This is a genomic window from Rhodococcus sp. PAE-6 (assembly GCF_025290685.1).
Taxonomy (GTDB): Bacteria; Actinomycetota; Actinomycetes; order Mycobacteriales; family Mycobacteriaceae; genus Rhodococcus; species Rhodococcus pyridinivorans.
The window spans coordinates 114,902-230,244 of sequence record NZ_JAOCLZ010000007.1 but is presented as its reverse complement, the minus strand read 5'-3'; the positions used below and the strand labels follow the sequence as shown (position 1 = coordinate 230,244).

Here is a 115,343-nt window from a genome sequence, read left to right as displayed (position 1 = left end):
TGGTCGCCGGCAGCAGCGACATCCCCTCCGCTGTCCCGAGCAGAACGTCCTTCGTCTCGACACCGCCCACGAGCACCTCGTGCACGGATTGTTCGAGCTTGTCGGGGTTGTGCCCGAGAGAGAAGGTCAGGCACCCCTGGGGATCGAGATCGACGACGAGCACCCGCCGGCCCAGCGCCGACAGCGCGGCCCCCAACGACGCGACGGTGGTTGTCTTGGCGACGCCACCCTTCTGATTTGCCACTGCAAGTACCGTTGCCACGACCCCGATCCTCGCGCACTCGGCGGCGCAGCGCGAGGTGAATCCGCCCACGAGACCGCAGGAGGCAGCCCGCCGTGATCCGCAGAGCCACACCCGAGGACGTCCCCGCGATCACCGGGCTGATCTACGACCTCGCCGAATACGAGAAGGCCCGGCACGAGTGCACCGTGGTGCCCGAGCAGATCCACGAGGCTCTTTTCGGGCCGCAGCCCTCGGTGTACGCGCACGTCGCAGAGGAATCCGGAGAGGACGGCACCGAAGGCCGGGTCGTCGGGGTGGCGTTGTGGTTCCGGAACTTCTCCACGTGGGACGGCGTGCACGGGATCTACCTCGAAGACCTGTTCGTCCGTCCCGAACACCGCGGCAAGGGACACGGACGGGCACTGCTCGCGGCGCTCGCCCACGAATGCGTGGAGCGCGGTTACACCCGCCTGAGTTGGTCGGTGCTGGACTGGAACGAGCCGTCCATCGGTTTCTACCGATCCCTCGGTGCCGTCGCGCAGGACGAGTGGACGACCTTCAGGCTCAGCGGCCCCGCCCTGCAAGCGCTCGGCAGCTGAGCCGGATCACTCGTCGACGTCGGGCGCGTACTCGTGCGCGAGCCACCGCGACGTGGGCGGGCTGAACAGCAGCACGAGCGTGGGGACCACGACGAGCGCCAGCACAGTGCCGATGACCGGCTGGTGGGAGTCCGTCAGCAGCGACCACACCACGGGCAGCAACAACAACTGCGCGAGTATCGCCACGGCACGTCCCCAGCGCACACCGCGCACGAGCGCGATCCCGCCGGCCAGGACCCCGCCGAACAGGATGAACAGCCACAGCGCGAAGCCGTAGCCATTGGTGACCGACTGATCGTGTTCGCCCGAGGCGGCGCGGATGATCGAGTACACCGCGAATCCCATCGCGACGACGCCCTCGAGGACGACGAGCCAACCGGCGGCACGCACGGTCGACGGAACGCTGCTGCGAGGTGTTTCGAGAGGCACCCGTCCAGCGTAGTGGACCCGCCGGGCACCACTTAGGCTGATGTTCCGTGCGCGCCCTGCTGATCGTGAACCCGAATGCGACGACGACCACCCCGGCCGGTCGCGACCGCCTCGCTCACGCCCTGAGAGGCCGGCTCGCGCTGACCGTCGCGCACACGACCCACCGCGGGCACGCCGCAGAACTGGCGCGTTCGGCGCACGCCGACGGGATGGACGTCGTCGTCGCGCACGGTGGCGACGGCACCGTCAACGAGATCGTCAACGGCCTCCTCGGCCCCTCCCCCGACCGAGGCGCCGATCCGACCCTGCCGCGACTCGCGGTGGTGCCCGGCGGGTCGGCGAACGTGTTCGCGCGATCCCTGGGACTGTCCGCCGATCCACTCGAGGCCACCGAGCAGGTACTCGAGTCGTTGCAGGAGGGCAGGACCAGCCGGATCGGCCTCGGCCACTGCGACGGGCGGTGGTTCACCTTCAACGCGGGCCTCGGTCTCGACGCCCAGGTGTGCGAGGCCATAGACCTGAGCCGCGCCGAGGGCAAGAAGGTGACGACGGCGCGCTACGTGCGGCACGCGGTGGCCCGGTTCTTCGCGTCGAAGCGGGCCGAACCGGCGCTCACGCTCGAGATGCCCGGATCCGAACCTGTTTCGGGGGTGCACTATGCGTTCGTGTCGAACTCGAGTCCGTGGACCTATCTCGAGTCCCGGCCGGTGCACACGAATCCCGGCACCTCGTTCGACACCGGTTTGGGTGTGTTTGCTATGACGACGACCCGGGTACTTCCGAGCCTGCGGGTGGTGAGACAACTTCTGGCCGCCCGCGGCGAGCCGGCGTCGCCGCATCTGGTGCGTGCGGACGATGTCGCGCGCGTGCGCGCCCGGGCCTCGCGCCCGATCGGACTTCAGGTCGACGGCGACTATCTCGGACTCCGGACCGAGGTCGAGTTCGTGTCCGTGGCGTCGATCCTCGATGTCGTCGCGCCCCGCTGACGATCCCCCCAGCGGGACAGCGACAGAAAGAGAAGCACGAATTCTGTGATTGCCACTACCTTCTCGGCTCGAGGGGAGTAGAAAGAGGGATTGGCGAACTCGTAGCCCACACCAGCGTGAGCTTCCCCACGATCGTGGTCGATTCTATTGACTCCACGCTCGTTCGTGAAAGCATTCACAAGTAACCGCGCGGAAACACTCCGTGCCACAGGCGTGAACACGCATTGACCAATCAGCCGGTGCACACGCACCATCGAAGGAGAGTAGAAGCATGGACTGGCGCCACAAGGCCATCTGCCGCGACGAGGATCCGGAACTGTTCTTCCCCGTGGGAAACAGCGGCCCGGCTCTCGCGCAGATCGCGGATGCCAAGCTCGTGTGCAACCGTTGCCCCGTCACCGCCGAATGCCTCTCCTGGGCGCTCGAATCCGGCCAGGATGCCGGCGTCTGGGGCGGTATGAGCGAGGACGAGCGCCGCGCCCTCAAGCGTCGCAACGCCCGCACCCGCGCTCGTACGGCGGTCTGAGCAACTCCGATAGACGTTCGAAGGCCCGGCTCCCCTACGGGGGGAGGCCGGGCCTTCTTACGTGCACGGTCGTAAGGACGATCAGGCGACCGGCACCTTGCCCAGCGGTAGTTGCAGGCGTGCATCGGTCCCGCCGACCTCGTTGGACGTCAACTCCAACGATCCGCCGAGCTCGGCAGCCACGAGGGTCCGGACGATCTGCAGACCGAGCCGGTTCGACGCCTCGAGGCTGAACCCCTCGGGAAGACCCTTCCCCTCGTCGCGGACCACGACGTCGAGCATGCGGGCCGAACGCTGGGCATTGACGGTGACCGTGCCGTTCACGCCCGGATCGAAGGCGTGCTCGACGGCGTTCTGGACGAGTTCGGTCAGCACCATGACCAGAGGCGTGGCGCGATCCGCGGGGAACACGCCGAGATTCCCCTCCCGCACCACCCGGATCTGGCTGCCGACCGTCGACACGTCGACGACGATGGGGATCAGCTGGTCGAACACACCGTCGAGATCGACCTCCTCGTCCACTGACATCGACAGCGCCTCATGGACCAGGGCGATGGATGTCACGCGACGGACCGCCTCCCCCAGGGCCTGCTGGGCTTCCGCGTTCCCGGTTCGGCGCGCCTGCAGTCGCAGCAGCGCGGCGACCGTCTGCAGGTTGTTCTTGACACGGTGGTGGATCTCGCGGATGGTCGCGTCCTTGCTCAGCAGTGCCCGGTCGCGTCGCTTGACCTCGGTGACGTCGCGGACGATCACCGCGGCGCCCCGGATCTTCCCTCCCGGGTTCAGGACCAACGCACGGATCAGAACGGTGGCCCCGAGTGCCTCGATCTCCATGCGCTGCCCCAGACGGCCCTCCACGGCCCCGCGGAGGTAGTCGGTGACGTCGCGACTCTCGAAGGGGTCGGTGACCAGTGCGCGGGTCGTCTCGACGAGATCCTGACCGATCAGGTCGGAGTTCAGACCCATCCGGTGATAGGCCGACAGCGCGTTGGGGCTCGCGTAGACGACCTTGCCCTTCCGGTCGAGCCGGATGAATCCGTCGCCCGCACGTGGACTCGACTTGGTGTCCGAGCGCGCCTCGGGCGTCGGGAAAGTGCCCTCGCTGATCATCCGGTAGAGGTCGTCGGCGCATTCGAGATAGGCCGTCTCGAGCGCGCTGGCCGACCGCCGCGACACGCGGGCGGCGTCGCGGCTGAGCACCGCGACGACCCGACCGTCCCAGCGCACCGGCACGGCCTGACGGATGTTGATCCCGGCGCCCGGGGACGACTTGACGTCGACGATCTCTCCGGTTTCGAAAGCCTTACGGACGTAAGGATGTTCGTTGTCGGAGACGAGCGTGCCGACGGCGTCCTCGGGGATCACCGTCGAGGCGGTGGTGGGTCGGCACTGTGCGACGCACACGATTCCGGACGGCGCCGCGTCGACCCACAGGAGGACGTCGGCGAACGACAGGTCGGCGAGCAACTGCCACTCGCCCACGACACGTTGGAGGTGATCGACGGCCGCGCCCGGAAGATCCGTGTACCTCGCGAGCAACGAACTGAGTGTGGACACGGGAACCGCTTTCGTACTCAGGAGATACCCGCCGTCAGGAGATCACGGCGATGAGGTCGCCCTGCTGGATGACATCCCCGACCGAGACTCCGACGGAGGTCACGGTGCCCGCCGACTCGGCGAGCACGGGAATCTCCATCTTCATCGACTCGAGGATCACCAGCGTGTCGCCCTCGGCCACCACGTCACCCTCTCGCACGACGACCTCGAACACGGTCGATACCATCTCCGCGCGTACGTCTTCCGCCATCGAACACCTCGTTTCACGCTCCGGCGGCGGACCTGCCGACAGGACCACTCGACCGCACGTGAAACACTGTAATGAACGAGAAAGGAGATCCCACCATGGGTAAGCGAGGTCGCAAGAAGCGCAGCCGCAAGGGTAACGCCGCCAACCACGGCAAGCGTCCCAACGCCTGAGACGCGGACAGGGGCCGGAAAGCAGCAGCTTTCCGGCCCCTGTCACGTTCGGGGGTCTCACCCAGGACTCGGTACGAGTGAACTCGCCTACGACTCGGTACGAGTGAACTCGCCTACGACTCGGCGCTGTCCGTCTCGGTGATCACCACGGTGCGGCGGATCTGCAGCATGAGCCGCTCCCGCAGGCCCTCGGGTGCGTGTTCCCCGCCGCACTTGCGGCTGAGCAGCGATTTGATCTTCTCCTCGATCCCGTAGGCCTCGAGGCAGGTGCCGCACTCGTCGAGGTGCCGCTGCAGCTTCTCGCGGGAACCGGCGTCGCATTCGGAGTCGAGAAGCAGGTAGACGTCCGCGATGACCGCCGAGCAGTCGAGTCGATCGAAGTCGGGTTCGCTCACTGCGGTGCTCCCTTTCCGCTCTCGGGCTGATCCGATGTTCCGGTTGTGGCGTCCACGGCCTTCTCCCGCATGAAACCGCGATCGCGCGCCACGTCGGCCAACAGGCCCCGCAGCTGCTTGCGACCCCGGTGCAGTCTCGACATCACGGTGCCGATCGGCGTCCCCATGATCTCGGCGATCTCCTTGTAGGGGAACCCTTCGACGTCGGCGTAGTAGACGGCCATGCGGAACTCCTCGGGAAGCTCCTGCAACGCCGCCTTGATGTCGTCGTCGGGAAGCGCGTCGAGTGCCTCGACCTCCGCGGACCGCAGACCGGTCGACGAATGCTCGGCCGTGGCGGCGAGCTGCCAGTCGGTGATCTCGTCGGTCGGGTACTGCGCGGGTTGCCGCTGACGCTTCCGGTACGAGTTGATGTAGGTGTTGGTGAGGATCCGGTACAGCCAGGCCTTGAGGTTGGTGCCCTCGCGGAACGACCGGAAGGCGGAGAACGCCTTGATGTAGGTCTCCTGTACGAGGTCCTCGGCGTCGGAGGGATTGCGGGTCATCCGCAGCGCAGCGCCGTAGAGCTGATCGAGCAGGGGAAGCGCGTCCCGCTCGAACCGCTCGGTCAGTTCTTCCACAGACTCCTCGATCACACCGATCCCTTCATCGACGCCTGTCGAGAAGGCTACCGGTCCGACGGCGTCCGGATCGGGGGGACGTCCGATGGCGTCCGGTCGAGGCGGGCACAGCACTGCCACGAATTCTCCGATCGTCGGGTCTCGGGTGGCCGGTGGATCCACCCGTCGGTGTGCAACGCCGTGCCCACCGCGCTTGTTCCCCACCTCCGGTTCTCTAGAGTGATCGGATGGCCTCGACATCCACTCCCGCGACGGTGTTGTTGAAGCGCGAGAAGGTCGCGCACCGGGTCCACGAATACGCACATGACCCGAGGTCGTCGTCCTTCGGCGCCGAAGCCGTCGAGGAACTCGGCACACACCTCGGGGTTTCCGCCGAACAGATCTTCAAGACGCTGGTGGTGTCGCTGTCCGACGGTAAGCTCGCCGTCGCGGTGATCCCGGTCCCGGCGACGCTGTCGCTCAAGGCCGCAGCCGGGGCGCTGGGCGGCGGCAAGGCCGTGATGGCCGATCACACCGCCGCCGAACGCGCGACCGGGTACGTCGTCGGCGGCATCTCCCCGCTCGGGCAGCGCAAGCGTCTGCGCACCGTGATCGACGTCTCCGCCGAGCAGTGGGACCGGGTGCTGTGCAGCGCGGGTCGGCGAGGGCTCGAGATCGAACTGGATCCGCACGATCTGATCCGGCTGACCGGCGCCGTCGTGGCACCGATCACGGCCGGTCCGTAGGGCCCGTCCGCTCCGGCAGCGCCTACAACAGCACCATCTGATCGCCGGCGCCGTCGTCGGGTTGCAGCAGTTCGGGGCCATTGTTGCGGATGCTGTTGACCTTCGCGGACACGCGGCGGATCTCGATCGCCGAGATCGCGTCGACGCTCGGCACGATCAGATCCGGATGGCCGAGACTGTCGGGGTCGAGCCACGCATCCCACCGCTCCGGCGGGAGGATCAGCGGCATCCGTTCGTGCACGTTGCCGAGTTGCTCGACCGACTGCGCGGTGAGGATCGCCGTGCTCGACAGCGGCGGTGCCTTCGGGTTCCGCGGGTCGCGCCACTCCGCCCACACCCCGGCCATGCAGATCCGCGATCCGTCGGCCGGCGCCATGAAGTACGGCACCTTGCGAGGCTTGCCGTCCGGCGCGGGTTCGACCTGCCATTCGTACCAGCCGTCCATCGGGACGAGGCACCGCTTGTAGCGCAGCGACCGCGCGAAGCTCGGCTTGGTGGCGACCGATTCGGATCGCGCGTTGATCAGTGGTGCGCTTCCGCCCACCTCTTCGGCGAAGTGCGGCACGAGTCCCCAGCGCATGCGGCGGATACGGCGGCGGACGGGACCGTCGGGATCTTCCCCGTCGTGCCGGGCGACAACGGTGAGCACCTCGGTCGTCGGCGCGACGTTGTAGTCGGGCCCCCGCCCGTCCCGGCTGCTGTCGTCGCCGGTCTCGTCGAGTGCGTCGAGTTCGACGGCGAGCGTCGCCGGGTCGGCGGTGGAGACATACCTTCCGCACATGCCGTCGAGTGTGGCATCGCCGGGTGACGGAACCGACACCGGCGCGCACCGGGTGGGCGAGGGTGCCCGCACCGGTCCGGATGGGCGAAGATGGTCGGGTGAGTCTGTGGAGAGCACCCCGCGCCGTGTCCCCGGTTCGAGCGTCGGTGACGCTGCCGGGATCGAAGTCGATCACCAACCGTGCCCTGATCCTGGCCGCACTCGCCGACGGGCCGTCCACCCTGACCGGCGCGCTGCGCAGCCGCGACACCGACCTGATGATCGGGGCCCTGCGCACGCTGGGCACGACCGTCACCGAGCGCGACGGCGGCACCACCCTCGACGTGACCCCCGGCCCCCTGCGCGGAGGCGAGGTCGCCTGCGGACTGGCCGGCACCGTCATGCGGTTCGTACCGCCGCTGGCCGCACTGGCCGACGGCGACGTGCGGTTCGACGGCGACGAACAGGCCCGCGTCCGCCCGATGAGCACCGTGCTCGACGCCCTGCGCGCCCTCGGCGCCGACATCGACGGCGACCGGCTGCCCTTCACCGTGCACGGCCGCGGTGCGGTGCGCGGCGGTTCCGTGACCATCGACGCCTCCGCGTCCTCGCAGTTCGTCTCGGGTCTGCTGCTGTCCGGGGCCGCCTTCGACGAGGGTGTGGTGGTCCGCCACGCCGGTGAACCGGTGCCGTCGATGCCGCACATCGAGATGACGGTCGAGATGCTCCGAACGGCCGGGGTCCCCGTCGACACCTCCGAGACCGACACCTGGCGGGTGCCCCCGACGACGATCAAGGCCGTCGACGTCACCGTCGAGCCCGACCTGTCGAACGCCACGCCCTTCCTCGCGGCCGCGGCGGTCACCGGTGGTGTCGTCTCGGTGCCCCTGTGGCCCGAGTCGACCACCCAGGCCGGCGACGCGATCCGCGGCATCCTCGAGCAGATGGGCGCCGAGGTGACGTGGGCAGACGGGACGCTGACCGTGCGCGGCCCGGGCGAATTGCGAGGCATCGACGTGGACCTGCACGACGTCGGCGAGCTGGCGCCGACCGTCGCGGCCCTCGCCGCGGTCGCCGCCTCGCCCTCCGACCTGCGCGGTATCGCGCACCTGCGCGGTCACGAGACCGACCGGCTGGCGGCGCTCGCCACCGAGATCGGTCGTCTCGGGGGTTCGATCACCGAGACCGAGGACGGCCTGCACATCGAGCCGACGCCGCTGCACGGTGGTATCTGGCACTCCTACGCCGACCACCGGATGGCCACGGCCGGTGCGATCCTCGGGCTCGTCGTCGACGGGATCGAGGTCGAGGACATCGGCACCACCGCCAAGACGCTCCCCGATTTCGAAGGCCTGTGGGAGTCGCTGCTGACGGGGAGCGACTCCTGAGGCGGCGGGAGTACGACGAGTCCGACGTCCGGGTCCGCCCCGGGCGCGGCTCGCGGCCGCGCACGAAGGACCGCCCGGCCCACCGCAATGCCGAGGAGGGCATGGTCGTCTCCGTCGACCGCGGGCGGTGGGGTGTCGCGCTCGGCGGTGATCCCGACCGGATCGTGACGACGATGCGGGCACGCGAGCTCGGCCGGACCCCGATCGTGGTGGGCGATCAGGTGGGTGTCGTCGGCGATCTCTCCGGTCGCCCCGACACGCTCGCGCGCATCGTGCGGGTCGAGGACCGCAGCACCGTCCTGCGGCGCACGGCCGACGACACCGATCCGTTCGAGCGCATCGTCGTCGCCAATGCCGAACAGCTGCTCATCGTGGTCGCGCTCGCCGATCCCCCACCACGGACCGGACTCGTCGAACGCGCACTCGTCGCGGCCTATGCCGGCGGTCTCGCTCCCCTGCTGGGACTGACCAAGAGCGACCTCGCCGATCCCGACGAGTTCGCCGCGCACTTCGCGGATCTCGACATCCCGGTGCTGCTCGTCGGTCAGGACGACGATCTCACCGCCCTGCACGAGCGGATCGACGGTCGCGTGACCGCCCTGATCGGGCACTCGGGGGTCGGCAAGTCGACACTGGTGAACAGGCTCGTCCCCGACGCCGACCGCGCCACCGGCGAGGTCTCCGGGGTGGGCAAGGGACGTCACACCTCCACCCAGTCGGTGGCCCTGCATCTGCCCGAGGGCGGGTGGGTGGTCGACACCCCGGGCATCCGGTCGTTCGGGCTCGCGCACATCGGGCCCGACGACGTCGTCGCGGCGTTCGGGGACCTGGCCGAAGCGGTCGAGGACTGCCCGCGCGGGTGCACGCATCTCGGCCCGCCCGCCGATCCCGAATGTGCCTTCGACTCGTTGGAGGGCAAGTCGCACAACCGGGCGATGGCCGTGCGCGAACTGCTCACGGCGCTCGCGTCCAACGACCCCTGGTGAACCGACGAACCCCGGCCGAACGCACGAACCCCGGCACCTGTAGGTGCCGGGGTTCGTGCTCGTTCTCGTGACCGTCAGCGCATGCCGAGCGCGCGGCGGACGAATCCGCGCTTGCGTGTCTTCTCGATGGTGGTGGCCAGACCCACGCGGCGGCCGGTGGCCGGATCGATCTCCGGCGCTCCGCCGAAGCCCCGCTCGGAAGCGGTCTCCGGGGCGGCGTCGCGGTCGTCCTTGAGGTACTTGTCGGGCAGCGACAGCTTGGCGATGGTGCGCCAGGACTTCCAGTACTGCACCGCGAGCGGGCCGGTGGTGTACGGCAGGTCGTACTTCTCGCACAGCTCACGCACGCGCACCGCGATCTCCGCGTACCGGTTGGACGGCAGGTCGGGGTAGATGTGGTGCTCGATCTGGTAGCTCAGGTTGCCGGTCATGAAGTCCATGACCTTGCCGCCGGAGATGTTCGCGGAGCCGAGCATCTGACGCAGGTACCACTCGGCACGCGTCTCTGTCTCGATGTCCTGCTTCGTGAACTTCTCCGCACCGTCCGGGAAGTGACCGCAGAAGATCACCGCGTTGGTCCAGATGTTGCGCACGAAGTTGGCCGTGGCGTTGGCCCTCATCGTGGACTTCCAGGACTTGCCGGTGAGCGCCGGATAGATCACGTAGTCCTTGAGGTGCTGTTTGCCGAGCTTGGCGAGCACCTCCTTGCCGCGTGCCTTGGTGAGCTCGCGGTCGTCGCGCCCCTGGATGACCTTGCCGAGCTCGAGCAGCTGGATGGCGATGCCGTACTGGAACAGCGCTGCGAGGATGGCGTTGTACGCGACGTTGCCGAGGTAGAACGGCTTCCATCGCTGGTCGCGGGTGACGCGCAGCAGGCCGTATCCCACATCGTCGTCCATGCCGAGGATGTTGGTGTACTTGTGATGCAGGTAGTTGTGGGTGATCTTCCAGTGCGCCGACGGGTCGACGTTGTCCCACTCCCAGTTGGCCGAGTGCACCTCGGGGTCGTTCATCCAGTCCCACTGCCCGTGCATCACATTGTGCCCGAGTTCCATGTTCTCGATGATCTTCGACAGGGAGAGCATGCCCGTGCCCAGCAGCCACAGCGGACGCTTGTTCGAGCCGAGCAGCACGAGGCGCCCGCCGATCTCGAGGCCGCGCTGCAGCCGGATCGTGTTGCGGACGTACCGAGCGTCGCGCTCACCGCGGGACTCCTCGATATCGTGCCGGATGGCGTCGAGTTCGCGGCCGATGGCCTCGACGTCCGCCTCCGTCAGGTGCGCGTACTCCTTGACATCCGATATCGCCATGCGGGCTACTCTACCGTAGGTTACGGTCCCGTAGGTTAGCCGGATTCGGAGCTGTGGCGCGAATCACAGAGTGACGGAAGGTCGCCGGTGACCCGATTCACCAGGCGACGACGACGTTCTGCTACCGCATGCTCGGCATGGATCCGCAGCGCCGTGAGCAGACCCCGGCGACGTCCGGTGGACGCCTCAGTGACCACCGCGGGCGCCTCCGGGCGCCACCTGTCGAACTTGCGCTCGGAGGAGGTCTCGGGGGCGTCGTCGGCCGTCGCCTTGAGGAATCGGTCGGGCAACGCGAGCTTGTGGATCGTGCGCAGGGCGAGCCAGTACTGCCGGGCGAGCGAACCGGTCGTGTACGGCAGGTCGTACTTGCCGCACAGCGCCCGTACACGGGCGGCGATCTCCGGGTAGCGGTTGCTCGGCAGGTCCGGGAACAGGTGATGCTCGATCTGATAACTGAGATTCCCGGTGAGGAAATCCATCGCACGCCCACCGGAAATGTTTGCGCTACCGAGCAACTGGCGCAGATACCACTCTCCGCGCGTCTCGTTCTCGTAGTGCTCGGTCGTGAACTTCTCTGCGCCGTCGGGGAAGTGGCCGCAGAAGATCACGAGATACGCCCAGATGTTGCGGATCACGTTCGCGGTGAGGTTCGCCGACAACGTGCTGCGCCAGGCCGGCCCGGTGAGCGCCGGGAAGAACACCAGGTCCTTGACGACCTGCCGGCCGGCCTTCGCTGCGAATTCCTTGTTGGGCCCCGAATTCCACTGCACGGGCGGGACGCCCTCGAGTTCCTTCTTCGCCGAGAGGTCGTGCAGCGCGATCCCCCACTCGAAGGTCAGCGCGAGGACGATGTTCGCGATCGGCTGCGCGAGATTGCGCGGACGCCACTTCTCGTCGCGCGTCATCCGCAGGATGCCGAATCCCACGTCCTCGTCCATGCCCACGATGTTCGTGTAGGTGTGGTGCGCGTAGTTGTGGGCGCGCTTCCAGTGCTCGGACGGACCGGTCTGATCCCATTCCCACGATGTCGAGTGGATCTCGGGGTCGTTCATCCAGTCCCACTGCCCGTGCATCACGTTGTGCCCGAGTTCCATGTTCTCGATGATCTTCGCGAGCGACAGCGCAGCGGTACCGATGATCCAGCGCGACCGTCGACGCGAACCGAACAGCGCGCAGCGTCCGACCACCTCCAGCACACGCTGCGCACGGATGACGGAATGGATGTAGCGGGCGTCCCGCGGGCCGCGCGAATTCTCCACATCCCGTCGAATCGCGTCGAATTCGTTTGCAAGAGCAACGATGTCGTCTTCGGTCAGATGAGAGAACGCGCGGATGTCGGTGATGGCCAAGCGGGATCCTTCGGAGGTTTGCTGTCGGTGTCTACACGTCCAGTGTGCAGTCGCCGGCAGCGGCGGAGATGCAGGTCTGGACGCGTTCGCCTTCTGCGTGCTCCTTGCCGGATCGCAGATCGACGACGTGCCCCTTCTCGAGCGGCACAACACAAGTCTGACAGATTCCCATGCGGCAACCGAAAGGCATCAGCGCACCGACGCTCTCACCGGCCTCGAGAATCGTCGTGGCGCCGTCCACAGTGACGGTCTTGCCGGACTTCGCGAACGTGATCGTTCCGCCCGAGCCAGAGGTGTCGGCGCGGCTGACGGCGAAGCGCTCGAGGTGGACCTGATCCTCGATGCCCTCCGCGGCCCAGTGCGCAGTGATGTCGTCGAGCATCTGCTGGGGACCGCACGCCCAGGTCTGACGCTCGCGCCAGTCGGGGCACACCTCGTCGAGCTCCGAGAGCGCGAACTTGCCCTTCTCACGGGTGTGACGCACGTGCACGCGGAAGCGATCGTGGGTGGCGTCGAAACGCTCGAGTTCGGACCGGAACATCACGTTCTCGGCCGTCGGCGCGGAGTGGATGTGCACGACGTCGGGCAGGTCGAGTTCGCGCTCGACCGCACGCCGGTCGAGCGTCCGCAGCATCGACATGATCGGCGTGATGCCACTGCCGGCCGTGAGGAAGAGGATCTTCGCCGGCGGCGGGTCGGGCAGGACGAAATCGCCCTTCGGGGCGGCGAGGCGCACGACGGTGCCCTCGGGAACCCCACCGACGAGGTGGCTGGACAGAAAACCCTCGGGCATCGCCTTCACGGCGATGGAGATGACCTTGTCGTCCCAGGTGGGCGAGGAGGTCAGCGAGTAGGAGCGCCAGTGCCAGCGACCGTCGACATGCAGACCGATGCCGATGTACTGGCCGGGCGCGTATCCGAAGTCGAAGCCCCAGCCGGGACGGATGACGATCGTCGCGGAATCGGGGGTCTCCTGGCGCACCGAGACGATGCGCCCGCGCAGTTCACGGGCGGACCACAGCGGGTTGACCAGATGCAGGTAGTCGTCGGGGAGCAGAGGGGTGGTCAGCCGGGCCACCGCGCCACGCAGGACGTTGGAGAGCGACTTCTCCCCTGGCGCGACGTGTGCCGCAGGCTTCTCGATCCATTCCTTCAGGCCCATCCGACCGTTTCTCCTCACTCCGGTTACGGCTCCGTAGGTTATCAGAGGTTACGGAAGCGTAGGTTGAGCGAGAGACGGTCGTCACACCTATGACGTGGCGATATGCGAGGTCAGAGCAGTTCGAGGAGGAAGGGCAGTTCCTGGGCCGCGTACCACGCCAGTTCGTGGTCCTCCGCGTCGCCGAGGACGAACTCGGCCTCCTCGTCGCCCAGTTCGGCGGCATCGACGATCTCGCGTGCCCGCGCGACGTCGGCCTCCGCCTCCTGCAGGTCGATGTGCACCGACGCGACCGCACGCATCGTGATCGGCCCGGCGAGCTTGACGACCGCATCGTCGAGATCCGGCCGCGGCTTCACCTCGTCGACGTCGGCCGCGATCACCACCCGACGCGACGCGAAGGACGGATGATCGTTCGGCTCCTCCGACCCGAGCAACCGCAGCGACGCGCGTGCCGCCTCGGCCATAGCGACCTCGGCGAGCTCCTCGTCGTCGCCCGCCGTGTAGGCCTCGCGCAGAGCGGGGGTCACCGCGAAGGCCGTCCGGCCCACCACGTCGACCTCACCGTCGGCGACGAGGCCCTGCAACATCGCGAGCGTTGCCGGTACATAGACACGCGTCACTTCTCACCTGCCGGCATCCGTCAACTCCTCGAGAGATTCCTGGATCAGCGTCGCTGCCACGTCCACATCGGGCATCGCATCACGATCCGCATTCAAACCGTAGTAGATCTTGCCGTCGTAGGACGTCAACGCGATGCTCAGGGCCTGATTCTTCAGCAGCGGCGAGACCGGGAATATCTCGAGCAGCCGGGCTCCGGTGAGGTAGAGCGGGTGCTGCGGACCGGGCGCATTGGTGATCATGAGGTTGAACATCCGCTGCGAGAAACCCATCGCGACCCGGGCTCCCACCGCGTGCATCGTCGCCGGGGCGAAGCCCGACAAGCGGACCATCGTCTGCGCCGCCACCCGCCGCCGCTGCCGCGAGTAGGCCTCGCCCGCATGCGCGATGTGCGACAACCGGACCACCGCGTTCGGCTCCCCCACCGGCAGATCCAGCAGGAAGGACGACACCTCGCCCTGCGGGTGCACCTGGATCGTGTCGTTGTCGCCGCAGTCGTCCGGAGCCTGGGTGTACACCGACATCGGGACCATCGCCCGCACCACCGTCGCCTCGGTGACCGGCTCCCCGCGGGAGAGCAGCCAGTACCGCAACGCGCCGGCGAGGACCGCGAGCACCACGTCGTTGATCGTGCAGCCGTAGCGGGAGTGGATCTTGCGGTAGGGCTCCAGATCGGAGCGCACCACGGAGAACCGACGGCTCCTCGAGATCTGCGTGTTCAGCGGAGTCTCGGGCGCCGACTGCGCTGCCGTGCGGGCGATCCGGCCGACGGCGTCGACGGTCTCGGTGAGGGTCGCCGTGAGATCGCCCACGGCCGATCGCACGGCGGCGATCCCCTCCCCCGGGCGCGCGACGAGTTCGGCGAGCGCTCCGACGAGCAGAGCGGACTCCGACGGTTCGCGTTCGGGCATCCACAATTCCTCGGGGACCTCACGCGGCACCGGCTCCTTGTCGAAGAGCACCTGGACGATGTCGAGGGCCTCCTCGCCGTCGACGAGCGCCGAATGCGACTTCGTGAACAGCGCCACCCGATCGTTCGCGAGCCCCTCGACGAGATACATCTCCCAGAGCGGTCGCGTGCGGTCGAGCGGTCGCGAGACCAGACGCGCGACGAGGTCGTGCAGCTGTTCGTCGGAGCCGGGTTTCGGCAGCGCGGAGCGCCGCACGTGGTAGGTGATGTCGAAATCGCGGTCGTCGACCCACACGGGTCGCGAGAGCCCGAATGCGACCTCCCGCACCTTCTTCCGGTAACGGGGCACCTCGGGCAGTCGCTGCTCGACCAACCGCAGCACGCTCTCGTAGTCGAGACCGCCCTCGGGGGGTTCGAGGATCGCGAGCGACCCGACGTGCATCGGCGTGTTGCTCGTCTCCAGGTAGTAGTACGACGCGTCCTGCGCCGTCATCCGGCTCGTCATCGACCCCGTTCCCCCTCCTGACCCGAACCTCCCGAACATCGCCACCACGACTCGGCGCCGTCCGTGGCTCCGCTCCCGATCTCCTCGGGATCGAGATCGAAGAGTACGGCCAGTTCGCCCGGCGCGTCGTGTGAACCATCATGGTGTACGCCGACCATCCCCGCAGCGGCGGCGCCTCGCACATTGCCGACCGAATCGTCGACGAATACGCACTCGCCGGGTTCGAGGTCCAGCAGCCGGGCGACCAGCAGGTAGCTCTCGGGGTCGGGTTTGGCGACACGTGCGTCCCCCGAGAGCACCACGCGGTCGACGAACGGGCCCTCGAGATCGCGCAGCCACTGCGCGCCGGGCCCCCCGGGGTCGTTGCTCAACAGAGCGGTCCGCACACCGCGTGCACGCAGGACCGTCACGGCCGCGCCGAAGGTGTCGGGGTCGCTTCCCGGCCCGACCAGGACGCCACCGACGTCGAGTACGAGTCCTCGCATCACGACACCACCGTAGGTCCTGGACGTCCTGCTCGCGCAGCGCATCCCGCGCGCGTCGAACCGGGACCGTCGCCCGGAGATGTGGCATCATGTGCGCGGTTCGTCCTCTCCCGAACCGATCCGCCGTCACGGTGTCACCGTGACGATCCGTTCTCATGCCCTTCGGGAGAGCCCATGTCGCATCACACCGGGCGCTACGTGCGCCGCCTCACCCGCCTCGAACCTCCGGTCGAGGAGAGCTGCCACCGTCCCCGCAGCCACGTCGCCCGTCGGCCCACGCCGCACGACGGACGCTCGGGACGCGCCACGCTCCGCCGCGACGGAACCGGACGTCCGGCCGAGGGCCCGAGCATCGAAGGTCCGGCCACGGGGCCGAGCGACCGACCCGCGATCGTGCTCGATCCGGGTGTCGTGCGGGTCGCGGAGACGGCGGTGCGCCTGGTCCTCGAGGTCGTCGACGGCCGCCGTCCCGCGGTGCAGTCCACCACGGTCCTCGATCCGCGTCTCGTCGCGACGATCACCGCGGGCCGGCCTCCGCGTGCCGGACACAGCACCGCGATACTGCTGCGGACGCGGGTGCGTCCCGTCGACGCCGACACCGTGGAACTGTTCGGCAGCTACGGTCGCGGGGACCGGGTGTTCGCCTTCGCCGGCCGGATGGTGCGCAAGCGTCCCCGTCCTCGTGCTCCGCACCGCTGGACGATCACGACCCTGTGGCTCGGGTGAGCCACAGGGTCGTGGGGTGATCGTGAGTCCTCGACTCAGCGCCTACGTGAGTCTTCGACTCAACGCCTACGTGAGTCTTCGACTCAACGCCTACGTGAGTCTTCGACTCAGCGCGTTCAGCGTCGTCGGTTGGTCTTCGCATCGCGCCGGGCCGCGGCACGACGCTCCTTGCGGGTGCCCGCCTGCCTGGGCGCGGAGCGCGCGTCGGAACCGGCGGTCGTACGCGCGACGTGGGCGCGGCCGTCCTCGTCGGGACCGGTGTAGGTCAGACGCCGCTCGGTCTCGTCGAGACCCTTGGCCCGCAGCGCGGCCGGTGCGGGCTCCGCCTGCGCCGCCGGAGCCGGCTGTGCCTGTTGTGCCGTCGGGGCCGGCTGTGCCTGTTGTGCCGCCGGGGCCGGCTGTGCGGATCGCGCGGGAGCAGCCTTGGCGAGGCTCGGGGCCGCCTGCGCGGCGGCCGCCGCAGAGGCCGGCGTGACCGCCACACCCGCGGACTGCTGCTGTTGCGCGGCCTCGACCTGGAGGTTGAACAGGAATCCGACCGATTCCTCCTTCAGGCCCTCGAGCATCGCGGTGAACATGTCGAAGCCCTCGCGCTGGTACTCGACGAGCGGATCACGCTGCGCCATCGCGCGCAGGCCGATGCCCTCCTTGAGGTAGTCCATCTCGTAGAGGTGCTCGCGCCACTTGCGGTCGAGAACCGACAACAGCACGCGACGCTCGAGTTCGCGCATCGCGTTCTCACCGGCAATGGCCTCGAGTTCGGCCTCGCGACGTGCGTAGGCGGCGCGGGCGTCCTCGAGAAGGACCTCGAGCAGACCGTTGCGGTCGAGGTCCTCGTTCTCGGCGACGAGCGTCTTGTGGTCGACACCCACCGGGTAGAGGGTCTTGAGCGCCGTCCACAGCTGCTCGAGATCCCAGTCCTCGACGTAGCCCTCGGCGGTCGCACCGTCGACGTAGGCGGTGATCACGTCGGTGAGCATGTGCTGCACCTGACCCTCGAGGTCCTCGCCGCGCAGGATCCGGCGACGCTCCTCGTAGATGACGGTGCGCTGCTGGTTCATCACCTCGTCGTACTTGAGGACGTTCTTGCGGATCTCGAAGTTCTGCTGCTCGACCTGCGTCTGCGCGCTCTTGATGGCCTTGGAGACCATCTTCGCCTCGATCGGCACGTCGTCGGGCAGGTTCAGTCGCGTCATGATCGACTCGAGCGCGGCGCCGTTGAAGCGTCGCATCAACTCGTCGCCGAGCGAGAGGTAGAACCGTGACTCGCCCGGATCGCCCTGACGACCGGAACGGCCACGGAGCTGGTTGTCGATACGACGCGACTCGTGCCGTTCGGTGCCGAGCACATACAGGCCACCGGCCGCTCGCACCTTCTCGGCGTCGGCCTTCGACTCGGCCTTGATCCGCTCGAGGGTCTCGTCCCAGGCCGCCTCGTACTCGTCCGGCGTGTTGACCGGGTCGAGGCCGCGCTTGCGCAGCTCGATGTCGGCGAGGATGTCGGGGTTGCCGCCGAGCACGACGTCGGTACCGCGACCGGCCATGTTCGTCGCGACCGTCACCGCGCCGGACCGGCCGGCCTGCGCGATGATCTGCGCTTCCTGCTCGTGGAACTTCGCGTTGAGCACGCTGTGCGGCACACCGCGCTTGGTGAACTGTCGCGACAGGTATTCCGACCGCTCGACGCTCGTCGTACCGATGAGGACCGGCTGGCCCTTCTCGTGACGCTCGACGACGTCGTCGACGACGGCCGCGAACTTCGCTTCCTCGGTCTTGTAGATCAGATCGCCCTGGTCGACGCGCACCATCGGGCGGTTGGTCGGGATCGGGATGACACCCAGGCTGTAGATCTGGTGGAGCTCGGCGGCCTCGGTCTCGGCCGTACCGGTCATGCCCGACAGCTTGTCGTACAGGCGGAAGTAGTTCTGCAGCGTGATCGTGGCGAGCGTCTGGTTCTCGGCCTTGATCTCGACGCCTTCCTTGGCCTCGATCGCCTGGTGCATGCCCTCGTTGTAGCGGCGGCCCGACAGGACGCGGCCGGTGAACTCGTCGACGATGACGACCTCGCCGTTGCGGACGATGTAGTCCTTGTCCTTGGCGTAGAGCTCCTTGGCCTTGATGGCGTTGTTGAGGTAGCTCACCAGCGGCGAGTTGGCCGCCTCGTACAGGTTGTCGATGCCGAGCTGGTCCTCGACGAACTCGACGCCGGCCTCGTGCACACCGACGGTCCGCTTGCGGATGTCGATCTCGTAGTGCACCTCGGGCTTGAGCAGCTTGGCGATGCGCGCGAACTCGGAGTACCACTTGCTCGACGCGTCGGCGGGACCCGAGATGATCAGCGGGGTCCGGGCCTCGTCGATGAGGATCGAATCGACCTCGTCGACGATCGCGAAGTTGTGGCCACGCTGGACGAGGTCGTCGAGCGAGTGCGTCATGTTGTCGCGCAGGTAGTCGAAACCGAACTCGTTGTTGGTGCCGTAGGTGATGTCCGCGGAGTAGGCCGCGCGGCGCTGGGCCGGGGTCATGCCGGACAGGATCACGTCGGTCTCGAGTCCGAGGGAACGGTGCACGCGGCCCATCCACTCGGCGTCGCGCTTGGCGAGGTAGTCGTTCACGGTGACGACGTGGACGCCGTCGCCGGAGATTGCGTTGAGGTAGGCCGGCAGCACGCAGGTGAGGGTCTTGCCCTCACCGGTCTTCATCTCGGAGATGTTGCCGAAGTGCAGCGCCGCGCCACCCATGATCTGGACGAGATAGTGCTTCTGGCCGAGCACACGGTAGGACGCCTCCCGGGCGGTCGCGAAGGCTTCCGGAAGCAGATCGTCGAGCGTCTCGCCGTCCTGGTAGCGGCTCCGGAACTCGTCCGTCTTGGCCCGGAGCTCGGCGTCGGTCAGGGCCTCGAAGTCCGGGGAGAGGGAATCGACATGCTCGGCGATGTGCTTGAGCCGCTTGACCATGCGACCTTCACCGATCCGGAGCAGCTTCGTCAGCGACAGCACTGGTGTGTTCGTCCTCAATCTCGGGTACCTGCACGGACAAGAAATCCGGCCGAGGCCTTGTCGGACCCCGGCCGGATTCCATGGTAGGCGCTGCGCGGGAGTGACCGCGATGGCGAGGTGCCTTCGGTCACTCCCGGCAGTGTCACACGAGCCTGATCAGACCGTAGTCGAAGGCGTGTCGCCGGTAGACCACGGACGGCTTGTCCGTCTCCTTGTCGTGGAACAGGTAGAAGTCGTGACCGACGAGTTCCATCTCGTAGAGGGCGTCGTCGACGGTCATCGGCGCAGCGTTGTGTTCCTTCGTCCGGACGATGCGACCGGGACCGTCCTGAGGCTCCTTCTCGCTGTCGCCGAGCGACAGGTCGGGCGAGATCGCGAGCTCGTCATCCTGGGCGAGGGCCGCGGTGGCTTCCGCCACGGACACGGGCGTCTTCTCACCGTAAGAGACCTTGCGGCGCTCCTTCGTCCGTCGCAGGCGCGATTCGAGCTTGCTGATCACAGACTCGAAGGCAGCGTAGAAGCTGTCGGCACTGGCCTCGGCGCGTACGACAGGTCCCTTTCCGCGGGCAGTGATCTCGACCCGCTGACAACTCTTCCTCTGACGCCTGTTGCGTTCGTGCTGCAACTCGACGTCGAAGATGAAGATCGTCGGATCGAAACGTTCGAGCCGAGCGAGTTTCTCGGAGACGTAGATCCGGAAGTGATCGGGGACCTCGACGTTGCGTCCTTTCACGACAACGTCGGCACGTGGGCCTTCCGTGGCTGCATCGGCCTCTGCAACGGAACCTCTGGACTTCGAAGGGGTCGTCACGCGTACCTCCCGAGTTACGGCCGGCGCAGCCCGCGCGCCGGCATGATGTATGAGCGCGAGAGCGCGCTCACCCGGAATCGGAAGAACAGGCGTTTCCACCCGTCTACCTTGTTGTTTCCGGGTCTGATGGCGACGGTAGTACGTAACGCGGAGGTGTGCCACCGTTCCCGCGCGATTTCCCATCGCGTCGCCTTCCGGTCACTCGGTGAGGTACTTTCCGGGCCCGTCCGCGGGCTCACGCGTGGGCGATCACGAGCACTCCGAGAGGGTCGAATCCGGCGCGTCGGAGTGCCCGCACCGACTCGCGCGCGGTGGTTCCGGTGGTGAGCACGTCGTCGACGACGAGGACCGGGATCGTGCGCGGCAGACCGTCGGCGCGCACCCCGACACGGCCGGCAAGGTTGCGCTGCCTGTCGGCTGCCGAGAGCCCCACCGAATCACGCACCCCGGCCGCCACACTCAGGATCGGATGCACGTGGAGGCGACGGTCGTGGGTCGCGGCGGCCCGGGCGGCACGCGTGACGGGATCGCCTCCGCGTGCCCGCGCCGCACGCGTCCGGGTGGGGGCGGGCGTCACGATCAAGGGACCCTCGGGCAGCTCGCTCCATCGGCGCAGCCGCGCGATCGCGACGGCCCACGCGAGCCCGAGCGGCTCGGCGAGATCCCGGCGGGCACGCTCCTTCGCGACGATCACAGCGCGGCGCCTGGGGCCGGTGTACGGGCCCAGGCTCCACACCGGGGTCCCGGGGTCGACGCGCGGCGCGACGGCCACGAGGTGATCGGAGAGCTCGCGTGCGCACGCCCGGCACCAGCTCGCTCCGGGAGCGGCGCACCCACCGCACCGGGCGGGCAGGACGAGATCGAGAAAGGCGGTGAGCACACCGGGAGTGTGCCCGAAGTCACCGACGCCTGGGCGTCACCGTCGGCACGCTCTAGCCGGGAAGGACCGGGATCGCCGCCATCCCGGCCAGTCCGGGTACCTCCCGCCAGTACCGGTCGCCGGCGGGGTCGCGGTTGTTGAGCTGGAAGACCGTCCGGGAATCCGCGACGAACTCGCTCGCCGTGGACGCCTCGACCGCCACCACCGGGGGCGTGAGATTGCGGCTCGGCAGTGCGTCGATGCGTGAGCCGTCCACCGCGACCTGCACGACGGGCACGTCGGCCGACGCTCGGGAGACGACGATCGTGTCGGCCGTGCTCCAGTCCAAGGCGAGCGCGGGACCGCCGAGGCCGAAGCCGATCTCGCGCGGGTTGGCGAGCGAGTATTCGCCGGTCGTGGTCGGTACGACCGTCGCGACGAAGACCCGTCCGTCGATGATCAGGGCGGCGCGGACACCGTCGCGCGACAGGCGCAGCTCGGTGATGCGGCCCCCGAGGGCACGGATCGCACCCGCTTCGACGCCGACCACGGTGACCCGCCCCGTGCCGGGCTCGCGCACCGCACGCACTACCGCCGTGCCGTTGACGACGGCCCACACCGAGTTGTTGTTCGGTGACCAGGACGGCCGGGTGATCGACTCGCCGTCGACCGCGGGTTCGGCAGCGCCTTCGCTGTAGGCACCGACCATCAGCTGCACGGCCGGCTCCGGTGCCGGTTTCCCGGTGTTCTCGACGGCGGCGACGAGTTCCCCGTCCAGCGACAAGGCGACGGACTGCAGATCGTCGGACATGCCGAAGAAGCTGCGGACCGGTGTCACGCCGGTCTCGGCGACGCTCACCAGCGTCCCGTCGAGCAGCGCGTGCAGGCCCACCGTCACGCTCGATGCGGCAAGGGGGTTCATCGATGCCACGTCGGCGGTGGTCCACCCGTTCGGGAACCGTTCGTCGAGGGGCTGGCCGTCGGCGAGGAGCTGGTACGGGCCGCTGATGTCTGCGTTGGCGAGGGTCCAGATCACCTGCGCGGCGAGCAGTTCGCGATCCTGCCGGCCCATCGAGCCGACCCCCTGGAAGTCGATGCGGATACCGCCGAGTCCGACGCCGACGTCGGTCGTGCGGCCGTCCGCCTTCGTCACCGAGCCGATGACGGTGACGTCCTCGAGGAGATTCTTGACCGCAGGCGCGAGGACCTCTTTCGGCCCTTCGACGAGCAACCCGATCAACTGCGACGCCGTCTGTTCGGGGGTACCCGTGATCCAGCGGGGGTCGGGGACGACGGCGGTGCCGGTCGGGTCGAGGAAGTACAGCGAGCGGCGCTGATAGGTGTTGAGGAAGCGCGGGCGGTCCATGATGACGCCGGCCGGCAACCGGTCGATGCGCCACTCCCCGTCCGTGCGGACCAGGGAGAACCGCGCCTCGAACTCCCCGTCGGCGGGACGGTAGATGCCACCCTCCTCGAGGTAGCCGACGGTGCTGGCCCGCACCACGTAGGTGGCGCTGTCGCCGTCGCGTTCCTCGACGAGGACGTCGACCTTGTCGACGATCGTCGCGCTCGCCGCGTCGTCCCAGGACTCGGACATCGTGGGGGTGAGGAACTGCCGGGCCGCGCGGTGGCGGTTGGTCGGATCCGTGCTCGCCTGCAGGAAGTCGCGCAGGAGCAGGTCGGGTTCGCGACCGGGCACGGGAGCGGCGACCTCGGTGGTCGCGGGGCCGCGTTCAAGGGTTCCGATGGCCTGCGGTGACGACGAATCCGGCAGCGTGGCGCACCCCGACAGCACGAGTCCGGCCACGGTCAGGAGTACGACGAGCACGCCCGCTGCACGCGGAGTCGAGCGGCTCATGTATTGGCTCCTTCGGACGATGTGCTCGCAGGGTCGGTCGGGATCTCTCCCGTCGAAGGCCGCTCCGGGGTGTCGTCACCCGGCGGGGGCTTGCCCTGCACGGCCTTCGCGGCGCTGGGCACGAGAGGCAGGGGGCTGCGACCCACCTTACGTCCGCGTTCGCGCGGGAGGGTGAGCCGGAAGCTGGCACCTCGTCCCGGTTCGCCCCACGCTTCGAGCTTGCCGTTGTGCAGGTTGGCGTCCTCGACGCTGATCGCGAGACCGAGGCCGGTGCCGCCGGAGCGCCGGACCCGCGACGGATCGGAGCGCCAGAACCGGTTGAAGACGAGTTTCTCCTCCCCCGGTCGCAGGCCCACGCCCTGATCGCGCACGACGAAGGCCGCGGCCGCGTCGTCGGCGCGCAACCGCAGCAGGATGGGTTTGCCCTCGCCGTGATCGATCGCGTTGGCGAGCAGGTTGCGCAGGATGCGTTCGACGCGGCGCGGATCGACGTCGGCCTCGACGGACTCGTCCGGAAGGTCGACGATGAGCTCGGTGGCGGTCTCGCGGGCGAGGTGCCGCACGGTCGAGACGGCGGCACGCGCGCACATCCGCAGATCGAGTCGTTCGGAGGCGAGTTCGGCGACACCCGCGTCGTGCCGGCTGATCTCGAGCAGATCGTTGAGGAGGCTCTCGAAGCGGTCGAGTTCGGCGACGAGCAGTTCGGAGGACCGCTTGAGGACGGGGTCGAGCTCGTCGCTGCCGTCGTGGATGAGGTCGGCGGCCATACGGACGGTCGTGAGCGGGGTGCGCAGTTCGTGGCTCACATCGGAGGTGAACCGTTTCTGCAGGTTGCCGTACTCCTCGAGCTGGGTGATCTGCCGCGACAGGCTCTCGGCCATCTCGTTGAACGACATCGCCAGGCGCGCCATGTCGTCCTCACCGCGGACCGGCATGCGTTCCTTGAGCCGTCCGTCGGCGAAGCGCACGGCGATCCGGGAGGCCGACCGGATGGGCAGCACGACCTGCCGCGCGACGATCATCGAGATCGCGGCCAGCAGCACGAGCAGGACCACGGCACCGACGAGCAGGGTGCCGCGGACGAGGGCGAGGGTGCGTTCCTCACCGCCGAGCGGGAAGACGAGATACAGCTCGAGTGTGGAGATGTCGGAGTCGGTGGGGCTGCCCATGATCAGGGCCGGCCCGGTGTAGCCGTCGGGATCGGCGACCGTCGCGAACTGGTACGCGATCTGCCCGTTCTGGACGAAGGCACGCAGGTTCTGCGGGATCTGGTCGGCGGGCCCGCTCGAGGTGGGGGCCCGCGGACCGTCGCCGGGAACGATCAGGACGGGGTCGAAGGTTCCGGCGACGCCGGTGTCCTGTCCCCCGTCGCTGCCACGGCTGGTGAGGATCGCCGCGGCACCGTCGAGGCGGACCGCGAGCGAGCCGGAGTCGTCGGCGCCCGCGAGTTGTCCCTCGACGAGTGCGCGCGAGCGATCCATCTCCTCGGTCGCCGCGTCGATCTTCACTTCGAGCAGTCGGTCGGTGATCTGGCTCGTGAGTACCACTCCGAGCACGAACATGACGATCAGCGACAGCGTGAGGGTCGAGGTCACGACCCGGAGCTGCAGGGATCGTCGCCAGGTGTGCGCGAGTCGGCTGCTCATCGACCGCGACCACCTCACCAGCGGCAGCGTCCTACGCGTGATACGCCGCCGAAGCCGGTAGGTTCGAATCACGGCGGTCCGGCCTTGTAGCCGACCCCCCGCACCGTGAGCACCGCCTCGGGATTCTCGGGATCCTTCTCGACCTTCGCGCGCAGACGCTGGACGTGGACGTTCACGAGCCGGGTGTCGGCGGCGTGCCGGTAACCCCAGACCTGCTCGAGCAGGACCTCACGGGTGAACACCTGGCGCGGCTTGCGTGCGAGCGCCACGAGCAGGTCGAACTCGAGGGGCGTGAGCGAGATCGCCTCGTCGCCGCGGGTGACCTTGTGGGCGGGGACGTCGATGGTGATGTCCCCGATGTTCAGGACCTCCGCCGGTTCCTGCTCGGTGCGACGCAGCCGGGCCCGCACGCGTGCGACGAGCTCCTTCGGCTTGAACGGCTTGACGATGTAGTCGTCGGCGCCCGATTCGAGGCCGAGCACGACGTCGACGGTGTCGGACTTGGCGGTGAGCATCACGATCGGCACACCGGAATCCGCGCGGAGCACACGGCACACGTCGATGCCGTTCATGCCGGGGAGCATGAGATCGAGCAGGACGAGGTCGGGCCGGATCTCGCGCACGGCACCCAGCGCCTGAGTGCCGTCCCCCACCACGAACGGTTCGAATCCCTCGCCGCGCAGCACGATCGTGAGCATCTCGGCCAGCGCGGTGTCGTCGTCGACTACCAGAATCCTCGGCTTCATAGCCTCTATCGTGTCACCCCTCGAGCGTCGTGAAGCAGATTTGAGATGTCAACGGCGAGTTGTCGCGGGGAGGTCTGCGGGCCTGCGACCTCCCACGGAGACATCCACTGCTGCTGCGCGAGCCCGTCGTAGACCGCGCCGGTGCGCTCCTGCAGACCGGCATCGCGCTCGTAGGCGTCGCGATCGCGGTCGACCTCGGTCGCGGCGCGGTTACGGGCACGCTCGGCGGCGAGGGCGACCGGAACGCGGAGCAGCACCTGCAGATCGGGCACCGGAAGCCCGAACCGTTCGAACTCGAGACGGCGGATCCACTCCACCGCCGGGCCGGTCACATCCTGGTTCCGGCGCGCCGCGGTGTACGCGGCGTTGGACGCGACGTACCGGTCGAGCAGCACGATATCGTTGTCGGCGAGCAGCTTCCGCAGCTCGTCGGCAGCATCGCGACGGTCGAGCGCCCACAGCAACGCCATCGCCTCGACGCTCGAGGCGGTGTCGCCGTGCTGCCCGCGCAACGCCTCCGCGCCCAGATCGGCGTGGATCGACTGCCCGTACCGCGGGAAGGCCAGCGTCGCGACCTTCCGTCCGGCCTCGCGCCAGGTCTCGACGAGACCGGCGGACAAGGTCCGCTTGCCGGCCCCATCGAGACCCTCGACGACGATCAGATCACCCATGTGCCCTGTGATTTCCGATCACTCATGCGCTCTGCGTTCCCGTCGCGTTGCCGGGATCAGTAGCGGTAGTGCTCGGGCTTGTACGGGCCCTCGACGTCGACGCCGATGTACTCGGCCTGCTCCTTGGTCAGCTTCGTGATCTGTCCGCCGAGCGCCTCGACGTGGATCTTCGCGACCTTCTCGTCGAGGTGCTTGGGCAGGCGGTAGACCTCGTTGTCGTACTGGTCGGGCTTGGTCCACAGCTCGATCTGGGCGATCACCTGGTTGGCGAACGAGTTGCTCATCACGAAGGAGGGGTGGCCCGTGGCGTTGCCCAGGTTGAGCAGGCGGCCCTCCGACAGGACGATGATCGAATGGCCGTCGGCGAAGGTGAACTCGTCGACCTGCGGCTTGATGTTGATCCGCGTGACGTCGGCGGCCCGCTCGAGGCCGGCCATGTCGATCTCGTTGTCGAAGTGGCCGATGTTGCCGAGGATGGCCTGGTGCTTCATCGCCTTCATGTGCTCGAAGGTGATGATGTCCTTGTTGCCCGTGGCGGTGATGACGATGTCGGCCTGGCCGATGAAGTCCTCGACCGTCACGACGTCGTAGCCGTCCATCATGGCCTGCAGGGCGTTGATCGGGTCGACCTCGGTGACCGAGACGCGTGCGCCCTGGCCGCGCAGGGCCTCGGCGCAGCCCTTGCCGACGTCGCCGTAACCGCACACGAGCGCGGCCTTGCCGCCGATGAGGACGTCGGTGCCGCGGTTGATGCCGTCGAGCAGCGAGTGCCGGGTGCCGTACTTGTTGTCGAACTTGCTCTTGGTGACCGAGTCGTTGACGTTGATCGCGGGGAACGCGAGCTCGCCGGCCGCGGAGAGCTGGTACAGGCGCAGGACGCCCGTGGTGGTCTCCTCCGTGACGCCCTTGACGGACTCGGCGACGGTGGTCCACTTCTTCGAGTCGGCCGCGAGCGAGCGGCGCAGCAGCTCGAGGAAGACCTTGTACTCTGCGGAGTCCTGCTCTTCGTCGCTCGGCGGGACGACGCCGGCCTTCTCGAACTGGGCGCCCTTGAGCACGAGCATCGTGGCGTCGCCGCCGTCGTCGAGGATCATGTTGGCGGGTTCGCCGGGCCAGGTGAGCATCTGCTCGGCCGCCCACCAGTACTCTTCGAGGGTCTCGCCCTTCCAGGCGAACACCGGGACGCCCTTGGGCTCCTCGGGGGTGCCGTGCGGGCCGACGACGACGGCCGCGGCGGCGTGGTCCTGGGTGGAGAAGATGTTGCATGACGCCCAGCGCACCTGCGCGCCGAGGGAGACGAGCGTTTCGATGAGCACAGCGGTCTGGACCGTCATGTGCAGCGAGCCGGAGATCCGTGCGCCCTTCAGCGGCTGCACCTCCGCGTACTCGCGACGCAGCGCCATCAGGCCCGGCATCTCGTGTTCGGCGAGCCGGATCTCCTTGCGCCCGAACTCGGCGAGGGACAGATCGGCGACCTTGAAATCGAGACCGTTGACCCGGTCGGCTACGAGCGTGGTGTCAGACACGTGCAGATGCCTCTTCCTGTCGGCAGACGATGTTGGTTCCAGGCTATACAACCTGCGCAAGAAGAGGCCCGGCAGATCGTCCCCCGACGGGATCCGTCCGCCGCACCTTCCGGTACGACGCCCGGACGTCAACCGCGTATGGCGGCCCGTTCGACGAACGGCACGAGCAGATCGGCGAGGTCGGCGGCGACATCACGCCCCGAGGCCGGGGGCATCGAGACGAAGCTCAGCGCGACCCGCACGACAGCGCGCGCGAGGATCCCCGCGTCGGATTCGGACGCCGCGATCCAGCTGTGGTGGAAGGTCTCCGTGAGGCGACCCGCGCCCCGCTCGAGGATGGGGGCGGCGTCGGTGGTGATCAACCGCAGCAGGTCGGGTTTGGCCTCCCCGCTCAGCAGCGACTTCACCAGGGGGTCGGCGGCGGACGCCTCGAAGAAGAAGGTGAATCCGTCCACGAGCGCGGCCCGCGCGTCGCCGACGTGGGCGTACACCGAATCGGCCACCGCATCGACGAACTCGTCGACCAGACGCAGCGCATATCCCTGGGCGAGCCCCTGCCGGGAGGAGAACTCCTTGTACAGGGTCTGCCGGCTGATACCGGCGGCTCGGGCGACGTCGCTCATGGTGACGGCCGACCAGTCGCGTTCGTGTAGCAGCTCGCGCATGGCGTCGAGGATCGTCGAGCGCAGCAGCACCCGACTTGCCTCGTGGAAGGGAACCCGCGCGTTCGGCATGGTGGGAACGCTCTCACGCACGGATGTGCTCGTCAAAGCAAGACGGGTAGTGATCCCCCGTGCAGCGGTTCACCGGCGGACGATCTCGACCATCTCGAAGTCGGCCTTGGCGGCGCCGCAGTCCGGGCACGACCAGTCGTCGGGGATGTCCTCCCACCGGGTGCCGGGTCCGATGCCCTCGTCGGGCCACCCTTCGGCCTCGTCGTATTCGAATCCGCAGACGAGACAACGGAACAGACGGTAGTCGGCACTCACTGGGTGTACTCCTCGAAATCGGTCTTCTCCCGGACTCCGCAGTCGGGACACGGCCAGTCGTCGGGCACGTCGGACCACGGGGTGCCGGCCGGAAAGCCCTCACGGGGAACGCCGGCGGTCTCGTCGTACACGAACTCACAGACGGGACAGCGGTAGGACGCCACGATCACTCCCCTTCCGCAGTAGTGGGATCCGATGCTCCGTAGCGGGCCAGGATCTTCTCGCGTCGACGCGGTTCGATGTTGACGCGGGTGATGTCGCCGTCGTAGTGGTCGAGCACGCGGTGGTCCATGACCTTGCGCCACAGCGGCGGGATGTAGGCGAGGGTGATCATCGTCGCGTAACCCGCGGGCAGTTGCGGTGAGATCTCCATGCTGCGCAGGGTCTGGTAGCGCCGCGTGGGGTTGGCGTGATGGTCGCTGTGCCGCTGCAGGTGGTACAGGAAGATGTTCGTCACCAGGTGGTCACTGTTCCAGCTGTGCGCGGGCGAGCAGCGCTCGTAGCGCCCCTTCGCGGTCTTCTGCCGCAGCAGACCGTAGTGCTCGAGATAGTTCACGGCCTCGAGCAACGAGAACCCGAACACCGCCTGGATCACGAGGTACGGCGCGATCGACAGACCGAAGACACCGAGGAGCACCGCGTACAGCGCGACGGAGATCGCCCACGCGTTGAGGACGTCGTTGTGCACGCTCCACACCGGCTTGTCGAGCCGTTCGAGGCGGGCCCGTTCGAGGCGCCACGCCGACCGCAGGCTGCCGACGACGCTGCGGGGCAGGAATCGCCAGAAGCTCTCCCCGAACCGGGCAGAGGCCGGATCCTCCGGGGTGGCGACCCGCACGTGGTGGCCGCGATTGTGCTCGATGTAGAAGTGCCCGTAGAACGACGGGGCGAGCGCCCACTTCGACAGTCGCCGTTCGAATTCGATCTTCTTGTGGCCGAGTTCGTGTGCCGTGTTGATACCGATGCCCGCGACCACCCCGACCGAGATCGCGAGTCCGATCTTCGACATCACGCCGAGCCCGCCGTCGATGCCGAGCCAGGACAGGTCGCCGGCCGACCAGAGGTAGCAGGCGAAGACCAGCGAGGCGAACTGGAAGGGCAAGTAGAGGTAGGTGCAGTAGCGGTAGAAGCGGTCGTTCTCGAGTTGCTCGAACAACTCGTCGGGTGGGTTCTCGCCGTCGGGGCCGACGAACAGGTCGAGCAGCGGGACGAGTACGTAGACCAGCAGGGGGCCTATCCACCACAGGACCGGGGTGACGCTCTGCAGACCGAGTTCGTTACCGCCCCACACCAGGGCGGCGGCGACGAACAGCGCCGTCGGGGGCACCAGCCCCAGAAGCCACAGATGGCGTTTCCGGTCGCGCCACTGAAGGTCGGGTCGATCCACCGAATCCGCGGATGCCGTACTCATGTCGGGTCTCCTTCATCACCGTTGATGGCGCCGGGCACGCCACCGCACGGTGACGCACACCACTCATATCTTGACTCTAGGCCACTGTTCGTCCTAGGTCTAGACATATAGGCGATTTTGTAAATCTCACGAAGGTGCATCCGGAAACGACGAAGGCGAGCCCGTGCGGGCTCGCCTTCGGTTCGATTCCGTCCCTACCGGGACTCCGCTTCAGGACTCGTCGGTCGCCGATCCCGGTATCTCCCCGAGCCGGGCCCGGAAGACCTGGGTGTCCGCGGCACAACCGTGGACGGTCGGATTCCGGTCGCACGCCGACAACCACGCCGAGTCGCCGGGCCTCAGCGTCACCGACTCGCCGTCGCACTCGACGCGGGCATCGCCTGCGGTGCACAGCAGGATCTGTGGTCCGTCGGCACCGACCCCGAGGGCGTCGCCCGCGCCGAGATCGATGCGGGACAACGCGAACTCCGGTGCCGGGGTGCGGTAGCGGCGTTCGATCGGACTCTGCCCCGACCCGGTCTCCGCCGAGGCCTCCGGCACGGCTTCGAGAATCGGCACCGAGGCCGCACCGAAGTCGAGCACCCGCAGCAGTTCGGGCACGTCCACGTGCTTCGGGGTGAGACCACCGCGCAGCACGTTGTCGGAGTTCGCCATGACCTCGACACCCATGCCGTGCAGGTAGGCGTGCAGATTTCCCGCGTCGAGGTACAGGCCCTCGCCCGGCTGCAGGGTGATGCGGTTGAGCAGCAGCGAGGCGAGCACTCCGGCGTCGCCGGGATAGAAGTCCGCCAGCTGCAGGGCCGTGCGTACCTCCGGAACGAAATCGCGTTCGCCGTCCCGTCCGGCCGCGAGATAGGTGACGCAACCGTCGAGCACACGCGGCAGCAACGCTGCGAGAGCGGGCGGGGGCAACGTGATCCAGGTGGTGAACAGCGCCCGCAGACCGCTCGAATCGGGTTGGCCCGCGAGCAGTCCCACATAGGGGTCGAGTTCCGGCACGGCCAGCGCCTCGAACAGCTCCACGGTCCGTTTCGGGTCACGGAAGCCGGCCAGGGCCTCGAACCGGGTCAGCGCCACCACGAGTTCGGGCTTGTGGCTGGCGTCCTTGTAGTTGCGGACGGGCGAGTCGATCGGGATGCCGAGTGCTTCCTCACGAGCGAAGCCCTCGGCCGCCTGGCCGGCGCTGGGATGCGCCTGCAGCGACAGCGGCTCCTCCGCCGCCAGTAGCTTGAGCAGGAAGGGCAGGCGGGGACCGAACGCCCCCACCGTGCGATCACCGAGGTGTCGCTGCGGATCGGCCGACAACACGTCGAGCAGCGAGTGCTCGTCGCCGTCCGGATCCACCAGCCTGGCGGGATCGGCCGGGTGCGCACCGAGCCACAACTCGGCCTCGGGATGATGGGACGGCACATTGCGGCCACGCAGGGTGGCGATCGCGGTCCGCGATCCCCAGGCGTACGAGCGCACCGCACCTTCGAGTCGGTGCACTATCTCCCCCCTGCCAATCCGAGATATGCGGCCGCCATCTCTGTGCGGACGGTCAACACTGCCACCTGTTCCAGCACGGTCGGAACCGTGCTCGATTCGAATTCCCCGATCACGGACATCAATTCCACATCCGGAAGTGCCGCCGTCCTGCGCTGCGCCGCCGAGCGGTCGGGGTCGGTGCTGAGCACGAACACCCGTGCCGGTGCGATCGGCGCCGGTCCGTCCAGCTCCTCGTCGTGGAAGAACGGGTCGTAGTTCTCACCGCTCGCGGTGACCACATTCGTAAGCCGGTCGCGCGCGACCAGCACGTCGCTCAGTGCCGCAGCGCCGGCGACCACACCCGCCTCCTGGAGCAGGGCCTCCGACGCGTGCCGTGCGAGCACCGTCGTCGCGGCGGAGTCTCCCGCGAACGCCACGCGACGCGACTGCATGCGCACCGCGAGCGACTTTGCGGGATTGTGGAAGACCTCGTTCGCCGGATGATTGCGCGCCGCTTCCTCGTCGGCCGTGTCGGCGACCTCGGCGAGCGGCGGGACACCGGTGATCCGGACGGCGCGCTGCAACACGCCGAGCACCGCACAGAACACCGCGACGTGCCGGGCGAGCACGTACCGGGTCTGGACCCGGACGCGCGGCGGCAACAACATCGCGCGACCGGCCGAGACCGCCCGCACCGGACCTTCGTCGGGGGCGTCGACGACGACCTCAGCGCTGCGACGCAGTCCGGCGTCGATGCTGCGCGCCAGCTCTGGATCGCCGGCGTCGTTTCCCGAGACCACCACGACATCGAGCGCGCCGACCCACGGCGGTGTGGCCGGCGCGGAGATCAGCGGTACACCGGCCTGCCCACCGAACATCGCGACGACCAGTTCCGCTGCCGAGCGGGCGCGGGCGTCGGTGCCGACGAAGACCACACTGCGGGGGTGCATGTCGGTGAGCCGGCCGAGCAGACCTTCGTCGACCGCCGCGGCGACCGCGCGGATCTGGGCGCCGCCGAGGGCCGCGCTCCTGAGGATGCCGTCGACATCGGCGGCGAGAACACCGCCCGCATCGTCGAAGTCGAACAGCGGTGAGGGTGCCGTCACGACCGCATCACCTTCCTTCCGCCGCCGCGACCTCGGCGGGCCGGCTGACAGGGCCCGGTGGGGCCACCGACCCGAGATCGGTGCTCCGCCGAACCGACACCGGCACGACCTGTCCCGGCACTTCGATTATTCCCGTTGTCCCTCCGCCTACGCACGAACGACGGAAAGGATCTCCTTCACCAATGCCTCGACCTCACCGTCCGTGCGGGCCTCCACGTTGAGCCGCAGCAACGGCTCGGTGTTGGACGCGCGCAGGTTGAACCATGCGTTGTCGGGCAGGTCGACGGTGACACCGTCGAGCCGGTCGATCGATACCGCGCGGTCCTCGAACGCCGCGACGACGGCCTCGGTGCGCTCGGCAGCATCGGCGACCGTCGAGTTGATCTCGCCCGACGCCGCGTACCGGTTGTAGGAGCTCATCAGCTCGGAGAGCGGACCGTCCTGCGAGGCGAGTGCGGCGAGGACGTGCAGCGCCGCGAGCATGCCGGAGTCGGCACCCCAGAAGTCGCGGAAGTAGTAGTGCGCCGAGTGTTCCCCGCCGAAGACGGCACCGGTCTCGGCCATCTGCTGCTTGATGAACGAATGCCCGACCCGGGTGCGCACCGGCTTGCCGCCCTGCTCGGCGACGAGTTCGGGCACCACGCGCGAGGTGATGAGGTTGTGGATGATCGTCGAGCCGGGTTCCTTGGCGAGTTCGCGGGCGGCGACGAGCGCCGTGACCGCGGACGGGGTGACCGGCTCGCCGCGCTCGTCGACGACGAAGCAGCGGTCGGCGTCGCCGTCGAAGGCCAGGCCCACGTCGGCACCGGACTCGACGACCAGACGCTGGAGGTCGACGAGGTTGGCGGGGTCGAGGGGGTTGGCCTCGTGGTTCGGGAAGGTGCCGTCGAGTTCGAAGTACAGCGGCACGAGATCGACGGGCAGGGCACCGAAGACGGCGGGGACGGTGTGGCCTCCCATGCCGTTGCCGGCGTCGACCGCCACCTTCAGCGGACGCATCTCCGCGAGATCGACCAGGCCGCGGACGAACGAGGCGTAGTCCTCGAGGACGTCCTGCTCGGTGATGCTGCCGCGCTCGCCGTCGTAGGCGGGCACCCCCTCGACGAGGTCGGCGGAGATCTGCGCCAGACCGGTGTCCTGACCGACGGGCTTGGCACCGGCACGGCAGAGCTTGATGCCGTTGTACTTCGCGGGATTGTGGCTGGCCGTGAACATCGCGCCGGGTGCGTCGAGCAGGCCCGACGCGAAGTAGAGCTGGTCGGTGGATGCGAGGCCGATCAGCACCACGTCGAGTCCCTGGGCGGTGACCCCGTCGGCGAAGGCCTGCGAGAGCGAGGGGGACGAGGCGCGCATGTCGTGCCCGATCACCACACGGTCCGCGCTGCCCTCACTGCGCAACAGGCGTGCGAACGACGCTCCGACCTCGCGGACGAACTCTTCGTCGATCTGCTCTCCGACGACACCCCGTACGTCGTAGGCCTTGATGACTGCTGACACCGACTCGGCAGCTCTCGCCACTGTATTAGCTCCTGAACTCGACTCGTGCGATACCGTCCTCCGCGCCATCGCACTCGCTCAGCCTAGTGCGAACGGCTCAGGACGTGGGATCGGGAAGAACACGCAGGTGACCGCGTCGGCCGGTGCGTGCGGTGGGAGGCACGACGGCCCGTTGGGGTTGCTCGGCGTCGTCGTCGCTCGCGTCGGAACGGGAACGCTCCCCCAGGCCGGCCTCGCGTACGGCCTCGGCGAGGGCGGTCAGATCGTCCTCGTCGGGGGTGGCCGACGAGAACGCTCCCTCGTATCGGACGAGTTCCCAGCCCTTGGGTGCCGTGATGCGCGAACCGTGCATCTCGCAGAGATCCCACGAGTGCGGTTCCGCGACGGTCGCCAGGGGACCGACAACGGCAGTGGAGTCCGAGTACACGTAGGTCAGCGTCGCAACAGCAGGGTTCTTGCACCCAGGCCGGCAGCATCGACGCAGTGTTCTCACGACTGGGAGCGTAGCGCGCCGGACGCGCCAGGACTATTCGGACACACCGAAAGGGTGGAGCGATTTTCGTGTCGTAGTGTCCATGGCATGGTCCGCGCACGACGTTCCCGCCCTGTGTCGTCCCGTGCCGTGGCACGCCGCGGCAGGGGAATCCGCGGTCCCCTGTTCCCGCAGAGCCTGCCGGCGTGGAAGACACGCGCAGAGAAATTCGACCTGCTCGTATTGGGGGCGTTCGCGCCGATCGACGCGCGCTGGCACGACCGCCTCACCAAGCTCGACATTGCCGTCGACGAGGTCCCGAAGATCCGGGCACGCGACCCCGACTCGGTCAACTGGCCGGACGAGGTGGTTGCCGACGGGCCGGTGCCGCTGTCCCGGCTCGTGCCGGCGGGGATCGATCGACGAGGCGCTGCCACCCGGGCGCGGATCGTGTTGTTCCGCCGACCTCTCGAGGTGCGCGCGAAGGATCCGGACGATCTGACGGATCTGGTGCACGACGTCCTCGTGCACCAGGTGGCCACCTATCTCGGCGTCGAACCGGAAGTGGTGGATCCGACACTCGACGAGGACGACGAGGGCTGAGAAACGTTCCGGATACATGACGAAGGCCGGGTTGCTCGTCCCCCACGGCCGCAACCCGGCCTTCGTCATCCGATTCGGTGTTTCACTCGGTCCCGCACTCCCCGTACCGGGCCGAACTCCTCGTCAGACTATTCCGCGCTTGAGGCGACGGCGTTCCCTCTCGGAGAGCCCGCCCCAGATACCGAACCGCTCGTCGTGAGCGAGAGCGTATTCGAGACATTCGTCCCGGACCTCACACCCCATGCAGATGCGCTTGGCCTCTCTGGTGGAGCCACCCTTCTCGGGGAAGAATGCCTCCGGATCGGTCTGCGCACAGAGCGCACGCTCCTGCCACTGCTCCTCGCCGTCCGCTGGGTCACCGAATCCCGAGATCAAACTCAGGACGGGCACCCCGACGTCCGGGTAGTCACAGACAGCCTCGACTGCAGTATCGCTTCGAGTGAGCTCGAAGCTGTCGCGCTCGCCGGCCATTGTTCCTCCTCACCTGCAGCGCCGAATCATGACCGGGGATCAACCCGCTGCCATCCTTCGAATACTCGTTCGAATGCGGGTTCACCGCAAGGGATCTCGAATTCGATTATCGAATGACATGTATGTGATTAGACACTTCGGGTGTGTCGCGGTCAAGCGGAGCGGCGTTGTTCACATATCATCGGCCGCTTTGCCGAAACGCGTTTCGGACGGTGCGCGACCGGGTAGGCGACGCACCGCTTAGGCTTGGGCCGTGAATGTGACTGTATTGGTCGGAGGTGTCGGTGGGGCGCGTTTTCTCTCAGGTTTGCGCCGGCTTCTCGATATTTCTCCGGGCGTGGAGCCGAATCCGGACGCGGCACACCGCATCACCGCGATCGTCAACGTCGGCGACGACGTGTGGATGCACGGCCTGAGGATCTGTCCGGATCTCGACACCTGCATGTACACCCTCGGCGGTGGGATCGACACCGAACGCGGCTGGGGCCGCGCCGGTGAGACCTGGAACGCCAAGGAGGAACTCGCCGCCTACGGGGCGATCCCCGACTGGTTCGGTCTCGGCGACCGCGACATCGCCACCCACCTCATCCGGACGCAGATGCTGCGGACCGGCTATCCGCTCTCCGCGATCACCGAAGCACTGTGCACGCGGTGGAAGCCGGGTGTGACCCTGCTGCCGGTCTCCGACGACCGCAGCGAGACCCATGTCGTCATCACCGATCCCGAGGACGGTGAACAGCGGGCCGTGCACTTCGAGGAATGGTGGGTCCGCCACCGCGCCCAGGTGCCCACCCACAGCTTCGCCCACATCGGCGCAGAGGAGGCAGAGCCCGCTCCCGGTGTGCTCGAGGCGATCGAGAACGCCGACGCCGTCGTCCTGGCCCCGTCGAACCCCGTCGTGAGCGTCGGAGCGATCCTCGCGATCCCCGGTATCCGTGGGGCGCTGCGCACCACGTCGGCGAAGGTCGTCGGCCTGTCCCCCGTCATCGACGGCAAGCCCCTGCGCGGCATGGCCGATGCGTGCCTGGACGTCATCGGAGTGGATACCACCGCCGAGGCGGTCGGCCGGTACTACGGCGCCCGCTCGGGCACAGGCATTCTCGACGGCTGGCTCGTGCACTCGACCGACAACGCCGAGGTGCCAGGCGTCGAGGTCCGATCCGTTCCCCTGCTCATGACCGACACCGACGCGACGGCCGAGATGGCCCGCGCCGCCCTCGACCTCGCCGGAGTGACCCTGTGATGCCGGACGCCGTCGCCGACCCTGCAGTGCGCGACCACGCGCCGGGCGGCCCGATCGAGATCCTGCCCGTCGCCGGGCTTCCCGAATTCCGGCCCGGCGACGACCTGGCCGCAGCCGTCGCGCAGGCCGCACCGTGGCTGGCCGACGGGGACGTCCTCGTCGTCACCAGCAAAGTGGTCTCGAAGGTCGAGGGACGGATCGTGTTCGCGCCCACCGATCCCGACGCCCGCGACGCGCTCCGCCGGCGCCTGGTGAACCAGGAAGCGGTGCGCGTGCTGGCACGCAAGGGCCGCACCCTCATCACAGAGAACAAGCTCGGCATCGTGCAGGCAGCCTCCGGCATCGACGGATCCAATGTCGACAGCGCCGAACTCGCGCTGCTGCCCGAGAACCCCGATGCGAGCGCAGCGGCGCTCCGCGAACGGATCGGTGCGCTGCTCGGCGTCCGGGTCGCCGTGGTGGTCACCGACACCATGGGCCGCGCCTGGCGCAACGGCCAGACCGACGCCGCGATCGGCTCGTCCGGGCTTCCAGTCCTGCACGGCTACGCCGGCTCCCACGACTCGCAGGGCAACGAACTGCAGGTGACGTCCGTGGCGGTCGCCGACGAGATCGCCGCCGCAGGCGATCTGGTCAAGGGCAAGCTCGGCGGTGTGCCCGTCGCCGTGGTGCGCGGACTCGACCTGCCCGACGACGGATCCACCGCCCGCGCCCTGATCCGCAGCGGCGAGGACGACCTGTTCTGGCTCGGCACCGAGGAGGCTCTCGAACGCGGTCGGCGCGAGGCGCTGCTGCTGCGCCGGTCGGTGCGGCAGTTCGCCTCCGAGCCCGTCGATCCCGAGGATCTGCGCGAGGCGGTCGCCGAGGCCCTCACCGCACCCGCACCTCATCACACCCGTCCGGTCCGGTTCGTGTGGGTGCGCACCGAGCAGGTGCGCCGCCGGCTCCTCGACCGCATGCGCGACAGGTGGGCCGAGGATCTCCACGGCGACGGACTCGACCCGGTGGCCGTCGAACGCCGGATCTCCCGCGGCGCGATCCTCTACGACGCACCCGAGGTGATCGTCCCCTTCTGGGTGCCCGACGGCGCACACCACTATCCGGATGCCCGTCGCACCGCGGCCGAGGCGACGATGTTCACCGTCGCCGCCGGCGCCGCGGTGCAGGGCCTGCTCGTGTCCCTGGCCACCCGCGGGCTCGGCAGCTGCTGGATCGGTTCGACGATCTTCGCTCCCGAGGTGGTCCGCGAGGAACTCGGTCTTCCCGCCGAGTGGTCGCCGCTCGGGGCGGTCGCCGTCGGTTACCCGCTCACCGAACCGGAACCGCGCGAACCCGCGGACCCGGGCGACGCCCTCGTGGAGCTGTAGTCGTGTCGGCGCGTTCCCTGCACGCCTCGGCGATCGACCGGCTCACCGCCTGGCGCACCGACTCGGAAGACGCCGAATCGCTGCGGCACACGATGCTGGCGTTCCTCGATTCAGCGCCCGACGGGTGCCTGCGCGAACACGTGCCCGGCCACATCACGGCGTCGTCGATCGTGCTCGACGCCGACCACCGCAACGTGTTGCTCACCCTGCATCCGCGGGTGGGGCGGTGGATCCAGCTCGGCGGTCACTGCGAGCCGTCGGACGACACGGTCGTCGACGCGGCCCTGCGCGAGGCCACCGAGGAATCCGGCATCGCCGATCTGGTGATCGATCCGGAACTGCTGTCGGCGCACACGCATCCGATCACGTGCTCCCTCGGCGTGCCCACCCGTCACCTCGACCTGCGGTTCCTGGTGACCGCACCCGTCGGTGCCCGGCCGGTACGCAGCGACGAATCCACCGACCTGCAGTGGTGGCCCGTCGACGCGCTTCCGCCGGAGGCCGAGCACGAGACCATCGCGCACATGGTCCGGCTCGCCGCGGCCCGACGGGCCTGAGACGACGGGGCCCGACGGGCCTGAGACGACGGGGCCTGACGGGCCTGAGACGACCACGCTCGTCCCGGTGGGTTGCCGGGACGAGCGTGAGGTCGGAACCGGGCCGTGAGGTCAGAACCGGACAGGGCCGAGGTCGGGGTATTTCGGGGTGATGCCGTCGCCGGAGGATACTCCGCGCAGCCGCCGGCCCACCCAGGGGACGAGGAACTCGCGCATCCACGCGCGGTCCGCGGCGCGTTCCTGGGCCCGTGTGAGGACGGGTGCCTCGTCGAACTCCACCGGTCCGAGACCGTGTGCGACGCCCAGCAGATCGAGCACCCGGATCGCCATGTTGTGGTGGCCGGCCGCGGACATGTGCAGCCGGTCGAAGTCCCACATGCGCAGATCGCGGTACTCGTCGAACCTCCAGAAGTCGACGATGGTCGCCCCGTGTCGATCGGCGATCGCCCGGACGAGTTCGTTGTACACGGCCCAGCGGCCGCGCAGCATCCCGAAGACCGGCGCCCAGCTGCCGTCGTAGGCCGTCCACATCAGGATGCGGGCGCCGGTCGCGGCGAGCTTGCCGATCGCCTCGTCGTATTCCGCCGCGAGCGCGTCGAGGTCGAGCTTCGGACGCATGAGGTCGTTGCCGCCGGCATAGATCGTCACGAGATCGGGACGCATCGCCACGGCGGTCTCGAGCTGCTCGTCGATGATCGGTCGCAGCAACCGGCCCCGGATGGCGAGGTTCGCGTACGCGAAGCTCTCCGAGTGCCGCGCCAGCTCACCGGCGACGAGATCGGCCCAACCGCGCAGCCCGTTGGCACGCGCCGGATCCGGGTCGCCGACTCCCTCGGTGAACGAATCACCGAGGGCCACGTATCTTTCGAAACCCACTTCGACCTCTCGACTCACACGTCGGTACTGAACCGGATACCGCCGTCGGGGATCTTCACTCCCGGCCACACCCGGGCACCGCGCAGCAGCTCGCATCGCGCACCGATATCGGCGCCGTCACCGATCACACCGTCGCGGATCAAGGCCCGCGGACCGACCCGTACACCGAAACCGATGATGCTCCGTTCGACCACCGCACCGGCCTCGACCCGCGCACCGTCGAAGATCACCGCGCCGTCCAGGCGGGCACCCGCACCGATCTCGGCGCCGCGGCCGACGACCGTGCCCCCGATGAGCAGGGCGCCCGGGGCCACGGAGGCACCCGGATGCACGAGCGACTCGCCGCGCTGCGGCGGGAGCGCCGGGGACGGAGCGATACCGCGGACCAGATCGGCCGAGCCGCGGACGAAATCCTCCGGGGTGCCCATGTCGCGCCAATAGGCCGCGTCGACGTGCCCGAACACCTTCTTGCCCTCGGTCAGCAGCGCCGGGAACACCTCGCGCTCCACCGACACCGGACGGCCTTCGGGGATCTGCTCGATGATCTCGCGGCGGAAGACGTAGCAACCGGCGTTGATCTGATCGGTCGGCGGATCCTGAGTCTTCTCGAGGAAGGCGGTCACCCGGCCGTCCTCGTCGGTCGGCACACAGCCGAAGGCACGCGGATCGCTCACCCGCACCAGGTGCAGGGTCACGTCCGCCTCGGTGCGCACGTGGGTGTCGAGCACCGCACCGAGATCGGTGCCACCGAGCACGTCGCCGTTGAAGACCATGACGTTGTCGGCGCGCAGCTTCGGCAGCACGTTGCGGATACCGCCGCCGGTGCCGAGCGGCTCGGTCTCGGTGACGTACTCGATCTCGAGACCGAAGTCGGAACCGTCGGCGAAGTGCTGCTCGAAGACCTCGGCCTTGAACGAGGTGCCGAGGACGACGTGTTTGATGCCTGCCTCACGGATCCGCGCGAGCAGATGGGTGAGGAAAGGCACCCCCGCGGTGGGCAGCATCGGCTTGGGTGCCGACAGCGTCAACGGGCGTAGCCGCGTGCCCTGTCCGCCGACCAGAATCACCGCATCGGTGTGCGGTGCCGACTCACTCGTCATCGTCTCCCCTGTTCACTGTCGTGCCGACCCGAATGTTCCGGTCGGTCCTCCCGTTCCGACGCTCCCGCACGGCCGCTGCGACCGCCACTCGCGATCGCACTGCGAGCCCGGCCCGCAGAGCCCACCGCAGCGGTGCCTGCCACCCGTGGGGGTGACGGTCCGCCTGGAAGCGGTAGGCACTCTCATGATGTGCCGGAAGCATCAGTTCGGGGTGCCGTCCGGCCGCGTGGCCCTTGGCGTGCGTGACCACCGCGGACGGCACGTACACGTTGAGCCAGCCCGCTCGTCCGAGCCGGTCGCCCAGGTCCACGTCCTCCATGTACATGAAGTACCTCGAATCGAAGCCGTCGATCGAATCGAAGGCCGCTCGCCGTAGCAGCAGGCACGATCCGGACAGCCAGCCCACGGGGCGTTCGCTGATCTCCTCGTTCTCCTGCCGGTAGCGACGCGTCCACGGATTGGCCGGCCAGACGGTGCCGAGCAGCGCGTGACCGGCACCGGAGGCGAGGGTGGGGACGGTGCGTGCCGAGGGGTAGACGCTTCCGTCGGGTTCGTGGATCAGCGGCCCGAGCGAGCCGGCTCGCGGCCAGCGACGCGCCGCCTCGAGCAGTTCGTCGATCGAACCGGGGTGCCACCGGACGTCCGGGTTCGCGACGATCACGAACTCCGCGGACGGGTCGATCTCGGCGACCGCGCGATTGATCGCCCCGCCGTATCCGATGTTTCCCCCGGTCCGGAGCAGTCGCACGTTCTCGTGTGCCGCGTCGGCGGCCTCGGGAGCACCGTCGATCGAACCGTTGTCGGCCAGGATCACCTGCGTCGGCAGAACGGTCGCGGAGGTGAGCGAGGTGAGAAAGTTCTCGAGGTGCTCACCGGGCGAATAGGTCACCGTCACCACGGCCAGCGTCGAATCCACGCCGGTCACCTTAGCGACCTCGACGGTGTGCGACACCTCACGGGCCGTTTCCTCACACGTCATCGCGCGGGCGGCACGGTTCCGCCACCGGCGATCGCCTCGTGCAGTGCCTCCCGCCAGGGACGGAAGCGCGTCAGGCCGGCACCGATCCAGGCACTGTCGTCGAGCACCGAATAGGCCGGCCGCGGCGCGGGGCGGACGAACTCGTCGCTGCCACAGGGCTGCACCCGCTCCGGGTCGGCGCCGATCTCCTCGAAGACCGCCCGGGCGAGGTCGAACCACGTCGCTTCTCCGGCGTTCGTGGCATGCAGAATCCCACCGGGGATCCGGTCACCGTGCTCGGCGAGTTCGATCAGTCCGTCGGCCAGGTCGCGCGCGTAGGTGGGGCAACCACGTTGGTCGTCGACGACGCGCAGGGTCTCCCGCTCGCCCTCGAGCCGCCGCATGGTCGCGACGAAGTCGTTGCCGTCGCCGGTGTACACCCAGGCGGTGCGCACGACGTGCGCAGTGGGAAGCACCTCCAGCACCGCCCGTTCACCGGCGAGTTTGGTGCGGCCATAGGCCGTGCGCGGGCCGGTCGGCGCGTCCACGCAGTAGGGCTCGGTCGCGTCGCCGGCGAAGACGTAGTCGGTGGAGACATGGACGAGACGGGCACCTTTGTCGGCACAGACGGCGGCCAACACGCCCGGGCCCGTGCCGTTCACCACAGCGGCCCGGTCCTCGTCGGTCTCGGCCGCGTCGACGGCGGTGTACGCGGCGGCGTTGATCACCACGGATCCCGGTTCGACCGCGGCGGCCACGGCCTGTGGATCGGTGATGTCCACCTCGGACGATCCGACACCGCGGATCGGTATCCCCGCCGCGGTGCCGCGGTTCACGAGATGACGGCCGAGCTGGCCACGGGCTCCGGTGACGAGAACGCTACGCACTCGGAGAAGTCTGGCACGCCGGAGTGGTGCGCGCCGGGCGAGCGTCCCCACCAGTAGCCTTCAACCCGAGAGCTACATACACAGACCCCGTACCACCCACAGGAGGAGTACCAGGTGCCGCCAGAGCCGCGTCGCCGCACCGGCCGACGTCCCGATCCGACGGGACGTCGCACCCGCGCGGGCGATCCGACAGCTGCCGACGGCAGGTACGGGTCGGATCCCGGTCCCCGGCAGTCCCGGCGTTCCGCGCGTCGCGAGCCGCCCTCACGCAGCCCCGGAGCACCGGCGGAGGCACGGGTGTACAGCGGAAGGCCGTGGCAGATCGCCGTCGCGATCGCGGCGTGCCTCGTGCTGGTCGTCACCGGTGCGGCGTGGCGCAGCGTCGACGCGCTGCAGTCGTCGCTGGCCTCGGTCCGCGGCCTGGCCCTCGGCGACGGCGAGGACGGCGCCGTCGACATCCTGCTGGTGGGCACGGACAGCCGCACCGACGCGCACGGCAATCCTCTCTCCCAGCGCGAGCTCGACGCGTTGCGCGCGGGTGAGGAAGTAGCGAACAACACCGACACGATCATCCTGATCCGCGTGCCGAACGACGGCCGGTCGGCCACTGCGATGTCGATCCCCCGCGACACCTACGTCGAGGTGCCCGAGATCGGGATGTCGAAGATCAACGCGGCCTACGGCGCCACGAAGGCGAACCGGCGCGCCGAGCTCGTCGAAGCGGACGCCGACGCGACCGAGGCCGAACTCGAGAAGGAATCGACCCAGGCAGGCCGGGAGGCGCTCATCGAGTCGGTCGCCGACCTGACGGGTGTGACGGTGGACCACTACGCCGAGGTCGGACTCCTCGGCTTCGTGCTGCTCACCGACGCCGTCGGCGGTGTCGAGGTGTGCCTGAACGCACCGGTCGACGAGCCGCTGTCGGGTGCCCGTTTCGATGCCGGTGAGCAGACCCTGCAGGGATCGGACGCACTGAGCTTCGTCCGCCAGCGTCACGACCTGCCGCGCGGCGATCTCGACCGGATCGTGCGGCAGCAGGTGTTCATGGCGTCGCTGGCACAGAAGGTGCTCAGCGCCAAGACGTTGTCCAACCCGTCGAAGGTGAGTCAGCTGACCGCCGCAGTGCAGCGCTCGGTGGTGCTCGACTCCGATTGGGACATCATGGCGCTCGCGACGCAGTTGCAGGGCCTCGCCGGTGGCGACGTGACCTTCTCGACGATCCCGGTGCAGGACATCAACGCGATGACCGACTACGGCGAGTCGGTCGTGCAGGTCGATCCGGACGAGGTGCGCTCCTTCGTCGCCGAGTTGATCGGCCGCGAACCGGACGGCAGCGAGACCACCTCGACCCCGGTGCCCGCTCCCGACATCGACGCGTCGACCGTTACGGTCGACGTCGCGAACGCCGGATCCGTGTCCGGCCTGGCCTCCCAGGTCTCCACGGCTCTGTCCGAGGAGGGCTACGTCGAGGGCGAGGTGGGCAACTACACCGGTTCCGGTGTGGGCACGTCGACGGTCTTCGGTGCCGACGAGGACTCCGACGAGACCCGCGCGGTGGCCGCGGCGCTCGGTGGTCTCGCCACCGAGTCCGATCCCTCGCTCCCGGCCGGCACCGTGCGGGTCGTGCTCGCCGGCGACTACACCGGCCCCGGCTCGTCGTCGTACTCCGGTTCGTCCACCGCCGCATCCGCCTCCGACATCGGCGTGAGCCCGGCCGGTGGCACCGCCACCCCGGCTCCCGCCGCACCGCCCATCGATGCGGGCTCCGACGGCCCGCGCTGCGTGAACTGACACCTGTGTGAACCGACAGTCGCGCGAACAGAATCCGAGAAGAAGGACATCGTGACCACCCTGACCGACGCCCTGCTCGACCCGATCCTCGCCGAAGATCCGGCGGGTCCGCGGATCACCTGGTACGACGACGCGACCGGCGCGCGGATCGAACTGTCGGCGCTCACCCTCGCCAACTGGGCTGCCAAGACGGCCAATATGATTCGCGACCAGTTCGGAGTCCTTCCGGGAGGTCGGGTGGCGGTGCTGCTTCCCGCCCACTGGCAGAGCGCCGCGGTCCTGCTGGGCGTGTGGTGGGCAGGGGCCGAGGTCGTCCTCGACGCCGACCCGGATGCCGATCTCGCTCTCGTCACCCCCGACCGGTTGGACGAGGTCGACACGGTTGCCGAGGTCGCGGCGTTGTCGCTCGACGCCTTCGGTGCCCCCGTGCGCGACCTGCCGCCAGGGATCACGGACTATGCGACGGACGTGCGGATGCACGGCGACCAGTTCCGATCCTCCGGTGCGGGCGACGCGGTGCTCGCCGGACGTTCGCAGTCGGACGTGCTCGCTGCCGCCACGGAGTCGGCGTCGGCGGCGGGTATCGGCAGCGGCGACCGCGTGTTGTCGTCCCGGTCCTGGTCGCAGCCCGACGCTCTCGTCGCCGGACTGCTCGCGGTGCTCGCGGCCCGGGCGTCGCTGGTACAGGTGAGCAATCCCGACCCGGAGGCCACCGAACGCCGCGTCGCGAGCGAGAAGATCACGGTTCGTCTGGACGGGTGATCCCGCGCTCCGCGCGGTAGCCGCCATCGGCGAGTCCCGCCTCGATCTCGAACCTGTTGCGGGACCCCGGGTTGCGGAGTTCCTCCCACAGATAACGCACCGCGAAGCCGATGCCGTAACGGGCCCACTGGTCCGCGTGCACGGATTCGTGGCGCAGCAGCGCCCGCGTCGGTGGCCTACGGGTGAGGAAGACACCGCCGACGGTGGTGCCGCCGCGCGCGAAGCCACCGCGCATACCGCTGCAGACGAACAAGCCGAACTCGTCGTCGAAGGACACCGAGCCGCCCCAGGCCCTGCCCCACACCGTCGCGAGCGCGGTGACGAACCGCACCGACGGGACCCCGCGCGACACCCGTATCGCCCTGGCACGCTTCCGGCCCCGTCCCGACACGGCTCGAGCCTACGCCGACTCGATCGGTCCGATCCTCTGCCGACTTCGTCGGCCTGATTCTCTGCCGACTTCGTCGGCCTAGTTGTCGGCCGGTCGTCTCGAACCGCCGATTCGACGACGAACGCCCCCGAGCCGCGGAAGGACTCGGGCGCGTTCCGGTCGACCGGGAGTACCGTCGGGCGGAGGACCGACCGTCACCCCGCCATCGCCGCGACCGGCGACACCCGGCTCGCGCGCTGGGCGGGGACGAGCGAGGCGACGACGCCCGCCACACCGCCCACCAGGACGATCGCCGCAAGCTGCCACCACGGCACCGAACCTGGTGCGATGTGGCCCGGGCCGATTACCGAGGCCGTGCCGGCCGCCCCGAGCAGCAGGCCGAGCACCACGCCGAGCAGCGACGCCACGCCGGCTATGATCGACGCCTCCCGCACGAGCAGACTCCGCACACCGGCCCGCGAGAGACCCACCGAGCGCAGCATCGCGGTCTCCCGTCGCCGCTCGAGCACGGACAACGCCATCGTGTTGCCCACGCCGATCAGGGCGATCACCACGGCCACGGACAGCAGCCCGCCGACGATCAGCAGCATCGTGTCGAGGATCTTCTCGAGCATCTGCCGCATCTGCACCGCACCGACCACCTCGCTGCCCGGAACCTCGGCCGCGGCGACCCGAGACAGGTCGTCGGAAACGGCGACGAGGTCCTCGTCCGACATTCCCCGATCGAGTTTCAGCCACACGGTGTCCGCCGTGACGGGGCCGGCGACGGCGGTCAGGTCGCTCCACTCGATCATGTCGGGCATCCCCGGCTCGGTCGTGGCGACGGTCAGCTCGCGGGTGCCCACCGGGCCGCCGACGGTGATGACGGCTCCGTCGTCCACGCCCACCGACCTCGCCAGAGAGCGTTCGAGCACGATCGTCCCGGCCTCGGGCAGGCGCACGTCGGTCCGGACGGTCGAGGCCATCGCCGCGGGATCGACGCCGAGGACCGACGCCTCCGTGCCGCCGATCGTGAGGTCGACCGCCGCGAGCTCGGCGCCGCTGCTCACCCGGTCGACCGCCGTCAGCCGCTCGGTCACCTCCGGTGCGAGCCCGTCGCGTTCGGGCGCGGTCACGGCCATGTCGACGGGGAACTGCTCGTCGATCACGTCCGGCGCCCCGGCCTCGAGCGTGCCGATCCCCACGACGAGGGTCGAGGTCAACGTCACGCCGATGAACAGCGCGGTGGCCGTCGACGCGGTGCGGCGCGGATTGCGCCGGGCGTTGCCGGCGGCGAGCACCGCGAGCGGGCCACCGGCACGGGCGAGCACGTCCCCCACCGCACCGACCGCGGCGGGCACGAGACGGCGGGAGGCGAGCACCACACCGACGAACAGCAGCAGTCCACCCGGGCACGCGACGAGCACGTTCGCCATGACGACCCCGAGACCGAGCAGGGCCGTGCCCCCGACGATCGCCAGCGCGGCACAGATGCGGCGCACCCACGAATCGCGCACCGGTTCGGGGCGGGTCTCGAGGGGCTGCAGGGCCGCGAGCGCCCGCACGCGGGTCGCCGCCCGCGCGGCACCGTTCGCGGCGACCACTGTCATGCCCGTTCCCACGATCAGACCCGCGATCACCGTGGTGGCCGTCACCGAGACCGACGTGAGCGGGATCGGGGCGTCCACGGCCCGCGCCGCGGACACCACGGCCGCGGCGAGTCCGGACCCGCCGAGCACGCCGAGGACGGCCGCGACGAGGCCGACGACGAACGCCTCACCGCGGACACTGCGGCGGACCTGGGTGGACGTCACGCCCACGCAGCGCATCAGGGCCAGTTCGCGGGTGCGCGCGGCGAGCAGGACGGAGAAGGTGTTGGCGATGACCAGGCCGGCCACGACCACCGAGATCGCCGCGAAGCACAACAGGACGTTGCGCAGCAGGGCGACGTCCCCGACGTAGTCGTCGGCGACCGCCGTGGCGCGATCGGCACCCGGCACGACGTCGACGCCCGGCACCGGCGCGAGTGCCGCTCGCACGGCGTCGGCGTCACCGACTGCACGGACCTCCCAGTCCGTCGTGTCCCCGGACCACGACCGCACCTGCGCGGCGTCGCCGAAGACCGATCCCGGGCTCAGGGCGAGCGGTGATCCGTCGAGATCGACGACACCGACGACCTCCACGGTGGTCGGGGGGACGGAACCCGTCGGGCCGGCGACGGTGATCTCGTCACCGATCGCCCGGCCGGACGACGAGCCGACGGCGACCTCACCCGGGTTCGACGGCCAGCGTCCGTCCCCGAGCTGCTGCCACCGCAGGGCGCCCTCGGGTGCGATGCTCGTCGCGGTGCCGTTCGAGGACGACCCGTCGGCTCCGATCAGCCGGACGGGACCGCTGACGTCGAGCGCCGCCGCCTCGACGCCCGGTGTCGTAGCGACCAGCGTGAGCACCTCGTCGGGTGCGACGGTGGAGTCGGCGGGAAGAGCGACTGCCGCGACCCCCTCATACCGGGCCGCCGTGGATTTCGAGACCGACGCACTCACCGTGTCGCCGAGCACGAGGGTGGTGACGACGAACGCGACCGCGACGAAGACCGCCAGCACGGACGCGACGTACCGCCCCCGATGGGCGCGGGCCTGGGCCAGGACGAGATGCCTCATCGGACCGGCACCACCGTTCGGGATGTGCGCAGGTCGCGCATCGCATCGATCACCGAATCCGCTGTGGGTTGCGCGATCTCACCGGCGAGCCGGCCGTCGGCGAGCAGCACCACCCGATCGGAGTAGGAGGCCGCGACCGGATCGTGCGTCACCATCACCACGGTCTGACCGGTCTCCCGCACGCTCGACCGGAGCATCGAGAGCACCTCCCCGCCGGACTGCGAGTCGAGGTTTCCGGTGGGTTCGTCGGCGAAGATCACGTCGGGCTGCGGCAGGAGCGCCCGCGCGACGGCGACGCGTTGCTGCTGACCGCCGGACATCTCGTGGGGAAGGTGGTCGAGCCGGTCGGTCAGACCGAGCCGGCCGGTCACCTCGTCGAACCACTCGGGCGTCGGGCGCGCGCCGGCCAGCCGCATCGGCAGCAGGATGTTGTCGCGGGCGGTGAGCACGGGCAGCAGATTGAACGCTTGGAAGACGAATCCGATGCGGTCGCGGCGCAGTTCGGTGAGCACCGCATCGGGGGCGGTGCTGATCTCGACGTCGGCGCGGCGGCCGTCGCCGTGGAGGATCACGCGCCCGGAATCGACACCGTCGAGACCGGCGAGGGTGTGCATGAGTGTCGACTTGCCGGATCCGGACGGTCCCATGATCGCGGTGAAGCGTCCCCGCGCGAAGGCGACGGACACCCCGTCGAGGGCACGCACCTCGGCGTCGCCGCGCCCGTAGACGCGGGCGACCCCCTGAGCCGAACATGCCGGTACGAAAGAGCTGATCGAAGTCATGTTTCGACGCTAGAAACGATGCGGCGCACGCACATCGACCCGCGAGTCGATCTTCGCCGCCCCGGTGTCCTACCCCGGGAGGACCGGTCGTCTCCGGGATGGCACCACGGTCCTACTCCCCCGAGCCGAGCAGATCGTCGGGATGCACGAGACCGGCGCGGAAGGCGAACAGCACCGCCTGCACGCGGTCGCGCGATCCCGTCTTCGCCAGCACCCGGCCCACGTGGGTCTTGACGGTCGTCTCGGAGAGCACGAACCGCTCGGCGATCTCCCCGTTGGTCAGGCCGTGTGCCATCGCGACGAGCACCTCGAGTTCGCGTGGAGTCAGATCCTCGGGCACCGCGACCGGCACCGCGCGCCGCTCCGCACCGTCGAGCAACGGCGAGACATGGTGCAGCAGTGAGCGGGTGGCGCGCGGGGCCATCACGGCGTCACCGCGGTGCACCGTCCGTACCGCGGCCAGCAGGTCCTCGGGCGGCGCGTCCTTGAGCAGGAAGCCGCTCGCACCGGCGGCGATCGCCTGGACGATGTAGTCGTCGTTGTCGAAGGTTGTGAGCACCACGACCTTCGGCGCGTCGGCCGAGCGCAGCAACGACCGCGTCGCCGAGATCCCGTCGACCCGCGGCATCTGCACGTCCATCAGCACGACGTCGGCGCGGACCCGTTCGAGTTCGGCGACGGCGGCCTCGCCGTCGGACGCCTCGACGACGACCTCGATGTCCGGCTGCGATTCGAGCACCATGCGGAAACCGGCGCGCACGAGTTGCTGGTCGTCGACGAGCCCGATACGGATAGTCGTGTCGGATCGGGTGTCGCGGGCGGGTTCGGTCACGGACGCCACCCTAGGGGGAGACCGCCGGTGCGGGCAGTTCGGCACGGACCCGGTAGCCGCCACCGTCCCTCGGACCGGCCGCCGCGCGACCGCCGTGCAGCCGGGCCCGCTCCTCGATACCGGTCAGCCCCTGCCCACCCGGGCGGGCCTCGACGAGCGCCGCCGCTCCCCTGCCGTCGTCGACGATCTCGACGACGAGCGTGTCGGGCCGCCAGTCGAGACGGACGTGGGTGCGGGCGCGGGGACCCGCGTGCTTGAGGACATTGGTGAGCGATTCCTGCACGATCCGGTAAACCGACAGCCCCAGTCCCTCGGGCACCTCGCGGCTCTGCCCGTCGACCGAGAACTCGACCTCGAGCCCGCTCGTGCGCATCTGCTCGACGAGCGCCGGCACGTCGCCGACGCCTGGTGTGGTGGTGAACTCGCGCGGCGTGTCCTCACGGAGCACCGACAGCAACCCGCGCATGTCGGTCAACGCGCGACGCCCGGTCTCGGCGATGGTGGTCAACGCCCCTGCGGCCGCCTCCGGGTTCGTCGCGGCGGCGTAGCGACCACCGTCGGCCTGCGCGATGATCGCCGTGAGCGAGTGCGCGACGATGTCGTGCATCTCCCGGGCGATGCGGGTGCGCTCCTGGGTGGCGGCCAGTTCGGCCTCCTTGAGGCGTTCGAGTTCGAGCAACCGGTTGCGCTCGGTGAGCGAATCCATCTCGCGCAAACGCAACCCGCGGACCCGGCCGAACGCCCACACACCAGCGAGGAAGACCGCGACGAAGGTGGCCGTCACGAACGCTTCGAGCGCGGTGCGGCCGTCGTAGCCGAAATAGAGCACTCCGGCGAGTGCGCCCCCAACCACCGCGACGGGCAGCGCGGTGTTGGCGGCCCACCGCGGAGCGTAGGCGGCGAGCGCGTACACCGCGATCGGCACCGCGATCGCCGCGATCGGCAGGACCTCCGGCAGGACGAGCAGGTGCGCGTAGGCGGCGAGCGCGACGAGCGAACCCGCCACCACCGGGCGGGTCCTGCGCCAGGCCAGCGGCAGCGTGAGCGCGAGGGTGACGAACAGACCCGCCACCGATCGCGCGTCCGCCACGTGCAGGGCGACCCCGAACAGGGCGAGCACCGCGGCCAACGCCCCGTCGATCACTCCGGTGTGCCCGCGGACCCACCGGTTCCAGCGTTCGAGCAGCGGGGTCGTCTGCACGGCGACGCTCCGTCAGCCGAGCAGCTTCTGCCGCAGCGCCTCGTCCTTCTCGAGCACCATCTGCTCGAGACCCGCCTGGAACTTCTCCATCTGCTCGCGCAGCGCCGGATCGGAGGCACCGAGGATGCGCGCGGCGAGCAGACCCGCGTTGCGGGCGCCGCCGATCGAGACGGTGGCGACGGGGACACCGGCGGGCATCTGCACGATCGACAGGAGCGAGTCCATACCGTCGAGGTACTTCAGCGGCACCGGAACGCCGATCACCGGCAGCGGGGTCGCCGAGGCGACCATGCCGGGTAGGTGGGCGGCGCCGCCGGCGCCCGCGATGATGACCTTGATCCCGCGGCCGGCGGCGTCCTTGGCGTAGTCGAGCATCCGCTGCGGCGTGCGGTGCGCCGAGACGACACCCACCTCGAAGCGGATCCCGAACTCGACCAGCGCCTCGGCCGCGGCCTGCATGGTCGGCCAGTCCGAGTCGCTGCCCATGATCAGGCCGACCTGTGCACCCTGTGCCACGTCACTCACCGATTTCTCCCGTGTGTTCGTTCCAACCGTCGGTCCACACCGCGTGCGAGAGCCAGTGCGCCGCGCGTTCCGCGCGTTCGCGCACGGCGGCGACGTACTCGGGATCGTCGATCGACCCGGACGGCGCGCCGAGTACGTTGACGTGGCCGATCTTGCGGTCCTTGCGCTCACCCTTGCCGTAGAGGTGCACGTGCACGTCGGGCATCCGGGCGAACAGGTGGTGCAGTCGCTCGTCCATGCTCATCGCCGGCGCCTCGGGCGCGCCGAGCACGTTCGCCATCACCGTCACCGGCGCGATCGGGCTCGTGTCGCCGAGCGGGTAGTCGAGCACGGCGCGCAGGTGCTGTTCGAACTGGCCGGTGCGGGCACCGTCCATGCCCCAGTGACCGGAGTTGTGCGGACGCATCGCCAGTTCGTTGACGATCAGCTCACCGGAGCGCGTCTCGAACAGCTCGACCGCCATGACACCGACGACGCCGAGCTCACCGGCGATGCGCAGCGCGAGCTGCTCGGCGGCGGTGGCGACGTCCTCGGGCAGGTTCGGGGCGGGTGCGATGACGACGGCGCACTGGCCGTCGCGCTGGACGGTCTCGACGACCGGCCACGACGCGCCCTGGCCGAACGGGGACCGCGCGACCATCGCCGACAGCTCGCGCGTCCACTCGACCTTCTCCTCGGCGAGGAGCGGGACACCGGCAGCGAGCTGGTCGGCGACGACCCGCTCGAGTTCGGCGTGGTCGTCGAGAATCCACACGCCACGGCCGTCGTAGCCACCGCGTGCGGCCTTGAGCACGTACGGATCGCCGAGCGCGTCGAGGGCGGCGCGGGCATCCTCGACGGAGGTGATCTCCGCGAACTTCGGCATCGGTGCGCCGAGCTCACCGAGCCGCTTGCGCATCGCGATCTTGTCCTGGGCGTAGATCAGGGCCTGCGGGGGCGGCAGCACCGCGACGCCTTCGCGCTGCAGGACCTCGAGATGTTCGGTCGGGACACCCTCGTGATCGAAGGTCAGCGCGTGCGCGCCGGTCGCGGCGCGGCGGAGGGCGTCGAGGTCGTCATGGCTGCCGAGCACCACATTCGGGCTGACCTGCGCGGCGGGTTCGTCGGCGCTCCCGGCGAGGACGCGGAGCGTCTGGCCGAGCGCGATCGCCGCCTGATGGGTCATCCGCGCGAGCTGTCCACCACCGATCATCGTGACGACCGGCATGCCCGTCGTCAGGGTGCGGGGCGTATCGGATCTGGGGGACGATTCAGGTCTGCCTGTCACGGCTGTCCATGGTGTCACAGCATGTCGTGACGTCGTTCCGCTGCTCCCCCGCCGAGCGTCGAGGGACCTCCCACCGGCCCGCCCAGCGGTGTGGGAATGCCGACATGTGCGGTCGGGTTTCGGAAATTCACCTCTTCGTTTCGTACACTTCTCCAAGTGACAATCGTCGATGAAGCGTTGAGCAGAGTTCCCCAGCCTTTCCGGGGGCTGTTGCTCCGGCATCGCGAATTGATCAAATTCGCCATCGTCGGCGGCACCACCTTCGTGATCGACTCGGCGATCTTCTACACGCTCAAGCTCACAGTTCTGTCCGAGAAGCCGGTGACCGCCAAGATCATCGCCGGTGTCGTCGCGGTGATCTGCTCGTACATCCTCAACCGCGAATGGTCCTTCCGTAATCGCGGCGGTCGCGAGCGCGCCCACGAGGCGTTCCTGTTCTTCTTCGTCAGCGGTATCGGCGTCGTGCTCTCGTTCATCCCGCTATGGATCTCGAGTTACGTCTTCGACCTGCGCGTACCTGAGGTGAGCCTCGCGACGGAGAACATCGCCGACTTCGTCAGCGCGTACATCATCGGCAACCTGCTGCAGATGATCTTCCGCTTCTACTGCTTCAAGAAGTTCGTCTTTCCGGAGGAGATGGTCCCGGACGCCCCCCTGGGCGAGCCCAGCGAGCAGCTCGACCGCTCCTGACGGGAAGAAGGTCTAGCGGGGTTCGCGCGTGCCGGTCGGCGTACAGGTGTCCCGATCGCGGGGCGCGCCGAGGAACAGCGCAAACAGTGCCGGCCGGCGTCGCTGCAGTTCGAGGCGACCGCCGTCGGCCTCCGCGAGGGCACGTGCGAGCGCCAGTCCCACCCCGGTCGACCCGCCCCCGGAGAAGCCGCGGTCGAAGACGTACGGCGCGACCTCGTCGCTGACACCCTCTCCCTCGTCGGCCACCTCGACACACACCGTGACGTCGCCGCGGGTCGCGACCTGCCGCACCGAGACCGTGCACGTGCCTCCTCCGTGCACGAGCGCGTTGTCGACCAGCACCGCCACCGCCTCACGCAACCGCGAACCGGTCACCGCCGCCCGCAACGACGGATCGCCGCGCAACACCAGCTCCCGTCCCGCCTCCTCGTAGGGACCGCGCCAGTCGGCGACGACACCGGTGAGTTCGCCGACCACCGAGACGTCGGTGCGCTGGTCGGCACTGGTGTCGCGGGACTGGCGCACGAGACCGTCGATCGCGGTGGTCAGCCGGTCCACCTGTGCCATGGCCGCCTCGGCCTCCTCCACCACGGCAGGATCCTCGTGGGTGGACAACTCGTCGAGCCGCAGCCGGATCGCGGTCATCCGGGAGCGGAGCTGATGCGAGACGTCGCCGACGAGCGCGTGCTCGCGCTGCAGGCGGTGCGAAATCTCGACGGCGGCCGAATCCAGCACGTCGGAGACGCGATCGAGTTCGGGGATACCGTGCCGCCGGGCCACCGGGCGGAAGTCGCCCTCGGCGAGACGGGCCGCCCGGTTCGCCACGTCGCGCAGCGGGTCGGCGAGTCTTCGGGCGGTCGCCACCGCGACCAGCGCCCCGGCCGCGACGGACAGCAGCACCAGCAGGCTCACCGCGGCGAGCACCTGCTGCTGCAAAGTTCGCATGCTCTCCGAGGGCACCTCGATGAGCAGCGAGCCGGACGTCCCCATCGACAACGACTCGACGATCGACGCCCCGAGCACCGGCGTGCCGATGTCCAGCCGCGCCGCGACGTTCTCGGGTGTCGGGTAGACCACGACAGCCCGCCCGTCGGTGGGGACGAGCAGACGCAGGGAACTCGTGTCGAGACCACCGACGACGAATCCGTCGGTGCCCTCCTGGGCGATGATCTCGTCGGCCATGCGTTCGAGCCGGTTCTGCAGGTCGCGGCGGGCGGTGTCCTCGACGAACAGGAACGCCGTGTAGGCCAGCGGAATGCCGAGCAACAGCGCGACGAGCAGCACGGTCGCCAGGACGGCGTTGAGGATGCGGCTGCGCACGCCGGAGACGCTAGTCGGTGTTCAGCCGGAAACCGACACCGCGCACCGTGGCGATGCGACGTTCCCCGGCCGGCCCCTCGTCGCCGATCTTGCGGCGCAACCACGACATGTGCATGTCGAGCGTCTTCGAACCGCGCAGGTCGGCGTCGCCCCACACCTCCTCGAGGATCGCGTCGCGGGAGACGACCTGCCCCGCGTGCTCGAGCAGCACACGCAGGAGCTCGTACTCCTTGTTGGCGAGCGTCACCTCGGAGCCGTCCACGAGGACACGGCGCGCGGCACGTTCGAGCCGGATCCCGGCGACGTCCACGATGTCGTCGTTCTCCGGGCCGCCGCGCCGGCGCAACAGCGCGCGCACACGCGCCATGAGCTCAGCGAGACGGAACGGTTTGCCGACGTAGTCGTCGGCGCCGGCATCGAGACCGACGACGAAGTCGACCTCGTCGGTGCGGGCGGTGAGCATGAGCACGGCCAGATCGGAGCGGCTCGCCCGGATCTGGCGACACACTTCGAGTCCGTCCATCCCAGGTAGACCGAGGTCGAGGATGAGCAGTTCGAACCTGCCCGACAGTGCCTGTTCGAGCGCGGCCGGACCGTTGTCCTCGACGGTCACGTCGTATCCTTCGCGTCCCAGCGCGCGGGACAGCGGTGCAGCGATTGCGTCGTCGTCTTCGGCGAGTAGAACGGCAGTCACCACGCCAGCGTACGGATCGCGGGTCGCTTTGTCGGGATTACCGGCGGGTCGTGTCGGCGCACCTGCGACTCGCGTCGGCGCACCTGCGACTCGCGGTCACCACGCCTTGCGGTGCTCGTGCCCGTGCTCGTCGCGCCGGTAGCGGGTGGTGTGACGGTCACCGGGGCGCTGGTTCTGCGCGTCGAAGGCCTGCCGGTAGAGCAGGGCGTGCACCTGCTGGACGTCAGGGATGTCGTCGAACTCGATGGGATCGTCGGCGGCGGACACCACGACGAGCGTGCCGGTCCGGAGCATCCGGTCGACGAGGCCGTGCCGGAACTGGACGTTGCTGATCCGGCCCATCGGGATGTCGATACCCGTGTGGGTGAGCACACCGGTGCGGACGAGGACGCGCCGGTCGGTGACGATGAAGTGCGTGGTGAGCCACCCGACGAAGGGAGGGACGCACCGCCAGCCGACGAGGCCGATCCACGCCGCGGCCACGGCGAGGCCACACCAGGTCGCGGCGGCACCGTCGAGCCGCGCCTGGACGAGTCCCACCAGGAAACCGGCGACCATCGTCGACACGAGGAAGGTGGCCGTCGGCAGTACGAGAGACTTCCAGTGCGGATGCCGGTGCAGCAGCAACTCTTCCTCGGGTGCGAGGGCGTCCTCCGGGTATCCCATACCGCCCACGATGGCATATGTCGGTCTTGTACCGATGCGAGCAGTCGCAGGGTGCTCAGACCGGTCGCAGATGTGTGATGTCGCCCGCAGCGACCGCCACGGACTCTTCCCCGCCGTCGGGGCGGATCACGATCCGTCCCTGGTCGTCGACGTCGGTCGCGACGCCGTGCAGTTCGGTGTCGCCGGGCAGGATCGCACGGACGCGCTGCCCGACCGTGCCGCATCGTTCGCGGTAGGCCGCGGCGAGTTCGGTGGTGTCCCATCCCGCCCGGGCCCACGCCCGGATCCGCTCGCCGAAGCCGGCGAGCAGCGCCTGCGCGAGCGGCGTGCGATCGAGTTCGGTGGCGTCCTCGAGCAGCAGCGAGGTGGCGGTGGGGACGGGCAGTTCGTCGCGTCCGAGGGTGGCGTTGATGCCGATGCCAGCGACGACCGTGGGCACCGGCGAGGTGGCCGCGACCTCCACGAGGATCCCGGCGAGCTTGCGTCCGTCGACGAGGACGTCGTTGGGCCACTTCAGTTGTGCCGCAACGCCGGTCACGGATCGCACAGCGTCGACGGCGGCGATGCCGCACAACAGCGGGAGCCAACCGAGGTTCTGCAGCGGGCACTCGGGCAGCCGCAGCAGGACCGACACGATGACCTGCGCGCCGGGCACACCGTTCCAGGTGCGGGAGTGGCGACCGCGGCCGCCGTGCTGGAACTCGGCGAGCAGCACGCGACGGTCGTCGCCGGTCGCGGCGACGGCGAGCAGATCCGCGTTCGTCGAGGCCGTGTCGGCGACGACGTCGAGACGTGTGTAGAAACCTTCGCGCTCGACGCCGACGAGGGCATCGCGCAACGCCGCCTCGTCGAGCGGTGTGCGGAGGGCGACGAGATCGGTCGTGGGCCGGTCGGATGCCATGTACACAGCCTAAAGTGGGCCTTCGCCACCTACCCGCCGGTAGGTCCGGAGCGGTGGTCCGGCCTTCGGGACCTCGATGCAGCGGCCTTGTATGACGATCGCTAAGCTGACTGGCCATGACCACTGTCCAGGAGCCGTCCGCGCCCGAGGCGGCGAGTACGCCCGATATCCACACCACCGCCGGCAAGCTGGCCGACCTGCGCAACCGTCAAGCACAGGCCAAGGTCCCGGTCGGTGAGGCCGCAGTCGAGAAGGTTCACGCCAAGGGCAAGCTGACCGCTCGCGAGCGCATCCAGGCGCTCCTCGACGAAGGATCGTTCGTCGAACTCGACGCCCTCGCTCGCCACCGCAGCACCAACTTCGGCCTGGCCGACAACCGTCCGCTCGGCGACGGCGTCGTCACCGGCTACGGCACGATCGACGGCCGCGACGTCTGCGTCTTCTCGCAGGACGCCACCGTCTTCGGCGGCAGCCTCGGCGAGGTCTACGGCGAGAAGATCGTCAAGGTCATGGACCTGGCCCTCAAGACCGGTCGTCCGCTGATCGGCATCAACGAAGGCGCCGGCGCGCGCATCCAGGAAGGTGTCGTCTCCCTCGGTCTCTACGGTGAGATCTTCCACCGCAACGTGCAGGCCTCCGGTGTCATCCCGCAGATCTCGCTGATCATGGGCCCCGCGGCCGGTGGTCACGTCTACTCCCCCGCTCTCACCGACTTCGTCGTGATGGTCGACCAGACCAGCCAGATGTTCGTCACCGGCCCGGACGTCATCAAGACCGTCACCGGCGAGGACGTCACGATGGAGGACCTCGGCGGCGCCCACACCCACATGGTCAAGTCGGGTGTCGCGCACTACGTCGCCGACGGCGAGCAGGACGCCCTGGACTACGTCAAGGACCTGCTGTCCTACCTGCCGAGCAACAACCAGGCCGCTGCACCGCGCCTCGCGCCGAGCGACCCGATCGAGGGTGCGATCGAGGACTCCCTCACCGCCGAGGACATCGAGCTCGACACGCTCATCCCGGATTCACCGAACCAGCCGTACGACATGCACGAGGTCATTCGTCGCCTGCTCGACGACGACGAGTTCCTCGAGGTCCAGGCCGAGCGCGCGAAGAACATCATCGTCGGCTTCGGGCGCGTCGACGGCCGCAGCGTCGGCATCGTCGCCAACCAGCCCACGCAGTTCGCCGGCTGCCTCGACATCGACGCGTCCGAGAAGGCCGCGCGCTTCGTCCGCACCTGCGACGCGTTCAACGTGCCGATCATCACGCTCGTCGACGTTCCCGGCTTCCTGCCCGGCACCGAGCAGGAGTACAACGGCATCATCCGCCGCGGCGCCAAGCTGCTCTACGCCTACGGCGAGGCGACCGTCGGCAAGATCACGGTCATCACCCGCAAGGCCTACGGCGGCGCGTACGACGTCATGGGTTCCAAGCACATGGGTGCCGACGTCAACCTCGCATGGCCCACCGCGCAGATCGCCGTCATGGGTGCCTCCGGCGCCGTCGGCTTCGTCTACCGCAAGCGCCTGCTCGAGGCCGCCAAGAACGGTCAGGACGTCGACGCGCTGCGCCTCGAGCTGCAGAACGAGTACGAGGACACCCTGGTGAACCCGTACGTCGCCGCCGAGCGCGGTTACGTCGATGCGGTGATCCCGCCGTCGCACACGCGCGGACAGATCGTCTCCGCGCTGCGCCTGCTCGAGCGGAAGATGGTTTCGCTCCCGCCGAAGAAGCATGGAAACATTCCGCTGTGACGCTCGGCGGCAGGACCGGGCGCAGCTCGGTCCTGCCGCGACCGTACGGCGTAGCACGTCGCCGACGACGTGCGATGAACCCGAGAGAGGGATCGACATGACAGCGACCCGGTGGGCATCCGATGCCTGTGTGGACGCGTACCCGGGGGGTGCCCTGTGACAGCGACGGCAGAGGACAAGATCATCACCGAGTTCGAGGTCGAAGAGCAGCCGCCCGCGGTCGAGGCCACGGCCGCCGACGACGCGACCGAAGCCGCCCAGGAGAGCACCGCGGTCGCCGAAACCGCGGCTGCCATCCGCATCGTCAAGGGCAACCCCGCCGACGAGGAGATCGCGGCTCTCGTCGCCGTGCTCGCCGCCGCCGCTGCGTCGGCGGGCGACGAGGTGGTCGACACCCGGCCGCCCGAGACCTGGGGCGATCCGACGCGGACGCACCGGCAGTGGGCGCCGTTCTCGCCGTATTCGTACCCGAACCGCGGCTGACATGCCCCGGCTCGTTCTGGCCTCGGCTTCACCCGCCCGCCTCGCGGTTCTCCACGCGGCGGGCGTGAAGCCGTTGGTGCAGGTGTCGGAGGTCGACGAGGACGCGCTCATCGCGTCCCTCGGCCCCGGCACGCCGCCGGCACAGGTGGTCACCGAGCTTGCCCGCGCCAAGGCCACCGACATCCTGCCCGTCCTGCGCGAGCAGAAGCTGCGCGACGCCGTCGTCATCGGCTGCGACTCGATGCTGCTGATCGACGGCGCTCTGCAGGGCAAGCCCGGCACCGTCGAGGCGGCCCGCGAGCGCTGGCGGGCGATGGCCGGCCGCAGCGGCGAGCTGCTCACCGGTCATGCCGTGCTCCGTCTCCGCGACGACGAGGTCGTCGCGGAGGCCGCCGACCACAGCGGCACCGTGGTGCACTTCGGCATCCCCACGGACGAGGAACTCGAGGCCTATCTCGACAGCGGTGAGCCGCTCGAGGTGGCCGGGGCCTTCACGCTCGACGGTCACGGGGGCTGGTTCGTCGAGGGCATCGAAGGCGATCCGTCGTCGGTGATCGGCATCGGGCTCCCGCTGGTGCGGCGCCTCCTCGCCGAGGTCGGCATCTCCGTCGCCCGGTTGTGGGCCGAGAACGCCGCGATCCCCGTCGAGGCGCTCGAGAACTGAGCCGTACCAGGCACTATCGGGCCGTGCCGCCGTACAAGGTCTTCTGCAACGAGCCCACCATCGCCTCGGCCTTGGTCTTCGCACGTTCGGCATCCACGCCGTGGAACATCTCGTCCACGGTCCCGCACCACAACTGCAACCACCGCTCGAACCGGGCGGGGGTCAGTCCGTGGTGTCCGTGCAGCGCCCGGTGCACCGGCACGAACGCTCCGCGATAGCGGGTGGTGCGGAAGAGGATCTGCTCCCAGAAGTCGCCGACCACTACCAGATGGTCGTCGAGTCCGATCACGGCGAGGACGTCGAAGGCCGGCGCGAGCACGGGATCGTCGAGGGCCCGTTCGTAGAACCGCCGGACCAGCAGGTCGATGTGCTCCCGCGATGCGAGCTCGACCGGGGCCGGCCGGTCGCCGTGGGTGTCACTGCGGGTCACGTCCCGTCACGGTACCGCCTAGAATCGACGGCGCACCTGCCACCACAGCCTCAGGAGCCCATGTGCCCGTCGCACCCGATAGCAACCCTTCGTTCGCGGTATACGCCGATCCCAACCGTCTCGTGTCGACGGAGTGGTTGTCCGCTCATCTCGGTCATCCCGAAGTGAAGGTCGTAGAGTCCGACGAGGACGTCCTGCTCTACGACGTGGGGCACATCCCCGGTGCGGTGAAGATCGACTGGCATCTCGATCTCAACGACCCCGTCACCCGCGACTACATCGACGGCGAGCAGTTCGCCGCGCTCATGGATCGCAAGGGCATCCGCCGCACCGACACCGTGATCATCTACGGCGACAAGTCCAACTGGTGGGCCGCCTACGCACTGTGGGTCTTCACCCTCTTCGGCCACGAGGACGTCCGCCTGCTCGACGGTGGACGCGACGCGTGGATCTCCGAGAACCGCGACACCACCCTCGACATCCCCGCCGCCACGACGAGCGGTTACCCGGTCGTCGAGCGCAACGACGCCCGGATCCGCGCATTCAAGGACGATGTCCTCGCGCACCTGGGCAAGGGCCCGCTGGTCGACGTGCGGTCGCCGCAGGAGTACACCGGCGAGCGCACCCACATGCCCGACTACCCGGAGGAAGGCGCCCTGCGCGGTGGCCACATCCCCACCGCGGTGTCGATCCCGTGGGCGAAGGCAGCGGCGCCCGACGGCCGGTTCCGTGCGCGGCCCGAACTCGAGGAGATCTACGGCGACATCGACCAGGACGCCGACGTGATCGCCTACTGCCGGATCGGCGAGCGCTCGAGCCACACCTGGTTCGTCCTCACCTACCTGCTCGGATACTCGAACGTGCGCAACTACGACGGTTCGTGGACCGAGTGGGGCAACGCCGTCCGCGTGCCCATCGCCAAGGGCGACGAGCCCGGAGAAGCGCCGGCCGCATGAGCATTCCCGCCCCCCTCGCCGAGATCGTCGACGACTTCGCTGCCGTCGAAGGTCAGGACAAGCTGCAGTTGCTTCTCGAATTCAGCCGCGAGCTCCCGCCGCTTCCCGCCGAACTCGAGGAAGCGGCGATGGAGCCGGTGCCCGAGTGCCAGTCGCCGCTGTTCCTGTCCGTCGACGCATCCGACCGGTCGCAGGTGAAGCTCCACTTCAGCGCACCCGCCGAAGCCCCGACCACCCGCGGATTCGCATCGATCCTGCAGCAGGGACTCGACGGTCTCAGCGCACAGGAGATCCTCGACGTGCCCGACGACTTCTATGCCTCGCTCGGTCTCGCCGAGGCGGTCAGCCCGCTGCGGCTGCGAGGGATGAGCGCGATGCTCACGCGCATCAAGCGGCATCTCCGAACCTGACGCGGTCATGGAGTTCACCGAGCTCGCCGACTACCGGATCCCCCCGGGCGTTCTCACCGAATGGCTGCCGTGTGCGGCCGAGGACGACTGGCGCGAGGACCCTCGTCCCGCCTCGTACATCCACGAGGCGCATCTCAGGCGCACCTCGGGGGTCCGGTACGGCGGGGGCCGCGACTCCTGGCTCGGCACGGCCTTCGAGGTCCCCGGGCCCCTCGACACCGAGCGGTTCCGGCGGGCCCTGCAGCGCTGGATCGATCGGCACGAACCGCTGCGCAGCCACGCGCACCTCGACGAGGAGCAAAGCGGCGGCGGTCTGGTGCGGCGCACCGCTCCCCCCGGCCGGGTGTCGGTGCGACCCATCCGGCACGATCCCGCCGATCCCGACACCATCCACGAGCACCTGCTCGGTCTGTTCGACGACTACACGACCCCGCACTTGTGGCCGTCCTACGTCTTCGCGACGCTCGAGCGGACACCGGACGGGGATCCCGACAGCGCAGAAAGCGCGAAGGACACCGACGAGCGGTTCACAGTCTTCTTCGGCGCCGACCACTCCATCATCGACGGGTACTCGGTGGTGCTCGTGGCGCACGAGATCTCGGCGCTCTACGAGGAGGAGCGCACCGGTCGCGCCGCCGACCTGTTCCCGGTGGGCAGCTACATCGACTTCGGCGCCGCCGAACGCGACGAGTCCGCGCATCTCGACGACGACGACGAGGCCGTGCAGATCTGGCGGCGGACCCTCACCGAATGCGGCGGCGAACCGCCCGCCTTCCCCCTCCCGATCGGGGCGCGACCCGCGCACGCCACACCCCAGCAACGACTGTCGGAACGCTGGTTCGACGACGACGAGGCGAGCGCCTTCTCCGCATGCTGCCGACGCGCCGGGACGGGATTCTTCGCCGGCGTGCTGGCGTGCTTCGGCCGGGCGACGGCCGAACTCACCGGTGCGGATCGGTTCCGGACCGTCGCGCCCGCGCACACCCGCGCCGGGCCGATCTGGGCGGGTTCGCTCGGATGGTTCGTCGGCCTGCGTCCGATCGATCTGAAACTCACGGACACAACGGATTTCGAGACCCTGGCGATGCGGGCCGGCGACGAACTGCACCGCACCCGCGCGAGCGCACGAGTGCCGTTCGCGCGGGTGGGCGAACTCCTCGGCGTGCCCATCCGTCCACGTTTCGTCGTCTCGTACATGGACGTGCGGTTCGTACCGATGGCCGCCCAGTGGCCCGAATGGAACGCTCAGGCGCTGCGCAGCCGCAGCTTCACCCACGACGTCTACGTCTGGATCAACCGCACGCCCGAGGGTGTGAACATGTCGGCGCGATTTCCAGACAATACGGTCGCGGACAAGAACGTCCCGAGCCTTCTGACGCGCACCCGCGAACTGATGCACGAGGTCGCGGTGGGTGGACCGTGGATCGCACGGCCGGAAACGGCGGCAGTCCCACCTACCGGTGAGTAGCATTGTGCACTCGAACGGCCGCCGTAATGTATACGGGCATCCGGTTACATCGTCGATCCGAATGGCGCTTAGACTGCCCGTCGACGGAAATAACCTAACGATCGATCAACAGGAGGCTCCGTGCCCAGTCATGCCAGCGCGCAGATCACGAAGGTGCTCGTCGCGAATCGCGGCGAAATCGCTGTGCGGGTCATCCGAGCCGCCAAGGACGCAGGCTACGGCAGTGTCGCCGTCTACGCCGAACCGGACGCAGACGCACAGTTCGTGAAGCTCGCCGACGAGGCGTTCGCACTGGGCGGCAACACCTCGGCCGAGTCCTACCTGGTGTTCGACAAGATCCTCGACGCCGCGGCCAAGTCCGGCGCCGACGCCATCCACCCCGGCTACGGCTTCCTCTCCGAGAACGCCGACTTCGCCCAGGCCGTGATCGACGCCGGCCTCATCTGGATCGGCCCCTCGCCGCAGTCCATCCGCGACCTCGGCGACAAGGTCACCGCCCGCCACATCGCCGAGCGCGCCAAGGCTCCGATGGCGGCCGGCACCAAGGACCCGGTCAAGAACGCCGACGAGGTCGTCGAGTTCGCCGAGAAGTACGGCGTGCCGGTCGCGATCAAGGCCGCTTTCGGCGGTGGTGGACGCGGCATGAAGGTCGCGCAGACCATCGAGGAGATCCCCGAGCTGTTCGAGTCGGCCACCCGTGAGGCCGTCGCCGCCTTCGGTCGCGGCGAGTGCTTCGTCGAGCAGTACCTCGACAAGGCCCGCCACGTCGAGGCCCAGGTCATCGCCGACCAGCACGGCAACGTCATCGTCGCCGGCACTCGCGACTGCTCGCTGCAGCGCCGCTTCCAGAAGCTCGTCGAGGAGGCCCCCGCGCCGTTCCTGACCGACGAGCAGCGCAAGCGCATCCACGACTCCGCCAAGGCCATCTGCCGCGAGGCCGGTTACTACGGCGCCGGCACGGTCGAGTACCTCGTGCAGGGCGACACCGTCTCCTTCCTCGAGGTCAACACCCGCCTGCAGGTCGAGCACCCGGTCACCGAGGAGACCGCCGGCATCGACCTCGTGCGTCAGCAGTTCCGCATCGCCAACGGCGAGAAGCTCGAGCTCACCGAGGATCCGACCCCGCGCGGCCACAGCTTCGAGTTCCGCATCAACGGTGAGGACGCCGGTCGCGGCTTCCTCCCCGCTCCCGGCCCGATCACCGTCTACAAGGAGCCCACGGGCCCCGGCGTGCGTGTCGACTCGGGTGTCGTCGCCGGCGACGTCATCGGCGGCCAGTTCGACTCGATGCTCGCCAAGCTGATCGTCACCGGTGAGACCCGCGAGCAGGCGCTGCAGCGTGCTGCCCGCGCGCTGGCCGAGTTCGAGGTCGAGGGCCTGGCCACGGTCATCCCGTTCCACCGCCACATTGTCGAGAACCCGGCGTTCGTGGGCGACGGCGAGAAGTTCGACGTCTACACCAAGTGGATCGAGAACGAGTGGGACAACACCATCGAGCCGTACACCGGTGGTGCCCCGATCGAGGACGAGGACGAGGCCCTGCCGCGGCAGACCGTCGTCGTCGAGGTCGGCGGACGCCGCGTCGAGGTGTCGCTGCCCGGGCAGTTCTCGCTCGGCGGTAACGGCGGCGGCGCCGGCGTGATCCGCAAGAAGCCCAAGCCCCGCAAGCGCGGTGGCGGCGGCGCCGGCAAGGCGTCGGGCGACGCGGTGACCGCACCCATGCAGGGCACCGTCGTCAAGGTCGCGGTTGCCGAGGGCCAGGAGGTCGCCGAGGGCGAGCTCATCGCCGTGCTCGAGGCCATGAAGATGGAGAACCCGGTCAACGCCCACAAGGCGGGCGTCGTCACCGGCCTGGCGGTCGAGCCGGGTGCCGCGGTCACCCAGGGCACCGTGCTCACCGAGATCAAGTAGGACCCCGCCCGAGCAACGCTCGAGCAGTACGGCCGACGGTCCCCCGCATCGCTCACGATGCGGGGGACCTCGCCGTATCGGGCCCCCGTGACCGGCTCATGCGCGCGAAAAACCACTAGCCTGGAGTCATGGCCGACCGCCCCGACATCCGCATCGGCACCGCCGAGCGTGAAGAAGCCGTAGCGCTGCTCGGCGAGCACTTCGCCGCGGGCCGTCTCAGCCTGGCGGAATTCGACGAGCGGGTCGCACTCGCCACGCAGGCCACGGTGCGCGGAGACCTGATCCCCCTCTTCGCCGACCTGCCCTCGGCGCCGGCCGCGATGGCCACCACCGGGCCACGCGATCTGGCGGAACAGCTGCTCACGTTGGTTCCGTTCATCCTGGTCGCGCTGCTCGTGATCGTCGTCTTCCGGCACCCGATCGCGCTGCTCATCGCCTTCGGTGTGCTGTTCGTCGCGGGTCGCCGGGCCTACCGGCTCCTCGGCGAGGGCCGCGGGCCGTCCTGACCTCGCGGTACCCGGCCGCGTCCTCCTGCTTTTGCGGAGATCCTGTTGCGGAGATCCTGTAGTGGAGATCACAGCCCTTCGAGAGGTGCCCGTGGCTGTTGCCGGTCCGACGGCACAGGTTAGTGTGGCCGGCATGCCCGAACACCCCGACATCCGGATCGGCAACGCAGAACGCAGTGAGGCGCTCGACCTGCTCGGCGAGCACTTCGCGCTCGGCCGGCTGACGCTGTCGGAGTTCGACGAACGCAGCGCGAAGGCGTCGGCCGCGACGACGCGGGGTGATCTCCAGGTGCTGTTCACCGACCTGCCCGCCCACGTCACCGAGCTGCCCACCACGACCCGCGACGACCTTCCGGTGATCGCCCCGAAGAAGGCTCCCGATCGCTGGCGCGAGGTCGTGATGGGGCTGACCCCGCTCGTCGCGCTCGTGTTGTTCTTCACGTTCGACACGTGGTTGTTCTTCCTGCTGATCCCCGCCGTGGGCATCGTCCTGTTCGCCGGTCGCGACCGGGACGGGCACAGTACCGAGGACGGCAGCACCAACGCCCGGCGGGACGAGAAGAAGAACGCCTGAACCGTGCCGTCCACGCTCCTCCGGCACCGCGCTCTGCCGCTGATCGTCGCGGTCGTCGTCATCACTGCGATGCTGCTCTCCCCCGGCGGCACCGTGCCGAGCGGCCCGCCACACGCCGACAAGGTCACACACGCACTGATGTTCCTGGCCCTCGCGCTCTGCTCTCGCTACGCCCGCATCTCCCCCGTCGTCACCCTGGTGTGGCTGGGCCTCTACGGCGTGCTGACGGAGATCCTCCAGGCCACCGTCGCGGTCCGGCGCTCCGGATCGTTCTGGGACTGGTGCGCCGATCTCGTCGGCGTTGCGATCGGCCTCGCCGTCGCGGCCGTCGTCAACTCACGTTCTCGCACGCGGTCGAAACCGTAAGCATCAACCCGTGATTCGTCACAAAACCTGCCGCTGGTAGCCTCCTCCGCGCCGACAGTCCGACGGGGGATCGGACGGGCTGCTCACGGGGGAACGAATGTCGCAGGAACAGATCGCGGACGCACTACCGACGGTGCTTCCGCCGTATCTCTATCTACCCTGCGCGGAAGTGGTCTCGGATCCGGCCGATGCCACCGTCGACTATCGGTATCTCAGCGACGGCCGCATCGCGCTGCTCGCCTACACGGCACTCGACCGTCTCCACTCCTGTTGCGGCGCCGGCCAACCGTGGCTGGTGCTGCCCACGCACGTGCTCCCGCGACTGCGTGAGGCACAGCCGTGGGATTCGCTGCTGCTCGACGTCCCGATATCCGAATCGGAACGTCGACACCCGGCCTCCGGAGACGCGAAATGAGCCTGTACGTCGATCCCGACGAACTCGATCGGGCTGCAGGCGTCTACACGGGTGCGGCCACGGACACCGCGGATCTCGTCGACACCTGCCCCACGAGCGTGGACGCGGGTCTCGCGACCGGCCCGCTCACCGGCATGCTTGCGCAGATCGTCACCGACCTCGCCGGCATGGTCGAGCTCCTCGGCGGAACGGGTGGCCTGCTGACGACCACAGCGCAGACGTACCGGGACGCCGACGACGAGACCGCCGCCGCGCTCGTCCGGGCCTGGTCGGAGTGACCGTGCCGATCGACACCTTCATCGCCGGCAGCCCCACCGATATCCGACGGGTCGAGGACTGGATCCGCACGACGCTGGGCACCACGATCGGGAACGTCGCCGACGCCGCGGCCCGGGCGCGTCGCATCGCCGACGACGCTTGGGAGGGCGACGCTTCCGAGACCTACCTCGACAGGTCGAGCGAACACGTCCACGCCATCGACGATTTCCACGCGCGGATATCGAAGACCGCCGATGTCTTCGCGGGCCTGGCGGGCGAACTGTCGCGCGCCCTGTCCGACATGGCCGACATCCGCGCTCGCGCCGCGGCCGCGGGACTGTCGGTCGTATGCAACACGATCGGTAATCCTCCCCCGGGTGACGACGAAGCCGCTTTCCGAAGGACCTTGGCGTATCAAGAAGCGAACGCAGCCGCCGAGGCGGTGCACGCTCGCTGGTCGGTCGCAATCGCAACTGCCGTGAACACCTGGACCGGACACGTGTGGTCCGCGACTTTTCTGACAACCACCGGGTTCGACTCCGCCGACCTGTACCGGAGTGGTCGGGTGAAGGCATTGCTCGAGCTTCAGGAAAATCTTCGTAACGCAGCACTCCTGTCGATGGAACGATTTCTCGCACTGCCGGACGGCACACCCTACGGTGAACTGCGACGTCTGTTCGATATCGCTCAGCAACCGCTTCAAGACCTCGCCGACACAGGCAGACACCTCGACGACGCGGTACCGCTGTCCCGAACTGCCGCCAGAGTCGCAGGGGCCGCAAACGCTCTCGGTTTCGTCGCCGGCGTAGGGCTGGACTATTTCGCCGGTGGCGAGTCGCTCGAACAGGCTGTGGCCTCCAACAGCGCGGGCCTGATGGCATCGATGACGACCGGCGCCGCGGTAGGAGCCGCAATCGGATCGGTCGTTCCCATTGCCGGGACCGCTGTCGGCACTGTAATCGGTGTGCTGGCGGGAACCGCCGGCGGAATCTTCACATCCGGCATGGTCGACCACATCTACGAGTCGGGCACGACCTCCGCCTTGGGAACGATCATGGCCGGGGTGAACGAACTCGGAAGTGCAGCAGACGCTACGGCTGATCTCCTCGGCGCGACCGTCGGTGGAGTGACGCGACTGGGACGAGGAGTTCTCGATGCAGTTTTCTGACGGTTCCGACCTCCGCACATACGGAAATCCGCGGGCACTGTACGTCATCGTCTTCACAGCCGTCGTCGGCCTGTTGTTCCCCGCACTTCTCGTCGGCGTCTTTGTCGAACAGGCAACAGCAGGAATGCCACTCGAAGCACCCACCGGCACGACCTTCCTGTTGGCTCTGGGAGCGACCGTTCTGGTGTATCCGGTGATCGGTTTCCTCATGTACAGCCCACGCACCCGAGCGGAGCACATCGTCGCGGAAACCGAAACCGACTCCCCGGCCTTGGTTCTGCGACAGTCACCTTCGGTCTTCTGGGCCGCTCCCGTTCAGATCGGGATGCTGACGCTGATGTTGCTCGCCGCCGTCTGGACGACCCCGAACGCCGGAGACCGGACGAGCGAGAACGTGATCATGACGATCGTCGTCTGCTCGTGGCAGGTCGGTTTCTACTTCTTCGTCGCCCGGCGGACGCTGCGCCCCGGCCGGATCGCACTCTCCGTGGACGGAATCCGCTTCAGCGATCACGCCACCGACACCTGGATACCCTGGAACGCCACGGCATCCGGCGTTCAACCCGATCCTCTGTACGTCGTGCTGGTCGCCCTGCGGCAGTGGGGCGCCGGGACGAGCGCACGAGTTCCGTTGCCGTGGCGGATCCTCGACGACCGGAAGCGCAACGATCTGCACGTCTCGTCCCGTCGTGCCCCCGGCTACTCCGCCCGCATCGACCGGCGCCGGTTCGAGATCGCACCCGAACTCCTCGACGCCGTGCTCGACCACTATCTCCGCGACCCCGACGCCCGCGCCGAACTCGCCGATCCCGACGCTGTCGCACGCCGAGTCGACGAGCTGCGCTCCTACGCACCCGGACCGCGGTGGCGACGCTACGGTCCGGTCCCCGTGCCGACCCTGAGCACGCCGGCGCCGAGGTGACGGTCAGGCGGTCACGTTCGAATCGACGAGCCGGGTCCGCAAGGCCTGCAGGGTGTCGTCGTCGAGACCGAGTCCGGCGGCGAAGTACTGCTCGATGGTTCCGTAGCGCGACAACGCCTCGTCGATCGCCACCTCGAGGTACTCGCGGCGCACACCGAGCAGGGGCGTGATCAGGTCCGGATCGCCGCCGAGCGATGCGAACCGGGCGAAGAAGTCGTCGAAATGCGGGAGCAGTTCGTCGTTCGTGCGCAGGTAGTCGGCGAACACGGCGTCCTGGTCGGCGCCGGCGAACATGAGCAGCGAGGCCGCCGCCCAGCCGGTGCGGTCCTTGCCGGCACTGCAGTGCACGAGCGCCGGGACCTCGCCGTGCGCGACGGTACTCGCCAGGGTCCGGTACGACGCCACTGCGCTCGGCAGCGTGACGAACTCGCGGTAGCTCTGCCGCAGGTACTCGACGGCACGACCGTCCCCGAGCGTCTGGGCCACCAACTCCGGATCGGACACGAGTTCCGGCAGCGCGGCCGCGATCGATCCACTCTGCCGGTCGGCGAGAACGTCGAGCCCGAGGTGCCGGGCACCGTCGGGGACGCGATCGGGACGGCGCTGCTGCTCCTCGAGCGTGCGCAGGTCGAAGACCGTCGCGATGCTCAGGGCGTCGAGGGTCTCGACGTCGGTGTCGGTCAGGCGGCTGAGGTCCGTCGAGCGGAAGACCACTCCGGTGCGGACCACGCCGCCGAACGAACTCCGGCAACCGCCGATGTCCCTCAGGTTGACCAGCGACGGAATCGCGAAGGATTCGCCGCCGGTCACGGTTTCGTCCAGTGCATCGGCCATGTCCGACAAGCTACCGCCGTCCGGCCGCGAACAGGGGGACCCACACCTCATTCGTACTGCGAGGTCACCCTGTCGAGCGCGTCGACGGCCTCGTCGAGCTCGTGGGTGGTGACGACGAGCGGCGGCCGGAAGCGGATGCCGCGCGTGCCCGTCCCGATCACGAGGACGTGCTCGTCGCGGTACAGCCGTCGCAGCACCTCGTCGCGGATCTCCGGAGTCGGGAGGTCGACCGCGCACATCAGTCCGCGTCCGCGCGGCTCGGTGACGACCGGTCGTCGCGTGGCGAGTTGCTGCAACCCCGACAGCAGGTGCGCTCCACTCAACCGGGCACGTTCGATGAGCCGGTCGTGCTCGACGACCTCGAGGATGCGACGGGCCCGCACCATGTCGGTGAGATTGCCGCCCCATGTCGAGTTGATCCGCGAGCTCACGGCGAACACGTTGTCGGGCACCTCGTCGATGCGTTCGCCGGCCATGATGCCGCACACCTGCGTCTTCTTGCCGAAGGCGACGATGTCGGGGGTGACGCCGAGCTGCTGGTAGGCCCACGCGGTGCCGGTCGTGCCGGCACCGGTCTGCACCTCGTCGAAGATCATCAGGGCATCGTTCTCCCGGCACAACTGCGCGATCGCCCGGAAGAACTCGGGACGGAAGTGGTGGTCGCCGCCCTCGCCCTGGATCGGTTCGGCGATGAAGCACGCGATGTCGTGGGGACGTTCGGCGAAGGCGCGGCGTGCCTGCTCGAGGGCCTTCTCCTCGGCCGCGGCGACGTCGCGCCCCTCGGTGAGATAGGGCGCGTCGATGCGCGGCCAGTCGAACTTGGGGAACCGGTCGGTCTTGACCGGATCGGTGTTGGTCAGCGACAGCGTGTACCCGGTGCGGCCGTGGAAGGCCTCGGTCAGGTGCAGCACCGATCCGCCCAGGTGGGCGGGCAGACCGCGGGATTCGTTGAGACGGCTCTTCCAGTCGAACGCGACCTTGAGTGCGTTCTCCACGGCGAGCCCACCACCGTCGACGAAGAACAGGTGCGGGAGCGCCGGGTCGCCGAGAACGCGCACGAAGGTCTCGACGAAGCGCGCCATGGGCACGGTGTAGATGTCGGAGTTGCTGGGCTTGTTCGCCGCGACGGCGGCGAGTTCGTGCGCTGCCTCCGGATCGGTCAGCGCAGGATGATTCATTCCGAGCGTGGACGACGCGAAGAACCCGAACATGTCGAGCCAGGTGGTCCCGTCCCGGACGTCGACGAGGCGTACTCCGCGGGAACGGTCGAGATCGAGGACGAGGTCGAAACCGTCGGCGAGCATGTGCCGGCCGAGGATGCTGTGTACCCGGTCGGGGGCGAGGTTCTCGGCACCGTCCGGGTTTCGGAATGCAGTGCTCATGACCCCACCGTACGCGAGAATCAACGGGACAAACCTGGTATCACAGCAACACTTACGGCGCAGGGTCCTATCGTTCGTAAAATGTTTGCAGAACGACGGTGCTGCGGGTGGCGACGTTCGCGGTCGCGCGGATCTCCTGCAGCAACCGCTCGAGAGCGCGAGGAGACTCGACACGCACGAGGAGGATGTAGCTTTCGTCGCCCGCCACCGAGTGACACGATTCGATCGCGGAGATGTGCCGGAGGCGGGCCGGTGCATCGTCGGGTTGCGACGGGTCGAGAGGGGTGATCGCCACGAACGCCGACAACATCAGCCCGAGCGCTTCGGGATCGACGCGCGCGCTGTATCCGCGGATCACGTTGCGCGCCTCGAGTCGACGCACCCGCGACTGCACGGCCGAGACGGACAATCCTGCCTTCTCGGCGAGCGCCGCGAGCGTCGCGCGACCGTCGGCGACCAGTTCGCGCAGCAGCATCCGATCGATGTCGTCCAGCGACTCCTTCGACGAGTCGTTTCTCGAGGATTCGGGCACCAGCGCAGGGTATCCGAGCAGTAAAGGAGCTCACCGATGAATGCGACCACCGATCTCGCCGATCGCGCGGCGACCGCTCTGAGACAGTGCGGTGTCGGCGCCCTGCCCGACGACGCGGCGCTCGCGGTGACCAGCCCGATCGACGGCAGCGTGATCGGACACCTTCCGGTCCACTCGGCCGCCGAGGTCGACGCGACGATCACGGCGGCGGCACAGGCCTTCGAACAGTGGCGCGACGTCCCCGCTCCGGTGCGCGGCCGCGTGGTGCGACGGCTCGGGGAACTTCTCGTCGAACACAAGTCGCATCTCGCCGAACTCGTCACCCTCGAGGCCGGGAAGATCCCGTCGGAGGCCGCGGGCGAGGTGCAGGAGATGATCGACGTCTGCGAGTTCGCCGTCGGTCTGTCGCGGCAGCTCTACGGGCGGACGATGCCATCCGAGCGCCCCGGGCACCGGCTCATGGAGATCTGGCATCCGCTCGGCGTGGTGGGCGTGATCTCCGCGTTCAACTTCCCCGTGGCCGTGTGGTCGTGGAACACCGCGATCGCGCTGGTATGCGGCGATCCGGTGGTGTGGAAGCCGTCGGAGACCACCCCGCTCACCGCGCTCGCCTGCGACGCGCTGCTGCGCCGCGCCGCCACCGATGTCGGCGCCCCCGAAGGGCTCCACCATCTTCTTCTCGGCGACCACACGGTGGGTGAAGCGCTCGTCGACGACCCCCGCATCGCGCTGGTCAGTGCGACCGGCTCCAGCCGGATGGGACGGATCGTCGGACCGCGCGTCGCGGCCCGGTTCGGCCGGAGCCTGCTCGAACTCGGCGGCAACAACGCGGCGATCGTCGCTCCGTCCGCCGATCAGGACCTCGCCGTCCGGGGCGTCGTGTTCGCGGCCGCCGGAACAGCGGGCCAGCGCTGCACCACCTTGCGCCGGCTGATCGTGCACCGGTCGATCGCCGACGAGTTCGTCGAGCGCATCGTGAAGGCGTACTCGCGTCTGCGGGTGGGGAATCCGCTGGACGAGGGTGTCCTCGTGGGTCCGCTCATCTCAGAACGGTCCTACGAGACGATGACCGCGGCGCTCGACCGCGCGCAGGCCGACGGGGGCACGCTCGTCGTCGGCGGCGACCGAGTGGAGGTCGCCGGTGGTGGCGTGTACGTCTCCCCCGCACTGGTCCGGATGCCGGCGCAGACCGAGGTGGTGTGCGAAGAGACCTTCGCCCCGATCCTGTACGTCCTCGACTACGACGACCTCGACGAGGCGATCGCCTTGCACAACGGTGTACCACAGGGCCTGTCGTCGGCGATATTCACGCTCGACCAGCGCGAGGCGGAACTGTTCCTCGCCCGATCGGACTGCGGGATCGCCAACGTCAACATCGGCACCTCGGGTGCCGAGATCGGTGGCGCGTTCGGTGGGGAGAAGCACACCGGTGGCGGGCGCGAATCCGGATCGGATGCGTGGAAGGCATACATGCGGCGGGCGACGAACACTGTCAACTACTCGACGGAGCTGCCGCTCGCCCAGGGTGTCGAGTTCGGCTGATCCCGAACTCGGGGGTCCGGGCGGCTGGCTAGTGGTTGCGCAGTGCGTCGATCAGTTCGTCCTTCTTCATGTCGGAGTAACCGGTCATGCCCAGTTCCTTCGCACGCTTCTTCAGGTCGTCGACCGTCCAGTCGTCGTAGGAGCCGGACTTGCCACCCTTCTTCCCGACCTGCGACTTACCCTCGTTCGCAGCCGCGTTGGAGATCCGGGCCGCCTTCTCCTTGGAGGCACCGTCCTCGCGCAGGTCCTCGTACATCTTCTCGTTCTTGATCGACGGATTCGGCATCGTCTTCTCCTTTCCGTGTCCTGCGGAAGGGGTACCCGACGACACTTCACCCAATCAGAGGATCTGTGGCCTGTGACACATCGTGTGGTAGACCTGGGGCGTGTATCCAGGGAACCTGCTCGACGAACTCCGCGGGCAGCTGCCCGCCGGCGCACTGATCATCGATCCCGACATCCTCGCCGGCTACCGGCAGGACCGGGCGCAGGACCCGGACGCCGCGGTTCCCCTCGCGCTCGTACGGGCCACATCCACCGCGGACGTGCAGGCGACACTGCGGTGGGCGAACGCCCACCGGGTGCCGGTAGTGCCCCGCGGTGCCGGCACGAGTCTGTCCGGCGGGTCCGGCGGGCTCGCCGACGGGATCGTGCTCAGCACCGAGAAGATGCGGGCGATCACCCTCGACACCGCGACCCGCACCGCCGTCGTCCAGCCCGGTCTGCTCAACGTCGAGGTGAAGCAGGCCGCGGCCGAACACGGACTCTGGTATCCACCCGATCCGTCGTCGTTCGAGATCTGCACGATCGGCGGCAACGCGGCCACCAATGCCGGTGGGCTGTGCTGCGTGAAGTACGGGGTGACGACCGACTACGTGCTCGGACTCGAGGTGGTCCTCGCCGACGGTACCGCGGTGCGGCTCGGCGGTCCGCGGGTCAAGGACGTCGCGGGCCTGTCGCTGACGAAGCTGTTCGTCGGCAGCGAGGGCACTCTCGGGGTCATCACCGAGGTGACCTTGCGCCTCGTCCCACCGCCGCCACCGGCGTCCACGATGGTCGCGACCTTCGCCACCGTGCAGGCCGCCGCCGACGCGGTCGTCGCGATCACCGCGGTCCTGCGACCGGCGATGCTCGAATTCATGGACAGGGCGTCGATCGGGGCGGTGGAGGACATGCTGCGCATGGGGCTCGACCGCACCGCCGAGGCCATGCTCATCGCACGCTCCGACGCACCCGGCAACGCGGCCGCGGAGGAGATCGAGATCATGGTGCGGGCCTGCCGCGAGGCCGGCGCCGACGACGTCTTCGCGACCGACGACCCCGAGGAGGGTGAGGCGTTCACCGTCGCCCGCCGCATGGCGATCCCGGCCGTCGAGCGCACCGGCAGCCTGTTGCTCGAGGACGTCGGGGTGCCGATCCCCGCACTGCCGGAACTGGTGAGCAGAATCGCCGATCTCGCAACCCGACACGACGTCACCGTCGCCGTGATCGCCCACGCCGGGGACGGCAACACCCACCCGCTGATCGTCTACGACCCCGCCGACGAGGACATGACGGCGCGGGCGCAGACGGTCTTCGGGAAGATCATGGATCTCGCGATCGAACTCGGCGGCACCATCACCGGTGAACACGGTGTCGGCCGGCTCAAGAAGGCCTGGCTACCCGATCAGGTGGGACCGGACGTGATGGCGTTGACCGAGCGGATCAAAGCCGCGCTCGACCCGAACGCGATCCTGAATCCCGGCGTGGTGATCTGATGACCCACACCACATCGGCTGCGGTCATAATCGTCGCGTGAACACCCGTGTGCCCCCGTCAACGACCGCCCTGCCGCTGCGCGAGACCAAGTACCGCGAGCTCGAACAGTATCCAGAGTTCGGCTCCGTCACGGCCTGGCTCCGCGACGTCGTGTCGTCGATCGTGCCCAACGCCCGCATGAGCGAATGCGAGTACTGGTCCGTCGTGTGTCTTCCCGCCGGCGAGCCGGACGACCCGCGGAAGCCGCTGGTGTCGGTGCACGCCGGCAACATGGCGGTCGCAGGGATGTTCCTCGACCTCTCCGACGGGCAGCGGAGCCTCGCCGGCTACGTCCGTGTGTCGGGGGCCGAGCTGGAGAAGGCGTCGGGTTCGACCCGCGAGCAGCTCGCGGCGGACTCCCCCGGCCTCTCCTTCATCGACGAGGGCTCCGTGGTGTCCGTGGTGTGGAGCGACGAACCCGCCGCGCGGGAGCAGTTCGAGGCGCTGCCGTGGCGGGCCCCGGCGCGGGCGCTCGTAACGGAACTGATGCGCGGCGGCCGCAACTCCTGGGCCGACGATCACTGCCGGCAGATCGCCCGGTTCGCGTACGACGACTGAGTGGGTTCACGTGCGGCGACTGAGTGTGTCGGTCGGCGGGTAGACGATGGGATGGTGACCGACATCCTCGATCGTTTCTCCGCGCCGACCCGGGCGTGGTTCGCCGGGGCGTTCGAGTCCCCGACCCCGGCCCAGCTCGGCGCGTGGGATTCGATCTCCTCGGGAGCCCACACGCTCGTCGTCGCCCCCACCGGCTCGGGCAAGACCCTGTCGGCGTTCCTGTGGTCGCTCGACCGGCTCTCGTCCACCCCGGCCGACGAGCACGCCGCGCGCGAGCACCGCACCCGCGTGCTGTACGTCTCGCCGCTCAAGGCCCTCGCCGTCGACGTCGAGCGCAACCTGCGGTCTCCGCTCGTCGGCATCACCCAGACCGCGAAACGGCTCGGTCTGACGCCACCCGACATCACCGTCGGTGTGCGTTCCGGCGACACCTCCCAGGCCGATCGTCGCGCCATGGCGCGCACGCCACCGGACATCCTCATCACGACGCCCGAGTCGCTCTTCCTCATGCTCACCTCGTCCGCGCGGGAGAACCTCGTCGGTGTCGAGACGGTGATCGTCGACGAGGTCCACGCGGTGGCGGGGACGAAACGCGGGGCGCATCTCGCGCTGTCGCTCGAGCGTCTCGACCAGCTCCTGCGCGCGCCGGCCCAACGCATCGGGTTGTCGGCCACCGTGCGACCGCACGAGGAGGTCGGCCGGTTCCTCGCCGGTTCCGCCCCCATCCGGATCGTCGCGCCGCCCTCGGCGAAGACGTGGGATCTCGCGGTGCGCGTACCGGTCGAGGACATGACCGAACTCGGGGTTTCCGAGCCCGACGAGGAATCGTTCTCACCCACACCGCAGGCCGGGTCGATCTGGCCGCACGTCGAGGAGCAGATCGTCGATCTCATCACCGAGCACCGGTCGACGATCGTGTTCGCCAATTCCCGGCGACTGTCCGAACGTCTCACCGCCCGGCTCAACGAGATCCAGGCCGAACGCCTCGGCGAGCAGGTGGACCGCGAGGGCGCACCGCCTTCGCAGCTCGGATCGCCCACCGAGACCACCGCCGGCGCTGCACCCGTGCTCGCCCGCGCCCACCACGGGTCGGTGAGCAAGGACCAGCGCGCTCTGATCGAGGACGATCTCAAGTCGGGCCGGTTGCGGTGCGTGGTGGCGACGTCGAGTCTCGAACTCGGCATCGACATGGGTGCGGTCGATCTCGTGATCCAGGTCGAGGCTCCGCCCTCGGTGGCCAGCGGTCTGCAGCGCGTCGGTCGCGCCGGGCACCAGGTGGGCGAGACCTCACGCGGCGTGCTGTTCCCCAAGCACCGCACCGATCTCGTGCACTGCGCGGTGACCGTCGAGCGGATGGTCGAGGGACACATCGAGGCGCTGCAGGTCCCGGCGAATCCACTGGACGTGCTCGCCCAGCAGACGGTCGCGGCCACGGCCCTCGAACCCGTCGACGTCGACGACTGGTTCGACACGGTGCGGCGCAGCGGATCGTTCGCGACGCTCTCCCGCGGCGTCTACGAATCCGTCCTCGACCTGCTCGCCGGCCGCTATCCGTCCGACGAGTTCGCCGAGCTCCGTCCCCGGGTGGTATGGGACCGCACGGCCGGCACCCTCATCGGCAGGCCCGGCGCCCAACGGCTCGCCGTCACCTCCGGCGGCACGATCCCCGACCGCGGCCTGTTCACCGTGTACATGGTCGGCGAGAAGAACACGCGGGTGGGCGAACTCGACGAGGAGATGGTCTACGAGTCGCGAGTGGGTGACGTCTTCGCGCTCGGTGCCACCAGCTGGCGGATCGAGGAGATCACCTTCGACCGGGTGCTGGTCTCCCCCGCCTACGGCCGGCCCGGCCGGTTGCCCTTCTGGCACGGCGACAGTCAGGGTCGACCCGCCGAACTCGGTGCCGCGCTCGGCGCATTCCTGCGCGAGATGGGCCACGCCTCGCCGGAGGACGCCGAGACCCGCTGCCGCAAAGGTGGTCTCGACGACTACGCCACCGGAAATCTCATCCGTCTGCTCGACGAGCAGCGCACCGCCACCGGTCACCTGCCCACCGACCGAACACTCGTCGTCGAACGGTTCCGCGACGAACTCGGCGACTGGCGGCTGGTGCTGCACTCGCCGTTCGGGTTGCGAGTGCACGCGCCGTGGGCGCTCGCGGTGGGCGCGCGACTGCTCGAACGCTACGGCATCGAATCGCACCCCACCCCGTCCGACGACGGCATCATCGTCCGACTGCCCGACACCGACGACGCCCCGCCCGGCTCGGAGATCTTCGTCTTCGACACCGAGGAGATCGACGACATCGTCACCGAACAGGTCGGCGGCTCCGCGTTGTTCGCGTCCCGCTTCCGGGAGTGCGCGGCGCGGGCCCTGCTCCTGCCCCGCCGCAACCCGGGCAAGCGCGCCCCGCTGTGGCAGCAGCGCCAACGATCGGCGCAACTGCTCGACGTCGCTCGCCGCTTTCCCGACTTCCCGATCCTGCTCGAGACGGTGCGCGAGTGCCTGCAGGACGTCTACGACCTGCCTGCTCTGCGCGACCTGCTCGGCAGCATCGCCCAGCGCAAGATCCGGCTGGTGGAGGTCGAGACCCCCACGGCCTCACCGTTCGCGACGTCGCTGCTGTTCTCCTATGTGGGTGAGTTCCTGTACGAGGGCGACAGCCCGCTCGCCGAACGTCGGGCCGCGGCACTGTCGCTCGACTCGACGCTGCTCGCCGAACTTCTCGGCCGGGTCGAGCTGCGCGAACTGCTCGACGCCGACGTCATCACCGAGGCCGAGCACGAACTGCAACGCCTGACCCCGCAGCGACGCGCACGCGACGCCGAGGGCGTCGCCGATCTGCTGCGTCTGCTCGGTCCGCTCACCGAGGCCGAGCTGCGCGAGCGCACCACCGACGACCCGACGTCCTGGATCGAGGATCTCGAAGCGCAACGCCGCGCGTTGCGTGTCTCGTACGCGGGTGAGCACCGATGGGCGGCGGTCGAGGACGCCTCACGCCTGCGCGACGCGCTGGGCGTGCCCCTGCCGATCGGGGTCCCGACGGTGTTCGTCGAACCGGTCCCCGACCCGCTCGGCGATCTGATCGCCCGGCACGCCCGCACCCACGGCCCGTTCACCACCGCGCAGGCCGCCGCCCGGTTCGGACTGGGCACGGCGGTCGTCGAATCCGTCCTCGGCCGGCTCGCGTCCGAGAAGCGCGTCACGGCAGGCGAATTCCGCCCGGGTGCGAGCGGATCGGAATGGTGCGACACGGAGGTGCTCCGAAGGCTGCGGCGCCGGTCGCTCGCCGCCGCCCGGCAGGACGTCGAACCCGTCAGCACCACGACCCTCGGACGATTCCTGCCCGACTGGCACCACCTCGGCACCGGCCCGGGCACGAGTGCGCTCTACGGCATCGACGGTGTCCTCACCGTCGTCGAACAACTCGCCGGGGTACCGGTGCCCGCGAGCGCCCTCGAACCGCTGATCCTCGCTCCCCGCGTGCGCGACTACACCCCGACGATGCTCGACGAACTCACCACGACCGGTGAGGTCCTGTGGTCGGGTGCCGGGTCCATCTCCGGGAAGGACGGCTGGGTGGCACTGCATCCGGCCGATCTGGCCCCGGCGAGCCTCGCTTCGGTCGACGACATCGAGCTGGGGCCGGTGCACCGGGCGATCCTCGAGTCGCTCTCGGGCGGCGGCGCGTACTTCTTCCGGCAACTCGTCGACGCCGTCACCGTCCTCCACACCACGGCGAGCGACACGACGGTCGCCGACGCCCTGTGGGAGCTGGTGTGGAGCGGGCATATCGCGGGCGACACCCTCGCCCCGCTGCGCGCCCTGATCGGCGACACCTCCCGTGCCAAGCCCGCCCACCGCACCCCGCGCCGGGCGCCGCGCGCCCGGATGTACCGGGCCCGGCCCACGCTGCCGAGCCGCACCGGGCCACCGACCGTGAGCGGGCGCTGGTCGATGCTGCCCGAACGCGAGACCGACGCGACGGTCCGCGCACACACCACCGCCGAACTGCTGCTCGAGCGGTACGGCGTGGTCACCCGCGGTGTCGTCGTCGGCGAGGGTGTGCCCGGCGGATTCGCGACGATGTACAAGGTGCTCAGCCGGTTCGAGGAGACGGGCCGGTGCCGCCGCGGTTACTTCGTCGATTCGCTGGGCGGAGCGCAGTTCTCGACACCGTCGGTCGTCGACCGTCTCCGGTCGTTCTCGGATTCGATCGAGGGCCGGCACTCGGAGACCGCGGCCGTCACCCTCGCGGCGTGCGATCCGGCCAACCCGTACGGTGCGGCACTGCCGTGGCCGAAGTCGTCGGCCGACGACGACGCGCCGCGGCACCGGCCGGGCCGCAAGGCCGGTGGACTCGTGGTGCTCGTCGACGGGGCGCTCGTGCTGTTCGTCGAACGCGGCGGACGCACGCTGCTCACCTTCGACGACGATCCGGGCCGGTTGCGCAGCGCATGCGCGTCGCTCGCTGCGAGCGTCAAACGCGGTGGTGTCGACAAGATCGTCGTCGAGAAGGTCGACGGTGAGACGATCCATGGGCACGAGTTCGCCGGATATCTTGCCGAAGCGGGATTCTCGGCGACCCCGCGCGGCTACCGGCTGAGGTTCTGACGTGCCCGAGGGAGACACCGTGTTCCGCGCCGCGCACCGCCTCCGAACGGCACTGGAGGGAAAGGTGCTCACAGAGACGGACTTCCGCGTTCCGCGTTTCGCCACGGCCGATTTCACCGGGTGCACGGTCGACGAAGTGGTCTCGCGGGGCAAGCACCTACTCGTCCGCGTCGCCGACGTCTCGATCCATTCGCACCTGAAGATGGAAGGCGAATGGCACGTCTATCCGCGCGGAACACGGTGGCGCAAGCCCGGATACAAGGCGCGCATCGTGCTCGGCACCGAGGACGTGCAGGCGGTGGGTTTCGAACTCGGCATCGTCGAGGTGCTCGCCCGTGACCGGGAGGACGACGCCGTGGGCCATCTCGGGCCGGATCTGCTCGGTCCCGATTGGGATCCCGAGCGTGCGGCGGCGAATCTCGTGCGCGACCCGGACCGTCCGATCGGGGTGGCCCTGCTCGATCAGCGCATCATGGCCGGCGTCGGGAACGTGTACCGCTCCGAATTGTGCTTCCTGCGGGGCGTCGATCCGTGGACCCCGGTCGCGCAGGCCGGGGATCCCGCTGCGTGGGTCGACCTCACGCATCGGTTGCTGGTCGCGAACCGCGACCGGACGACCCGTATCACCACCGGCGACCGTCGTCCGGGCCGCAATCTGTGGGTCTACGGGCGTCGCGGGAAGCCGTGCAGACGCTGCCATACCCCGATCCGGTTCGGCGAGATCGGCACCGCGACCGATCCCGAGCGGGTGGTCTACCGGTGCCCGCGATGTCAGCCGCGCCCGGAAGGATCCCCGCCCTGATCGCCCTGTAGACACGCCGCCCTGCCGGCGTCCTCGACGAGCGCGACGCAGTGCCGGACGAGGGTGTCTCGCGACACGGCGAGGTCGCCTTCGAGGTACCTCATGAACAGGCTGGTGAGGGCGCCGACGGCACCGACGGCCACCATGTGGCGCTGTCCCTCGTCGCCACCCGGGGGTAGTTGGTCGCGGACCAGCGCGACGAAGGCCGGGGCGAGTTCGATACCGCGCCGACTGATTGTGGGTTCGCGCAGCGGGGCGAGGAGGAGCACGCGTCCCTTCGCGGGGTCGTCGACCATGAGCTCGACGAACGCCCGCACCGCGGCCTCGGCCCGGCCGAGGGTGGGGGCGGACAGTACCGCCTCGGTCAGCGCGTCGCGGGCGCGGTCGGCGACGTGGGCGTAGACCTCGCGGACGAAGGTGTCGCGGTCGGTGAAGCTCTCGTAGAAGTACCGTTCGGTGAGTTCGGCGGCCCGGCACACGGCCCTGACGTTCGCTGCCGCGCCGTCGGGCGTTCCGAGCAGGTCGACGCCCGCCCAGCTGCGGCGCGTGGTGTCCACCTTGTCGCTTCCCGTCGTTGTCGGGCCGGACACCGCCGAGTCGTCGCACCACGCGGCACCGCGCCCTGCGCGGCCGGAACCACCGGAACCCCTGGGCCCCGATTCGTTGACCTGGCGATACTTCGGCGGCCGGCGCGGCATGCTCTTCGGGCCGTGGGCGGGGTCGATGCAGAACATGCATCCCGGACTCGGCGCCGGGGTCGAAGAGCACTCGAAGTTCTTCGACGAACGGTGGGAACGGCTCTACCGATCGCTGTACCCGATCTACGGCGTCGTCTTCGACGGTCCCCCCCGCCCCGGAGACCGCAGCGAAGGTGCGCGGCTACCACAACACCATCAAGGGGATCGACAAGAAGGGCCGCAGGTACCACACACTCGACCCCGACACCTTCTACTGGGCGCACGCGACCTTCTTCTACAGCCTCGTCGTCTCCATCGAGTGGTTCGACGGCCCGCTCACCCTCGAACAGAAGCACCGCCTGTTCGACGAGCACGTGCAGTGGTACCGGCTGTACGGCATGCCGATGCACTCGGTCCCCGCATCCTGGGAGGACTTCCTCGAGTACTGGGACCGCAGTGCCGCACCGTGCTCGAGGACAACAAGGCCACCCGAGACGTGCTCGACCTGTCGAATCTCGACCGTCCGCCCTTCCTGCGGTGGTTCCCCGAAGAGGTGTGGAAGTTGATCCGCCCGCTGGTGACGGCCGGTTTCCTGTGGCTCACCGTCGGGTTGTACGACCCGCCGGTGCGCGAGCTGCTCGGCTACCGATGGAGCCGACCGGAGGCGGCACTGCACGCTCTCGTCGGTCGCGCCATCGGACTCGGCACGAAACTCGTTCCGTGGCGATACCGCTACCACCCGCGGATGCACTACAGCCCGAAGGTGACGGATCGCCACCGTCCCACTTCTGTTTCACCCTGACGCACCCTTCCGGTAGCGGCGTCGACGAGGGCGTTCTGTGTCACGCTAGCGAGGTGTCCACGCCCTCGTACCTGTCGTCCGGACGGCGCCGCCCTCTGTCCCCGGAGTCGGCGGCCTCCCGCATCAGCGCCTACGTCTACGGCAACATCCTGGTGCTGGCCGCGCTCGTCCCCATCACGACCTCGCCCGAGTACATCGGGATCGCGATCGTGATCGGCACCGCACTCTCGACGTTCATCGCCCATGTCTTCGCGGAGTCGGTCGCTCAGTCCGTTCGTTCGGGTGCTCAACTCACGCGCAGCGAACGCATCGAGGAACTCCGCGACTCCGTTCCCATCCTGTCGTCGGCGGTATTGCCCTGTCTCGTGCTCGCCACGGCCTGGGTCGGCTGGCTCGAGCCCCGGACGGCCCACATCCTCGCCGAGGTCGCCGTGCTGATCCGTATCGGCTCGACCGTATTCGTCGTGCGCCGGTTACAGAATCGCAGCCCGACCCACCGGACCGTGGCGGCCGCGGTGGGGGTGGCTCTGATCGCGACGGTCGTGGTCGTCGTGAAGGTCGTGCTCACACACTGACCGCCGAGAAGGCGGTGTCACGCACTGACCGCCGAGAAGGCGGTGTCACGCACCGACCGCCGAGAAGGCGGTGCTCACGCACCGACACCCGTCACGAACCGCCCGCGGCTACGTGATGGGCACCGGTTCGAGGATCTCCGGCCGGGCCTCCGGGGCCGCTGCCCGGAGCGCGTCCGCGGATTCGTCGTCGGGTCGGTTCTGCGACTCGATCTCCGCCTCGACGCGCGCCCGGTAGGTCGCGACTTCCCGGTCGATCGTCGCGTCGTCCCAGCCGAGGACCGGAGCGACCAGCCGGGCCGTCTGCTCCGCACAGTGCAGCCCGCGGTGCGGGTATTCGATCGAGATCCGGGTCCGGCGCGCCAGGAGGTCCTCGAGATGTAGGGCTCCTTCGGCCGCAGCGCCGTAGACCATCTCGACCTGCAGGTACTGGGGGGCATCGGTCAGCGGTTCGAGCAACTCGGGCCGGCCCTTCGCAAGGCTCAGCACGTCCTCGACGAGGGAGCCGTAGCGGTCGAGCAGATGCTTGACGCGGTAGGGATGCAGACCGTACTGCTCGGCGAGATGCATGGTCTGGTTGACCAGCGCGAAGTACCCGTCGGCCCCGACAAGGGGCACCTTCTCGGTGATCGACGACGCGATCCGGGCCGGGATGTCCTCGGCCGCGAGATCGACGGCGTCCTCGGCCATGACGCGGTAGGTCGTGTACTTGCCACCGGCGATCGCCACGAGCCCCGGCGCCACCCGCGCGACGGCGTGTTCACGCGAGAGCTTGGACGTCTCGTCGCTCTCCCCCGCCAGCAGCGGGCGCAGACCAGCGTAGACACCGTCGATGTCGTCGTGGGTGAGCGGGACGACGAGTACGCGGTTGACGTGGTCGAGGATGTAGTCGATGTCGGCCTTCGTCGCCGCCGGGTGCGCCAGGTCGAGATTCCAGTCGGTGTCGGTGGTGCCGATGATCCAGTGGTTGCCCCACGGGATGACGAACAGCACCGACTTCTCGGTACGCAGGATGATCGCCGAATCGCTGACGATCCGGTCGCGGGGCACGACGATGTGCACGCCCTTCGACGCGCGGACCCGGAATGGGCCGCGCTGCCGCGACAACGACTGGATCTCGTCGGTCCACACACCGGTCGCGTTGATCACCGCGTGCGCTCGCACCTCGGTGACCGAACCGTCCTCGCTGTCGCGCACCCGCACACCCGACACGCGGTCGGCCTCGCGCAGGAAACCGACGACCTGCGTCGACGTACGCACCACCGCACCGTAGTGCGCGGCCGTCCGCGCGACGGTCATGGTGTGCCGGGCGTCGTCGACGACCGTGTCGTAGTAGCGGATTCCGCCGACGAGCGAATTGCGCTTGAGACCGGGAACCATCCGTAGGGCGCCCGAGCGGGTCAGGTGCTTCTGCGCCGGAACGGACTTCGCGCCACCGAGACGGTCGTAGAGGAAGATGCCCGCCGCGACGTAGGGCCGCTCCCACACCCGATGGGTGAGCGGGAAGAGGAACTTCAACGGCCTGACCAGGTGCGGGGCCAGGGTCGTCAATGCGAGTTCGCGCTCGCGCAAGGCTTCTCGCACCAGACCGAATTCGAGCTGTTCGAGATAGCGCAGGCCGCCGTGGAACATCTTCGACGACCGGCTCGACGTGCCGGACGCGAAGTCGCGGGCCTCGACGAGAGCGACTCGCAGGCCCCGGGTCGCGGCGTCGAGTGCTGCTCCCGCCCCGACGACACCACCGCCGATGACGACGACGTCGAACTGTTCGGTGGCGAGACGACGCCAGGCGTCGGCGCGCTGTTGCGGTCCGAGGAGTTGCACACCCGATTGGTTGGTCACCGCACCTGCTCCCGTGAGTCGTCGACGTATCCCGATCAAGGGTAGTAGCTTCGGACCCGCAGCGCGCAGCGGAAGCGTTGCCGAACCGAGCCGTCCCCTTCACCCGAGGATCACCTGTGAACCAGTTCATCGCGGCGATCGACCAGGGCACCACGTCCAGCCGGTGCATCATCTTCGACCACGACGGGCGCATCGTCTCGCTCGCGCAGAAGGAACACCGCCAGTTCCTCCCGCGGTCGGGATGGGTCGAACACGACCCGGAAGAGCTGTGGCTCAACACCCGTGAAGTGGTCGCCGCAGCACTCGCCAAAGCGGATCTGCGACGCAACGACGTCGCGGCGATCGGCCTGACGAACCAGCGCGAGACCACGGTGGTGTGGGACCGCACCACCGGAAAACCGGTGTACAACGCGATCGTCTGGCAGGACACCCGCACCGACAGGCTCGTCGAGGAGCTTGCCGGCGACGCCGGGCCCGACCGCTACCGCGAGATCACCGGACTACCGCTGTCGACCTATTTCGCCGGACCGAAGGTGCGGTGGATCCTCGACAACGTCGACGGTGCCCGAGAGCGCGCCGAGGCCGGCGACCTCGCGTTCGGCACCATCGACAGCTGGATACTGTGGAATCTCACCGGTGGTGTCGGCGAGGAGGGTCAGCCACCCGGACTGCACATCACCGATGTGACCAACGCCTCCCGGACGCTGCTGATGAATCTCGGGACACAGCAGTGGGATCCGGCGATCTGTGCCGAACTCGGCATCCCGGAGTCGATGCTGCCTGAGATCCGCAGTTCGTCGGAGGTGTACGGGCACGCCCGCGAGCGCGGACCGCTCGCCGGGGTCCCGGTCGCCGGCATCCTCGGCGACCAGCAGGCCGCGACCTTCGGCCAGGGCTGCCTGTCCCCCGGCGAGGCGAAGAACACCTACGGCACCGGCAACTTCCTGCTGCTCAACACCGGCACGACCCCGGTGCGCAGCGAGCACGGCTTGATCACCACCGTCTGTTATCGCATAGGTGACGCCCCCGCGGTCTACGCCCTCGAAGGTTCGGTGGCCGTGACCGGTTCGCTCGTGCAGTGGCTGCGCGACAATCTCGGGTTGATCCGGTCCGCCGACGAGATCGAAGCGCTCGCCACGAGCGTCCCCGACAACGGCGGGGCGTATTTCGTGCCGGCCTTCTCGGGATTGTTCGCGCCGCGCTGGCGACCCGACGCCCGCGGCGTCATCGCCGGCCTGACGCGCTTCGTCGAGAAGGGCCACCTCGCGCGGGCGGCGCTCGAGGCGACGGCCTACCAGACGCGGGAGGTCATCGAGGCGATGAACGCCGACTCCGGGGTCGACCTGCGCACCCTCAAGGTCGACGGCGGCATGGTCGCCAACGATCTGCTCATGCAGTTCCAGTCCGACATCCTCGGTGTGCCGGTGGTACGACCCACCGTTTCCGAGACCACCGCACTCGGCGCCGCCTACGCGGCCGGTCTCGCCGTCGGCTTCTGGGAGGACGAGGAGGACATCCGCCGCAACTGGACCGCGGACCGCACGTGGGAGCCGGCGATGCCGGTCGACGAACGCGAGCGCCTGTTCGGCGAATGGAACAAGGCGGTCGAACGCACCTACGACTGGGCCTGAGCAGGGCGGGATCGCCGCGAATCCCGCCCCGTCCGGTGCCTAGTCCAGATCGTCGTGGCGCATCAGCTGGCGGGCGGCCTCGGTGACCGATCCGCTCAGCGACGGGTAGACCGAGAAGGTCTGCGCGAGGTCGTTGACCGACAGGTTGTTCTGCACCGCCAACGCTATGGGAAGGATGAGCTCGGACGCGGTCGGGGCGACGACCACACCGCCGATGACCACACCGGTCGCGGGGCGGCAGAAGATCTTCACGAAACCGCGCCGCAGGCCGGACATCTTGGCGCGCGGGTTGGTGTTGAGCGGGAGCATGACTGTGCGGGCGGGCACCTCGCCCTTGTCGATCGTCGCCTGACTGACACCGACGGCGGCGATCTCGGGACGCGTGAACACTGCGGCCGCAACGGTTTTCAGCTTGATGGGGCTCACGCCTTCGCCGAGCGCGTGGTAGATCGCGATGCGGCCCTGCATGGCCGCGACCGACGCGAGCGGCAGCAGTCCGGTGCAGTCGCCCGCGGCGTAGATGCCGGGGACGGCGGTACGGGAGACGCGGTCGACGGGAAGGTAACCGCCCCGGTCGAGTTCGAGCCCGACCTTGTCGAGACCGAGATCCCGGGTGTTGGGCACCGAGCCGACGGTCATCAGCACATGGCTGCCCTCGACGATGCGGCCGTCGGCGAGGAGCACGCGGACGCCGTCCTCGGTGCGTTCGACCCGGTCGGCGCGGGCGTGCTTGACGAGGGTCACACCGCGCTCGGTGAGGACGTCCTCGAGCACGAGAGCCGCGTCCTCGTCCTCGTGCGGCAGGATCCGGTCGCGGCTCGACACGACGGTGACCTGCACGCCGACCTCGGTGTAGGCGGAGACGAACTCGGCGCCGGTGACACCCGAACCGACGACGACGAGGTGCTCGGGAAGCTTCTCGAGGTCGTAGAGCTGACGCCAGGTGAGGATCCGCTCACCGTCCGGCTCCGCGCCCGGCAGGACACGCGGGCTCGCGCCGGTGGCGATCAGCACGACGTCGGCGTCGAGCACCTTTTCCTCGCCGGTCAGCAGCTTGGCGCGCACCTGATGGGCGGCCATGCCGGGCTGCGCGTCGACGAGTTCGCCGTAACCGGAGAACAACTTCACCCCGGCGGCCTCGAGCTTGGTGCGGATGTCGGAGGACTGCGCGCGGGCGAGGCTCTTCACACGGCCGTGCACCTGCGGCAACGACACCTCGGCACGGTCGAGTTCGATGCCCAGGTCGGCGGCGCGGCGCATGTCGGTGCGCACGCCGGTCGAGGCGATGAAGGTCTTGGAGGGGACGCAGTCGAAGAGCACGCAGGCGCCACCGATCCCGTCCGAATCGATCAGTGACACCGTCGCGCCGTACTGGGAGGCCACCAGCGCCGCCTCGTATCCTGCGGGGCCGCCGCCGATGATGACGATCCGGGTCATTGTTCTCCTCTGTATCGATTCCGAAGGGTGCCGGGTCGGGCTGCACGTGAGCGCCTGGTGGGCACACACGTGGTCTCAACGCTATGCCAATGCCCCCACCTCGCGCACAGGGACCGGTGGACCCGGCACGCAACGGCCCCCCGATAACTCCTCGTCCGTCCCTGCGCCGCCCCTCCGACGACTCCGGTGGACGACGGGTTAGCCTTATCCTCGTGCCGATCTACGCCGCCTACGGGTCCAACATGCATCCGGAGCAGATGCTGACGCGCTGCCCGCATTCGCCGATGGCGGGAACCGGGTGGTTGCACGGTTGGCGACTGACCTTCGCCGGCGCCGACATCGGCTGGGAGGGCGCCCTCGCGACAGTCGTCGAGGATTCGGACGCGAAGGTGTTCGTCGTGCTCTACGACGTGCCGGAGGACGACGAACGCAGCCTCGACCGCTGGGAGGGAGCCGAACTCGGTTTCCACCGCAAGATCCGCGTGCGCGTCGACACGGCCGACGGTCCGGTCCTCGCGTGGCTGTACGTCGTCGACGGATACGAGGGCGGCCTGCCGTCGGCACGCTATCTGGGCGTGATGGCCGACGCGGCCGAGATCGCCGGGGCCCCCGCCGAATACGTTCGGGATCTGCGTACCCGCAACAGTCGCAATGTGGGTCCGGGGCGTCCCGACGGCTTCTAGACGCCGGCCTTCCTACCCTCCGGGATAGAAGGGCACCGGTCGCCGGACGCTCACCGTCACCGGGTCGCCCGCCTGCAGACCGTGCAGGGTGGTGCACAGGGCACGGACGGCGATTCCCATCCCCTCGACCCGCACTTCGCTGTGTGCGCCGCCGAATGCCGTGTCGCGCACAGTGAACGATCCGGCAGCAGGGCACTTCGTCGGCGCTGCCCCGACTTCGATCTGTTCCGGTCGCAGCAGGACGCGACCCACGCCGTGTCCGGGTGAGACGAGCTGAACCTTCCCGAGCGGGGTCTGCGCGCAGTCGCCGAACGCCTCGGCCTCGAGTATGATCGCCTCCCCCACGAACTCGCCCACCGCGACGGATGCCGGTCTCCCGTAGACCTCCTCGGGCGAGCCCACCTGGGCGATCCGGCCGTCGAGCATCACCGCCAGCCTGTCGGCCATGGCCAAGGCCTCCGTCTGGTCGTGGGTCACGAGCACCGCCGCGACCGACTGTTCGCGCAGCAGCGTACGGACATCCGCGCGCAGACTCGCGCGCAGACCGGCGTCGAGCGCGCTGAACGGCTCGTCGAGCAGGACCACGGACGGTCGCGGTGCCAGTGCACGAGCCAGAGCGATCCGCTGCTGTTGCCCGCCGGAGAGCGCGCTCGGCTTACGGTGCCCGACTCGCGGAAGACCGACGAGATCCAGTAGCTCCTCGACCCGGCGTCGATGTTCCTCCCGCGCACCTCCGCGCCACGGCCGGTTCGCTCGCCCCAGACCGTAGCCGATGTTGCGCGCCACGTTCAGATGCGGGAACAACGCGCCTTCCTGCGGCACGAGGCCCACCCCGCGACGTTCGGGCGGCACGTCGGTCACGGTCACGTCGTCTACGGAGACCCGTCCCGACGCTGCGGGATGCAGCCCAGCCGCCACTCGCAACAGTGTGGTCTTGCCGCCACCCGACGGTCCGAGGACGGCGAGCAGGTCGCCGCGCGGCACGTCGAGGGTCACATCGGTGACGACTTCGGCGGCGCCGTATCGCGCGGATACATTCTCGATGGTCAGACCGGTCACTCTTCGCCTCCACTTTCCGCGTCGACCCGGCCGCGCAACAGACGTCCCAGCACGAGCGACGGCAGTGCCGCGATGAGGACGAGGATCACCGCATAGGGTGCTGCCGAGCCGTACGCGAGGGTTTCGGTATGTCGCCACATCCCAGTCGCGAGCGTGTCGTGCCCGATGGGGACGAGCAGCAGCGTCGCAGGCAGTTCCTTGGCGATGGTCAGGAATGCCAATGCCGCACCGGCGACCACGCCGGGTGCGGCGATCGGGATCGTCACCCGCAGTCCGGTGAGCAATCGTCCGGAACCGAGAGTTGCGGACGCATCTTCGAGACCCCGGGGGATCGCGGCGACCGCCGCATGGATCGACCCCACCGCGAGAGGGAGGAACAGGACCGCGTAGGCGATCACCAGCATCGGGGTCTGCTGGTACCACTGCGGGAGCAGTCGGATGCCGAAGAACACGAGCGCCAGACCGACGGTGATGCCGGGCAGCGCGAAGCCGATGTAGGCGGCGCTCTCGGTGAAGCGGGACAATCGGGAGTGCGACCGTGCGGCGTAGATGCCCACCGGAAGTGCGAGCACCGTGGTCAGCAACGCACCGAGCGCGGACACCCACAGAGTGTAGGTGGTGGCGGTCCAGATACCGGACCAGTCGACCGCGATCTGCTGCGACCTCCACAACCAGCGGGCCAGGCCCGCGACCGGAACTCCCACGCTCACGACGAGCAGAGCGGCGAGGAAGCCGATCGCCGGCCATCGCCGTGAGCCGAGCATCACGGGTTCGGCCGTGCGCGCGGTACCGGATCCGATCCGCGCGGTGGCGCCGCGGCGCGCTCTCCGTTCGGCGACCGTCAGCACCACGGCGATCGCGACCAGCACGAGGCCGAAGACAGCGGCGGGCGTGCGATCGAGAAGTCCCCGGTAACTTCCGTAGATCGCCAGGGTGAACGCTTCGTAGCGCATCAATGCGACGGCGCCGAAGTCGCTGAGCGTGTAGAGCGCGACGAGCAGTCCGCCCGCCGCCGCGGTCGGCCAAACCTGCCGCAAGGTGACGGTGAGGATGGCGGTCAGCCGGGACCGGCCGAGAGTGCGGGCCACTTCCTCGAGCCCCGGGTCGGCCGAGGCGAGTGCCGCCGCCACAGGCAGATAGACGTAAGGAAAGGACGCGCAGGTCAGGACGAGGGCAGCACCGACGAAACCTTCGAGCGCGGGGAACTGGGCGATCCAGACGAAGCCCGACACGTACGAGGGGATCGCCAAGGGCAGACTCAGGGCCAACGCGAACCAGCGACGGCCGGGGAGATCCGTGCGGGTCGTCAACCATGCTGCGGCGAGCCCCAGGATCAGGCAGGCCACCGTGACCGTCACGGCGAGCGCGCCGCTGCGCCACACCAGTTCGAGAGTGCGTGGCCGGAACACGAGCGAGAAGACCCGCTCGGGGCCGTCCGCGAACGCGCGCATCACCAGGTGCACGACAGGTGCGAGCGCGAACACGGCGACACCCAGCGCAGCCGTGGCCAAGATCGGCCGGCCGTGTCGGGTGCCGTCGCGCGGGGTAACGAGGGTGATCAGATGAATTCCAGTTCCTGCAGGAGCGCCTGTGTCTCGGCCAAGGACGCCAGTTCGGCCAGTTCGATGTCGGAGGTCCCGATCTCGGAGAGCGGACGCAGGTCGGTCTGGGTTTCGGTCCCCTCGACTATCGGATACTCCGCGGTCTCGTCGGCGAAATAGGTCTGCGACTCGGGCGAGAGCAACGCTGCCACGAACTGCTCGGCCTGCTCGCGCTGGTCGGTAGTGGCGAGCACCGCGGCGCCGGCGATGTTCACCAGGGCACCGGGATCGCCCGCGTCGAAGAAGTGGAGCTGCACGGCAAGGTTGTCGGCGCCCTTCTCGTCCGCGAGCCCGTACCAGTAGTAGTGATTGGTGAGGCCGAGGGTCACCTGGCCGGTGTCGACGCCCTCCATGAGAGGTCCGTTGCCTTCGAAGGCGACCGGTTCGTTGGCCTTGAACGCCTCGAGCCATTCGCGGGCACCGTCCTCGCCCCGGGAGACACGGAGTCCGGTCACGAACGACTGGAACGACGCATTGGTCGGCGCGAAGCCCACCTGGCCCTTCCACTTCGGGTCGAGGAGCCCGTCGATCCCGCTCGGCAGGTCCTGCGGCTGCACCTTGTCGTCGTTGTAGACCAGGACGCGAGCCCGTGCAGAGGTGGCGACCCAGGTGCCGTCCTCCGCGCGGTAGTTCTCGGGCACCTGATTCGTCACACTCGCGGGCAGCTGCTCGAGCAGACCCGAACGGTCGAGCAGACCGAGCGCGCCGGCATCCTGGCTGAAGACCACATCGGCGGGCGATGCGGCACCTTCTTCGACGAGCTTGCCCGTGATCTCCGGCGTGCCGCCGTAGACGACGTCGATCGGGAAACCGAGAGTGCCTTCGAGTTGTTCGACGAGCGGGCCCACCAGGTTCTCGCTACGCCCGGAATAGAGCGTGAGCGCCTCCCCGTTCGAAGCGTCCGGGGTGGTGTCGCCCGAGCCGCTGTCGCTGCACGCGGCGAGAACGGCGACGAGCGTGGCTGCCGTCAGCCCTGCGCCGATCCGGTGTCGAAGGGACATCGATTCCTCCTGGTATGGGTGAGCTCACACATCCTACCGTTCAGGTAAGCCTGAGCTTATTTCGGGCTGCGTCACGCAGCGCCGAGAACCAGATTCGTCATCACCCGCACACCCACGGCCAGCGCCCGCTCGTCGAGATCGAAGGTGGGCTGGTGGATGTCGAGTTCGGGCCCGACCCCCGGCCACACCCCGAGCCGCCCCATGGCGCCGGGGACGTGTTCGAGATACCACGAGAAGTCTTCTCCCCCACCGGATTGTGGGGTGTCCGCGAGGGCGTCGGGGCCGGTCGCGCGGATCGCGTCCTCGAACATGCGCGCCGACACCTCGTCGTTGACCACCGGCGGCACGCCGCGGCGATAGTTCAGTTCGTAGCTGACACCGGTGGGCGCGAGCAGACCGTGCACGATCTCGCGGACCATCGGTTCGAGCAGCTGCCAGGTGTCGTGGTCGCCGGTGCGGACGGTGCCCGCGAGCATGCCGGTGCGCGGGATCGCGTTCGGTGCCTTGCCGGCGCTGACCGCACCCCACACCATGACGGTGCCGGTGCGCGGATCGATGCGACGGCTGAGCATGCCGGGAAGACCCGTGATGACGGCACCGAGGCCGTAGACGAGATCGCCGGTCAGGTGCGGCCGGGAGGTGTGCCCACCGGGTGAGTCGAGGACGAGTTCGACAGTGTCGGCCGCCGAGGTGATCGCCCCGACCCGCATACCGACCTTGCCCGCCTCGAGACGAGGGTCGCAGTGCAAGGCGAAGATCCGCGCGACCCCGTCGAGTCCGCCCGCCGCGACGACGTCGAGCGCTCCGCCCGGCATGACCTCCTCCGCGGGCTGGAAGACCAGCCGGACACCGATCGGCAATTCGGGCATCGAGGCCAGCGCCAGACCTGCACCGAGCACGACGGTGGTGTGGGCGTCGTGCCCACACACGTGCGAGACACCGGGGACGGTGGATTCGAACGGCAGACCGGTGGCCTCCTGCATCGGCAGGGCGTCCATGTCTGCACGCAGGGCGATGCGCGGTCCGCCGGTCGGACCGAGATCGCAGATCAGGCCGGTGCCGCGAGGCAGGACCTTCGGCTCCAGTCCGGCCGCGCGCAGGTGCTTCGCGACGAACTCGGTGGTGGCGTACTCCTGCCGGGCGAGCTCGGGATTCGCATGGATGTGACGGCGCCAGAGCGAGAGGTCCTCGGTGTGGCGGTCCAACCACTTCTCGACGTAGGGGTTCATCGACGGCCGGCCTGTTCGAGGAGCCGTGCCCGGTGGACCGGATCGGTCGCCGCGCGTACGGCGGTCGCTGCGAGCGCACGCGCTCCGTCGAGTACTGCCCGATCGGCGGACTCGGTGACACACGCGGCCGCGAATGCAGCCTGATGTGTCACCGCGCCACCGGAGTCGAGTCCGATGACCGGATGGATTCCCGGCACCACGTTCGTCACGTTTCCCATGTCGGTACTGCCCAGGGGGCGCGCTCCTTCCTCCTCGACGGGCAGCGGTCGGCGCCCGAGATCGATGATCTCCTCACGATATGCCTGCACCAGCCACGGATCGGGAGTGAGTTCGGTATAGGTCGGCGAGACCGTCCGGATCCGGTGGTTGCATCCGGTGGCCAGCGCCCCGGCGGCGAAGCAGTTGCGTGCGCGGTCGACGAGGTCGTCGAGGAGTTCGCTCGTCCCGGCCCGCAGGTAGTACAGCAGTTCGGTGTGGCTGGGCACGATGTTCGGTGCCGTCCCGCCCTGCGCGACGATGCCGTGGATCTGTTGCCCGGGATGCAGGTGCTGCCGCAGCAGTCCGACCGCGACCTGGGCGACGGTCGCAGCGTCGGCAGCGTTGAGCCCGTATTCGGGGGCCGCGGAGGCGTGCGCCTCGCGGCCGTCGTACTCGACGGCGATGTCGGCGAGGGCGAGCGACGTCGCCCCGGTGATGTCGAACGGGCCGGGATGCACCATCATCGCCGCACCGACGCCGTCGAAGACGCCGCGTTCGAGCATGAGGACCTTGCCGCCGCCGGTTTCCTCCGCGGGGGTTCCGATGACGCGGACGGTCACGTCGAGTTCGTCGGCGAGCGCAGCGAGACCGATCCCGGCGCCCACGGCCGACGCCGCGATGATGTTGTGGCCGCACGCGTGCCCGATGCCCGGCAGTGCGTCGTACTCGGCGCAGAACGCGAGGACGAGTTCGCCGCTGCCGAACCGCGCATCGAAGGCGGTGGGCAGGTCGGCGATGCCGGTGGTGACCTCGAAATCGTGGTCGCGCAGCACCTCGACGATCTTTGCGGCGCTCCGGTGTTCCTCGAACGCGAGTTCCGGTTCGGCGTGGATGGAATGCGACAGGCCGACGAGGGTGTCGGAAGCAGCCTCGATCGCCGTGGCGTAGTCGGTCGTCACGGGGTCCAGTCTGTCATGCTCACCGCGTCCCGATCGATCGGCGCGTACGACCGGTTCGTCGACTTCGCGGCGGGGCGATCAGCCGAACCGGAAGTTCGACGCGTCGGTCCGGATCTCCAGTGCCGAGATCAGCGGCGCGTGCAGACCGCGCTTGATGCCCGACAGATTCGGCCCGCGGGTGGCGGTGAGCGCCGCTGCGCGCTCGACCGCCGTTGAGAGCACGGCGTCACCGGTGACGGCCTGCTCGGCGATGCCCGCGGCCACGGCGTCCTCACCGCCGTAGCGACGGCCGGTGGTGATGGCCTCGACCGCCGTCTGGATCGGCAGGCGGGAACGGATCAGCGCGGACATCCCGACGGTGAACGGCATGTTCAGCTGCACCTCGGGCAGACACCAGTAGCCGCGGTCGCCGCGCATCACCCGGAAGTCGTGCACGAGCGCGAGCATCGCGCCGGCACCGAAGGCGTGCCCCTGCACGGCCGCGACCGTCGCCGCCGGGAAGGTGAGCAGCCGCACATAGAGGGCGTGGACGGAGTCCAGATAGCCCGGCAGATCCGGCAGGTTCGCGCCGACCCAGTCGATGTCGAGTCCGTTGCTCCAGAACTTTCCGGTCGCCGCGGTCACGAGGGCGGCGGGTCCGTCGTGCGCTTCCACCTCGTCGAGGAGGGAGTGGATCGCGGCGAGACGATCGGGGTGGAACCGGTTCTCGGAGACCTCCGCGTCACGGTCACCGAGATGCAGGACGAAGACGTCGCCGTCACGTTCGAGGTAAGGCATGCGCGTCAGCATACCGCGCCTACTTACCCACGAGTAACAAGCTGTGAGCGATTAGGGTCCGATGCCATGGGAGAACCCGATCACGTCTTCGACCCCACCGCGGCCGCCGACGCCGCAGCCGCCGCTCTCGCCGAACGGACGGGGGTCGCCGAACACTCCGTCGCCGTCGTCCTCGGGTCCGGCTGGCGGGCCGCAGTCGAGAGTTTCGGCATCCCCGTCGCCACGATCCCGATGAGCGAGCTGCCCGGCTTCGCACCGCCGACGGCGGCAGGGCATGCCGGGAACATCCACTCCGTGCGCGCCGGTGACAACGCCGTCCTCGTCCTCGCCGGCCGCATCCACGCCTACGAGGGGCACGACCTCGCCCGCGTCGTCCATCCCGTGCGCACGGCAGTCGCAGCGGGTGCCCGCACCGTCGTCCTCACCAATGCGGCGGGCGGCATCGATCCCGAGTTCTCCGTGGGACAACCGGTTCTCATCTCGGACCATCTCAATCTCACCGGTCGCTCGCCGCTGGTGGGTGCCCAGTTCGTCGACCTCGTCGACGCCTACTCGCCGGATCTTCGTGCACTCGCCTGCGAGATCGATCCGTCGCTGCGCGAAGGGGTCTACGCCGGTCTGCCCGGGCCGCACTACGAGACCCCGGCGGAGATCCGGATGCTGCGCACCCTCGGCGCCGACCTCGTCGGCATGTCCACGGTCCACGAGACCATCGCGGCGCGCGCGGCCGGAGCGCGCGTGCTCGCGGTCTCGCTGGTGACCAACGCCGCGGCCGGCATCACCGGCGCTCCCCTCGACCACACCGAGGTACTGGCCGCGGGTCGTGCGGCCGCGACCCGGATGGGCGATCTTCTGCGCGATCTGGCGGCCCGGCTGTGACGCTGCGATTCGGCACCGCGGGGTTGCGCGGCCCGGTCGGCGACGGACCGGACTGCATGAACGTACCCGTCGTCGTCCGCACCACCGCCGGACTCGCGGCGTGGCTCGAGGCGAACGGGCAGGGCGACGGCACCGTCGTCGTCGGCCGCGACGCCCGTACGGGCTCGGCGGAATTCCACACCGCCGCGGCAGAGGTTCTCGCCGCGGCCGGCTTCGAGGTCGTCGCCTTCGGAGAGCCGCTCCCCACCCCGGTGACCGCCTTCGCGGTACGGGCGCTGGGCGCCGTTGCGGGCGTGCAGATCACGGCATCGCACAATCCCGCCGCCGACAACGGGTACAAGGTCTATCTCGCCGACGGAGCGCAACTGGCCGCACCCGCCGATCGGGAGATCGAAACGGCGATCGACGCCGTCGGTTCCGCCGCGGACGTGCCCCGGATGCCGGTCGCGCCGTCGGGTGACGACCTCGTCGACCGCTATCTCGCCCGGGTCGCGTCGCTCCCCCGCTCACCGCACCGAGGCATGCGCATCGCCCTGACGGCACTGCACGGTGTCGGCGGCGAGATGGCAGTCGCGGCCCTGCGTTCCGCGGGATTCGACGACATCCACGTCGTGGCGTCCCAGTTCGCACCCGACCCGGCGTTTCCCACCGTCGCCTTCCCCAACCCCGAGGAACCGGGCGCAACAGAGGCTCTGCTCGCGCTGGCGGCCGAGGTCGACGCCGACATCGCCCTGGCGCTCGATCCCGATGCCGATCGTTGCGCCGTCGGTGTCCCGGGCCCGCGGGGATGGACGATGCTGCGCGGCGACGAGACCGGGGTCCTGCTCGGCGACCGGATCCTCGCGTCGTCACCGCCCGGCTCACTGGTCGCGACCACCATTGTCTCGTCGACCATGCTGGGGCGACTCGCGACCGCACGCGGCGCGCGATATGCGCAGACGCTCACGGGTTTCAAGTGGCTCGCCCGCGCCGGTGACGGCCTCGTCTACGCGTACGAGGAGGCGATCGGGCACTGCGTCGATCCGGACGCTGTGCGCGACAAGGACGGCATCGCGACCGCCGTCATGGTCGCCGACTACGCGGCCGATTTGAAGCAGGCCGGCCGGACACTGCTCGACGCACTCGACGACCTGCATCGCGAACTCGGTGTCCACGTCGGCGATCAGGTGTCGATCCGCGTCGACGACCTGCAGCGCATCGGCACCGTGATGACGCGACTGCGTGCGGAGCCGCCGACGACCCTCGCGGGTCTGGAGGTGACCGCGACCGATCTCGCCGAGAGCCCGGGACCGATGCACACCGACGCTCTCGTCTTCGAGAGTCGCGAGGACGTCGCGGGCGGGCCGAGGGTGCGCGTGGTGGTGCGCCCCTCGGGCACCGAACCGAAGCTCAAGGTCTACCTGGAGGTGGTCACGGAGCGGGACCGCCCGGCGGCGGAAGCGATACTCGACGCCCTGCGCGGATGGGCGGCCTCGCTCGGTGACGAGAACCCCTGACCCGGCCGGATCCGGCCGGGTCAGGATCCGATTCGATCAGACCTGCTGCTGCAATCAAACCTGCTGCGGCACACCGTAAGTGACGACGGTGTTCCGGTCGGCGGTGACAGCCTTCAGGTACGGACGGATCATCACCGGCCCGATGGCTCCCGAGACCGAGCCGTGCACGCCGGCGATCCGGATGGTCGTCGAGCTGCCGTCGAACTCGAAGCCCTCGACGATCGGGACGGACGTGATGCCGCCCGGCTCGAGCGGGATCTCGATCTCCTGGGACGGGATGATGTCGCCGCTGAGCGAACCACCCGCCTCCAAGCCGAGATCGAGCGAGGCACCACCTTCGTTGTCGAGCGAGAGGCCGATGGCCGCACCGTTGTCCACACCCCAGGACAGGCTCGGAGTGATGACGGTGACCGTCGCCCCCGGCAGCGCGACCGGGTAGCCGACCTGGAAACCGACCTCCACCGCCGTCCCGACGAAGTTCGCCGCGTTCGGACCGGTGATCCGAACGGTAGCAATCTCGTCGTGGAAGAACTCGACACTCAGCGGTGAGCTGTCGAGCGGCGGCACCGACTGTGTCGAGGTGTCGGCCTGGATCACTTCGATCGCGTGCCCTCCGTCCAACGGGAGGATGCGCGAGTTGTCGACAGCGGCCGCAGCCGTGCCGTGACTCGTCACTGCGGCGAGGACGGCGACCGCGCCCACCGAAGCCGCTCTGACACTTCCACGAATCAGATTGCGGGAGAGGATTCTTGCCATTCCGCCGACCCCATCTCTGGCTGTACCTACGCAGTGGACTTCACACGGAGCACACCGAGCGTAAGAAGAAATCGAGACCTGCGGGTTGTTTTTCGATAACGAGATGACTGCGGTCGGGTGTCACATCCGTACCGTCAGTCACACGAGTAACACACGACGCGCGGTTTATCGCGGCCCGAACTGCCTGTCCCCCGCATCGCCGAGACCCGGCACGATGTACTTGTTCTCGTTGAGACCTTCATCGACCGACGCCGTGACCAACCGGACCGGATGACCCGAGGCAGCAAGGGCCTCGACGCCCTGCGGCGCCGCGACCACACAGATCGCGGTGATATCCGTGGCACCGCGCTGGGCGAGGATGTCGAGAGTGTGCACCATCGACCCCCCGGTCGCGAGCATCGGGTCGAGCACGAAGACGGGAAGACCCGACAGGTCCTCCGGCAACGACTCCAGATAGGGCACCGGCTCGAAGGTCTTCTCGTCACGAGCGAGACCGACGAAACCGACCTGCGCCTGGGGAATCAGGGCGTGGGCCTGTTCGACCATGCCGAGGCCGGCGCGAAGAACCGGGACGAGCAGCGGAGGCTGCTGCAACCGTACCCCCGTCGTCACCGCGACCGGCGTCTTGACGTCGAACGTCTCGGTGGGCGCATCGCGCACCGCCTCGTAGACGAGCATCTGGGTGAGCCGCCTCAACGCGTGCCGGAAGGCAGCGTTGTCGCTGCGTTCGTCGCGAAGGATGGTCAGGAGCGAAGCAGCGAGCGGATGGTCGACGACGAGCGAATCCATGTCCGAAGGATAGAACGACGGAACCGATCGGCAGTCGGGTGCGTCGAACCAGGCAGGGACGGAACCCTCCGAAGGTGCCGAATCCCACATCAACGACGCGAGAGGCGACGAGGTGACCGAGAACTCCGGTAGGGACGCGATACGGATCGACACGAGTGCCGTCGGGAGGTTCGGCGACGACGCCGTCGAACTCGCCGCGCGCCTGCACGAGGCCGCCGAACGGACACGGCACGGCGACCCCTCGGCGCTGAGCGCCGCACTGGGTCCGATCGGGGCACCCGTGCTCGCCGCTCTCACCGCGACCCACTCCGCGCACGTGCGCGATCTCGGCCGGCTCGGCGACCTGCTCGGCGGAATGGGAGACGCCGCGAAGGCCTCCGTGGCCGCCTACGAGCACACCACCGACGACACCGCCGCACGACTCGACTCCGTCGTGGAGTCACTGTGATCGGAGGGGATCTGCTCGTCGCTCCGCTGACCGGCCTGCTCGACGCGTTCGGCACCGCGCTGCCACCCGGCGTCGATCCGGGCGAGATGGTGCGCATCGGTGCGCAGTGGGCCGAGGAGGTACATGCGACCGGGCGCGACGCTGTCGCCGAGCTCGCCTGGGCCTGGGGTGGCCCGGCCGCCTCGCAGGCGATCGCGAGTGCCGAGCAGGTCCTCGCCGACGTCCTCGCGGCGGCCGATCGTGGGTCGGCACTGGCCGGGATCGCGCTCGAGGCGACCGTCACGGTGGTCACCGGTGCGGCCGAGATCGCTCGTCTCGTCGACTCGTTCGTCACCTTCGCCGAGCAGGCCGCACCCGCGACGTCGCTTCCACAGGGGCAGCTCGCGCTCCTCGCAGTGGCGATCGACCACCTCGTCGCCGGGCTGGACGTGCTGACACAGGTGACCGGAACGCTCGCGGAGCTGACGGATCGGGCGTCCGCACTCCTTCCACCCGAGCCCTCCGCTCCCCCGATCGACTCCGGCCACCATCCCGGCCCCGACCCGGCCGGCGACGAGCCACGTTCGCTCCACACCTTCGGTGGAGGGCTCTCGACGGGCGTGGAGGTGCGGCTTCCGGACGGCAGCGTCAGCCTGGCACCGAACGAGACCGCTGCGGCAGCGGTGCGTCACGCCCTCGCCCAGCAGGGCACCCCGTACGTGTGGGGCGGCACGAGTCCCGGCTCCGGCCTCGACTGCAGCGGACTGACGCAGTACGCCTACGCGCAGGCCGGGGTCGAACTGCCGCGGTTGGCCCAGGAACAGGACGTCGGCACACGGGTGGATCCTGCGGCCGCCCTGCCCGGAGACCTCGTCGTGTGGGACGGGCACGTGGCGATGGTGGTGGGCAACGGCCTCATGGTCGAGGCGGGCGACCCCGTCTCCGTGACGCCGATGCGCACCAGCAACGGTGGAATGGCCTTCCACGGTGTCTACCGCCCGACCGCCGGCTGATTCCGGAGAATCTCCGCACCGGGCGGGAACCGGCCGGGCTCGCGCTGCGTCCAACCCGATATGGACAGCACAACGACGGAACCGATCACGGCCACTGCCCACAACCGGGCCGGGACGATCTCGGTGCGCACGACGGACGGTGGACTACCCGTGGACCTTCGCATCGACCCCCGCGAGTTACGTTACGGAGCAAGGCAACTGGCCGATCAGATCCTCGCCTTGAACCGGCAGGCCGCTCTCGAGGCCGCGGTGGTCCGCGGCGAACGCCTCGCCGCCGAAGGTGTCCCCCGCGAGATCCTCGACCGGATGCGGCTGCCGTCCCGCGCCGACCTGGCGGACGGACCGACCGATCGTCGTGGAAGTCTCGTTCGATGAGCGAACCGATGGTGGAGGCGATCGTCGACCGAGCCCACGTCCGGCTCGATGCGCTCGAACGCACGGTGGAGAGGCTCGGCGCGGTCCGGGGCACCGCGAGCAGTCCCGACGGACGCGTGACCGCCCGTGTGGACGGTTCGGGAGCGCTCGAAGGACTCGAGCTGGCCGAGCCGATCGGCGGCACCAACCCCCGCGAACTGGCCGCGGTGATTCTCGCGACCGTGCACGACGCCGCACGGCAGGCCGCTGCCGCGCGCGTCTCCGCGATGGACGAGCTCCGCGCGGCCCTCGACGCGAGCGACGCCGGTCCGGTCGCCGTCGGTCACCACCCGGTCACCGTCGGCGACCGTCCGGTAACGCGATGAAACCGATAGCGAGCCGCCCCCGGCTATATTCTCGGCGCCGACATGGCTAGGCTTCGCGCCATGGCTGGAGACATCGTCCCGATCGAGCTCGGTCTCACCGACGGCAACCTCGTGACGCTCTGGGCGCCGCGCTGGCGCGAAGGCGACGACGAGTGGGAGGCATTCCTCGGCCACGGCGACGATCTGTACGCCTTCCCGTCGGTCCCCGAGCTCGTAGCGTTCGTGCGTTCGGGTGCCGACAACGACCTCGTCGAGCACGAGGCGTGGCCGATCGTGTCCAAGCTTGCGGCCTCGGAGTTCGAACCCGACGAACCGCACACCTACGACCTCGTCGGCGTCCCCGAACTCGTGGCCGACGATCCGGATCCCGTGTCGGTGTCCGAGCTGCAGGACACCTTCGACATCGTGAGCATCCTCGGCGACGTCTGCGATCTCGACGTCGTGACGAAGTTCTTCGAACGCGAGGAGATCGACCTCCTGTTGCAGCACGGTGTCTCGGCCTTCCGCACGCGTGAGGGCCTCGACCTGTGGAATCGCGTCGGGACCGCGGTCGCGCAGGACTGGGACGGCGTGATCGACGCGCTCGACGCCGTGATCTCCACTCCCGACGTCGATGCCGCCGTGGTCGCCGAGATCGAATCCGAGCTCGTCGCGGTCGACGAGAACGAGGTCGAGGCCGACGACACGGTCGAGGACGTCGACGCCGACGACGAGTACGAGTTCATCGACACCGATGACGAGGACGACGGCTACGAGTTCTGGGCCCGGGTCGGCATCGATCCCATCCGGATCATCACGACCGACGGCACCTGGTACTCGCTGCGGTGCTACGTGAACGACGACGCCGTCTTCCTCGGCCACGACGGCACGATCGACGTCTTCCCGTCCGAGCGCGCGCTGGCCCGCCACCTCGCCGACAACCACGACCACGACCTCGCGACGCTCGAGCCGTACACGGAGATCCAGCTCGCCGCCGTCGACGGATCGCTCGACGTGACGGTCACCGACGACAACGTCTATGTGCTCACCGGGATCGCCGACGACATCGCTCAGGGTGTTGCGGCCGTCGACCCCGACCAGCTCGAACTCGCGGTCGAGTTGTTCGTCGACGCAGCGAACTTCGCGGACGACGACTCGACGGAGGCCGCGCTCGCCGCGTCCACGGAACTCGGCTGGTTCGTCAACCACGTGATCGAACCCGACTCGGGACGCACGGCACCCAAGCCGCCGTTCGACACCGAATCCCTCGCCTGGCGCGAGCTCGAGCGCGAGTTCGAAGCGCGACTGCGTCGGCACTGACGCGGGTCGCGTCGGGTCGGCACTGACGGCAGCTCCACTTGGGCACTCCGGCGCGCGAAGTGGTCACAAGAGCGCGTTGTAACGCGCTCCGATGACCATTTCCCGCCCCGCGCACCCATAGAGGTATCTTCGGGTCGCGGTCTCTACCCGACGAGGACGGCGTATCCAGGCTTGATGACGTCGTCGATCAGTTCCAGTCGCTGGTCGAACGGGAGGAAGGCCGACTTCATCGCGTTGATCGTGAACCGTTCGAGGTCGACCCAGCTGTAGTCGAAGGTCTCGACGAGCCGCACCATCTCCTGCGTCATCGTGGTGTCGCTCATCAACCGGTTGTCGGTGTTGACGGTGACGCGGAAGCGCAGGCGGGCCAGCAGGTCGAAGGGATGCTCGGCGAGCGTGCGCACCGCGCCGGTCTGCACGTTCGACGACGGGCACAGTTCGAGGGGGATGCGCTTGTCGCGGATGTAGTTCGCGAGCCGGCCCAGAGTGGCGGTTCCGTCGTCGTGCACTTCGATGTCGTCGACGATGCGCACACCGTGGCCGAGTCTGTCGGTGCCGCAGAAGGCGACCGCTTCGTGGATGGACGGGAGCCCGAACGCCTCACCGGCGTGGATCGTGAAGTGCGCGTTGGCCGCGCGGGTGTACTCGAAGGCGTCGAGATGACGGCTGGGCGGGTTGCCCGCTTCGGCGCCGGCGATGTCGAATCCCGCCACGCCGCGGTCCCGGAAGCGCACGGCGAGTTCGGCGATCTCCAACGAGCGTGCAGCGTGCCGCATCGCAGTGAGCAGGCAGCGCACCCGGATGCGACGACCACCGGCGGCCACCTCCGATTCCCCGGCTCGGAAGCCTTCGAGGACGCGCTCGACGACCTCGTCCAGAGACAGTCCCTTCTCCAGGTGCTGCTCGGGCGCAAACCGCACCTCGGCGTACACCACGCCGTCGTCGGCGAGGTCGAGGACGCACTCGCGTGCGACGCGTTCGAGTCCTTCTGCCGTCTGCATCACGGCGACGGTGTGCTCGAAGGTCTCGAGATAGCGCTCGAGCGACCCACTGTCGGCGGATTCGCGGAACCAGCGGGCGAGATCCGCTTCGGTGTCCGCGGGCAACGACCACCCGCACGCGTCCGCGAGTTCGAGGACCGTCCGGGGACGGAGTCCGCCGTCCAGGTGATCGTGTAGGACCACTTTGGGTGCGGTGCGAACGAGTTCGGGAGTCAGACGGCCGTTCATGATCGGGACGGTAGTCGGCGGCGGCCGGTTCCGCTCGGTCTCCGGCCACCGAGCCCCTACGCCCGGATCCGTTCGATCACGAGCGGCTGCCGAACGGGGGCCGTGTCGGAGATTCGGACACCGCCGCGGAGGGCGGCGAGCGCGTCGGGGATACGTCCCGGAGTGTCGGTGTGCAGCGTCGCGATCGGCTGCCCCGCGCGGACGCGATCACCGAGGACCGCGTGCAGTTCGATACCGGCCCCGGGCTGCACGTCCTGACCCTGCCGTTCGCGACCGGCTCCGAGCCGCCAGGCGGCGATACCGACCTTGTACGCGTCGAGTTCGGAGACCACCCCGTCCGCGTCGGCGTGGAAGGTCTCGGTGTGGGTCGCGACCGGCAACGGCGCCGCGGGGTCGCCGCCCTGGGCGGCGATCATCGCGTTCCACCGGTCCATTGCGGTGCCGTCGCGCAGTCGGTCGGCGGGATCGACATCGTCGACACCGGCGGCGGCGAGCATCTCGCGGGCCAGGGCCAGGGTCAGCTCGACGACGTCGTCGGGTCCGCCGCCGGCGAGCACCTCGACGGCCTCCCGGACCTCGAGCGCGTTGCCCGCCGTGCGCCCGAGCGGGCTGTCCATGCGGGTGAGCAGGGCCGTCGTGGGCAGCCCTTCGTCGGTGCCGAGTTCGACCATGGTGCGCGCCAGCTCGCGGGCCTCGCCGAGTTCCTTCATGAAGGCGCCGCTGCCGACCTTCACATCGAGGACGAGGGCTCCGGTGCCCTCGGCGATCTTCTTGCTCATGATCGAGCTGGCGATGAGCGGGATCGACTCGACGGTCCCGGTGACGTCGCGCAGCGCGTAGAGCTTGCGGTCGGCGGGGGCGAGATCGGCACTCGCCGCGCACACGACCGCACCGACGGCCGGGTCGCTGAGAATCTCGGCGATCTCCGCGGTGGTCAGATCGGCCTTCCAGCCGGGGATCGCCTCGAGCTTGTCCAGGGTGCCGCCGGTGTGACCGAGACCGCGGCCCGACAATTGCGGGACCGCGACGCCGCAGGCCGCGACGAGCGGTGCGAGCGGCAGTGTGATCTTGTCCCCCACACCGCCTGTCGAGTGTTTGTCGACGGTGCGCAGGCCGAGAGCGGAGAAATCGAGACGACGACCGGAGTCGATCATGGCGGTGGTCCAGCGTGCCGTCTCGACCCGGCTCATGCCGCGAAACCAGACTGCCATCGCCAGGGCCGACATCTGGGCGTCGGAGACGATCTCGTGGGTGAACGCCTCGATGACCCAGTCGATCTCGGCGCCGGAGAGCTCGTGTCCGTCGCGCTTGCGGCGGATGACGGTGACGATGTCAGGCACGGCGGTCCTCGTTCTCCCGCACGGCCGCCAGATCGTCGGGGCCGAACGCGTCGGGGAGGAGCTCGCAGAGGCGACGCGGGCCACCCTGGGCGTCGACCTCGAGATCGGGACCGCCGTGTTCGAAAAGCACCTGCCGGCACCGGCCGCAGGGGGTCAGGACGTGGCCTCGGGAGTCGCAGACGGCGACGGCCCGCAGACGCCCTCCACCCTGGGCGAACAAGTTACCGACGAGTACACATTCGGCACACAGTCCCAGTCCGTGTGAGACATTTTCCACATTGCACCCGAGGACCATCCGACCGTCGACGGTGAGGCCGGCAGCCCCCACCGGGAACCCGGAGTAGGGGGCGTAGGCTCGACCCATCACCTCATGTGCTTTGGCGCGCAACATTTTCCAGTCGATGTCCGGCATGGTTCCCCATCCTGTCACGGTGGCGTGGACGACGGTAGGCGACCCCCACTGCGCCAGATCACAGTTGGAAAGGCAAACCTAACTTCGCTTTTGGGGCCTGTACGAATGGCGCAGGAGATTGGTTCCCGAGTTTGGGATGGGTCTAGAGTCGATCCAAGTCGGTTCAGGTTCACGTCGGGCCCGTACTGCGGAATCCCCCACAGGTAGGAGCAGCTCGACGCGTCCACCATTGACGTTGGAGGCACAGCACTCGATGAGCAGCACGACTGAAGCCGCCCCCGCAAAGGCGGGGCGCACACGGTCGCTTTACCGGGGAGACCCCGGCATGTGGTCCTGGGTATTGCACCGGATCACGGGCGTGGCGACATTCTTCTTCCTTTTCGTCCACGTCCTCGACACCGCACTCGTCCGGGTCAACCCCGAGACCTACGACGCGGTGATCGATACGTACAAGAACCCGATCGTCGGCCTCATGGAGCTCGGCCTGGTCGCGATGGTCCTGTACCACGCACTCAACGGCCTGCGGGTCATGCTCGTGGACTTCTGGTCGAAGGGCCCGAAGTACCAGCGCGTGATGCTCTGGACGATCCTCGCGATCTGGTTCGTGGTGATGATCCCCGCGGCCGTTCGCATCCTCTTCAACACGTTTGCGGGGCACTGACATGACCGAAGCGAAGACTCTGGGTAAGGAATACGACCGGCCCGCAGGCCTCGACAACCCGCGCACGCCGCGGCGTGCCGCGAAGAACAACTTCGAGCTCTACGCCTGGTTGTTCATGCGCCTGTCCGGCCTGGCCCTGATCATCCTGGTCCTCGGTCACCTCTTCATCATGCTGATGCTCGATGACGGCGTGCACCGCATCAACTTCGCGTTCGTCGCAGGCCGCTGGTCCAGCCCGTTCTGGCAGTTCTGGGACCTGTCGATGCTGTGGCTCGCACAGCTCCACGGCGGTAACGGTCTGCGCACCGTCATCGCGGACTACGCACGTAAGGACTCCACCCGGTTCTGGCTCAACACGATCCTCGTCGTGTCGATGATCCTGATCATGGGCCTGGGCACCTACGTGATCTTCACCTTCGACCCGAACATCACGGCGAGCTAGGGGAGCCGAACCTTCATGCAGGAACATCGTTACGACGTAGTCATCGTCGGCGCCGGCGGCGCCGGCATGCGTGCGGCCATCGAAGCCGGCCCGCGTGCGCGCACCGCAGTGCTCACGAAGCTCTACCCCACCCGCAGCCACACCGGCGCCGCTCAGGGTGGCATGTGCGCCGCCCTCGCGAACGTCGAAGAGGACAACTGGGAGTGGCACACCTTCGACACCGTCAAGGGTGGCGACTACCTGGTCGACCAGGACGCTGCGGAGATCATGGCCAAGGAGGCCATCGACGCCGTTCTCGACCTCGAGAAGATGGGTCTTCCGTTCAACCGGACGCCCGAGGGCAAGATCGACCAGCGTCGCTTCGGTGGTCACACCCGCGACCACGGTAAGGCCCCGGTCCGTCGCGCGTGCTACGCCGCCGACCGCACCGGCCACATGATTCTGCAGACGCTGTACCAGAACTGCGTCAAGCACGACGTCGAGTTCTTCAACGAGTTCTACGCACTCGACATCACCCTCACCGAAACCGAGAACGGTCCCGTCGCGACGGGTGTCGTCGCGTACGAGCTCGCGACCGGCGAGATCCACGTCTTCCACGCCAAGGCCATCGTCTTCGCGACGGGCGGCTCGGGCCGTATGTACAAGACGACGTCGAACGCCCACACCCTCACCGGTGACGGCCTCGGCATCATCTTCCGCAAGGGCCTCCCGCTCGAGGACATGGAGTTCCACCAGTTCCATCCCACGGGCCTGGCCGGTCTCGGCATCCTCATCTCGGAGGCCGTGCGCGGTGAGGGCGGCATCCTCCGCAACGCCGACGGCGAGCGGTTCATGGAGCGCTACGCCCCCACCATCAAGGACCTCGCGCCCCGCGACATCGTCGCCCGCTCGATGGTGCTCGAGGTGCTCGAGGGTCGCGGCGCCGGACCGAACAAGGATTACGTCTACATCGACGTGACCCACCTCGGCGAGGACGTCCTCGAGGAGAAGCTCCCCGACATCACCGAGTTCTCCCGCACCTACCTCGGTGTCGACCCCGTCACCGAGCTCGTGCCCGTGTTCCCGACCTGCCACTACGTCATGGGCGGTATCCCGACCAACGTCGACGGCGAGGTCCTCCGCGACAACGAGAACGTCGTGCCCGGCCTGTACGCGGCCGGCGAGTGCGCGTGCGTGTCCGTCCACGGCGCCAACCGTCTCGGCACCAACTCGCTGCTCGACATCAACGTCTTCGGTCGTCGCGCCGGCATCGCCGCCGCGGAGTACGCCAACAGCACGAAGCACGTCGAGATGCCCGAGCAGCCGACGAAGTACGTCGACGACTGGCTCGATCTGATCCTGCACCAGGGCGGCAAGGAGCGGGTGGCCGACATCCGCACCGAGCTGCAGCAGACGATGGACAACAACGCGTCGGTGTTCCGCACCGAGGAGACGTTGACGCAGGCGCTCAACGACATCCACGAGCTGAAGAAGCGTTACAAGGAGATCACCGTCCACGACAAGGGCAAGCGCTACAACAGCGACCTGCTCGAGGCGCTGGAGCTCGGCTTCCTCCTCGAGATGGCCGAGGTCACCGTCGTCGGCGCGCTGAACCGCAAGGAATCGCGTGGCGGACACGCCCGCGAGGACTACCCGAAGCGCGACGACGAGAACTTCCTCAAGCACACCATGGCGTACAAGGTGGGCGAGGAACTGATCTCCGACATTCGCCTGGACTACAAGCCGGTGGTCCAGACCCGGTACGAGCCCATGGAGCGTAAGTACTGATGACAACCATCGAGAAGACCGACACGGGCGCGTCGACACTGCCACCCGTGCCCGAGGGCGCGACGATGGTCACCCTCAAGATCGCCCGGTTCAACCCGGAGGACGACAAGGGTCAGCACTGGGATTCGTTCCAGGTGCCGGCGCTGCCGTCCGACCGTCTGCTCAACCTGTTGGGCTACGTCAAGGGTTACCTCGACGGCACGCTCACCTTCCGTCGCAGCTGCGCCCACGGCGTGTGCGGCTCGGACGCGATGCGTGTCAACGGCGTCAACCGTCTCGCCTGCAAGATCCTCATGAAGGACATGCTGGACAAGAACGGCAAGGACGTCACGATCACGATCGAGCCGATCCGTGGCCTTCCGGTCGAGAAGGACCTCGTCGTCGACATGGAGCCCTTCTTCGACGCCTACCGCGCCGTGAAGCCGTTCCTCATCGCCTCCGGCAACGAGCCGACCCGCGAGCGTATCCAGTCGCAGGCCGACCGTGCCCGGTTCGACGACACCACCAAGTGCATCCTGTGCGCGTGCTGCACCACCTCGTGCCCGGTGTACTGGAGCGACGGCAGCTACTTCGGCCCCGCCGCGATCGTCAACGCGCACCGGTTCATCTTCGATTCGCGTGACGAGGGTGCCTCCGAGCGGCTGGACATCCTCAACGACAAGGAAGGCGTGTGGCGCTGCCGCACCACCTTCAACTGCACCGACGCGTGCCCCCGTGGCATCCAGGTGACGAAGGCGATCCAGGAGGTCAAGCGCGCGCTCATGTTCGCTCGCTGATCACCTCGCACGACAGCAGGTCCGTCCCTTCGGGGACGGGCCTGCTGTCGTCGGTGCCCACTCCGCTGTGCCCACTCCGCTGTGCCCACTCCGCTGTGCCCACTCCCCTGTGCTCCGTTGCCGGTGGTCGCACCGATGCGGATCAGCGTCCGCGTGCGAACAGGAAGCCCGCGACCCACCCGACCGCGAAGATGATGACGAGCACCAGCCACAGCGGTGCCTGCAGCGAGATCCAGAAGAGGTCGATGCTCGTACTGTTGCGGTTCTGGAGAACGAACAGCGCAGCGAGCAGGACCAGGACGGCCGCGAGCGCTCTGCGCGGAGTCACCCGGAACGCGCGTTGGGGCGCGGCGGATCGCGACTGTTTTGCCACGCCTCCATCGTCGCCCGTCCGCGGCACGATCGGCACCCCCGAACCGAGTTTTCACCCCGGGAGTTCGCTCATTTCCTCCGGAAGCGCAGCCCGGCGAGGAGTCCACCGACCAGGCCCGCACCGAGGATTGCGGCGCCGCGGCGCGCGTCGAGACCCTCGTGCACCTCGAGGCGAGGCGTGATGACCGCCCCCGTGGGTGCGGGATGGTGTGCGAGTGCGAGGCTCGCTCGGGACGTCGCTGCGAACGCGGTGCAGAAGAGCACCAGGCGGGCCGTGAGGTTACCGAACACGAGGATGCCGAGGATCGGGCCGAAGGCGACGCCCGCCGGGCCGTTGAGCACACGTTCGAGGTAGATCGAACCCGTCTGCTTGAGCAGTTCGAAACCGATCCCGGCGATCGCACCCGCGACGAGCGCGCTGCGGAACGGAACGGGTTCGCGGGGCAGGCGAGCGATCACCCAGGTGAACACCAGACCGGTGGCGGCAGTGGCCGCCACCAGAGCCAGAATTCGCAGACCCACGCCGATGCCGACGAGATTCTCCATGTTGAGCAGCTCGACGATCCTGCGCGCGATCGGACCGCTGCTCAGCGCCGAGAGCCCCAACGACACGGTCATCGCGAGTCCGAGACTGAGAAGTGCGCCCCCGTCGCGCAACTTCACTACGAAGAAGTTGCCCTTGTCGCGCGGGTGCTCCCACATGGCGGTGAGGGCTTCGCGAAGATTCGTGATCCAGCCCAGACCGGCATACGAGGCGGTGAGCAGGCCGATGAGGCCGACCGCGCCGCGGGATTCGATCGCCGAGTCGATCAGGCTCTGCACGGTGCCGCCGAGCTGACCGGGAATGTTCTCGGAGATGACCTGCCGGATCTCGTCGAGCAGTTCGGGTCGCCCGGCAAGCACGAAACCGGCCAGCGAGAACACGACCATGATGATCGGGACGATCGCCAGCACCGTGAAGTAGGTCAGACCGGCCGCGTAGTAGTCGCCCTTGTTCTCCTGGTACCGAACCCCGGCCCGGAGGATGCGGTCGAGCACGGGATGGGCCGCGCGTTGACGCTCGAGAAATCCCGGCTTCTCGTCGGGTTCGCCGGCCATCCGGGTGCTCCTTCGTCTAGGTCCGCGGCAGGAAACCCACCTTGTCATAGACCTGCGCCAAGGTGCGGGATGCGACCTCGCGAGCGCGGTCCGCGCCGCCCGCGAGAATGCGGTTCAGTTCGGCCGGGTCGGCCAGGTACTCGTCGACCTTGGTGCGGATCGGGGTGACGAACTCGATGAGGACCTCTGCGGTGTCGGCCTTCAGATCGCCGTAACCCTTGCCCTCGTAGCCGGCGACGAGTTCGTCGACGCTGCGACCCGACAGCGCAGACTGGATCGTGAGCAGGTTCGACACCCCGGGCTTGTTCTCCCGGTCGAAACGGATCTCGCGCTCGTTGTCGGTCACCGCGGAGCGGATCTTCTTCGCCGACACCTTCGGATCGTCGAGGAGATTGATCAGGCCCGCGTCGGTCGTCGCGGACTTGCTCATCTTCGACGTCGGATCCTGCAGATCGTAGATCTTCGCGGTCTCCTTCACGATCGTCGGCTCGGGGACGACGAAGGTCTTGCCGAAGCGGGAGTTGAAGCGCTGCGCGAGATCTCGCGTGAGTTCGAGGTGCTGACGCTGGTCCTCCCCCACCGGCACGTGGCTCGCGCGGTAGAGCAGGATGTCGGCGGCCATGAGGATCGGATAGGTGAACAGGCCGACGCCGGCGTGCTCGGTGCCCTGCTTGGCCGACTTGTCCTTGAACTGCGTCATCCGGCTGGCCTCACCGAAACCGGTGATGCAGCTCAGGACCCAGGCGAGCTCGGCGTGCTCGGGCACCTGGCTCTGCACGAACAGCACGGACTTCTCCGGATCGATACCGATCGCGAGCAACTGCGCCACGGAGACGAGCACTCGCTTGCGCAGCAGCTTCGGCTCGTGCGGAACGGTGATCGCGTGCAGATCGGGGATGAAGTAGAAGGCGTCGTTCTCGTCCTGCGCCGGAACCCACTGCGCCAGCGCCCCGAGGAAGTTCCCGAGGTGGAACGAATCCGAGGTGGGCTGGATGCCGGACAGCACACGGGGGCGGGCCTTCGGCTTCGTGGCGTTCTGTTCTGCAGTGCTCGACATGCCGTCGATGATTCCACGCAGGCCACGCCGCGCTGCGACCGAGGTGGGCACTTCTGCGCCGATCCGCAGAAGCGGTCAGCGATCGAAGGTCACGGTCACCGGTGCATGGTCGGACCAGCGCTGGTCGTAGCTCGCTGCGCGTTCGACGCGGGCCTCGCTCGCGCGGGCCGCCAGGCCCGGGGTCACGAGGTGGTAGTCGATGCGCCAGCCTGCGTCGGTGTCGAATGCCTTGCCGCGGTACGACCACCACGAATAGGGGCCCGCGACGTCGCCGTGGAGGTCACGCACCACGTCGCGCCAGCCGGTCTCGAGGAGGTCGCCGACCCACGCGCGCTCCTCGGGCAGGAAGCCGGACTTCTTGACGTTGCCCTTCCAGTTCTTGATGTCCCGCTCGGTAGGGGCGATGTTCCAGTCGCCGCACACCACCATGTCGCGACCTGCGGCCGTCACCGCGGCGTACCGTTCGGCGAGGTAGGTCGCGAAGCTCTTCATGAAGTGTTCCTTCTCGTCCTGCTTCGGCGTCTGTGCTTCACCGGTCGGCAGGTAGAGGCTTCCCACCGTCACGTCGCCGAAGTCGGCCTCGATGTAGCGGCCGGCCGAGGCGAACTCGTCGACGTCGAATCCGACGCGGACGGCGTCCGCCGGGACACGCGAGAGGATCGCCACCCCGGCGCGGCCCTTGGCCGAGGACTCCGCGCCGACACAGTGCCATCCGGCCTCCAGCGCCGGGGCGATCGCGGCGTGGAACTGCTTCTCGGTGGCCCGCACCTCCTGCAGGCACACGATGTCGGCGGCCGACGAGGCGAGCCAGTCGACGAGACCCTTGGCTGCGGCTGCGCGCACGCCGTTGACGTTCACGGTGGTGATCACGAGAGGCACCGGGTCACCGTAGCCGACGCCGACGATGCCGCTGCTCCACCGTGGAAGGAGCCTGCCGTGAGAGTGGCTCACCCCACGACCGCGAGTTCCACAAGACGGAACACATTCACCAATTTCTCTCATTCAGCGGAACGTCCCGAGAGTATTCCTGGGGAAACACTCATGTGTTCCATTCTGCGGATTGTTCGAACCGTTCTGTGGGCCTGGAGTGACTCGCATGACACAGGCATCGACGGTCGCCGGAGCCGACGGCGGCGTGCGGAGCGTCGCCCGCGCGTTCGATCTGCTCAACGCATTCGACGCCGAGCACCCGATCCGGACGCTGCGCGAACTCGTCGGGATCACCGGGCTCCCCAAGTCGACGGTGGTGGACTGGCCGCTCCCGGATCGACATTCCCCTCGAGTGGGAATGGCTGCGCGCCGGGGGTCTGTTCGGCCACCTGCTGACCGAGCAGACGGAGCGGCAGCGCGCTCCGCACCGCGATCCGGTGGGCGCGCACCGGTAGACGAGTGGATCGACGGGGCCGTCCTCCGAGGAGGACGTCCCCGTCGTCATGTCCGGTCCGCCGGAGCGACACGGGCGACGGTGCGCGCCCGCACGATCAGATGACGGAGCGGCGGGACGGAACCCTCCGCTCGACCGTTCCTCCGACCACCGTCGAGCTCGCCGCGCCGCACCCGGTACCGCTCGCGCAGCACCGCGGCGCGCAGGGCGGCGGTGACACCCGGGAAGCGACCCCGACGGCCCACCCCGACGGTGCCGAGGAGCAGGACGGCGGCCGGCAGGACTATCCAGGCGTACAGGACGGCGGCGGAGGCGATCGCCTCGGCGACGGCGTCCTCGTCGAGCGCCGCCCACACGATTCCCGCACCGACCACGACGTAGAGGGTGCCACCCAACGCCGCGGCCAGGACCGCGCCGACGTATCGGCGGAGCAACCAGCAGCGGACCGTCCACAGCACGAGGACGACGGCCGTGAACATCGTGATCGCGGACGTGACCACCACGAAGACCATGTCCGAGGAATCCAGGAAGGGCCCGGAGCCCGACTCGTCGTCGAACACCACGATCATGAGGAGCCCCGTCACCACCGTGACGACGGCCAGGACCGCGAGTTCGACGGCGAGCGCCGCGAAGGGGTGGCCGGCGACCCGCGGGTCGCCCGGTCGCAGCCTCGCCGCCGTGGCGAGCAGTTCACGTCGGCGCAGCAGCGACGCCTCCCGGCGCAGACGACGGCGGGCACCGACGCCGCGTTGGGTCGCGAGGAACAGGTCCTGGCTGAGTACCACGATCACGAAGACCGCCGGGAACAGCAGCAGCGCCGCCAGATCCACGGAGTGCGGGAGACCGTCGAGCAGCGCTGCGACGAAGGTCATCGTCGCTCCGACACCGAACACCGACCCGCACAGTTCGAGGTGCTCGAGGCGCAACGCCTCGGTCGATCGGGACGAACCCTCGGCGGCGATGACCGGTCCGAGCGACCACGCGATGAGATTGAGCGCGATGACGAGGGCGGCGAGCACCCCGAGGACGGCGGCGGCCTCACCCATCGTGAGGGTGGTGAGCACGCCGCTGCGCACCGGCGTGGACCGGTCGTAGGCCAGTTCGTCGGTGCGGCGGGCGATCGCGTGGATCAGATTCGGCGCGAGCGCGACGGGCAGGTAGGCCAGCGCCGAGCCGAACATCAGCATCCATACCCGGGTCCAGAACCGCCGGCGGGCGTGCGCTCCGCCGCGGGCTTCGGAGTCGGTGGCAGTGGTGGTCACGGCCGTCCTCCTCCCGAGCCCTACGGTGATGCGACTGACAGTGGTACACGAAACGGTAGCCGGTGCC

Annotated in this window: 117 protein-coding genes and 1 pseudogene (1 of these 118 cut by a window edge); 49 read left to right on the top strand and 69 right to left on the bottom strand. The window is 68.8% G+C overall.

Translation table 11 applies throughout. From position 1 onward, the window contains the following. Positions 1–262: the 5' end (the start) of a ParA family protein gene (locus NVV99_RS16165; protein WP_024101487.1), read on the bottom strand. Its footprint begins 539 nt before the window's first position; only the first 262 of its 801 coding nucleotides appear in the window; the start codon lies at positions 260–262; its stop codon lies beyond the left edge, outside the window. A 74-nt stretch (positions 263–336) separates the two neighbouring features. Here NVV99_RS16165 and NVV99_RS16160 point away from each other — a divergent pair, with 74 nt between their 5' ends. Further along, positions 337–822 (top strand): GNAT family N-acetyltransferase, encoded by a 486-nt coding sequence (locus NVV99_RS16160; protein WP_006550239.1) that lies wholly within the window; start codon positions 337–339, stop codon positions 820–822. 6 nt (positions 823–828) lie between these two features. On the opposite strand, the gene NVV99_RS16155 is transcribed toward NVV99_RS16160, so the two are convergent. Next, positions 829–1,212, bottom strand: a complete 384-nt coding sequence (locus NVV99_RS16155) for a hypothetical protein (protein WP_006550238.1) — start codon at positions 1,210–1,212, stop codon at positions 829–831. Positions 1,213–1,298: 86 nt separating this feature from the next. On the opposite strand from NVV99_RS16155, the gene NVV99_RS16150 reads away from it, so the two are divergent. Together NVV99_RS16150 and NVV99_RS16145 are read left to right on the top strand one after the other, a co-directional pair. Next, positions 1,299–2,237 carry a diacylglycerol kinase family protein gene (locus tag NVV99_RS16150; RefSeq protein ID WP_006550237.1) on the top strand — a complete coding sequence of 313 codons (939 nt, stop codon included), beginning with the start codon at positions 1,299–1,301 and terminating at the stop codon, positions 2,235–2,237. 271 nt (positions 2,238–2,508) lie between these two features. Then, a complete protein-coding gene (locus NVV99_RS16145) occupies positions 2,509–2,763 on the top strand; it encodes a WhiB family transcriptional regulator (RefSeq protein WP_006550236.1) in 255 nt (84 codons plus the stop codon). Positions 2,764–2,844: 81 nt separating this feature from the next. On the opposite strand, the gene NVV99_RS16140 is transcribed toward NVV99_RS16145, so the two are convergent. The 4 genes from NVV99_RS16140 to NVV99_RS16125 form a co-directional block, all read right to left on the bottom strand. Next, positions 2,845–4,320 carry a sensor histidine kinase gene (locus NVV99_RS16140; RefSeq protein ID WP_006550235.1) on the bottom strand — a complete coding sequence of 492 codons (1,476 nt, stop codon included), beginning with the start codon at positions 4,318–4,320 and terminating at the stop codon, positions 2,845–2,847. Positions 4,321–4,354: 34 nt separating this feature from the next. Next, entirely contained in the window at positions 4,355–4,570 is a 216-nt protein-coding gene (locus NVV99_RS16135) for a biotin/lipoyl-binding carrier protein (protein WP_006550234.1), read from the bottom strand. A gap of 283 nt (positions 4,571–4,853) precedes the next feature. After that, positions 4,854–5,135: a mycothiol system anti-sigma-R factor gene (rsrA, locus tag NVV99_RS16130; RefSeq protein ID WP_006550233.1), complete on the bottom strand. Its 282-nt coding sequence runs from the start codon at positions 5,133–5,135 to the stop codon at positions 4,854–4,856. Further along, complete coding sequence (locus tag NVV99_RS16125) at positions 5,132–5,770, bottom strand: sigma-70 family RNA polymerase sigma factor (RefSeq protein ID WP_050993430.1); 639 nt, start codon at positions 5,768–5,770, stop codon at positions 5,132–5,134. Before NVV99_RS16125 ends, rsrA begins: the two co-directional genes overlap by 4 nt. A 212-nt stretch (positions 5,771–5,982) precedes the next feature. Between NVV99_RS16125 and ybaK the strand changes: the two genes are divergently transcribed. After that, positions 5,983–6,480 (top strand): Cys-tRNA(Pro) deacylase, encoded by a 498-nt coding sequence (gene ybaK, locus NVV99_RS16120; protein ID WP_019288488.1) that lies wholly within the window; start codon positions 5,983–5,985, stop codon positions 6,478–6,480. Between the two features lie 22 nt (positions 6,481–6,502). On the opposite strand, the gene NVV99_RS16115 is transcribed toward ybaK, so the two are convergent. Beyond that, positions 6,503–7,261, bottom strand: coding sequence for an SOS response-associated peptidase (locus NVV99_RS16115; protein WP_024101490.1), 759 nt, complete (start codon positions 7,259–7,261; stop codon positions 6,503–6,505). 80 nt (positions 7,262–7,341) lie between these two features. Between NVV99_RS16115 and aroA the strand changes: the two genes are divergently transcribed. Then, a complete protein-coding gene (gene aroA, locus NVV99_RS16110; RefSeq protein WP_033097204.1) occupies positions 7,342–8,628 on the top strand; it encodes a 3-phosphoshikimate 1-carboxyvinyltransferase in 1,287 nt (428 codons plus the stop codon). After that, the gene (gene rsgA / locus NVV99_RS16105; protein ID WP_006550228.1) at positions 8,595–9,614 is read left to right on the top strand and encodes a ribosome small subunit-dependent GTPase A; all 1,020 of its coding nucleotides are present in this window, start codon (positions 8,595–8,597) and stop codon (positions 9,612–9,614) included. Before aroA ends, rsgA begins: the two co-directional genes overlap by 34 nt. Positions 9,615–9,688: 74 nt before the next feature. Here the strand turns inward: rsgA and NVV99_RS16100 are convergent, their stop codons facing one another. From NVV99_RS16100 to NVV99_RS16075, 6 genes are all read right to left on the bottom strand, one after another. Further along, a complete protein-coding gene (locus tag NVV99_RS16100) occupies positions 9,689–10,924 on the bottom strand; it encodes a fatty acid desaturase (RefSeq protein WP_024101492.1) in 1,236 nt (411 codons plus the stop codon). Positions 10,925–10,959: 35 nt separating this feature from the next. Further along, positions 10,960–12,273 carry an acyl-CoA desaturase gene (locus NVV99_RS16095; protein ID WP_024101493.1) on the bottom strand — a complete coding sequence of 438 codons (1,314 nt, stop codon included), beginning with the start codon at positions 12,271–12,273 and terminating at the stop codon, positions 10,960–10,962. Positions 12,274–12,304: 31 nt separating this feature from the next. Continuing rightward, positions 12,305–13,435, bottom strand: coding sequence for a ferredoxin reductase (locus NVV99_RS16090; RefSeq protein WP_024101494.1), 1,131 nt, complete (start codon positions 13,433–13,435; stop codon positions 12,305–12,307). A gap of 110 nt (positions 13,436–13,545) precedes the next feature. Next, entirely contained in the window at positions 13,546–14,022 is a 477-nt protein-coding gene (locus NVV99_RS16085) for a hypothetical protein (RefSeq protein ID WP_197539134.1), read from the bottom strand. Between the two features lie 36 nt (positions 14,023–14,058). Beyond that, positions 14,059–15,468: a wax ester/triacylglycerol synthase family O-acyltransferase gene (locus NVV99_RS16080; RefSeq protein ID WP_024101496.1), complete on the bottom strand. Its 1,410-nt coding sequence runs from the start codon at positions 15,466–15,468 to the stop codon at positions 14,059–14,061. Then, complete coding sequence (locus tag NVV99_RS16075; protein ID WP_024101497.1) at positions 15,465–15,953, bottom strand: HAD-IA family hydrolase; 489 nt, start codon at positions 15,951–15,953, stop codon at positions 15,465–15,467. The genes NVV99_RS16080 and NVV99_RS16075 overlap by 4 nt, the downstream gene beginning before the upstream one ends. A 174-nt stretch (positions 15,954–16,127) precedes the next feature. Between NVV99_RS16075 and NVV99_RS16070 the strand changes: the two genes are divergently transcribed. Further along, positions 16,128–16,679, top strand: a complete 552-nt coding sequence (locus tag NVV99_RS16070; RefSeq protein ID WP_024101498.1) for an Rv3235 family protein — start codon at positions 16,128–16,130, stop codon at positions 16,677–16,679. A 116-nt stretch (positions 16,680–16,795) separates the two neighbouring features. Here NVV99_RS16070 and secA read toward each other — a convergent pair whose 3' ends face one another. The 16 genes from secA to NVV99_RS15990 all read right to left on the bottom strand — a co-directional run bounded on the left by secA (position 16,796) and on the right by NVV99_RS15990 (position 34,758). Then, positions 16,796–19,678 (bottom strand): preprotein translocase subunit SecA, encoded by a 2,883-nt coding sequence (gene secA, locus NVV99_RS16065; RefSeq protein WP_024101499.1) that lies wholly within the window; start codon positions 19,676–19,678, stop codon positions 16,796–16,798. A gap of 142 nt (positions 19,679–19,820) precedes the next feature. Continuing rightward, complete coding sequence (gene raiA, locus NVV99_RS16060) at positions 19,821–20,489, bottom strand: ribosome-associated translation inhibitor RaiA (RefSeq protein ID WP_024101500.1); 669 nt, start codon at positions 20,487–20,489, stop codon at positions 19,821–19,823. Between the two features lie 235 nt (positions 20,490–20,724). Continuing rightward, positions 20,725–21,369 carry a ComF family protein gene (locus NVV99_RS16055; protein ID WP_024101501.1) on the bottom strand — a complete coding sequence of 215 codons (645 nt, stop codon included), beginning with the start codon at positions 21,367–21,369 and terminating at the stop codon, positions 20,725–20,727. Between the two features lie 52 nt (positions 21,370–21,421). After that, complete coding sequence (lpqB, locus tag NVV99_RS16050) at positions 21,422–23,206, bottom strand: MtrAB system accessory lipoprotein LpqB (protein WP_019288498.1); 1,785 nt, start codon at positions 23,204–23,206, stop codon at positions 21,422–21,424. Continuing rightward, positions 23,203–24,852: an MtrAB system histidine kinase MtrB gene (gene mtrB, locus NVV99_RS16045; protein ID WP_019288499.1), complete on the bottom strand. Its 1,650-nt coding sequence runs from the start codon at positions 24,850–24,852 to the stop codon at positions 23,203–23,205. The genes lpqB and mtrB overlap by 4 nt, the downstream gene beginning before the upstream one ends. 68 nt (positions 24,853–24,920) lie before the next feature. Then, positions 24,921–25,607: an MtrAB system response regulator MtrA gene (gene mtrA, locus NVV99_RS16040; RefSeq protein WP_174556239.1), complete on the bottom strand. Its 687-nt coding sequence runs from the start codon at positions 25,605–25,607 to the stop codon at positions 24,921–24,923. Then, positions 25,604–26,269 carry a dTMP kinase gene (locus tag NVV99_RS16035; RefSeq protein ID WP_024101504.1) on the bottom strand — a complete coding sequence of 222 codons (666 nt, stop codon included), beginning with the start codon at positions 26,267–26,269 and terminating at the stop codon, positions 25,604–25,606. Before NVV99_RS16035 ends, mtrA begins: the two co-directional genes overlap by 4 nt. A gap of 56 nt (positions 26,270–26,325) precedes the next feature. Further along, positions 26,326–27,795, bottom strand: coding sequence for an adenosylhomocysteinase (ahcY, locus tag NVV99_RS16030; protein ID WP_006550214.1), 1,470 nt, complete (start codon positions 27,793–27,795; stop codon positions 26,326–26,328). Between the two features lie 128 nt (positions 27,796–27,923). After that, entirely contained in the window at positions 27,924–28,529 is a 606-nt protein-coding gene (locus NVV99_RS16025; RefSeq protein ID WP_041803410.1) for a TetR/AcrR family transcriptional regulator, read from the bottom strand. Between the two features lie 69 nt (positions 28,530–28,598). Next, the gene (locus NVV99_RS16020) at positions 28,599–28,784 is read right to left on the bottom strand and encodes a rubredoxin (RefSeq protein WP_006550212.1); all 186 of its coding nucleotides are present in this window, start codon (positions 28,782–28,784) and stop codon (positions 28,599–28,601) included. Beyond that, entirely contained in the window at positions 28,781–28,948 is a 168-nt protein-coding gene (locus NVV99_RS16015; RefSeq protein WP_006550211.1) for a rubredoxin, read from the bottom strand. Before NVV99_RS16015 ends, NVV99_RS16020 begins: the two co-directional genes overlap by 4 nt. Positions 28,949–28,950: 2 nt before the next feature. Further along, positions 28,951–30,195, bottom strand: coding sequence for an alkane 1-monooxygenase (locus NVV99_RS16010; RefSeq protein ID WP_024101506.1), 1,245 nt, complete (start codon positions 30,193–30,195; stop codon positions 28,951–28,953). A 210-nt stretch (positions 30,196–30,405) separates the two neighbouring features. Next, positions 30,406–31,683: a mannose-6-phosphate isomerase, class I gene (gene manA / locus NVV99_RS16005; RefSeq protein ID WP_006550209.1), complete on the bottom strand. Its 1,278-nt coding sequence runs from the start codon at positions 31,681–31,683 to the stop codon at positions 30,406–30,408. Further along, the gene (locus NVV99_RS16000) at positions 31,683–32,768 is read right to left on the bottom strand and encodes a hypothetical protein (protein WP_024101507.1); all 1,086 of its coding nucleotides are present in this window, start codon (positions 32,766–32,768) and stop codon (positions 31,683–31,685) included. The genes manA and NVV99_RS16000 overlap by 1 nt, the downstream gene beginning before the upstream one ends. A 147-nt stretch (positions 32,769–32,915) precedes the next feature. Then, positions 32,916–34,286 (bottom strand): phosphomannomutase/phosphoglucomutase, encoded by a 1,371-nt coding sequence (locus NVV99_RS15995; RefSeq protein WP_024101508.1) that lies wholly within the window; start codon positions 34,284–34,286, stop codon positions 32,916–32,918. Positions 34,287–34,362: 76 nt separating this feature from the next. After that, entirely contained in the window at positions 34,363–34,758 is a 396-nt protein-coding gene (locus tag NVV99_RS15990; protein ID WP_170318468.1) for a DUF3499 domain-containing protein, read from the bottom strand. An 87-nt stretch (positions 34,759–34,845) separates the two neighbouring features. Between NVV99_RS15990 and NVV99_RS15985 the strand changes: the two genes are divergently transcribed. Beyond that, positions 34,846–35,340, top strand: coding sequence for a metallopeptidase family protein (locus NVV99_RS15985; protein WP_024101509.1), 495 nt, complete (start codon positions 34,846–34,848; stop codon positions 35,338–35,340). A 123-nt stretch (positions 35,341–35,463) separates the two neighbouring features. Here the strand turns inward: NVV99_RS15985 and NVV99_RS15980 are convergent, their stop codons facing one another. Beyond that, positions 35,464–35,730, bottom strand: coding sequence for a WhiB family transcriptional regulator (locus tag NVV99_RS15980; RefSeq protein ID WP_167414258.1), 267 nt, complete (start codon positions 35,728–35,730; stop codon positions 35,464–35,466). A 334-nt stretch (positions 35,731–36,064) separates the two neighbouring features. Here NVV99_RS15980 and cofD point away from each other — a divergent pair, with 334 nt between their 5' ends. From cofD to NVV99_RS15965, 3 genes are read left to right on the top strand one after another with little or no spacing between them, the layout of a single operon-like run. After that, entirely contained in the window at positions 36,065–37,054 is a 990-nt protein-coding gene (cofD, locus tag NVV99_RS15975) for a 2-phospho-L-lactate transferase (protein WP_024101510.1), read from the top strand. Beyond that, positions 37,054–38,421, top strand: a complete 1,368-nt coding sequence (locus tag NVV99_RS15970; RefSeq protein WP_024101511.1) for a coenzyme F420-0:L-glutamate ligase — start codon at positions 37,054–37,056, stop codon at positions 38,419–38,421. The genes cofD and NVV99_RS15970 overlap by 1 nt, the downstream gene beginning before the upstream one ends. 2 nt (positions 38,422–38,423) lie before the next feature. Next, positions 38,424–38,978, top strand: coding sequence for an NUDIX hydrolase (locus NVV99_RS15965; protein ID WP_006550201.1), 555 nt, complete (start codon positions 38,424–38,426; stop codon positions 38,976–38,978). 111 nt (positions 38,979–39,089) lie between these two features. Here NVV99_RS15965 and NVV99_RS15960 read toward each other — a convergent pair whose 3' ends face one another. From NVV99_RS15960 to rfbD, 4 genes are read right to left on the bottom strand one after another with little or no spacing between them, the layout of a single operon-like run. Continuing rightward, on the bottom strand, positions 39,090–39,854 hold the full coding sequence (locus NVV99_RS15960) for an SGNH/GDSL hydrolase family protein (RefSeq protein ID WP_019288508.1): 765 nt from the start codon (positions 39,852–39,854) through the stop codon (positions 39,090–39,092). 14 nt (positions 39,855–39,868) lie between these two features. After that, positions 39,869–40,954 (bottom strand): sugar phosphate nucleotidyltransferase, encoded by a 1,086-nt coding sequence (locus NVV99_RS15955; protein ID WP_024101512.1) that lies wholly within the window; start codon positions 40,952–40,954, stop codon positions 39,869–39,871. Next, positions 40,944–41,870, bottom strand: a complete 927-nt coding sequence (locus NVV99_RS15950) for a glycosyltransferase family 2 protein (protein ID WP_024101513.1) — start codon at positions 41,868–41,870, stop codon at positions 40,944–40,946. The genes NVV99_RS15955 and NVV99_RS15950 overlap by 11 nt, the downstream gene beginning before the upstream one ends. A gap of 59 nt (positions 41,871–41,929) precedes the next feature. Next, positions 41,930–42,799 carry a dTDP-4-dehydrorhamnose reductase gene (gene rfbD / locus NVV99_RS15945; protein ID WP_024101514.1) on the bottom strand — a complete coding sequence of 290 codons (870 nt, stop codon included), beginning with the start codon at positions 42,797–42,799 and terminating at the stop codon, positions 41,930–41,932. A 297-nt stretch (positions 42,800–43,096) separates the two neighbouring features. Between rfbD and NVV99_RS15940 the strand changes: the two genes are divergently transcribed. Then, a complete protein-coding gene (locus NVV99_RS15940) occupies positions 43,097–44,590 on the top strand; it encodes an LCP family protein (RefSeq protein WP_006550196.1) in 1,494 nt (497 codons plus the stop codon). A 51-nt stretch (positions 44,591–44,641) separates the two neighbouring features. Beyond that, positions 44,642–45,352, top strand: a complete 711-nt coding sequence (locus tag NVV99_RS15935; RefSeq protein ID WP_006550195.1) for a TIGR03089 family protein — start codon at positions 44,642–44,644, stop codon at positions 45,350–45,352. Here the strand turns inward: NVV99_RS15935 and NVV99_RS15930 are convergent. The 7 genes from NVV99_RS15930 to NVV99_RS15900 all read right to left on the bottom strand — a co-directional run bounded on the left by NVV99_RS15930 (position 45,330) and on the right by NVV99_RS15900 (position 52,989). After that, positions 45,330–45,704, bottom strand: a complete 375-nt coding sequence (locus tag NVV99_RS15930; protein ID WP_033097089.1) for a hypothetical protein — start codon at positions 45,702–45,704, stop codon at positions 45,330–45,332. The genes NVV99_RS15935 and NVV99_RS15930 overlap by 23 nt on opposite strands. A 233-nt stretch (positions 45,705–45,937) precedes the next feature. Then, positions 45,938–48,382 (bottom strand): FtsX-like permease family protein, encoded by a 2,445-nt coding sequence (locus NVV99_RS15925; protein ID WP_024101516.1) that lies wholly within the window; start codon positions 48,380–48,382, stop codon positions 45,938–45,940. Further along, entirely contained in the window at positions 48,379–49,164 is a 786-nt protein-coding gene (locus NVV99_RS15920; RefSeq protein ID WP_024101517.1) for an ABC transporter ATP-binding protein, read from the bottom strand. Before NVV99_RS15920 ends, NVV99_RS15925 begins: the two co-directional genes overlap by 4 nt. 112 nt (positions 49,165–49,276) lie before the next feature. After that, positions 49,277–49,996 (bottom strand): response regulator transcription factor, encoded by a 720-nt coding sequence (locus NVV99_RS15915; protein WP_255312730.1) that lies wholly within the window; start codon positions 49,994–49,996, stop codon positions 49,277–49,279. A 10-nt stretch (positions 49,997–50,006) separates the two neighbouring features. Continuing rightward, on the bottom strand, positions 50,007–51,197 hold the full coding sequence (locus NVV99_RS15910) for a sensor histidine kinase (RefSeq protein ID WP_024101519.1): 1,191 nt from the start codon (positions 51,195–51,197) through the stop codon (positions 50,007–50,009). A gap of 12 nt (positions 51,198–51,209) precedes the next feature. Further along, the gene (gene purE / locus NVV99_RS15905) at positions 51,210–51,722 is read right to left on the bottom strand and encodes a 5-(carboxyamino)imidazole ribonucleotide mutase (RefSeq protein WP_019288515.1); all 513 of its coding nucleotides are present in this window, start codon (positions 51,720–51,722) and stop codon (positions 51,210–51,212) included. Next, positions 51,715–52,989 carry a 5-(carboxyamino)imidazole ribonucleotide synthase gene (locus NVV99_RS15900; RefSeq protein WP_033097087.1) on the bottom strand — a complete coding sequence of 425 codons (1,275 nt, stop codon included), beginning with the start codon at positions 52,987–52,989 and terminating at the stop codon, positions 51,715–51,717. The genes purE and NVV99_RS15900 overlap by 8 nt, the downstream gene beginning before the upstream one ends. Before the next feature lie 156 nt (positions 52,990–53,145). Here NVV99_RS15900 and NVV99_RS15895 point away from each other — a divergent pair, with 156 nt between their 5' ends. Further along, positions 53,146–53,679, top strand: coding sequence for a GtrA family protein (locus NVV99_RS15895; protein ID WP_024101520.1), 534 nt, complete (start codon positions 53,146–53,148; stop codon positions 53,677–53,679). Positions 53,680–53,691: 12 nt separating this feature from the next. Here the strand turns inward: NVV99_RS15895 and NVV99_RS15890 are convergent, their stop codons facing one another. From NVV99_RS15890 to NVV99_RS15875, 4 genes are all read right to left on the bottom strand, one after another. Next, the gene (locus tag NVV99_RS15890; RefSeq protein ID WP_024101521.1) at positions 53,692–54,999 is read right to left on the bottom strand and encodes a HAMP domain-containing sensor histidine kinase; all 1,308 of its coding nucleotides are present in this window, start codon (positions 54,997–54,999) and stop codon (positions 53,692–53,694) included. A 10-nt stretch (positions 55,000–55,009) separates the two neighbouring features. Further along, entirely contained in the window at positions 55,010–55,693 is a 684-nt protein-coding gene (locus NVV99_RS15885; protein ID WP_024101522.1) for a response regulator transcription factor, read from the bottom strand. Between the two features lie 96 nt (positions 55,694–55,789). Continuing rightward, a complete protein-coding gene (locus NVV99_RS15880) occupies positions 55,790–56,359 on the bottom strand; it encodes a PH domain-containing protein (protein WP_024101523.1) in 570 nt (189 codons plus the stop codon). A 55-nt stretch (positions 56,360–56,414) separates the two neighbouring features. Then, positions 56,415–57,260, bottom strand: coding sequence for a biotin--[acetyl-CoA-carboxylase] ligase (locus NVV99_RS15875; RefSeq protein ID WP_041803412.1), 846 nt, complete (start codon positions 57,258–57,260; stop codon positions 56,415–56,417). A 116-nt stretch (positions 57,261–57,376) separates the two neighbouring features. Here NVV99_RS15875 and NVV99_RS15870 point away from each other — a divergent pair, with 116 nt between their 5' ends. From NVV99_RS15870 to NVV99_RS15860, 3 genes are all read left to right on the top strand, one after another. Further along, complete coding sequence (locus NVV99_RS15870) at positions 57,377–59,017, top strand: acyl-CoA carboxylase subunit beta (RefSeq protein WP_019288520.1); 1,641 nt, start codon at positions 57,377–57,379, stop codon at positions 59,015–59,017. Between the two features lie 156 nt (positions 59,018–59,173). Then, a complete protein-coding gene (locus NVV99_RS15865; RefSeq protein ID WP_006550181.1) occupies positions 59,174–59,500 on the top strand; it encodes an acyl-CoA carboxylase subunit epsilon in 327 nt (108 codons plus the stop codon). A 1-nt stretch (position 59,501) separates the two neighbouring features. After that, positions 59,502–60,164, top strand: coding sequence for a nucleoside triphosphate pyrophosphatase (locus NVV99_RS15860; protein ID WP_006550180.1), 663 nt, complete (start codon positions 59,502–59,504; stop codon positions 60,162–60,164). Positions 60,165–60,177: 13 nt separating this feature from the next. On the opposite strand, the gene NVV99_RS15855 is transcribed toward NVV99_RS15860, so the two are convergent. Continuing rightward, complete coding sequence (locus tag NVV99_RS15855) at positions 60,178–60,594, bottom strand: group III truncated hemoglobin (protein ID WP_019288521.1); 417 nt, start codon at positions 60,592–60,594, stop codon at positions 60,178–60,180. A 62-nt stretch (positions 60,595–60,656) separates the two neighbouring features. Here NVV99_RS15855 and NVV99_RS15850 point away from each other — a divergent pair, with 62 nt between their 5' ends. From NVV99_RS15850 to NVV99_RS15800, 11 genes are all read left to right on the top strand, one after another. Then, positions 60,657–61,550, top strand: a complete 894-nt coding sequence (locus tag NVV99_RS15850; protein ID WP_024101525.1) for a sulfurtransferase — start codon at positions 60,657–60,659, stop codon at positions 61,548–61,550. Beyond that, positions 61,547–61,960, top strand: coding sequence for a SufE family protein (locus NVV99_RS15845; protein WP_006550177.1), 414 nt, complete (start codon positions 61,547–61,549; stop codon positions 61,958–61,960). Before NVV99_RS15850 ends, NVV99_RS15845 begins: the two co-directional genes overlap by 4 nt. A gap of 7 nt (positions 61,961–61,967) precedes the next feature. Then, positions 61,968–63,428 (top strand): condensation domain-containing protein, encoded by a 1,461-nt coding sequence (locus NVV99_RS15840; RefSeq protein ID WP_019288523.1) that lies wholly within the window; start codon positions 61,968–61,970, stop codon positions 63,426–63,428. 120 nt (positions 63,429–63,548) lie between these two features. Then, complete coding sequence (locus NVV99_RS15835) at positions 63,549–65,339, top strand: acetyl/propionyl/methylcrotonyl-CoA carboxylase subunit alpha (RefSeq protein WP_024101526.1); 1,791 nt, start codon at positions 63,549–63,551, stop codon at positions 65,337–65,339. A 128-nt stretch (positions 65,340–65,467) separates the two neighbouring features. Then, a complete protein-coding gene (locus NVV99_RS15830) occupies positions 65,468–65,845 on the top strand; it encodes a DUF1707 domain-containing protein (protein WP_006550174.1) in 378 nt (125 codons plus the stop codon). A 133-nt stretch (positions 65,846–65,978) separates the two neighbouring features. Next, on the top strand, positions 65,979–66,419 hold the full coding sequence (locus NVV99_RS15825; protein WP_024101527.1) for a DUF1707 domain-containing protein: 441 nt from the start codon (positions 65,979–65,981) through the stop codon (positions 66,417–66,419). A gap of 3 nt (positions 66,420–66,422) precedes the next feature. Beyond that, positions 66,423–66,785, top strand: coding sequence for a VanZ family protein (locus tag NVV99_RS15820; protein WP_024101528.1), 363 nt, complete (start codon positions 66,423–66,425; stop codon positions 66,783–66,785). A gap of 97 nt (positions 66,786–66,882) precedes the next feature. Next, positions 66,883–67,200: an SAV_915 family protein gene (locus tag NVV99_RS15815; RefSeq protein ID WP_024101529.1), complete on the top strand. Its 318-nt coding sequence runs from the start codon at positions 66,883–66,885 to the stop codon at positions 67,198–67,200. Continuing rightward, entirely contained in the window at positions 67,197–67,478 is a 282-nt protein-coding gene (locus tag NVV99_RS15810) for a hypothetical protein (protein ID WP_024101530.1), read from the top strand. The genes NVV99_RS15815 and NVV99_RS15810 overlap by 4 nt, the downstream gene beginning before the upstream one ends. 2 nt (positions 67,479–67,480) lie before the next feature. Beyond that, positions 67,481–68,626 (top strand): hypothetical protein, encoded by a 1,146-nt coding sequence (locus NVV99_RS15805; protein WP_242411738.1) that lies wholly within the window; start codon positions 67,481–67,483, stop codon positions 68,624–68,626. Continuing rightward, the gene (locus NVV99_RS15800; RefSeq protein WP_024101532.1) at positions 68,613–69,548 is read left to right on the top strand and encodes a hypothetical protein; all 936 of its coding nucleotides are present in this window, start codon (positions 68,613–68,615) and stop codon (positions 69,546–69,548) included. The genes NVV99_RS15805 and NVV99_RS15800 overlap by 14 nt, the downstream gene beginning before the upstream one ends. Positions 69,549–69,551: 3 nt before the next feature. On the opposite strand, the gene NVV99_RS15795 is transcribed toward NVV99_RS15800, so the two are convergent. The 3 genes from NVV99_RS15795 to NVV99_RS15785 form a co-directional block, all read right to left on the bottom strand. Continuing rightward, positions 69,552–70,382 (bottom strand): tyrosine-protein phosphatase, encoded by an 831-nt coding sequence (locus NVV99_RS15795; RefSeq protein WP_051424836.1) that lies wholly within the window; start codon positions 70,380–70,382, stop codon positions 69,552–69,554. Positions 70,383–70,429: 47 nt separating this feature from the next. Beyond that, on the bottom strand, positions 70,430–71,764 hold the full coding sequence (gene lat, locus NVV99_RS15790; RefSeq protein WP_024101534.1) for an L-lysine 6-transaminase: 1,335 nt from the start codon (positions 71,762–71,764) through the stop codon (positions 70,430–70,432). 67 nt (positions 71,765–71,831) lie between these two features. Further along, positions 71,832–72,296 carry an Lrp/AsnC family transcriptional regulator gene (locus NVV99_RS15785; protein WP_016692799.1) on the bottom strand — a complete coding sequence of 155 codons (465 nt, stop codon included), beginning with the start codon at positions 72,294–72,296 and terminating at the stop codon, positions 71,832–71,834. A gap of 36 nt (positions 72,297–72,332) precedes the next feature. Here NVV99_RS15785 and NVV99_RS15780 point away from each other — a divergent pair, with 36 nt between their 5' ends. Continuing rightward, positions 72,333–73,838 (top strand): aldehyde dehydrogenase family protein, encoded by a 1,506-nt coding sequence (locus NVV99_RS15780; RefSeq protein WP_024101535.1) that lies wholly within the window; start codon positions 72,333–72,335, stop codon positions 73,836–73,838. 28 nt (positions 73,839–73,866) lie between these two features. Here the strand turns inward: NVV99_RS15780 and NVV99_RS15775 are convergent, their stop codons facing one another. Beyond that, positions 73,867–74,124: a Rho termination factor N-terminal domain-containing protein gene (locus tag NVV99_RS15775; RefSeq protein WP_006550162.1), complete on the bottom strand. Its 258-nt coding sequence runs from the start codon at positions 74,122–74,124 to the stop codon at positions 73,867–73,869. 100 nt (positions 74,125–74,224) lie between these two features. On the opposite strand from NVV99_RS15775, the gene NVV99_RS15770 reads away from it, so the two are divergent. From NVV99_RS15770 to NVV99_RS15755, 4 genes are read left to right on the top strand one after another with little or no spacing between them, the layout of a single operon-like run. Beyond that, on the top strand, positions 74,225–75,595 hold the full coding sequence (locus tag NVV99_RS15770) for an FAD-binding oxidoreductase (protein WP_024101536.1): 1,371 nt from the start codon (positions 74,225–74,227) through the stop codon (positions 75,593–75,595). 37 nt (positions 75,596–75,632) lie between these two features. After that, positions 75,633–76,193 (top strand): hypothetical protein, encoded by a 561-nt coding sequence (locus NVV99_RS15765; RefSeq protein WP_006550159.1) that lies wholly within the window; start codon positions 75,633–75,635, stop codon positions 76,191–76,193. A gap of 51 nt (positions 76,194–76,244) precedes the next feature. Next, positions 76,245–80,807 carry an ATP-dependent helicase gene (locus NVV99_RS15760; protein WP_024101537.1) on the top strand — a complete coding sequence of 1,521 codons (4,563 nt, stop codon included), beginning with the start codon at positions 76,245–76,247 and terminating at the stop codon, positions 80,805–80,807. 1 nt (position 80,808) lies between these two features. Beyond that, on the top strand, positions 80,809–81,609 hold the full coding sequence (locus tag NVV99_RS15755; RefSeq protein WP_019288533.1) for a DNA-formamidopyrimidine glycosylase family protein: 801 nt from the start codon (positions 80,809–80,811) through the stop codon (positions 81,607–81,609). On the opposite strand, the gene NVV99_RS15750 is transcribed toward NVV99_RS15755, so the two are convergent. Further along, positions 81,579–82,166: a TetR family transcriptional regulator gene (locus tag NVV99_RS15750; protein ID WP_041803413.1), complete on the bottom strand. Its 588-nt coding sequence runs from the start codon at positions 82,164–82,166 to the stop codon at positions 81,579–81,581. The two genes, NVV99_RS15755 and NVV99_RS15750, sit on opposite strands and share 31 nt — an antisense overlap. A gap of 139 nt (positions 82,167–82,305) precedes the next feature. Between NVV99_RS15750 and NVV99_RS15745 the strand changes: the two are divergent. Next, a pseudogene (locus NVV99_RS15745) lies at positions 82,306–83,031 on the top strand (oxygenase MpaB family protein); the annotation flags it as partial. Positions 83,032–83,141: 110 nt separating this feature from the next. Continuing rightward, positions 83,142–83,663, top strand: a complete 522-nt coding sequence (locus NVV99_RS15740; protein WP_006550155.1) for a hypothetical protein — start codon at positions 83,142–83,144, stop codon at positions 83,661–83,663. A gap of 108 nt (positions 83,664–83,771) precedes the next feature. Here NVV99_RS15740 and glpD read toward each other — a convergent pair whose 3' ends face one another. Further along, positions 83,772–85,502, bottom strand: coding sequence for a glycerol-3-phosphate dehydrogenase (gene glpD, locus NVV99_RS15735; protein WP_024101541.1), 1,731 nt, complete (start codon positions 85,500–85,502; stop codon positions 83,772–83,774). A gap of 116 nt (positions 85,503–85,618) precedes the next feature. Between glpD and glpK the strand changes: the two genes are divergently transcribed. Next, the gene (gene glpK, locus NVV99_RS15730; protein WP_024101542.1) at positions 85,619–87,133 is read left to right on the top strand and encodes a glycerol kinase GlpK; all 1,515 of its coding nucleotides are present in this window, start codon (positions 85,619–85,621) and stop codon (positions 87,131–87,133) included. A gap of 39 nt (positions 87,134–87,172) precedes the next feature. On the opposite strand, the gene NVV99_RS15725 is transcribed toward glpK, so the two are convergent. Beyond that, positions 87,173–88,570: an NAD(P)H-quinone dehydrogenase gene (locus NVV99_RS15725; RefSeq protein WP_024101543.1), complete on the bottom strand. Its 1,398-nt coding sequence runs from the start codon at positions 88,568–88,570 to the stop codon at positions 87,173–87,175. Between the two features lie 212 nt (positions 88,571–88,782). Here NVV99_RS15725 and NVV99_RS15720 point away from each other — a divergent pair, with 212 nt between their 5' ends. Continuing rightward, complete coding sequence (locus NVV99_RS15720; protein WP_006550151.1) at positions 88,783–89,253, top strand: gamma-glutamylcyclotransferase; 471 nt, start codon at positions 88,783–88,785, stop codon at positions 89,251–89,253. 12 nt (positions 89,254–89,265) lie between these two features. Here the strand turns inward: NVV99_RS15720 and NVV99_RS15715 are convergent, their stop codons facing one another. The 6 genes from NVV99_RS15715 to NVV99_RS15690 all read right to left on the bottom strand — a co-directional run bounded on the left by NVV99_RS15715 (position 89,266) and on the right by NVV99_RS15690 (position 96,077). After that, positions 89,266–90,312, bottom strand: coding sequence for an ABC transporter ATP-binding protein (locus tag NVV99_RS15715; RefSeq protein WP_024101544.1), 1,047 nt, complete (start codon positions 90,310–90,312; stop codon positions 89,266–89,268). Beyond that, positions 90,309–91,823, bottom strand: a complete 1,515-nt coding sequence (locus tag NVV99_RS15710; protein ID WP_024101545.1) for an iron ABC transporter permease — start codon at positions 91,821–91,823, stop codon at positions 90,309–90,311. The genes NVV99_RS15715 and NVV99_RS15710 overlap by 4 nt, the downstream gene beginning before the upstream one ends. Before the next feature lie 47 nt (positions 91,824–91,870). Beyond that, entirely contained in the window at positions 91,871–92,914 is a 1,044-nt protein-coding gene (locus NVV99_RS15705; RefSeq protein WP_024101546.1) for an iron ABC transporter substrate-binding protein, read from the bottom strand. A 71-nt stretch (positions 92,915–92,985) separates the two neighbouring features. Continuing rightward, complete coding sequence (locus NVV99_RS15700) at positions 92,986–94,143, bottom strand: M20 family metallopeptidase (protein WP_006550147.1); 1,158 nt, start codon at positions 94,141–94,143, stop codon at positions 92,986–92,988. Further along, entirely contained in the window at positions 94,140–95,300 is a 1,161-nt protein-coding gene (locus tag NVV99_RS15695; RefSeq protein ID WP_024101547.1) for a M20 family metallopeptidase, read from the bottom strand. The genes NVV99_RS15700 and NVV99_RS15695 overlap by 4 nt, the downstream gene beginning before the upstream one ends. A gap of 78 nt (positions 95,301–95,378) precedes the next feature. Then, the gene (locus NVV99_RS15690; protein WP_024101548.1) at positions 95,379–96,077 is read right to left on the bottom strand and encodes an enoyl-CoA hydratase/isomerase family protein; all 699 of its coding nucleotides are present in this window, start codon (positions 96,075–96,077) and stop codon (positions 95,379–95,381) included. Positions 96,078–96,143: 66 nt separating this feature from the next. Between NVV99_RS15690 and NVV99_RS15685 the strand changes: the two genes are divergently transcribed. Together NVV99_RS15685 and NVV99_RS15680 are read left to right on the top strand one after the other, a co-directional pair. After that, complete coding sequence (locus NVV99_RS15685) at positions 96,144–96,956, top strand: purine-nucleoside phosphorylase (RefSeq protein WP_006550143.1); 813 nt, start codon at positions 96,144–96,146, stop codon at positions 96,954–96,956. Further along, positions 96,953–98,452: a phospho-sugar mutase gene (locus NVV99_RS15680; protein ID WP_024101549.1), complete on the top strand. Its 1,500-nt coding sequence runs from the start codon at positions 96,953–96,955 to the stop codon at positions 98,450–98,452. The genes NVV99_RS15685 and NVV99_RS15680 overlap by 4 nt, the downstream gene beginning before the upstream one ends. A 54-nt stretch (positions 98,453–98,506) precedes the next feature. Here NVV99_RS15680 and NVV99_RS15675 read toward each other — a convergent pair whose 3' ends face one another. Both NVV99_RS15675 and upp read right to left on the bottom strand, forming a co-directional pair. Then, entirely contained in the window at positions 98,507–99,154 is a 648-nt protein-coding gene (locus tag NVV99_RS15675) for an MspA family porin (RefSeq protein ID WP_019288540.1), read from the bottom strand. A gap of 219 nt (positions 99,155–99,373) precedes the next feature. Then, the gene (gene upp, locus NVV99_RS15670) at positions 99,374–99,997 is read right to left on the bottom strand and encodes a uracil phosphoribosyltransferase (RefSeq protein ID WP_024101551.1); all 624 of its coding nucleotides are present in this window, start codon (positions 99,995–99,997) and stop codon (positions 99,374–99,376) included. 112 nt (positions 99,998–100,109) lie between these two features. Between upp and NVV99_RS15665 the strand changes: the two genes are divergently transcribed. Genes NVV99_RS15665 through NVV99_RS15645 form a run of 5 tightly spaced genes read left to right on the top strand, consistent with a single transcriptional unit; the run spans position 100,110 to position 103,476 of the window. After that, complete coding sequence (locus NVV99_RS15665) at positions 100,110–100,445, top strand: type VII secretion target (protein ID WP_024101552.1); 336 nt, start codon at positions 100,110–100,112, stop codon at positions 100,443–100,445. Beyond that, positions 100,442–101,437: a C40 family peptidase gene (locus tag NVV99_RS15660; RefSeq protein ID WP_024101553.1), complete on the top strand. Its 996-nt coding sequence runs from the start codon at positions 100,442–100,444 to the stop codon at positions 101,435–101,437. The genes NVV99_RS15665 and NVV99_RS15660 overlap by 4 nt, the downstream gene beginning before the upstream one ends. Positions 101,438–101,497: 60 nt before the next feature. Further along, on the top strand, positions 101,498–101,812 hold the full coding sequence (locus tag NVV99_RS15655) for a hypothetical protein (protein WP_006550134.1): 315 nt from the start codon (positions 101,498–101,500) through the stop codon (positions 101,810–101,812). After that, positions 101,809–102,177, top strand: a complete 369-nt coding sequence (locus NVV99_RS15650) for a YbaB/EbfC family nucleoid-associated protein (protein ID WP_024101554.1) — start codon at positions 101,809–101,811, stop codon at positions 102,175–102,177. Before NVV99_RS15655 ends, NVV99_RS15650 begins: the two co-directional genes overlap by 4 nt. Positions 102,178–102,237: 60 nt before the next feature. Then, complete coding sequence (locus NVV99_RS15645; protein ID WP_006550132.1) at positions 102,238–103,476, top strand: hypothetical protein; 1,239 nt, start codon at positions 102,238–102,240, stop codon at positions 103,474–103,476. A gap of 143 nt (positions 103,477–103,619) precedes the next feature. Here NVV99_RS15645 and NVV99_RS15640 read toward each other — a convergent pair whose 3' ends face one another. Genes NVV99_RS15640 through NVV99_RS15630 form a run of 3 tightly spaced genes read right to left on the bottom strand, consistent with a single transcriptional unit; the run spans position 103,620 to position 106,457 of the window. After that, the gene (locus NVV99_RS15640) at positions 103,620–104,705 is read right to left on the bottom strand and encodes an adenosine deaminase (protein WP_006550131.1); all 1,086 of its coding nucleotides are present in this window, start codon (positions 104,703–104,705) and stop codon (positions 103,620–103,622) included. Between the two features lie 56 nt (positions 104,706–104,761). Beyond that, positions 104,762–106,045, bottom strand: coding sequence for a thymidine phosphorylase (locus NVV99_RS15635; protein WP_024101555.1), 1,284 nt, complete (start codon positions 106,043–106,045; stop codon positions 104,762–104,764). Continuing rightward, entirely contained in the window at positions 106,038–106,457 is a 420-nt protein-coding gene (locus NVV99_RS15630) for a cytidine deaminase (RefSeq protein ID WP_024101556.1), read from the bottom strand. Before NVV99_RS15630 ends, NVV99_RS15635 begins: the two co-directional genes overlap by 8 nt. 253 nt (positions 106,458–106,710) lie before the next feature. Between NVV99_RS15630 and sdhC the strand changes: the two genes are divergently transcribed. From sdhC to NVV99_RS15610, 4 genes are read left to right on the top strand one after another with little or no spacing between them, the layout of a single operon-like run. Further along, a complete protein-coding gene (sdhC, locus tag NVV99_RS15625) occupies positions 106,711–107,118 on the top strand; it encodes a succinate dehydrogenase, cytochrome b556 subunit (RefSeq protein WP_071935442.1) in 408 nt (135 codons plus the stop codon). A 1-nt stretch (position 107,119) separates the two neighbouring features. After that, entirely contained in the window at positions 107,120–107,560 is a 441-nt protein-coding gene (locus NVV99_RS15620; RefSeq protein ID WP_006550127.1) for a succinate dehydrogenase hydrophobic membrane anchor subunit, read from the top strand. 15 nt (positions 107,561–107,575) lie between these two features. After that, positions 107,576–109,327, top strand: a complete 1,752-nt coding sequence (gene sdhA, locus NVV99_RS15615; RefSeq protein ID WP_024101557.1) for a succinate dehydrogenase flavoprotein subunit — start codon at positions 107,576–107,578, stop codon at positions 109,325–109,327. Next, a complete protein-coding gene (locus NVV99_RS15610) occupies positions 109,327–110,103 on the top strand; it encodes a succinate dehydrogenase iron-sulfur subunit (protein ID WP_006550125.1) in 777 nt (258 codons plus the stop codon). The genes sdhA and NVV99_RS15610 overlap by 1 nt, the downstream gene beginning before the upstream one ends. A 142-nt stretch (positions 110,104–110,245) precedes the next feature. Here the strand turns inward: NVV99_RS15610 and NVV99_RS15605 are convergent, their stop codons facing one another. The 4 genes from NVV99_RS15605 to NVV99_RS15590 form a co-directional block, all read right to left on the bottom strand. Next, positions 110,246–110,476, bottom strand: coding sequence for a LapA family protein (locus NVV99_RS15605; RefSeq protein WP_231913252.1), 231 nt, complete (start codon positions 110,474–110,476; stop codon positions 110,246–110,248). Positions 110,477–110,544: 68 nt separating this feature from the next. After that, positions 110,545–111,573 (bottom strand): YhjD/YihY/BrkB family envelope integrity protein, encoded by a 1,029-nt coding sequence (locus tag NVV99_RS15600; protein ID WP_006550122.1) that lies wholly within the window; start codon positions 111,571–111,573, stop codon positions 110,545–110,547. Between the two features lie 16 nt (positions 111,574–111,589). Then, positions 111,590–112,630, bottom strand: a complete 1,041-nt coding sequence (gene trpS / locus NVV99_RS15595) for a tryptophan--tRNA ligase (protein ID WP_024101559.1) — start codon at positions 112,628–112,630, stop codon at positions 111,590–111,592. 75 nt (positions 112,631–112,705) lie between these two features. Next, positions 112,706–113,509: an exodeoxyribonuclease III gene (locus NVV99_RS15590; protein ID WP_019288552.1), complete on the bottom strand. Its 804-nt coding sequence runs from the start codon at positions 113,507–113,509 to the stop codon at positions 112,706–112,708. A gap of 217 nt (positions 113,510–113,726) precedes the next feature. Between NVV99_RS15590 and NVV99_RS15585 the strand changes: the two genes are divergently transcribed. Then, positions 113,727–114,119 (top strand): helix-turn-helix domain-containing protein, encoded by a 393-nt coding sequence (locus tag NVV99_RS15585; protein ID WP_080678475.1) that lies wholly within the window; start codon positions 113,727–113,729, stop codon positions 114,117–114,119. Here NVV99_RS15585 and NVV99_RS15580 read toward each other — a convergent pair. After that, positions 114,062–115,276, bottom strand: a complete 1,215-nt coding sequence (locus tag NVV99_RS15580) for a hypothetical protein (protein WP_024101560.1) — start codon at positions 115,274–115,276, stop codon at positions 114,062–114,064. The genes NVV99_RS15585 and NVV99_RS15580 overlap by 58 nt on opposite strands. Positions 115,277–115,343: the final 67 nt, after the last annotated feature.

Coding starts and splice junctions, on each gene's coding strand:
- NVV99_RS16070 (WP_024101498.1), top strand. CDS start 16,128: ATGTCGCATCACACCGGGCGCTACGTGCGCCGCCTCACCCGCCTCGAA.
- NVV99_RS15600 (WP_006550122.1), bottom strand. CDS start 111,573: ATGGCCGGCGAACCCGACGAGAAGCCGGGATTTCTCGAGCGTCAACGC.
- NVV99_RS15815 (WP_024101529.1), top strand. CDS start 66,883: ATGTCGCAGGAACAGATCGCGGACGCACTACCGACGGTGCTTCCGCCG.
- NVV99_RS15690 (WP_024101548.1), bottom strand. CDS start 96,077: ATGCCTTACCTCGAACGTGACGGCGACGTCTTCGTCCTGCATCTCGGT.
- sdhC (WP_071935442.1), top strand. CDS start 106,711: ATGAGCAGCACGACTGAAGCCGCCCCCGCAAAGGCGGGGCGCACACGG.
- NVV99_RS16085 (WP_197539134.1), bottom strand. CDS start 14,022: ATGTTGCAGGGCCTCGTCGCCGACGGTGAGGTCGACGTGGTGGGCCGG.
- trpS (WP_024101559.1), bottom strand. CDS start 112,630: ATGTCGAGCACTGCAGAACAGAACGCCACGAAGCCGAAGGCCCGCCCC.
- NVV99_RS16010 (WP_024101506.1), bottom strand. CDS start 30,195: ATGAGTACGGCATCCGCGGATTCGGTGGATCGACCCGACCTTCAGTGG.
- NVV99_RS15870 (WP_019288520.1), top strand. CDS start 57,377: ATGACCACTGTCCAGGAGCCGTCCGCGCCCGAGGCGGCGAGTACGCCC.
- NVV99_RS15825 (WP_024101527.1), top strand. CDS start 65,979: ATGCCCGAACACCCCGACATCCGGATCGGCAACGCAGAACGCAGTGAG.
- NVV99_RS15875 (WP_041803412.1), bottom strand. CDS start 57,260: ATGGCATCCGACCGGCCCACGACCGATCTCGTCGCCCTCCGCACACCG.
- NVV99_RS16145 (WP_006550236.1), top strand. CDS start 2,509: ATGGACTGGCGCCACAAGGCCATCTGCCGCGACGAGGATCCGGAACTG.
- NVV99_RS15760 (WP_024101537.1), top strand. CDS start 76,245: ATGGTGACCGACATCCTCGATCGTTTCTCCGCGCCGACCCGGGCGTGG.
- NVV99_RS16025 (WP_041803410.1), bottom strand. CDS start 28,529: ATGCCGAACGCGCGGGTTCCCTTCCACGAGGCAAGTCGGGTGCTGCTG.
- NVV99_RS15685 (WP_006550143.1), top strand. CDS start 96,144: ATGGGAGAACCCGATCACGTCTTCGACCCCACCGCGGCCGCCGACGCC.
- NVV99_RS15810 (WP_024101530.1), top strand. CDS start 67,197: ATGAGCCTGTACGTCGATCCCGACGAACTCGATCGGGCTGCAGGCGTC.
- sdhA (WP_024101557.1), top strand. CDS start 107,576: ATGCAGGAACATCGTTACGACGTAGTCATCGTCGGCGCCGGCGGCGCC.
- lat (WP_024101534.1), bottom strand. CDS start 71,764: ATGAGCACTGCATTCCGAAACCCGGACGGTGCCGAGAACCTCGCCCCC.
- ybaK (WP_019288488.1), top strand. CDS start 5,983: ATGGCCTCGACATCCACTCCCGCGACGGTGTTGTTGAAGCGCGAGAAG.
- NVV99_RS15655 (WP_006550134.1), top strand. CDS start 101,498: ATGGACAGCACAACGACGGAACCGATCACGGCCACTGCCCACAACCGG.
- NVV99_RS15860 (WP_006550180.1), top strand. CDS start 59,502: ATGCCCCGGCTCGTTCTGGCCTCGGCTTCACCCGCCCGCCTCGCGGTT.
- NVV99_RS15645 (WP_006550132.1), top strand. CDS start 102,238: ATGGCTGGAGACATCGTCCCGATCGAGCTCGGTCTCACCGACGGCAAC.
- NVV99_RS16135 (WP_006550234.1), bottom strand. CDS start 4,570: ATGGCGGAAGACGTACGCGCGGAGATGGTATCGACCGTGTTCGAGGTC.
- lpqB (WP_019288498.1), bottom strand. CDS start 23,206: ATGAGCCGCTCGACTCCGCGTGCAGCGGGCGTGCTCGTCGTACTCCTG.
- NVV99_RS15650 (WP_024101554.1), top strand. CDS start 101,809: ATGAGCGAACCGATGGTGGAGGCGATCGTCGACCGAGCCCACGTCCGG.
- NVV99_RS16035 (WP_024101504.1), bottom strand. CDS start 26,269: ATGGGTGATCTGATCGTCGTCGAGGGTCTCGATGGGGCCGGCAAGCGG.
- NVV99_RS15955 (WP_024101512.1), bottom strand. CDS start 40,954: ATGACGAGTGAGTCGGCACCGCACACCGATGCGGTGATTCTGGTCGGC.
- NVV99_RS15610 (WP_006550125.1), top strand. CDS start 109,327: ATGACAACCATCGAGAAGACCGACACGGGCGCGTCGACACTGCCACCC.
- aroA (WP_033097204.1), top strand. CDS start 7,342: ATGGGCGAAGATGGTCGGGTGAGTCTGTGGAGAGCACCCCGCGCCGTG.
- NVV99_RS16115 (WP_024101490.1), bottom strand. CDS start 7,261: ATGTGCGGAAGGTATGTCTCCACCGCCGACCCGGCGACGCTCGCCGTC.
- NVV99_RS15705 (WP_024101546.1), bottom strand. CDS start 92,914: ATGTCCCTTCGACACCGGATCGGCGCAGGGCTGACGGCAGCCACGCTC.
- NVV99_RS15830 (WP_006550174.1), top strand. CDS start 65,468: ATGGCCGACCGCCCCGACATCCGCATCGGCACCGCCGAGCGTGAAGAA.
- NVV99_RS15840 (WP_019288523.1), top strand. CDS start 61,968: ATGGAGTTCACCGAGCTCGCCGACTACCGGATCCCCCCGGGCGTTCTC.
- NVV99_RS15985 (WP_024101509.1), top strand. CDS start 34,846: ATGGTCCGCGCACGACGTTCCCGCCCTGTGTCGTCCCGTGCCGTGGCA.
- NVV99_RS15795 (WP_051424836.1), bottom strand. CDS start 70,382: ATGGCCGATGCACTGGACGAAACCGTGACCGGCGGCGAATCCTTCGCG.
- NVV99_RS16080 (WP_024101496.1), bottom strand. CDS start 15,468: ATGACGAGCCGGATGACGGCGCAGGACGCGTCGTACTACTACCTGGAG.
- NVV99_RS15800 (WP_024101532.1), top strand. CDS start 68,613: ATGCAGTTTTCTGACGGTTCCGACCTCCGCACATACGGAAATCCGCGG.
- NVV99_RS15620 (WP_006550127.1), top strand. CDS start 107,120: ATGACCGAAGCGAAGACTCTGGGTAAGGAATACGACCGGCCCGCAGGC.
- mtrB (WP_019288499.1), bottom strand. CDS start 24,852: ATGAGCAGCCGACTCGCGCACACCTGGCGACGATCCCTGCAGCTCCGG.
- NVV99_RS16100 (WP_024101492.1), bottom strand. CDS start 10,924: ATGGCGATATCGGATGTCAAGGAGTACGCGCACCTGACGGAGGCGGAC.
- upp (WP_024101551.1), bottom strand. CDS start 99,997: ATGGATTCGCTCGTCGTCGACCATCCGCTCGCTGCTTCGCTCCTGACC.
- NVV99_RS15920 (WP_024101517.1), bottom strand. CDS start 49,164: ATGACTTCGATCAGCTCTTTCGTACCGGCATGTTCGGCTCAGGGGGTC.
- NVV99_RS15780 (WP_024101535.1), top strand. CDS start 72,333: ATGAATGCGACCACCGATCTCGCCGATCGCGCGGCGACCGCTCTGAGA.
- NVV99_RS15725 (WP_024101543.1), bottom strand. CDS start 88,570: ATGACCCGGATCGTCATCATCGGCGGCGGCCCCGCAGGATACGAGGCG.
- NVV99_RS15970 (WP_024101511.1), top strand. CDS start 37,054: ATGCCGGACGCCGTCGCCGACCCTGCAGTGCGCGACCACGCGCCGGGC.
- NVV99_RS15880 (WP_024101523.1), bottom strand. CDS start 56,359: ATGGGATACCCGGAGGACGCCCTCGCACCCGAGGAAGAGTTGCTGCTG.
- NVV99_RS15700 (WP_006550147.1), bottom strand. CDS start 94,143: ATGAACCCCTACGTCGAGAAGTGGTTGGACCGCCACACCGAGGACCTC.
- NVV99_RS16075 (WP_024101497.1), bottom strand. CDS start 15,953: ATGCGAGGACTCGTACTCGACGTCGGTGGCGTCCTGGTCGGGCCGGGA.
- NVV99_RS16090 (WP_024101494.1), bottom strand. CDS start 13,435: ATGGGCCTGAAGGAATGGATCGAGAAGCCTGCGGCACACGTCGCGCCA.
- NVV99_RS15630 (WP_024101556.1), bottom strand. CDS start 106,457: ATGCCGGACATCGACTGGAAAATGTTGCGCGCCAAAGCACATGAGGTG.
- NVV99_RS15925 (WP_024101516.1), bottom strand. CDS start 48,382: ATGAGGCATCTCGTCCTGGCCCAGGCCCGCGCCCATCGGGGGCGGTAC.
- NVV99_RS15845 (WP_006550177.1), top strand. CDS start 61,547: ATGAGCATTCCCGCCCCCCTCGCCGAGATCGTCGACGACTTCGCTGCC.
- NVV99_RS15585 (WP_080678475.1), top strand. CDS start 113,727: ATGACACAGGCATCGACGGTCGCCGGAGCCGACGGCGGCGTGCGGAGC.
- NVV99_RS15640 (WP_006550131.1), bottom strand. CDS start 104,705: ATGAACGGCCGTCTGACTCCCGAACTCGTTCGCACCGCACCCAAAGTG.
- NVV99_RS15775 (WP_006550162.1), bottom strand. CDS start 74,124: ATGCCGAATCCGTCGATCAAGAACGAGAAGATGTACGAGGACCTGCGC.